Annotated in this window: 108 protein-coding genes and 1 tRNA gene (2 of these 109 only partly in view); 53 read left to right on the forward strand and 56 right to left on the reverse strand. The window is 35.3% G+C overall.

The window, feature by feature from the left end; genetic code table 11:
• Positions 1 to 726 carry the 3' portion of a TonB-dependent receptor family protein gene (locus tag QLS97_RS02525; RefSeq protein ID WP_282714102.1) on the forward strand. Its footprint begins 1,353 nt before the window's first position, so only the last 726 of its 2,079 coding nucleotides appear in the window; its start codon lies off the left edge, out of view; its stop codon occupies positions 724 to 726.
• A gap of 22 nt (positions 727 to 748) precedes the next feature.
• Here QLS97_RS02525 and QLS97_RS02530 read toward each other — a convergent pair whose 3' ends face one another.
• The 4 genes from QLS97_RS02530 to QLS97_RS02545 form a co-directional block, all read right to left on the reverse strand.
• Positions 749 to 1,192, reverse strand: coding sequence for a c-type cytochrome (locus QLS97_RS02530; RefSeq protein WP_282714103.1), 444 nt, complete (start codon positions 1,190 to 1,192; stop codon positions 749 to 751).
• Between the two features lie 3 nt (positions 1,193 to 1,195).
• Positions 1,196 to 2,320: a PQQ-dependent sugar dehydrogenase gene (locus QLS97_RS02535; protein WP_282714104.1), complete on the reverse strand. Its 1,125-nt coding sequence runs from the start codon at positions 2,318 to 2,320 to the stop codon at positions 1,196 to 1,198.
• Between the two features lie 207 nt (positions 2,321 to 2,527).
• Positions 2,528 to 4,858 carry a glycoside hydrolase family 3 protein gene (locus tag QLS97_RS02540; protein ID WP_282714105.1) on the reverse strand — a complete coding sequence of 777 codons (2,331 nt, stop codon included), beginning with the start codon at positions 4,856 to 4,858 and terminating at the stop codon, positions 2,528 to 2,530.
• A gap of 325 nt (positions 4,859 to 5,183) precedes the next feature.
• Entirely contained in the window at positions 5,184 to 5,924 is a 741-nt protein-coding gene (locus QLS97_RS02545) for a 3-keto-disaccharide hydrolase (protein WP_282714106.1), read from the reverse strand.
• A gap of 292 nt (positions 5,925 to 6,216) precedes the next feature.
• Here QLS97_RS02545 and QLS97_RS02550 point away from each other — a divergent pair, with 292 nt between their 5' ends.
• Together QLS97_RS02550 and QLS97_RS02555 are read left to right on the forward strand one after the other, a co-directional pair.
• Positions 6,217 to 6,780 carry a Crp/Fnr family transcriptional regulator gene (locus QLS97_RS02550; RefSeq protein WP_121343095.1) on the forward strand — a complete coding sequence of 188 codons (564 nt, stop codon included), beginning with the start codon at positions 6,217 to 6,219 and terminating at the stop codon, positions 6,778 to 6,780.
• 95 nt (positions 6,781 to 6,875) lie between these two features.
• Entirely contained in the window at positions 6,876 to 7,943 is a 1,068-nt protein-coding gene (locus QLS97_RS02555) for an SDR family oxidoreductase (RefSeq protein ID WP_282714107.1), read from the forward strand.
• 108 nt (positions 7,944 to 8,051) lie between these two features.
• Here the strand turns inward: QLS97_RS02555 and QLS97_RS02560 are convergent, their stop codons facing one another.
• The 8 genes from QLS97_RS02560 to QLS97_RS02595 all read right to left on the reverse strand — a co-directional run bounded on the left by QLS97_RS02560 (position 8,052) and on the right by QLS97_RS02595 (position 16,454).
• On the reverse strand, positions 8,052 to 8,444 hold the full coding sequence (locus QLS97_RS02560; protein WP_199074759.1) for a Dabb family protein: 393 nt from the start codon (positions 8,442 to 8,444) through the stop codon (positions 8,052 to 8,054).
• Between the two features lie 147 nt (positions 8,445 to 8,591).
• Entirely contained in the window at positions 8,592 to 11,078 is a 2,487-nt protein-coding gene (locus tag QLS97_RS02565; protein ID WP_282714108.1) for a TonB-dependent receptor, read from the reverse strand.
• 149 nt (positions 11,079 to 11,227) lie between these two features.
• Positions 11,228 to 11,980, reverse strand: coding sequence for a LytR/AlgR family response regulator transcription factor (locus QLS97_RS02570; RefSeq protein ID WP_282714109.1), 753 nt, complete (start codon positions 11,978 to 11,980; stop codon positions 11,228 to 11,230).
• A complete protein-coding gene (locus QLS97_RS02575) occupies positions 11,977 to 13,035 on the reverse strand; it encodes a sensor histidine kinase (protein WP_282714110.1) in 1,059 nt (352 codons plus the stop codon). Before QLS97_RS02575 ends, QLS97_RS02570 begins: the two co-directional genes overlap by 4 nt.
• A 210-nt stretch (positions 13,036 to 13,245) precedes the next feature.
• Positions 13,246 to 13,941 carry a LamG domain-containing protein gene (locus QLS97_RS02580; protein WP_282714111.1) on the reverse strand — a complete coding sequence of 232 codons (696 nt, stop codon included), beginning with the start codon at positions 13,939 to 13,941 and terminating at the stop codon, positions 13,246 to 13,248.
• Between the two features lie 11 nt (positions 13,942 to 13,952).
• Positions 13,953 to 14,816, reverse strand: a complete 864-nt coding sequence (locus QLS97_RS02585) for an alpha/beta fold hydrolase (protein WP_282714112.1) — start codon at positions 14,814 to 14,816, stop codon at positions 13,953 to 13,955.
• Positions 14,817 to 15,923, reverse strand: a complete 1,107-nt coding sequence (locus QLS97_RS02590) for a hypothetical protein (protein WP_282714113.1) — start codon at positions 15,921 to 15,923, stop codon at positions 14,817 to 14,819.
• Positions 15,924 to 15,932: 9 nt separating this feature from the next.
• Complete coding sequence (locus QLS97_RS02595; RefSeq protein ID WP_282714114.1) at positions 15,933 to 16,454, reverse strand: DinB family protein; 522 nt, start codon at positions 16,452 to 16,454, stop codon at positions 15,933 to 15,935.
• Between the two features lie 99 nt (positions 16,455 to 16,553).
• Here QLS97_RS02595 and QLS97_RS02600 point away from each other — a divergent pair, with 99 nt between their 5' ends.
• On the forward strand, positions 16,554 to 16,898 hold the full coding sequence (locus tag QLS97_RS02600; protein ID WP_282714115.1) for a winged helix-turn-helix transcriptional regulator: 345 nt from the start codon (positions 16,554 to 16,556) through the stop codon (positions 16,896 to 16,898).
• Between the two features lie 147 nt (positions 16,899 to 17,045).
• Here QLS97_RS02600 and QLS97_RS02605 read toward each other — a convergent pair whose 3' ends face one another.
• From QLS97_RS02605 to rseP, 5 genes are all read right to left on the reverse strand, one after another.
• The gene (locus QLS97_RS02605) at positions 17,046 to 17,999 is read right to left on the reverse strand and encodes a sugar phosphate isomerase/epimerase family protein (RefSeq protein WP_282714116.1); all 954 of its coding nucleotides are present in this window, start codon (positions 17,997 to 17,999) and stop codon (positions 17,046 to 17,048) included.
• Positions 18,000 to 18,345: 346 nt separating this feature from the next.
• Entirely contained in the window at positions 18,346 to 19,437 is a 1,092-nt protein-coding gene (locus QLS97_RS02610) for an ImmA/IrrE family metallo-endopeptidase (RefSeq protein ID WP_282714117.1), read from the reverse strand.
• Positions 19,438 to 19,448: 11 nt separating this feature from the next.
• Complete coding sequence (locus QLS97_RS02615; protein ID WP_282714118.1) at positions 19,449 to 19,781, reverse strand: type II toxin-antitoxin system RelE/ParE family toxin; 333 nt, start codon at positions 19,779 to 19,781, stop codon at positions 19,449 to 19,451.
• 213 nt (positions 19,782 to 19,994) lie between these two features.
• A tRNA-Asn gene (locus tag QLS97_RS02620) sits at positions 19,995 to 20,068 on the reverse strand.
• 138 nt (positions 20,069 to 20,206) lie between these two features.
• Positions 20,207 to 21,550, reverse strand: a complete 1,344-nt coding sequence (gene rseP / locus QLS97_RS02625; RefSeq protein ID WP_282714119.1) for an RIP metalloprotease RseP — start codon at positions 21,548 to 21,550, stop codon at positions 20,207 to 20,209.
• Positions 21,551 to 21,748: 198 nt separating this feature from the next.
• On the opposite strand from rseP, the gene QLS97_RS02630 reads away from it, so the two are divergent.
• The 6 genes from QLS97_RS02630 (at position 21,749) to QLS97_RS02655 (ending at position 30,748) form a co-directional block, all read left to right on the forward strand.
• Positions 21,749 to 22,816, forward strand: coding sequence for an NADH:flavin oxidoreductase/NADH oxidase (locus QLS97_RS02630; RefSeq protein WP_282714120.1), 1,068 nt, complete (start codon positions 21,749 to 21,751; stop codon positions 22,814 to 22,816).
• 266 nt (positions 22,817 to 23,082) lie between these two features.
• Positions 23,083 to 24,123: a Gfo/Idh/MocA family oxidoreductase gene (locus QLS97_RS02635; RefSeq protein ID WP_282714121.1), complete on the forward strand. Its 1,041-nt coding sequence runs from the start codon at positions 23,083 to 23,085 to the stop codon at positions 24,121 to 24,123.
• 190 nt (positions 24,124 to 24,313) lie between these two features.
• Entirely contained in the window at positions 24,314 to 25,525 is a 1,212-nt protein-coding gene (locus tag QLS97_RS02640) for an MFS transporter (protein ID WP_282714122.1), read from the forward strand.
• A 503-nt stretch (positions 25,526 to 26,028) separates the two neighbouring features.
• A complete protein-coding gene (locus QLS97_RS02645) occupies positions 26,029 to 28,866 on the forward strand; it encodes a carboxypeptidase-like regulatory domain-containing protein (protein ID WP_282714123.1) in 2,838 nt (945 codons plus the stop codon).
• A gap of 10 nt (positions 28,867 to 28,876) precedes the next feature.
• The gene (locus tag QLS97_RS02650; RefSeq protein WP_282714124.1) at positions 28,877 to 30,226 is read left to right on the forward strand and encodes a DUF5689 domain-containing protein; all 1,350 of its coding nucleotides are present in this window, start codon (positions 28,877 to 28,879) and stop codon (positions 30,224 to 30,226) included.
• Positions 30,227 to 30,286: 60 nt separating this feature from the next.
• A complete protein-coding gene (locus QLS97_RS02655) occupies positions 30,287 to 30,748 on the forward strand; it encodes an FKBP-type peptidyl-prolyl cis-trans isomerase (protein WP_282714125.1) in 462 nt (153 codons plus the stop codon).
• A gap of 58 nt (positions 30,749 to 30,806) precedes the next feature.
• On the opposite strand, the gene QLS97_RS02660 is transcribed toward QLS97_RS02655, so the two are convergent.
• Positions 30,807 to 32,924 carry a glycoside hydrolase family 97 protein gene (locus QLS97_RS02660; RefSeq protein WP_282714126.1) on the reverse strand — a complete coding sequence of 706 codons (2,118 nt, stop codon included), beginning with the start codon at positions 32,922 to 32,924 and terminating at the stop codon, positions 30,807 to 30,809.
• 314 nt (positions 32,925 to 33,238) lie between these two features.
• The gene (locus QLS97_RS02665; RefSeq protein WP_282714127.1) at positions 33,239 to 34,873 is read right to left on the reverse strand and encodes a DUF6377 domain-containing protein; all 1,635 of its coding nucleotides are present in this window, start codon (positions 34,871 to 34,873) and stop codon (positions 33,239 to 33,241) included.
• Between the two features lie 251 nt (positions 34,874 to 35,124).
• Here QLS97_RS02665 and hflX point away from each other — a divergent pair, with 251 nt between their 5' ends.
• The 3 genes from hflX (at position 35,125) to QLS97_RS02680 (ending at position 38,480) form a co-directional block, all read left to right on the forward strand.
• Positions 35,125 to 36,375, forward strand: a complete 1,251-nt coding sequence (hflX, locus tag QLS97_RS02670; RefSeq protein WP_282714128.1) for a GTPase HflX — start codon at positions 35,125 to 35,127, stop codon at positions 36,373 to 36,375.
• 300 nt (positions 36,376 to 36,675) lie between these two features.
• Complete coding sequence (locus tag QLS97_RS02675) at positions 36,676 to 37,377, forward strand: hypothetical protein (RefSeq protein ID WP_282714129.1); 702 nt, start codon at positions 36,676 to 36,678, stop codon at positions 37,375 to 37,377.
• Positions 37,378 to 37,544: 167 nt separating this feature from the next.
• Positions 37,545 to 38,480: an alpha/beta hydrolase family protein gene (locus QLS97_RS02680; protein WP_282714130.1), complete on the forward strand. Its 936-nt coding sequence runs from the start codon at positions 37,545 to 37,547 to the stop codon at positions 38,478 to 38,480.
• 252 nt (positions 38,481 to 38,732) lie between these two features.
• Here QLS97_RS02680 and QLS97_RS02685 read toward each other — a convergent pair whose 3' ends face one another.
• The 7 genes from QLS97_RS02685 to QLS97_RS02715 all read right to left on the reverse strand — a co-directional run bounded on the left by QLS97_RS02685 (position 38,733) and on the right by QLS97_RS02715 (position 43,493).
• Complete coding sequence (locus tag QLS97_RS02685; protein ID WP_282714131.1) at positions 38,733 to 39,203, reverse strand: nuclear transport factor 2 family protein; 471 nt, start codon at positions 39,201 to 39,203, stop codon at positions 38,733 to 38,735.
• A gap of 241 nt (positions 39,204 to 39,444) precedes the next feature.
• Positions 39,445 to 40,299, reverse strand: coding sequence for a DUF3078 domain-containing protein (locus tag QLS97_RS02690; protein WP_282714132.1), 855 nt, complete (start codon positions 40,297 to 40,299; stop codon positions 39,445 to 39,447).
• A gap of 54 nt (positions 40,300 to 40,353) precedes the next feature.
• The gene (locus QLS97_RS02695; RefSeq protein ID WP_282714133.1) at positions 40,354 to 40,860 is read right to left on the reverse strand and encodes a DUF2480 family protein; all 507 of its coding nucleotides are present in this window, start codon (positions 40,858 to 40,860) and stop codon (positions 40,354 to 40,356) included.
• 81 nt (positions 40,861 to 40,941) lie between these two features.
• Positions 40,942 to 41,268, reverse strand: a complete 327-nt coding sequence (locus QLS97_RS02700) for a DUF59 domain-containing protein (protein ID WP_282714134.1) — start codon at positions 41,266 to 41,268, stop codon at positions 40,942 to 40,944.
• A gap of 121 nt (positions 41,269 to 41,389) precedes the next feature.
• Entirely contained in the window at positions 41,390 to 41,809 is a 420-nt protein-coding gene (locus QLS97_RS02705; protein ID WP_282714135.1) for a SufE family protein, read from the reverse strand.
• A 22-nt stretch (positions 41,810 to 41,831) separates the two neighbouring features.
• Complete coding sequence (locus tag QLS97_RS02710; protein WP_282714136.1) at positions 41,832 to 42,266, reverse strand: hypothetical protein; 435 nt, start codon at positions 42,264 to 42,266, stop codon at positions 41,832 to 41,834.
• 12 nt (positions 42,267 to 42,278) lie between these two features.
• Positions 42,279 to 43,493, reverse strand: coding sequence for an aminotransferase class V-fold PLP-dependent enzyme (locus QLS97_RS02715; protein WP_282714137.1), 1,215 nt, complete (start codon positions 43,491 to 43,493; stop codon positions 42,279 to 42,281).
• Between the two features lie 232 nt (positions 43,494 to 43,725).
• On the opposite strand from QLS97_RS02715, the gene QLS97_RS02720 reads away from it, so the two are divergent.
• Positions 43,726 to 45,072, forward strand: a complete 1,347-nt coding sequence (locus tag QLS97_RS02720) for a serine hydrolase domain-containing protein (protein ID WP_282714138.1) — start codon at positions 43,726 to 43,728, stop codon at positions 45,070 to 45,072.
• A gap of 92 nt (positions 45,073 to 45,164) precedes the next feature.
• Here the strand turns inward: QLS97_RS02720 and sufD are convergent, their stop codons facing one another.
• The 6 genes from sufD to QLS97_RS02750 form a co-directional block, all read right to left on the reverse strand.
• A complete protein-coding gene (gene sufD, locus QLS97_RS02725) occupies positions 45,165 to 46,481 on the reverse strand; it encodes a Fe-S cluster assembly protein SufD (protein WP_282714139.1) in 1,317 nt (438 codons plus the stop codon).
• An 82-nt stretch (positions 46,482 to 46,563) separates the two neighbouring features.
• Positions 46,564 to 46,878, reverse strand: coding sequence for a four helix bundle protein (locus QLS97_RS02730; RefSeq protein WP_282715528.1), 315 nt, complete (start codon positions 46,876 to 46,878; stop codon positions 46,564 to 46,566).
• 100 nt (positions 46,879 to 46,978) lie between these two features.
• Positions 46,979 to 47,731 (reverse strand): Fe-S cluster assembly ATPase SufC, encoded by a 753-nt coding sequence (gene sufC / locus QLS97_RS02735; RefSeq protein WP_282714140.1) that lies wholly within the window; start codon positions 47,729 to 47,731, stop codon positions 46,979 to 46,981.
• 36 nt (positions 47,732 to 47,767) lie between these two features.
• Positions 47,768 to 48,256, reverse strand: coding sequence for a flavodoxin family protein (locus QLS97_RS02740; protein WP_282714141.1), 489 nt, complete (start codon positions 48,254 to 48,256; stop codon positions 47,768 to 47,770).
• A gap of 7 nt (positions 48,257 to 48,263) precedes the next feature.
• Entirely contained in the window at positions 48,264 to 49,712 is a 1,449-nt protein-coding gene (sufB, locus tag QLS97_RS02745) for a Fe-S cluster assembly protein SufB (protein WP_282714142.1), read from the reverse strand.
• An 18-nt stretch (positions 49,713 to 49,730) separates the two neighbouring features.
• The gene (locus QLS97_RS02750) at positions 49,731 to 50,060 is read right to left on the reverse strand and encodes a HesB/IscA family protein (protein WP_282714143.1); all 330 of its coding nucleotides are present in this window, start codon (positions 50,058 to 50,060) and stop codon (positions 49,731 to 49,733) included.
• Between the two features lie 168 nt (positions 50,061 to 50,228).
• Between QLS97_RS02750 and QLS97_RS02755 the strand changes: the two genes are divergently transcribed.
• The 3 genes from QLS97_RS02755 (at position 50,229) to QLS97_RS02765 (ending at position 54,728) form a co-directional block, all read left to right on the forward strand.
• Positions 50,229 to 51,089, forward strand: a complete 861-nt coding sequence (locus QLS97_RS02755; protein ID WP_282714144.1) for an MBL fold metallo-hydrolase — start codon at positions 50,229 to 50,231, stop codon at positions 51,087 to 51,089.
• Between the two features lie 75 nt (positions 51,090 to 51,164).
• The gene (locus tag QLS97_RS02760; protein WP_282714145.1) at positions 51,165 to 52,793 is read left to right on the forward strand and encodes a S8 family peptidase; all 1,629 of its coding nucleotides are present in this window, start codon (positions 51,165 to 51,167) and stop codon (positions 52,791 to 52,793) included.
• A 60-nt stretch (positions 52,794 to 52,853) separates the two neighbouring features.
• Entirely contained in the window at positions 52,854 to 54,728 is a 1,875-nt protein-coding gene (locus QLS97_RS02765; RefSeq protein ID WP_282714146.1) for a M1 family metallopeptidase, read from the forward strand.
• A 75-nt stretch (positions 54,729 to 54,803) separates the two neighbouring features.
• On the opposite strand, the gene QLS97_RS02770 is transcribed toward QLS97_RS02765, so the two are convergent.
• Positions 54,804 to 55,742 carry an L-threonine 3-dehydrogenase gene (locus QLS97_RS02770; RefSeq protein ID WP_282714147.1) on the reverse strand — a complete coding sequence of 313 codons (939 nt, stop codon included), beginning with the start codon at positions 55,740 to 55,742 and terminating at the stop codon, positions 54,804 to 54,806.
• Positions 55,743 to 56,054: 312 nt separating this feature from the next.
• Here QLS97_RS02770 and QLS97_RS02775 point away from each other — a divergent pair, with 312 nt between their 5' ends.
• The 5 genes from QLS97_RS02775 (at position 56,055) to QLS97_RS02795 (ending at position 62,356) form a co-directional block, all read left to right on the forward strand.
• A complete protein-coding gene (locus QLS97_RS02775; RefSeq protein WP_282714148.1) occupies positions 56,055 to 56,660 on the forward strand; it encodes a hypothetical protein in 606 nt (201 codons plus the stop codon).
• Positions 56,653 to 60,018 (forward strand): transcription-repair coupling factor, encoded by a 3,366-nt coding sequence (gene mfd, locus QLS97_RS02780; RefSeq protein ID WP_282714149.1) that lies wholly within the window; start codon positions 56,653 to 56,655, stop codon positions 60,016 to 60,018. The genes QLS97_RS02775 and mfd overlap by 8 nt, the downstream gene beginning before the upstream one ends.
• Positions 60,019 to 60,111: 93 nt before the next feature.
• Positions 60,112 to 60,471 (forward strand): bleomycin resistance protein, encoded by a 360-nt coding sequence (locus QLS97_RS02785; protein WP_282714150.1) that lies wholly within the window; start codon positions 60,112 to 60,114, stop codon positions 60,469 to 60,471.
• Positions 60,472 to 60,557: 86 nt separating this feature from the next.
• Positions 60,558 to 61,487, forward strand: a complete 930-nt coding sequence (locus QLS97_RS02790) for a helix-turn-helix domain-containing protein (protein WP_282714151.1) — start codon at positions 60,558 to 60,560, stop codon at positions 61,485 to 61,487.
• A gap of 101 nt (positions 61,488 to 61,588) precedes the next feature.
• Entirely contained in the window at positions 61,589 to 62,356 is a 768-nt protein-coding gene (locus QLS97_RS02795) for an SDR family NAD(P)-dependent oxidoreductase (protein WP_282714152.1), read from the forward strand.
• Positions 62,357 to 62,485: 129 nt separating this feature from the next.
• On the opposite strand, the gene QLS97_RS02800 is transcribed toward QLS97_RS02795, so the two are convergent.
• The 3 genes from QLS97_RS02800 to QLS97_RS02810 all read right to left on the reverse strand — a co-directional run bounded on the left by QLS97_RS02800 (position 62,486) and on the right by QLS97_RS02810 (position 64,584).
• A complete protein-coding gene (locus QLS97_RS02800) occupies positions 62,486 to 63,142 on the reverse strand; it encodes an aspartate kinase (RefSeq protein WP_099714067.1) in 657 nt (218 codons plus the stop codon).
• 117 nt (positions 63,143 to 63,259) lie between these two features.
• Positions 63,260 to 63,619 carry a YraN family protein gene (locus tag QLS97_RS02805; RefSeq protein WP_282714153.1) on the reverse strand — a complete coding sequence of 120 codons (360 nt, stop codon included), beginning with the start codon at positions 63,617 to 63,619 and terminating at the stop codon, positions 63,260 to 63,262.
• A 68-nt stretch (positions 63,620 to 63,687) separates the two neighbouring features.
• The gene (locus QLS97_RS02810; protein ID WP_282715529.1) at positions 63,688 to 64,584 is read right to left on the reverse strand and encodes a S66 peptidase family protein; all 897 of its coding nucleotides are present in this window, start codon (positions 64,582 to 64,584) and stop codon (positions 63,688 to 63,690) included.
• A 269-nt stretch (positions 64,585 to 64,853) separates the two neighbouring features.
• Here QLS97_RS02810 and QLS97_RS02815 point away from each other — a divergent pair, with 269 nt between their 5' ends.
• The 5 genes from QLS97_RS02815 to QLS97_RS02835 all read left to right on the forward strand — a co-directional run bounded on the left by QLS97_RS02815 (position 64,854) and on the right by QLS97_RS02835 (position 70,121).
• On the forward strand, positions 64,854 to 65,963 hold the full coding sequence (locus QLS97_RS02815; protein ID WP_282714154.1) for an endonuclease/exonuclease/phosphatase family protein: 1,110 nt from the start codon (positions 64,854 to 64,856) through the stop codon (positions 65,961 to 65,963).
• Positions 65,964 to 66,003: 40 nt separating this feature from the next.
• Positions 66,004 to 66,543 carry a 3-hydroxyanthranilate 3,4-dioxygenase gene (locus tag QLS97_RS02820; RefSeq protein WP_282714155.1) on the forward strand — a complete coding sequence of 180 codons (540 nt, stop codon included), beginning with the start codon at positions 66,004 to 66,006 and terminating at the stop codon, positions 66,541 to 66,543.
• Between the two features lie 205 nt (positions 66,544 to 66,748).
• Positions 66,749 to 68,296 (forward strand): L-piperidine-6-carboxylate dehydrogenase, encoded by a 1,548-nt coding sequence (gene amaB / locus QLS97_RS02825; RefSeq protein ID WP_282714156.1) that lies wholly within the window; start codon positions 66,749 to 66,751, stop codon positions 68,294 to 68,296.
• 86 nt (positions 68,297 to 68,382) lie between these two features.
• A complete protein-coding gene (locus QLS97_RS02830; RefSeq protein ID WP_282714157.1) occupies positions 68,383 to 69,465 on the forward strand; it encodes a HipA domain-containing protein in 1,083 nt (360 codons plus the stop codon).
• Entirely contained in the window at positions 69,462 to 70,121 is a 660-nt protein-coding gene (locus tag QLS97_RS02835) for a hypothetical protein (protein ID WP_282714158.1), read from the forward strand. Before QLS97_RS02830 ends, QLS97_RS02835 begins: the two co-directional genes overlap by 4 nt.
• 157 nt (positions 70,122 to 70,278) lie before the next feature.
• Here QLS97_RS02835 and QLS97_RS02840 read toward each other — a convergent pair whose 3' ends face one another.
• Both QLS97_RS02840 and QLS97_RS02845 read right to left on the reverse strand, forming a co-directional pair.
• Positions 70,279 to 70,776, reverse strand: coding sequence for a DUF6646 family protein (locus QLS97_RS02840; RefSeq protein WP_282714159.1), 498 nt, complete (start codon positions 70,774 to 70,776; stop codon positions 70,279 to 70,281).
• A gap of 43 nt (positions 70,777 to 70,819) precedes the next feature.
• Positions 70,820 to 71,545: a metallophosphoesterase family protein gene (locus QLS97_RS02845; RefSeq protein ID WP_282714160.1), complete on the reverse strand. Its 726-nt coding sequence runs from the start codon at positions 71,543 to 71,545 to the stop codon at positions 70,820 to 70,822.
• A 421-nt stretch (positions 71,546 to 71,966) separates the two neighbouring features.
• On the opposite strand from QLS97_RS02845, the gene QLS97_RS02850 reads away from it, so the two are divergent.
• A complete protein-coding gene (locus QLS97_RS02850) occupies positions 71,967 to 72,743 on the forward strand; it encodes an alpha/beta fold hydrolase (protein WP_282714161.1) in 777 nt (258 codons plus the stop codon).
• A 20-nt stretch (positions 72,744 to 72,763) separates the two neighbouring features.
• Here the strand turns inward: QLS97_RS02850 and QLS97_RS02855 are convergent, their stop codons facing one another.
• The 3 genes from QLS97_RS02855 to QLS97_RS02865 all read right to left on the reverse strand — a co-directional run bounded on the left by QLS97_RS02855 (position 72,764) and on the right by QLS97_RS02865 (position 75,805).
• The gene (locus QLS97_RS02855; RefSeq protein WP_282714162.1) at positions 72,764 to 73,903 is read right to left on the reverse strand and encodes an ATP-binding protein; all 1,140 of its coding nucleotides are present in this window, start codon (positions 73,901 to 73,903) and stop codon (positions 72,764 to 72,766) included.
• A gap of 226 nt (positions 73,904 to 74,129) precedes the next feature.
• The gene (locus QLS97_RS02860) at positions 74,130 to 74,882 is read right to left on the reverse strand and encodes an SDR family NAD(P)-dependent oxidoreductase (RefSeq protein ID WP_282714163.1); all 753 of its coding nucleotides are present in this window, start codon (positions 74,880 to 74,882) and stop codon (positions 74,130 to 74,132) included.
• Between the two features lie 50 nt (positions 74,883 to 74,932).
• Positions 74,933 to 75,805, reverse strand: a complete 873-nt coding sequence (locus QLS97_RS02865) for an aldo/keto reductase (protein WP_282714164.1) — start codon at positions 75,803 to 75,805, stop codon at positions 74,933 to 74,935.
• 212 nt (positions 75,806 to 76,017) lie between these two features.
• On the opposite strand from QLS97_RS02865, the gene QLS97_RS02870 reads away from it, so the two are divergent.
• The 9 genes from QLS97_RS02870 to QLS97_RS02910 all read left to right on the forward strand — a co-directional run bounded on the left by QLS97_RS02870 (position 76,018) and on the right by QLS97_RS02910 (position 85,561).
• Entirely contained in the window at positions 76,018 to 77,022 is a 1,005-nt protein-coding gene (locus QLS97_RS02870; RefSeq protein ID WP_282714165.1) for an AAA family ATPase, read from the forward strand.
• A gap of 80 nt (positions 77,023 to 77,102) precedes the next feature.
• Positions 77,103 to 77,966: a DUF58 domain-containing protein gene (locus QLS97_RS02875; RefSeq protein ID WP_099714078.1), complete on the forward strand. Its 864-nt coding sequence runs from the start codon at positions 77,103 to 77,105 to the stop codon at positions 77,964 to 77,966.
• A 17-nt stretch (positions 77,967 to 77,983) separates the two neighbouring features.
• A complete protein-coding gene (locus tag QLS97_RS02880) occupies positions 77,984 to 79,615 on the forward strand; it encodes a hypothetical protein (protein WP_282714166.1) in 1,632 nt (543 codons plus the stop codon).
• Positions 79,615 to 80,616, forward strand: a complete 1,002-nt coding sequence (locus QLS97_RS02885) for a vWA domain-containing protein (protein ID WP_282714167.1) — start codon at positions 79,615 to 79,617, stop codon at positions 80,614 to 80,616. Before QLS97_RS02880 ends, QLS97_RS02885 begins: the two co-directional genes overlap by 1 nt.
• Before the next feature lie 97 nt (positions 80,617 to 80,713).
• Positions 80,714 to 81,751, forward strand: coding sequence for a VWA domain-containing protein (locus tag QLS97_RS02890; RefSeq protein WP_282714168.1), 1,038 nt, complete (start codon positions 80,714 to 80,716; stop codon positions 81,749 to 81,751).
• A gap of 71 nt (positions 81,752 to 81,822) precedes the next feature.
• Positions 81,823 to 82,563, forward strand: coding sequence for a tetratricopeptide repeat protein (locus QLS97_RS02895; protein WP_282714169.1), 741 nt, complete (start codon positions 81,823 to 81,825; stop codon positions 82,561 to 82,563).
• 20 nt (positions 82,564 to 82,583) lie between these two features.
• Positions 82,584 to 84,341, forward strand: a complete 1,758-nt coding sequence (locus QLS97_RS02900; RefSeq protein WP_282714170.1) for a BatD family protein — start codon at positions 82,584 to 82,586, stop codon at positions 84,339 to 84,341.
• A 49-nt stretch (positions 84,342 to 84,390) separates the two neighbouring features.
• Positions 84,391 to 84,771 carry a GxxExxY protein gene (locus QLS97_RS02905; protein WP_282714171.1) on the forward strand — a complete coding sequence of 127 codons (381 nt, stop codon included), beginning with the start codon at positions 84,391 to 84,393 and terminating at the stop codon, positions 84,769 to 84,771.
• Between the two features lie 46 nt (positions 84,772 to 84,817).
• Positions 84,818 to 85,561 carry a tetratricopeptide repeat protein gene (locus tag QLS97_RS02910; protein WP_282714172.1) on the forward strand — a complete coding sequence of 248 codons (744 nt, stop codon included), beginning with the start codon at positions 84,818 to 84,820 and terminating at the stop codon, positions 85,559 to 85,561.
• A 22-nt stretch (positions 85,562 to 85,583) separates the two neighbouring features.
• Here QLS97_RS02910 and QLS97_RS02915 read toward each other — a convergent pair whose 3' ends face one another.
• Positions 85,584 to 86,087 carry a CvpA family protein gene (locus QLS97_RS02915; protein WP_282714173.1) on the reverse strand — a complete coding sequence of 168 codons (504 nt, stop codon included), beginning with the start codon at positions 86,085 to 86,087 and terminating at the stop codon, positions 85,584 to 85,586.
• 142 nt (positions 86,088 to 86,229) lie between these two features.
• Here QLS97_RS02915 and QLS97_RS02920 point away from each other — a divergent pair, with 142 nt between their 5' ends.
• From QLS97_RS02920 to QLS97_RS02930, 3 genes are all read left to right on the forward strand, one after another.
• On the forward strand, positions 86,230 to 86,586 hold the full coding sequence (locus tag QLS97_RS02920; RefSeq protein WP_282714174.1) for a hypothetical protein: 357 nt from the start codon (positions 86,230 to 86,232) through the stop codon (positions 86,584 to 86,586).
• A gap of 163 nt (positions 86,587 to 86,749) precedes the next feature.
• A complete protein-coding gene (pheS, locus tag QLS97_RS02925; protein ID WP_282715531.1) occupies positions 86,750 to 87,769 on the forward strand; it encodes a phenylalanine--tRNA ligase subunit alpha in 1,020 nt (339 codons plus the stop codon).
• A 95-nt stretch (positions 87,770 to 87,864) separates the two neighbouring features.
• Positions 87,865 to 88,272: a hypothetical protein gene (locus tag QLS97_RS02930; RefSeq protein WP_282714175.1), complete on the forward strand. Its 408-nt coding sequence runs from the start codon at positions 87,865 to 87,867 to the stop codon at positions 88,270 to 88,272.
• A gap of 215 nt (positions 88,273 to 88,487) precedes the next feature.
• Here the strand turns inward: QLS97_RS02930 and QLS97_RS02935 are convergent, their stop codons facing one another.
• The 4 genes from QLS97_RS02935 to QLS97_RS02950 all read right to left on the reverse strand — a co-directional run bounded on the left by QLS97_RS02935 (position 88,488) and on the right by QLS97_RS02950 (position 91,985).
• Entirely contained in the window at positions 88,488 to 88,706 is a 219-nt protein-coding gene (locus QLS97_RS02935; RefSeq protein WP_282714176.1) for a hypothetical protein, read from the reverse strand.
• Between the two features lie 37 nt (positions 88,707 to 88,743).
• Positions 88,744 to 89,739 carry an NAD(P)H-dependent glycerol-3-phosphate dehydrogenase gene (locus QLS97_RS02940; RefSeq protein WP_282714177.1) on the reverse strand — a complete coding sequence of 332 codons (996 nt, stop codon included), beginning with the start codon at positions 89,737 to 89,739 and terminating at the stop codon, positions 88,744 to 88,746.
• 313 nt (positions 89,740 to 90,052) lie between these two features.
• Positions 90,053 to 91,216, reverse strand: a complete 1,164-nt coding sequence (locus tag QLS97_RS02945; protein ID WP_282714178.1) for an iron-containing alcohol dehydrogenase — start codon at positions 91,214 to 91,216, stop codon at positions 90,053 to 90,055.
• A 4-nt stretch (positions 91,217 to 91,220) separates the two neighbouring features.
• Positions 91,221 to 91,985 carry a type 1 glutamine amidotransferase domain-containing protein gene (locus tag QLS97_RS02950; protein WP_282714179.1) on the reverse strand — a complete coding sequence of 255 codons (765 nt, stop codon included), beginning with the start codon at positions 91,983 to 91,985 and terminating at the stop codon, positions 91,221 to 91,223.
• Positions 91,986 to 92,071: 86 nt separating this feature from the next.
• On the opposite strand from QLS97_RS02950, the gene QLS97_RS02955 reads away from it, so the two are divergent.
• Positions 92,072 to 92,968 (forward strand): LysR family transcriptional regulator, encoded by an 897-nt coding sequence (locus tag QLS97_RS02955; RefSeq protein ID WP_282714180.1) that lies wholly within the window; start codon positions 92,072 to 92,074, stop codon positions 92,966 to 92,968.
• Here the strand turns inward: QLS97_RS02955 and nadD are convergent, their stop codons facing one another.
• The 5 genes from nadD to QLS97_RS02980 form a co-directional block, all read right to left on the reverse strand.
• Positions 92,969 to 93,580: a nicotinate (nicotinamide) nucleotide adenylyltransferase gene (gene nadD / locus QLS97_RS02960; protein WP_282714181.1), complete on the reverse strand. Its 612-nt coding sequence runs from the start codon at positions 93,578 to 93,580 to the stop codon at positions 92,969 to 92,971.
• A 65-nt stretch (positions 93,581 to 93,645) separates the two neighbouring features.
• Positions 93,646 to 94,218 carry a guanylate kinase gene (gene gmk, locus QLS97_RS02965; RefSeq protein WP_282714182.1) on the reverse strand — a complete coding sequence of 191 codons (573 nt, stop codon included), beginning with the start codon at positions 94,216 to 94,218 and terminating at the stop codon, positions 93,646 to 93,648.
• Between the two features lie 82 nt (positions 94,219 to 94,300).
• Entirely contained in the window at positions 94,301 to 95,161 is an 861-nt protein-coding gene (locus tag QLS97_RS02970; RefSeq protein ID WP_282714183.1) for a YicC/YloC family endoribonuclease, read from the reverse strand.
• 156 nt (positions 95,162 to 95,317) lie between these two features.
• Positions 95,318 to 96,196, reverse strand: coding sequence for a DMT family transporter (locus tag QLS97_RS02975; RefSeq protein WP_282714184.1), 879 nt, complete (start codon positions 96,194 to 96,196; stop codon positions 95,318 to 95,320).
• Complete coding sequence (locus tag QLS97_RS02980; RefSeq protein ID WP_282714185.1) at positions 96,189 to 96,545, reverse strand: arsenate reductase family protein; 357 nt, start codon at positions 96,543 to 96,545, stop codon at positions 96,189 to 96,191. Before QLS97_RS02980 ends, QLS97_RS02975 begins: the two co-directional genes overlap by 8 nt.
• A 76-nt stretch (positions 96,546 to 96,621) precedes the next feature.
• On the opposite strand from QLS97_RS02980, the gene QLS97_RS02985 reads away from it, so the two are divergent.
• Complete coding sequence (locus QLS97_RS02985) at positions 96,622 to 97,080, forward strand: DinB family protein (protein ID WP_282714186.1); 459 nt, start codon at positions 96,622 to 96,624, stop codon at positions 97,078 to 97,080.
• Here the strand turns inward: QLS97_RS02985 and QLS97_RS02990 are convergent.
• A complete protein-coding gene (locus QLS97_RS02990; RefSeq protein ID WP_282714187.1) occupies positions 97,073 to 97,816 on the reverse strand; it encodes a DUF3298 and DUF4163 domain-containing protein in 744 nt (247 codons plus the stop codon). The genes QLS97_RS02985 and QLS97_RS02990 overlap by 8 nt on opposite strands.
• A gap of 103 nt (positions 97,817 to 97,919) precedes the next feature.
• On the opposite strand from QLS97_RS02990, the gene QLS97_RS02995 reads away from it, so the two are divergent.
• A complete protein-coding gene (locus QLS97_RS02995) occupies positions 97,920 to 99,065 on the forward strand; it encodes a cystathionine gamma-synthase (protein ID WP_282714188.1) in 1,146 nt (381 codons plus the stop codon).
• Between the two features lie 74 nt (positions 99,066 to 99,139).
• On the opposite strand, the gene QLS97_RS03000 is transcribed toward QLS97_RS02995, so the two are convergent.
• Positions 99,140 to 99,943 carry a THC0290_0291 family protein gene (locus QLS97_RS03000; protein WP_282714189.1) on the reverse strand — a complete coding sequence of 268 codons (804 nt, stop codon included), beginning with the start codon at positions 99,941 to 99,943 and terminating at the stop codon, positions 99,140 to 99,142.
• Positions 99,944 to 100,219: 276 nt separating this feature from the next.
• Between QLS97_RS03000 and gdhA the strand changes: the two genes are divergently transcribed.
• From gdhA to QLS97_RS03040, 8 genes are all read left to right on the forward strand, one after another.
• Positions 100,220 to 101,563: an NADP-specific glutamate dehydrogenase gene (gdhA, locus tag QLS97_RS03005; RefSeq protein ID WP_282714190.1), complete on the forward strand. Its 1,344-nt coding sequence runs from the start codon at positions 100,220 to 100,222 to the stop codon at positions 101,561 to 101,563.
• A 134-nt stretch (positions 101,564 to 101,697) separates the two neighbouring features.
• On the forward strand, positions 101,698 to 103,986 hold the full coding sequence (porZ, locus tag QLS97_RS03010; RefSeq protein WP_282714191.1) for a type IX secretion system anionic LPS delivery protein PorZ: 2,289 nt from the start codon (positions 101,698 to 101,700) through the stop codon (positions 103,984 to 103,986).
• A 36-nt stretch (positions 103,987 to 104,022) separates the two neighbouring features.
• Positions 104,023 to 104,736: a DNA repair protein RecO gene (recO, locus tag QLS97_RS03015; protein ID WP_282714192.1), complete on the forward strand. Its 714-nt coding sequence runs from the start codon at positions 104,023 to 104,025 to the stop codon at positions 104,734 to 104,736.
• A 110-nt stretch (positions 104,737 to 104,846) separates the two neighbouring features.
• Positions 104,847 to 105,311: a hypothetical protein gene (locus QLS97_RS03020; RefSeq protein WP_282714193.1), complete on the forward strand. Its 465-nt coding sequence runs from the start codon at positions 104,847 to 104,849 to the stop codon at positions 105,309 to 105,311.
• On the forward strand, positions 105,301 to 105,504 hold the full coding sequence (locus tag QLS97_RS03025) for a helix-turn-helix transcriptional regulator (RefSeq protein ID WP_282714194.1): 204 nt from the start codon (positions 105,301 to 105,303) through the stop codon (positions 105,502 to 105,504). The genes QLS97_RS03020 and QLS97_RS03025 overlap by 11 nt, the downstream gene beginning before the upstream one ends.
• Before the next feature lie 267 nt (positions 105,505 to 105,771).
• Positions 105,772 to 109,230, forward strand: a complete 3,459-nt coding sequence (gene ileS / locus QLS97_RS03030; protein WP_282714195.1) for an isoleucine--tRNA ligase — start codon at positions 105,772 to 105,774, stop codon at positions 109,228 to 109,230.
• A 7-nt stretch (positions 109,231 to 109,237) separates the two neighbouring features.
• The gene (locus tag QLS97_RS03035) at positions 109,238 to 109,618 is read left to right on the forward strand and encodes a TraR/DksA family transcriptional regulator (protein ID WP_099714108.1); all 381 of its coding nucleotides are present in this window, start codon (positions 109,238 to 109,240) and stop codon (positions 109,616 to 109,618) included.
• Positions 109,619 to 109,703: 85 nt separating this feature from the next.
• The gene (locus tag QLS97_RS03040) at positions 109,704 to 110,300 is read left to right on the forward strand and encodes a lipoprotein signal peptidase (protein WP_282714196.1); all 597 of its coding nucleotides are present in this window, start codon (positions 109,704 to 109,706) and stop codon (positions 110,298 to 110,300) included.
• Positions 110,301 to 110,371: 71 nt separating this feature from the next.
• Here the strand turns inward: QLS97_RS03040 and QLS97_RS03045 are convergent, their stop codons facing one another.
• Genes QLS97_RS03045 through QLS97_RS03055 form a run of 3 tightly spaced genes read right to left on the reverse strand, consistent with a single transcriptional unit; the run spans position 110,372 to position 112,149 of the window.
• A complete protein-coding gene (locus QLS97_RS03045) occupies positions 110,372 to 110,566 on the reverse strand; it encodes a hypothetical protein (RefSeq protein WP_099714110.1) in 195 nt (64 codons plus the stop codon).
• Positions 110,567 to 110,609: 43 nt separating this feature from the next.
• Positions 110,610 to 111,176: a 5-formyltetrahydrofolate cyclo-ligase gene (locus QLS97_RS03050; RefSeq protein WP_282714197.1), complete on the reverse strand. Its 567-nt coding sequence runs from the start codon at positions 111,174 to 111,176 to the stop codon at positions 110,610 to 110,612.
• A complete protein-coding gene (locus tag QLS97_RS03055) occupies positions 111,166 to 112,149 on the reverse strand; it encodes a succinylglutamate desuccinylase/aspartoacylase family protein (RefSeq protein ID WP_282714198.1) in 984 nt (327 codons plus the stop codon). The genes QLS97_RS03050 and QLS97_RS03055 overlap by 11 nt, the downstream gene beginning before the upstream one ends.
• Positions 112,150 to 112,276: 127 nt before the next feature.
• On the opposite strand from QLS97_RS03055, the gene uvrC reads away from it, so the two are divergent.
• Positions 112,277 to 114,076, forward strand: coding sequence for an excinuclease ABC subunit UvrC (uvrC, locus tag QLS97_RS03060; protein WP_282714199.1), 1,800 nt, complete (start codon positions 112,277 to 112,279; stop codon positions 114,074 to 114,076).
• Between the two features lie 74 nt (positions 114,077 to 114,150).
• On the forward strand, positions 114,151 to 115,343 hold the 5' portion of the coding sequence (locus tag QLS97_RS03065; RefSeq protein ID WP_282714200.1) for a patatin-like phospholipase family protein. Its footprint extends 1,006 nt past the window's final position; the window shows 1,193 of its 2,199 coding nt (coding positions 1–1,193); it begins with the start codon at positions 114,151 to 114,153; its stop codon lies beyond the right edge, outside the window.

The following is a 115,343-nucleotide window of genomic DNA, read 5'->3' on the forward strand; positions in this document are numbered from 1 at the left end:
AGCAAAGGATTTTCGGTTCCATCAGTTGCAGAAACATTGACTCCCGAAGGTCAAATAAACACCGATTTGAAACCAGAAATCGGCTGGAATTATGAATTGGGTTTCAAAGCAAATTGGCTGAAAAACAAAGTATACACCGAAGTAACTTTTTATACTACACGAATTAAAAATTTATTAGTGGCACGACGCACTGCTGATGATCAATTTGTAGGGATTAATGCGGGCAGCAGTTCGCATACGGGTTTAGAATTCTTGGTTAATTATACCCTTTTGAAATTGACCCAACTTCAAATCACACCTTATTTTTCAGGATCGGTGAATAATTTTAAATTCAAAGAATTCTTGGATGGTGATGCTGATTATTCGGGAAACCAACTCACGGGCGTTCCCGAAAAGCAATTTAATTTTGGAGTGGATTTAAATACCAAAAACGGATTTAGTGTAAACACGTCTTTCCGAACGATGGGTAAAATTCCGTTAAATGATTCCAATACAAAATACAGCGACCGTTATTCGTTGCTCGATATTAAAACGACGTATGTTTTTACGATTCTTAAAATCCTAAAAACAGAGCTGAATGCCGGAGTCAATAACGCATTGGATACCAAATATGCGGCTAATATTTTGCCTAACGCAGTTGGTTTTGGAAATGCTGCTCCACGTTATTTTTACCCCGGAAATCCCGTAAATTTTTATGGTGGTTTTTCGGTATCGTATGTTTTTTAGATAGAAATCCTAAGCCTGAATTTTATTTTTTAATGGCTGCGACTTCTTTCTCAGTAACGATTTTGGTTTGTTTATTGCTCCAAGAAGTCATGATGTAATTCATCACATCAGCAACTTCCTGATCCGTAAGTCCCATGGCTGGCATGCTACTATTGTACTTGATTTTATTGACAACAATTTCGCCACTTTGTCCAAATTTTACAGCAGCAATACTTTGATTTCTCTTGGTTTTCAACCAGTCAGAACCGTCAAGAGGAGGGAAGTTTTTAGTATCTCCTTTTCCATTTACACCATGACATTGCATGCAAAAATCAGCATAAATTTCTTTTCCGGGTGACTGAAATTTTGAAACCACTGTGGTTTCGGTATTCAAGTCAATATAGTTGTCTGGGGAAAATGGGTTTTCAAAAGAGAAGCTTCCCAATATAAATATTCCAAATCCTAAAAATAATTTCGTTGTCAACATAATTTAATTCGGTATAATTTTGAGTATTCCTTTTCCTTCAACGCCCATATAAATATAGCCATCCGGGCCTTGCACTACATTACGCACACGACCAATATCGGTTGCAATTTTTTGTCTGCCTATAACTTCATTGCCTTTCAATTTTAGCAATTCAAGATATTGGAATTTTAAAGAACCAACCAACAAATGTCCTTTCCAGTCTGGATATTTATCACCGGTCACAAAAGTCATTCCGCTTGGAGCGATAGAAGGCAACCAATAATAAATGGGTTTTTCAATGCCTGGTTTTTCGTTTTCTTTACTAATGGTTGTTCCGTCATAATCGATTCCATAAGTAACAACAGGCCATCCGTAATTGACTCCTTTTTTTATGATGTTGATTTCATCGCCACCTTGAGGACCGTGTTCATGTGCCCAAATTGCTCCTGTTACGGGGTTTTTTGCCATTCCTTGCGGGTTGCGATTCCCGTAGGTGTAAATAGCTTCTTTGGCTCCGGCCTGACCGACAAACGGATTGTCTTTAGGAATGCTTCCGTCGTCATTTAAACGGTATATTTTTCCACCATCGCGTTTAATGTCTTGCGGATTTACGAAATGTTCGCCACGCTCACCAACAGAGAAATACAAATAACCATCGTTGTCAAATACAATTCGGGAACCAAAATGCTGTCCTTTTGTAGTGTTGGGAGTGGCTTTGTAAAGCGATTCGATTTGTGTCAGACTTCCGTCCAATAATTTTGCTCGAATAAGTTTAGTGTTACCGCCGGTACCTTCACCTTCATCGGAAGCATACGTCATATAAATCCAACCATTTTTAGCATAATCAGGATGTAAAACGATATCTAACAATCCGCCTTGTCCACGAGAATATACTTTGGGAACATTTTTGATTTCGGTTTTTATACCGTTTTTGATATGATACATAATACCACTTTTTTCAGTAACTAACATTGTTCCGTCTGGCAACCAAGTCATTCCCCACGGAATTGCAATATCTGAAGCTAGGGTTTCAATGGTATAATTTTTTACCTCGTCTTTTATAGAAATATCATTTGACTTTACTTGTGCTTCGCAACTGAAAGAGAGAAATGAAAGAATCGAGAGGGAGACTATTATTATTTTTTTCATGGGTATAATTTTTAATCTTTTAAAGAAAGAAATCTTTTTTAAAGGTAGTAAAAGCGGATTTAAAAAGACAAATAAGTCTTTAATTTTGCGTAGAATTAACAAAACAAAGCGATTGGATCTCTTTTTTATCGTCAGAATTCAAATTCAAATTTGGAATTGGACATAAAAAAACCACCTAAATAGCTAGGTGGTTTAAATATAATTTGTTTATTTCTTGACGCTGTATTTTGCAGTTCTGGCATCTTTGATTACCCCTTTCCAGTTTAATCCAAAACCAAAATCATACACATTTCCAGTAGCATCTTTATAGGGTATCATGTCGTGAGGAACGTCTTCCATTTGTTTTTCAACGGTAGTCATATTCAACGGCATTTGTAAAGGCAACAATCCGGAAGGTTCTGTTTTACCCGAAACAATATCCAATAAAGCTTCTACTTGTACGCCAAATTCTCCCACGATTGCATCGACTTCTTTTTCAAATTCTCCAAAAACCATCGGATTAGAAATATTCACAGACACCAATACCGGTTTTCCATTCATCGCTTTCTTCGTTTCTAGAATTGTGTTTAAATCTGGGTACGAATTTGATTTTGACGTTTTATTCAAATACGAACGGTTGGTAATCGTTGGGTCAATCACAGGATCTCCGGCAGCAATACTTTGTGCTCTGGCATCAACTGCGGTATAATCTTTTAATTGCAAACTAATGGGCACATATCCATTTCCACCAGCTTCTCTATCGGCTCTGCTGTATCCGCCACTTATCGGGCTTTTGATAAATACGATAGCAAAATCCGCTTTATTTGGGTCATCGGTTACCGTATAATATTTTTTAATTAATTCTAGATTAACCGGATATTCAATTTTTTCTGGTGATGGTTGTCCAAAAAAGTTGATTCCTGCCGGAGTAACTCTTTTTGGGATATAAACTGTCTTACCTTTTGCAATTGGCAACGTTTTGTTTTGGTTTTTAATCATCACAACAGACTTCAATTGCGCGTCATATCCTGCTTTCATAAAATTAGGTTTTCCCACAATAGCTTTGGTCTCGTTAGGATCTAAATAGGAGTTTTCGAACAATCCCACTCTGAAAATATTCAAAAGCAAACGAACTGCTGATTGCTCAAAACGCTTGCGCATAAATGATTCTCCGTGTTCTTTTATACCCATTTGATATGCTTCCAGCACTGGATTAATATCGTTATTTCCGCCAAATTGATCTACACCCGCCATTAGGACTTTATAATGTCTTTCGGCAACACTTAATTTTTCAACACCCCAAGATTTCCCTGAAAAGATATCTGGCTTAGCGCCTTCATCTGCAGTAATTAACCAATCGGTACAAACGACTCCATCATACCCGTATTTGTCTCTTAACAAATCTGTAATAATGTATTTACTGAATCCGTTACCCACATTCTCACCGTATTTTTTATCCTGACCATACGAAATAGTGTAATACGGCATCACTGCGGAGGCTTTTTTAGTAGCTCCTTTTAACTGAAAAGCACCATCTGTAAAGGGTTTTAAATGGGTTTCGAAATTATTTCCCGGATATACTGCAAATTTTCCATAAGCAAAATGTCCATCACGACCTCCTTCTTCCGGACCACCACTTGGCCAGTGCTTAATCATCGCGTTGACACTTTGATTTCCCCATCCTTCATATGCATTAATCGATTTTGGAGATGTTTGAAATCCGTCTACATATGCTCTTGCCATATCAGTCGCAAGTTTCGGGTCTTCGCCAAAAGTACCCACAAAACGATTCCACCTTGGTTCTGTTGCCAAATCAATCTGTGGCGATAGCGCTGTGGTGATTCCCATGGCTCTGTATTCTTTGGCAGCAATTGCACCAAATTGTTCCGTGATAGCGGCATCAAAAGTAGCAGCTAATCCTAATTCTTCAGGCCATTGTGATATAGCTCCACCGGAACCTGCATTGTATTCGGCATCTTTATTAGCTCCATTTCTTGGGTCAGAACTGTTGTTGGAAGGAATTCCCATTCCAATACCTTCGACTAATGCTTGTATATTATTATTCCATGTTGCTGCAACTATTGGACTTTCAACAGATGTCATTAGTACATGGCGTAAATTGTCTTTGGTTAAAAATGCAATTTGCTGATCAGACAAATCAGATGACTTTGCACCACTTTTAGAAAATGGTTTTTCATTATAGGTTCCGGTAAACATTCCTGCTTCCTGAGCTGGAATAGCTTGATGCCTGCTATACAACATTAATCCGGCCATTTGCTCTACCGTCATTTTAGAGGCAAGATCTTTGGCACGTTCCGCTACCGGTTTTCTCCAATCTTCATAAATATCTAACTTCCCATTTTTGTTGAGGTCTTTAAAAGCCAAGCCGTCTGCTTGTATGATTTTAATTCCTGATTTTGGAGAATATCCTAATGTTTGTCCTCCTTGGTTTTGAACAATGTTATGGGAGTCTTTAGGCGTTTCTGTCCATTTTTTTTGGGCATACGTTTGCGTTCCAACAAGTAAAAGTAACGCAGGTAATACAATTCTTTTTTTCATATCTTGGTTCTTATTTTTGGTAATTAAATAGCTAAATTATAGTGGTTTATATTTTTTAATCTTGTTTTTAAAAGGCAAAATTGTAATCGACACCCTTTTATGTTTCCGTTAAATTTACGAAAACGATTTCAAATATAATAAATAATGTGTCACATCAACACAATGATATAAAAAAACATTGTTAAAATACAGCTATAACTAACTCAAAATATAGGTTTTACGATGGTTATAATAAGTAAAAGGCATTTTGATTATGAGACAAAAACAAAAAAGACCATCAGTACCGATAGTCTTTTACGTATTATTTTCTATGAATTATGAATGCTTAATTCAACTCTTTTATTTTGATATTTCTTAAAGATACTCCATTTGCCCAATCCTGAAATGCAATTTTACCGCTAGTTGCTTTTCCAAAAGACGGGAATTTTCCCAAATTACTTTCTGCAACTAACTCCTTCCAACGACTGCTCTTCATATCTTCCTGACCCGTTAAAACACCATTTAACCAAAATGTAATTTGGCCATTTTGTTGAAGGATTCGAGAAGTATTCCATTCACCAAATTTTTTTGACTGTACTTTATTTTTTAATGGAGACAAACTATAAATACAACCGGATAAGCGCTTTCCATCTTTCAAATTATGGCTTGAGGCATTTGCATTATCCAATAGTTGGTATTCAGGACCAGTTGTCCAGGCTGTAGGAAATTCGACCGCTTCCTGAACATTGATAAATACACCGCTATTTCCACCTTTGGTAATCTTCCACTCAAAAGTCAAATCATAATTATCATATGCTTTATCTGAAACCAGATCTCCACGAACAACTTTTTCTGTATTTGGGTCACATACCAATTCTCCTCCTGCAGCTGACCAAGCCGATTGGATATTTCCTTCATTGTAAAGGTGCCATCCTTTGGTTGTTTTTCCGTCAAAAAGCAGTGCCCAACCCTCTTTGCTTTCTTCTTCTGTCAGCGTATTTTGATTTTCTATTTTCTGGGAATAGGACAGCAAACTTATTGAACACAATAAAATAGCAGACCAAACGGAGAGATTGTTTTGTTTCATTCTTTTACCTTAAAATTTATTTATAAAATTGATATTCTCTTTTCAAAACTGCTTTTTAGAAAAACAACTTAAAAAACCATTTCCAAATATAAAAAAATAATGCGTCGTTAAAACACAAAGAATATTTAAAACAGTATAAAATTTTTTAGAACTCATTAAAAACAAACCTTTTAACGGTAGATTTTACTTTTTAATGAAATCTGATGGTTTTCGAATTATGCCGAATTAAATGGAAGTCTTTTAATCATTCTTTTTTAATCGTATTTTTATCCGTGTAATAACAAAAGGCGGTATGGAAGAAATTTTAAGAAGACAAATTGAGAAAATTGTACCATTAACAGATGATGAATTTCAATTGGTGCTCTCTCACTTTTCTGTTGGTAAGTATAAAAAACATCAATACATTGTTCAGCAGGAAAATCCTGTTCCGTATGTTCATTTTGTTGTAAAAGGGCTGTTGAAATCTTTTTATATAGACAAATCAGGTAAAAGCCATATTTTGCAATTTGCCATGGAAGATTGGTGGATAACGGATAATCAGGGTTTTTATAATAACCAGAATGCCACACTCAATATTGACTGCTTAGAAGACGCACAAACCTATTACATTACTCTTGATAACAGAGAAAAGCTGTGTGCCGAGTTGCAGAAAATGGAATTCTTCTTTTTGCAAAAAATGACCGCTGGTAATATTGCGCTTCAAAACCGAATTCTATCACTAATGAGCAAGAATTCAGAGGAACGATACACGCAATTTATCCAGTTATATCCAGATTTGATTCACCGCATTCCTAAAACTTTGATAGCATCTTATCTTGGTATTTCAAGAGAAACATTGAGTCGTTTGTCGCATTGATGTGATATAGGTCACAAATTTTCTGTGAGGTATGTCCTTTATAATCCATAGAATGTTTTCGAATTTTGTACTTCATAAAATTTTAAAATAGAATTATGGAAAATATAGCGTTAGTAGTTGGAGCGACCGGAATAACGGGTAGCAATCTCGCAGAAAAACTTATTGCCAAAGGCTGGACGACTTTCGGTTTAGCCAGAAACCCAAGAAAAGACATAGAAAACCTTCAGCCAGTTGCTGCAGATCTTTTGGATTTGGAGAATTTAAAAATAGCTTTAAAAGATATTTCTCCCACACACATTTACATTACAAGTTGGATGCGTCAGGACTCTGAAGCCGAAAACATACGCGTGAACAGCTTAATGGTCAGAAATCTTCTTGAAGCATTATCTCCTAAAAATTCAGTGCAACACGTAGCGCTTGTTACGGGACTGAAACATTATCTTGGGCCGTTTGAGGCTTACGCCAAAGAAGGATTTTTGCCTGAAACACCACTTAGGGAAGAACAACCCCGTCTTGATTTAGAAAATTTTTATTATGCCCAAGAAGATGAGGTGTATGCCGCTGCTGCGCGAGATGGTTTTACATGGAGCATCCACCGACCGCATACGGTTATAGGAAAAGCGGTAGGCAACTTAATGAATCTGGGCACTACGTTAGCTGTATATGCCAGCATTTGTAAAGAAACAGGAAAGCCATTTCAGTGGCCGGGTTCAGCAGCACAATGGAATGGACTTTCAGATGTTACGGATGCCAGAGTATTGGCAGAACATTTAATATGGGCTTCCACTACAGAAGCAGCTCGTAACGAAGCATTCAATGTGGTAAATGGAGACTTTTTTCGTTGGAAATGGCTTTGGAAAAAATTAGCGGCATCATTCGGGATTGAAGCAATAGGGTTTGACGGCACAATTCATCCACTTGAAGAACAAATGAAACAGGAAGCTCCGGTTTGGAAAAACATTGCTGTTCAATATGCTCTTGAAGAGTCTGATTTAAATAAATTGGCTTCTGCGTGGCATACTGATCTTGACTTAGGGCGACCAATTGAAGTCATGACGGATATGTCTAAAAGTCGTGCACTCGGATTTCCTGTTTTTCAAAGAACGGAAGATTCCTTTTACGATTTGTTTGAACAGCTTCGTAGGGATCGATTAATTCCGTAGTTGTCTAAACTAAAGTAGTGCGCATAAAAAAGGGTTTCAAGATTTATTTCTTGAAACCCTTTTTAGTTTTGTTTTTCTTGTGTTGGCAACAGCCAACACCTTCAATATTTATACATCTATAGCATCATAAACCACGACTTTTTCCCATAAATGAGAACAGTTCTTTATAAAATCCTGATGAATAGGATGGTCCTGATATATTTTTTGTCCGGCCTCATCATCAAAAAACATCAGCTCTGAAACATCCCAAGAAGTGTCTACAACCTCTCGTTTCTCGGTCGAAGCTAAAACGCCCACATGAATTTGACGAATCGTTGGAATTCCTGCTAAAGTTTTCAAACCAGTAATCAATTGCTGTCTATCAGCTTCTGATTGTGGGTTCTTTAACCAAAAAAAGACATGGTGCAACAAGAATTTTTTCTTTGGACGCATTGCAAAGCCCATAATACCTGCAACTCCAAATAAAGCTGCGGAACCAATAAATCTTCTTCGTATCATCATTAATTTATTTTTAATAAGGTAAATATCGAAATTTTAAAAACATAAAAGAAAAATAACTCTTTTTATTTGTTTGAATAGCTCTGCATAAAAAAAGGTTTCAAGAGAGTATCTTGAAACCTTTTGGAATAGTATTCTATTTCTACAGTCTTATTTTATGGCAGGCATACCACCTTGATTGTTTTGATCTCCTTCTTTAAGGTCATCATTATTAACCCCTTTCTTTTTAGCGCCAGTGAAATTCATTGAGCCAAAATTATAACTGAATGTAACTCCAAAAGAACGAATAGGAAATTTAAAAGTACTGCTTTGGCTGAAGCCTTGTCCGCTTGAATTCTGTTTAAATTCTAAATCCTTTTTGAATGGCGATACCATGTTCAATCCAAAGGATACTGTTTTTTTCCATAATTGCTTTTTGACTCCAAAAACCATTAAATTAAAAGCTGGACTGGTGCCTTGCAGTGTTTTCTTAGACGAATTTTGGATTACAAACGCTTCCGCAGAAATATCATTTTTAAATTGAAGTGTCCCACTCACGAACGCAGAATATTGTATGGATGTGCCATTTGTGGATTGTTCCAGATTGTATGCCCCGGATGGATCTGGTTTGTAGGTAAAGGCATTAAAGTTTCCACGCAAGGTTAATATCTTAAACGGATTTACAGAACCGAAAAAACTCATTCCAAACGATTTATTGTTTCCAATGTTTTGATAATTAGTGATTGTTCCTGTCTCATCTGATAAAGGTGTGGCAATACCTTCGATTAAGTCTGATGTATATCTATAATAGGCCGAAATATTCAGAGTACGCTTTTGCGAAAATGTAGAATATCCAAATTCTACGGTTTGTGACACTTCAGGATCAAGGGTTGGATTTCCTTGAGTTTGTGCTTGAATATTTGATTTATTGATAAATGGGTTGAGGTACGTAAAGCTTGGTCTCGAAATACGTTTGCTGTACGTTAATTTTAAAGATGACGATTCTGATAATGCTTTCTGTACGGTAAAACTTGGGATAAATGTCCCGTAGTCAATTTTGAATGGACTTAAATCAGTTTGCAATGCATTTGTAGGATCACCTTTGATAGCTGTGTTTTCAAAGCGCGCACCTGCCATTACAGTAAAACCTTTGGGCAAAGTAACCGTTCCTACAGTATAAAGTGACGCAACATCCTGATCGTAATTGTATAAATTAGAATTGATTGGGTCAAACACAAATGCATTTTGTGCATCAGGAACATAATTTTGAAAATCACTAGAAATCTTTCTGATGATTGTTTTACCTCCAGCTTCCAGTTTGAATTTTTCAGTTACCGGCAAGGTATAATCCAATTGAAGCGTGTATTCATCATTATTTCCGTCATTATTTGCTTTTTGATTGGTATAAAAACCAGAGTAGATATTTTGGTAATTGGTTTCTACTATATTGTGACTCCATTGTGATGAAAAGGTAAGTTCGTGTCCTTCCTTTGTAAATTTATGGGCATAATTCAGGTTCCAGTCAAATCCTCCAAAAGAGTTTTTTGCGCTGCTTTGTCCCGTATAAACAGTACTATTTGAAGGATTCATATAATCAGTAAACTGATTTTCATTCGTACCTGTTCGTTCAAATCCTCCGTCATTATATCTAAAGGTTGTGCTTAAACTGTTGAAAGCATTAAAATCATATCCTGCCGTTACAGATGCTACTACGCCACTACGTTGCACTTCATTAGTACCTTTGGTCGTTTGTAAACTATTGGCGGTGCTGTTGTTCAAAATTTGATTGGATTCAGAATCGGATTCTTGTGGCCAGCCATTGTTGAATCCAACATTCGCCGAAAGGCTGAAACGATTTTTATTATAATTAATATTGGCATTAAGGTTATTTTGTCTCGTGCCAATACCACCACTTACGGAGCCACTTACTCCTGAAACACTTTTTTGTTTGGTGATAATGTTTATGATTCCGGCAGATCCTTCGGCATCGTATTTTGCAGATGGCGAAGTAACCACTTCGATATTTTTGATTTGGTCAGCCGGTATTGTTTTCAAAACATCCGCAAGGTTGGCAGAAGTTGCTCCCGATGGTTTTCCGTTGATAAGGACACGTACATTTGCATCTCCACGAATGGATACATTGCCGTCAATATCTACATTTACCATAGGAACTTTTTGCAAAACATCTGTAGCATTACCGCCACCTGCCGTCAAATCTTTTTCTACGTTGTAAACAATTTTATCAATCTTGTTTGTTACTTGTTGCGTTTTTCCAACCACGACAACTTCTTTCAATGTGTTTGTTTCCGGACTTAGAATTACTTTCCCAATCTCAAGATCCAGTTTTGCATCTGTTGTAATTATGGATGTAATAGTTTTGTCATTGTAGCCAATAAACGAAATGGTCACAGTATAAGTTCCAGCTTCAACTTCACTCAATTTGAAATTTCCGGTAGCATCGGTCAAAACGCCTGTTACAGGTTTCGTTGAGTTAATTTTGAAAAGGCTTACCGAAGCATAATCTACCGGTGCCTGAGTTATCGAATCGATTACGGTACCAGAAATTTTTCCTTTTAAACTATTCGTTCCAGTAAAATTTTGAGATTTTACAGATAAAACAGCAAAAAGCATTACGGTAATAAGGATGATTTTTTTCATTTCAAGATATTTTAAGTTCCAAATCCACTAGAATTATTTCAATAAATTCGTTTGGATTACGGTACAAAGCAACATCTTAAGGGGAACATATACCAGCACATTCGACAGAGAGGCGGAGAACGTCGACGGAATTTTTACAATTCAAATTTTTAAGCCCAGTCTTGGAAAAATTTCATAAAATTATCTTTGTATTGGTCAGTGACAGCAATGGTGATTTTGTCAATTTGGACGGAGTTTTTTGTAGCAGATTTTATTTTATCCAATGACACAATATAAGACCTGTGAATGCGCATAAATTTATTTTCAGGAAGCTTTTCTTCCAGTGATTTCATACTTGTCAGTGACAATAAAGGCTTGTCTTCGCTTAGGCGGAATACTTTTACATAATCTTTCATGCTTTCTACATAAATGATATCATCGACTGCGATTCTAACGAGTTGGTATTCAAATTTCAGATAAATATACGCTACTTCAGTTTCGGGAATTGGCGGACTCAGTTTTTGTATTTCCTGTTCCGGGTTTCGGATGAGCTCAAAATAACCCAGCGCCTTTGCAACGGATTTGCTGAAATCAACAAAACTAAAAGGTTTAAGGAGATAATCAAGCGCATCTACCTTGTAGCCATCAAGCGCATACTGGTCAAAAGCCGTTGTAAATATGATTCTTAAATTCCCTTTTACACGGTATTGTTCGACAATTTTTGCCAGTTCAATTCCGTTTATGTCCGGCATTCGAATATCAAGAAAAATCAGGTCAATATCTTGTTCATGGATTGCTTTTAATGCTTCGATGGCATTCGAAAACTGTCCTACTAATAATAAGGACGGCGTTTGTTCTATATAAGAAACTAGAATTTGTAACGCCAGCGGCTCGTCATCAACCGCGATACATTTTAATATCATGAGATTTGTAATTTTAAGATTACCGTGTATTCCATTTGAAGGGTATCTTCAGTAGTGACTAATTCATACTTGCCCGGATAAATCAAATCGAGTCTTCGGCGGGTATTGATTAAACCAATTCCGTTGCTTTCTTCTTTGCTTAGGGTTTGATTTTCAAATATAGAATTGCGGACTTCAATTTGCAGTAATTGTTCGGATTGCTCAATTCCGATGTAAATATAGCTTGGATAAATACCGCTGATTCCATGTTTATAGGCATTTTCGATAAAAGGTAAAAATAGCATTGGCGCTACTTCAACATCCTTTACATTGGTAGGTTTTTCAAATATTACCTGCACTTTATCTGTTATTCTCAATTCCATAAGTTTAAGATAATCGGATACAAAACCTATTTCTTTAGTAAGCGTTGTCAGGTTGTTTTTAGTATCATAAAGTACATAGCGCATCATGTGTGACAACGTATATATAGCTTCTCGTGCAGGTTGGTTTTCGGTACCCGCCAAAGCATAAATACTGTTCAGGATATTGAAAAAAAAGTGAGGATTGATTTGAGATTTCAGGAATGATAATTCCGAAGTGACTTTTTCCTTTTCAAGATTTTGTCGCACTTGGGTTTCCACTTGCAGTTTTTTGGCAACACTTATGACTGTGCTGGCTCCTACAATTAATAAGGTTATTATGATTTCACTTAAATTTGATATCAAAGCACCTTGCAAGTTATCTTTTTTCGAAATTTTAAAATGCTGATTTAAAATAGCATCAAGGTTTATGAGTGAGTTGAAAGTGTCACTAATGTACAAAACTGATACTATAAGAATACATATTGCAATAAAGAAAAAACCGTTCTTGCCTTGAAATAAAAGAGTAGGGATGATTATTTTGTAGGTAAGATAAAATACGGAAATCCATAAAACATACATGAAGATTTGTTTGATCCAAAATTCCATTGGAAAACTAATATTCATGTATAATGGCATACTTTGGACTATAAGCAACCCAAGAAAGAGTAAAGCTTTTGAAAAAATCGAAATGTCTTTAACTGAAAAAGGTTTCATCCGGTACAATTTAAAAATAAATGTACGGAATATATTAAGTCCTAAAATCGAAATCGGCAGTTTCCTATAGAATATCGACAGATAGCTCTAGTTCATCTGAGAAAAATTAAATGCATTGAGATAAATAGGTGAAAAGTACAAATTTAATCTGGTCAGCGAATTTGTGGAAAATATAAAAATTTTAGAAAAATCATCAGGTTTAAGAATCAATCATTTCTTCGTTACTTTCAAATCTTTAAAATATCCTACTGTTCCTATTTCAACCCAAAGTGCAATACTGCCAGTTTTAGAAGTACCCAGCATTTTAGTAACGATAAATGAAGGCGATTTTTGGTTATTGATGTATAAAACTGCCTTTTCATCCTGAAACTCAATACGCACATCAATCCATTCGTTTAATCCAATATCGGCATAGGTTTCATATAAACCGGTCGCTTCTTTTCTCAATCGGCTAAAGGTATTTCCCGGATAGGAAAAATACTGAATGGTGTGGTTGCGCCTCAATTGATCATCGGCTCTCCCATTACTTGGACGAAGATAAATGGCATCAAAATTTTTATTCTCTTGATTTACGCGGTATGCTACGCCAATAAATCCGCGCGCAGCAGGAAAAGGAGAATTTTCCATGATTCGGCTTAACATTTTAACTTCAATCGTCCCGTTCTCCATAGCAACATTCGTTAATTTAACGTATGTAGGACCATCCGTTGAAGTGTCTATGTTTTTTTCGTCAAAAGGAAAAGCAATTAAATCACGCTCCACTTTTAAGACTTGAATACCATCCATATTTACGATTGCTACTTTGGTATTTACGGCTTCAAATTCGTGCTTATCCCAGATAAATTTTTGAGCAAAAGCCATCGTCATATTTAAAAGAAAGACGCAGGATAAAATTACTTTTTTCATTTTGAACGGATTTAGTTTTCGTTTATAAACGGAGCGATACTTGCCCAAGTGGCGTTAAAATTTACAATAAAAGCAGGATGACCAGCATTTGGAATAATCGCTAATTGGTGATTCGGAATTAATAATGCAGCATTTAAAACATTTTGTACGGAGTTACCCTCGTCTCGGTCGCCCGCCATCACTAAAACGGGACATTGGATAGCGCCTAATAATTCGGTGCCTACGGTAAGTTGGCTATAACAAGTCGCGATTTGCTGAAACACCTCTTTCAATCGATTCGGTTCTGGCATTAAGGCACGTTGTTGTGCCCAAAATTCCGCATCCATTTCCATCGCTTGATTGAAGTTAAAACTAAAATCCCTTAATCCGGGATATAAAATACCTGCACCTATCACAATCATTTTTTTAACTTTATCAGGATACATCGAGCCAAATTTATAAGCGGTAAATCCTCCATCACTAAATCCAAGAATCATTACTTTTTCTGTGGTTACTTTTCGGATTACTGCCAGTACATCATTCGCTCTTTGTTCTAATGTCAATGGTTCGGTTCCGATTTCCGATTTCCCATGGCCACGGGTAGAAACAGCGATTACCTGAAAATCAACTGAAAGACTATCTATGATTTTTGCCATTTCTACGGTTGACCCAAACAATCCACCATGTAATAGTACAATGGGTTGCCCTTTGCCGTATACTTCATAGTAAATTTTGGCATCTTTTGATTGTACATAATGCCCGGCCTGTGGATTATTTCCATAGGGAATGCTATTTATTTGTTCGTCTTTGCTTTGCATGAAATGACGCAACGGTTTTTGTGCAAACGCACTTGAGCAAAAAATCACATATACTAAAAATACTATTACTTTTTTCATCTACTTTACTTTATAAAATAATCCTGCATCATAGGCAGTTCCTAATGTCCCTGGCTTCAATTGTAAATAATAACGGCTGGTTTGATCTTCTTCAATAGCTAAACTCCCAGCTTTTTTAATCTTAAAATCTGAATTATACTTTAATTTTTTTGGATCGGCTGGGATTCCAAAATCTTGTGGACCACCACCTTTATTCACTAATTCATTATATCCAACCAACATAGAATTTTGAATCGTGTAAGCATTTTTGGCTTCTTTTTCTAGAACCCACAATACATTGGCACCACTGATTACATTATTATAAAATTTAAAATCCTCCATTGTGGACCAAGTCCATACGACGGCTCCATAACTATTTAAAATTAAATTATGATGCATTGTACATAGATCTGCCGGTGTATTCCACATAACAACAGCATCTTTAACACCATAAAAAACACAATGGTCAACCTCTAATTCTTTACCACTTGCTAAAATTCCTAAGTGATTTGGAAGAGCAAATTTATTTCCTAAAAACAAACATTGTGTTATTCTCAAGTCACTTAAATTCTTACCGTCCCAAACGATAGGATAATTTCGAACTAAAACCCCTTCAGAAGGTTTTTCGTGTACTGGTTCGCCCAATATGCGCAAACCTTGAATAGTCACGTGGCTTGTTTCAATCAAAATGCCATAGTTAGCACCACCTGTTACTTCCTTCTTGTCATTTGTTTCAATGTTAAAAGGCATCGTTGAAACAATTATAGGCATCTTACTCGGATTCCAATCGGTACTATCAGGTAAAATTTCCGCGCGAATAATTAAACGATTCTTTTTTGAAAATTTCCAATTAACAGGATTAAAAGCGGCTGTTTCAGATAAACCATACGTTCCCGCTGACAGATACACTTCAATAGTCCCTTCGCCAACCATTTTATTAACTCGTTTTGCTGCTTCGGGTAGTGATTTAACAGGATTGTCTTTTGTACCATCGGAATCATCTTTTCCTACATTTGGATTCACATATAAATGTATACCAATTTTTTTCTCACTCGTATTTTCTTGAGCAAATATATTTATGGAGGCCAGCAAAACAATTACTAGCCAAATACTTTTATTGATTTTCATATGTAGGTTTTAAAATAATTTTTCAGCTGGAGGAGTAGCGCCTACCAATCGTAAATAAACAGTAGTTTGCGCTCTATGATGAGTTTGGTGTTCAAAACACTTGTTTACTACTTGTGCTCTGTTCATATTAAATTGTCCAAACAATTTAATAGGCTCCGAAAGTTTTGCATTAGGATATTTTTTAATGGCATTAATAGCAAAATCATAGGAAGCCATTACTTTGGCGGTAACGCTTGCTTTGTTCTCATCACCGGATTTTTCTAAATCTCCTAAACCTACTGGCGGTTTCTCATCGGTTGCGGAACCCACAAACCCATATATCGCATCGCTCAAGTGTAAAACTTGACCTGAGAAAGAACGCATTTCTTTTGTTGGCTTAAAGGAATAGCCACTTTCAGGCATTGCATCCAGATATTCTTTAGTATACGCTTTGGCTCTTTCCCAGTCTTTAAGGATATCTACTGTTGTTGTTTGTGCATTTAAATTGCTCATAGATAAAAATACGGTCAGAAGTAATACAATCTTTTTCATGTTTCTTGTTTTTATAGTTTTTTACAAATTTACAATCATTAGTGTATATTTGTAACCAACAAATTAAATACCGGTAACCTGTAGGTTACTACAAATTATATGAGATATATAGAAAACCCTTATGATTGTCCTGTAACAAGAGCCATGTCCATTTTTGGCGGTAAATGGAAACCTATAATTTTAAATTGTATTGGCGAAAGTTCATTACGGTTCGGGAAATTAAACCAATTAATGCCTGCAATTTCAAACAAGGTGCTCTCTAATGAATTAAAAGAATTAGAAACATTAGGATTAATCGAAAGAAAAGAGTTTAAAGAAAGCCCGCAAAGAGTAGAATATTCTTTATCCGATTCGGGGAAAAGTTTGATGCCTGTTTTGCATGAAATCGCAAGCTGGGGTAATTCAAATCAAGCAAAAAAGATTGTTACGGAAATGGTTAAGTAGAAAATCTCATCTATAAATTACGTTAAACAAATTCTTTAAAATTTCAATCCCTGAAAAATCAGGAGCTACTAATTTCTGTACATAAAAAAGCCCGACATTGTTGTCAGGCTTTACAGTTCCCTTTCTAAGAAAAAAGCCTATATAAATTTAAAGCGACTTTAAATAATCGATACTTTTTTTCAATGCTATTTCAGGTGATTGTACCATATCTTGTTCCACGAAGAAATGCTCCACACCATTTTGTTTTGCCGCAGTAAGTATTGTAGGCAAATCTAGCACACCTTCACCACACGAAGTCATGTATGGAAAAAGACTAATCCATTGTGATGCATCGCCACCATCTCCTGCAAATCTTTTTGCTTCTTTCATGTCTTTTATATGGACCATTTTATACCTGTCTTTGTGCTTTTTAAATAATTCAACGGGATCTGCTCCGCCGGCTATTGTCCAATAAAGATCCATTTCAAAATAAACCAAGCTAGGGTCAGTTTGGTCAAAAATAATATTTAACGGCATTACGCCATTCACATTGTTTAAACCATAACCATGATTGTGATAGGCAAAACGAATTCCTTCTTTCTTGGCTTCAGCACCAATCGAGTTGAATTTTTCTGCTACTCGTTTATAATCGTCCAAGTTTTTTCTTTCAGCATCAGGAATGGAAGGTAGTACCACATATTTTGCACCGATTAAATTAGCGGCTTCCGCCAATGGGCCCATATTATTTGATAGTGTATCTAAATCAGTATGCATGGCAGGAATACTAATGCCATTTGATTTTGCTGCTTTAAAAAAATCAGCAGCAGTTTTGTTGAAGAAGCCGCTCCCTTTGAATCCTAGTTGGGGTGTAACAGCATTCCATGAAGCTTTTGCTTTTTCAGTGCTGAATTCATAAGGACCAAAACATTCCACTTCTTTGTATCCCATTTTAGCTAACATAGCAAAAGCACCATCAAAGTCATTCTCTAACATTTTTGGGATAGAGAATAAACCTAAGCCTGCTTTATTGATTAATGGAGTTTTGGCAAACAGTTCATTTGCGTTTACTAAAGTGGCCACAGAAAACAGGGCAGTACTTTGAAGAAATTGACGACGTTTCATAGTAAATAATTTAGAACCTCTAATTTATTCAATTATTTGGTAATAAAAATTATTTTATATAAAAGTGATGTCTTTTTTAGAAATTTAAAAATCAGGAATCACTAATTTCTGTGCATAAAAAAAGCCCGACATTGCTGTAAAGTCTATAAAATTCAAAATATAATAAATTATGCAATCCTATTTCGGACATTTTTTTTATTTAGTAATATTTGTCATTTTGTTCTTGTCCACCTCGACAACATCTAGGGATGTGAATTTTGACAGTCCTGATTTTATTTATGGTAAAAATAGGTGAAGAAATAAACAATGAAGTATATAGGAATCTATGAATACATTTTACTTTGTATTAAGAACAAAAATCAATAGGATTAAACAAGTTATTACCTAGACCAAAAGGGACTAATTTTAAATATTGCAATCTTCCTATAATAATTGCAGGATGCGTTTTGAATTTTTTAGCATATTCAACAACATCCTTTTCTGTTAAAATAGGGTTATTGGTTATTTCATTTTCTTGCTCTTTATTCAATAGTAAATCTGCCGAAAATATATCTGCTTCATTTTCATAAATTTGGTTTTCTCCATCATATTCAATATTTTCAATTGAAATATATTTTTTACCGTGAAGCAAAATATGCCCAATTTCATGAAAAAAGGTAAACCAAAAGATATCATTTCTTCTGTAACGACCACTTAGTTGTACTAAAGGAACATCATTTAACCATCTTGTAGAACCATGAATTGGTGCTTTTGGCAAACAAGGTGTGTGAACCACTTTTACACCAGCATAGCTACACAATACTTGTATCTGACTAAAAAAATCAGTTGGTTGCGATGCCATAATTGCTTTTAATTTTGGCAAAATTTCAGTTAATTTCTTTTTGTCAAATTCTGGAATAGTAAAAGCATCCGCTTGAATTTCTCCTTGTCTTAACCAAGCTGCAATAGCTCCAGCGTTTTCATTTTCTTTTAATGAGATTCTAAAATTGACTAATAATTTTTGATTATGATAAAAATCATAATATCCTTTAGTATTAGAAACTTCAAAATATTCAAATAAATTAATAACCTTTTCTTCTTTTTTTGTGGTTGGTTCAACCCAACCCAATGAAGCCATTTTAGCATAAGGAAAAGTTTTTGACCATTCTATACCTTCTTCTATTGTTTTTTGATATTCAATTCGTGCTAAATATTCATCATAAGTTCTTTGTCTGTTAATCCAAAAATGAGAAGGAATTTTTAATACTTGTTCAAATAAAATTCCCATTTCAGGCGTAATGCTACTTTTTCCATTCAAAACATCTGAAATTGTTTTTTCAGGTTTTCCAGTTCTCACTGCAAATTCTTTTGCTCCCATTTCTTTTTCAGTTAGAATTTCTGATAAAGTTGTTCCGGGATGTGAAACTGTTTGAGGATAATATTGGGTAATTGTTGCCATTTGTTTTTTTGTTAGTGATAATCTTCAATTTCAATTATTTCAACTCCTTTTATCTCTATCCAGAGATATTGACCGTCCTCATTGGTAGGGATTGGGTCTTCGTGAGGCTCAAAAATTAATCTATAAGGATGGACTAAATTACAAGCCCATTGTCCTTTTCTGTTCCCAACTAATTCATGGTAATTGCCAGGTAAATTTCTAACATCTTCTAAAGTTTGTGCTGCTGTTAAATCATCAAGTCGCTGTTTGAAGAGTCCAGCTTCTCGTTTTCCAAGTTTATTTTCTGCTAATCGGTCGTCATTAGCATACTTTCTTAATTTGTTATCATCAAACGTAATTTTCATGCAAATATATATTTTTTTGTTAACAGAAAGTGTTAATAAAAATTATTTTTTTGTTAATGCTTATTTTGTAAATACTTTTAAAAGTAAATTACAAATCTCTTTTATAGGATTAATCTTAAAACAAATATATGTAAAAATTGTAGAGGAGAAAGTAGAGGTATTTAGTAAAAACAAAAAAGCCTCTACATCACTGTAAAGGCTTTCTGCAATTAGCTCCCTCTCTTGGGCTCGAACCAAGGACCCTCTGATTAACAGTCAGATGCTCTAACCAACTGAGCTAAGAAGGAAACTGTATATTTTTATTCTGATAATGAATGAACGTTTTTGTGTACTTATTGGTGAAGTGTGTTTCACTTGTAAAGCGGTGCAAAGATAGGGCTTAATTTGATTTCCGCAAGCAAAAATTAAAAAAAAATTAATTTTTTTTACTTCCCTACAATTGACTTGTAAATGTCGTTTCCGTTAGCGAATAACAACAGTGTTATAAGTAATACGAAACCAACCATTTGCGCATTCTCTAAGAATTTATCACTTGGTTTTTTACCGCTGATGATTTCATATAATAAAAACATTACATGCCCACCATCAAGTGCTGGAATAGGCAATAAGTTCATTACACCAAGCATAATTGATAACAAAGCAGTGATGTTCCAGAAAACTTCCCAGCTCCAAGTATTAGGAAAAATGTCAAATATCGCTTTAAAACCACCTACTTGTTTGTAAGCACCAGTACTTGGACTAAAAATCATTTTCAATTGTTTTCCGTACCCTACTAATTGATTTTTTCCTTTCTCTAATCCTACAGGGATTGATTCCAGTAAACTAAATTCCTGTTTGCTGATTTTGTAGTATCCTAGTTTTTCTAATGATTCCATTCCTAAGCTTCCGATACCAATTCCTAATGTTGCATCTTTAGAAACAATAACTTGTAACGGAACTTGTTTTTCATCTCTTAAAACAACAGCCGAAATAGTTTTGTTTTTATTCTTTTCTAAAACGGAAGTTACTTGATCATAATACCTGGTTGGTACTCCATTTAAAGACAAAATAATATCTTTTGGCTGTAAATTAGTATTCAATGATCCTTCAGAAATTGAAGTTATGGCAAAAGGTTTTCTAATCGAAACTAAAGATCCTTTTTCTAATTTAGACAATTGATCCACAAAATCAACCGGTATTTTTATAATTTGCTCTATTCCATTTCTTTCAATCAAGACTTGTTTGGCCATGATGATTTTTATATTCATTTCATTGTCAAACTTGATGATTTTTTCACCATCAATAGCAATGATTTTATCTCCGGTTTGAAAACCTGCTTTATTCATCACGGTATTCTCAATCAAAAGACCGTCTTTCAAATCTTCATTCGCAATATAGGTATCGCCATAAGCAAATGCCATTCCGATATATATAATGAAAGCCAAAATGAAATTCACCGTAACACCACCTAACATAATAATCAAACGTTGCCAAGCCGGTTTAGAACGAAATTCCCATGGTTGCGGTGGCAAAGCCATTTGTTCCTTGTCCATACTTTCGTCAATCATTCCGGAAATTTTCACATAACCGCCCAAAGGCAACCAACCGATACCGTATTCAGTTTCGCCAATTTTCTTTTTTATAAGGGAATATTTAACGTCAAAAAACAAGTAGAATTTTTCGACTCTGGTCTTAAACAGTTTAGCAGGAATAAAATGTCCTAATTCGTGAAGTATAATAAGTAATGATAAGCTCAATAAAAATTGAGAAAGCTTGATAACTATGTCCATTTTTTAATTTTAGTTCTTTTACAACTCACAAAAGTAAGGTTTTCTATTTGTTTAATTTGCAAATATTGTTCCATACCGTTTTAAATGTTTGTTAATTAATAGAAATTCGATCGCTCCTTTCGCTCCTGTGCCTTAACTTTACTTTTCCAAAAAGGATATTTTCTTTATCTTCACTTAAATTATATTAAAATCAAAAGTATGCCATCTCTATTATTTTCACCACTCCAAATAAAAAGCATCACGCTCAAAAATAGAATTACAATTTCACCTATGTGCCAATATTCTGCTCAAGATGGCTTTGCCAATGACTGGCATCTCGTACATCTGGGAAGTCGCTCCACCGGCGGATCAGGATTAATCATTCAGGAAGCGACTGCAGTTTCTCCCGAAGGCCGAATTTCTCCGGGTGATTTAGGACTTTGGAAAGACGAACAAATCGAAAAAATGCAGCAGATCAATCAATTTATTATCAGTCAGAAATCCGTTCCCGGAATCCAATTGGCGCATGCCGGAAGAAAAGCAAGCGCTGCGGCACCTTGGGAAGGAGGTAGAAAATTAGACGAAACCCAAGACGGGTGGGATACTGTAGCGCCAAGTGCTGTTGCCTATCATGACAACGAAAAAACACCTATTGCATTAGATAAAACGGGAATTCAAAAAGTAATTTCCGACTTTAAATCAGCCACAAAAAGAGCGGTTCAAGCAGGTTTTCAAGTACTGGAAATTCATGCGGCGCACGGGTATTTGTTGCATCAGTTTCTTTCGCCTTTGTCTAATTTTAGAACTGACGAATACGGTGGAAGTTTCGAAAACCGAATCCGTTTGACACTTGATCTAGTCGAATCCGTTCAATCAGAATGGCCGGAAAACTTGCCTTTATTCGTTAGAATTTCAGCTACAGACTGGGCAGAAGGTGGATGGAATGCCGAGGAATCCGTGCAACTTTCGAAAATATTAAAAGAAAAAGGAGTGGATTTAATTGATGTTTCTTCGGGAGGATTAGTTTCACACCAACAAATTCCGTTGGGTCCAAATTACCAAGTTCCTTTTGCAGAAAGCATAAAAAAGGAAACCGGAATGATGACTGGCGCAGTTGGTTTAATTACCGAAGCCGCCCAAGCCGAGGAAATTGTTGCTTCAGGTAAAGCAGATTTAGTGTTATTTGCCAGAGAGTCACTTAGAAATCCAAATTTAGGATTGAAATTTGCCGAGGAACTTCACGCGGATATCCAATGGCCTAAACAATACGAAAGAGCAAAAAAGTAAGATTTTGAAACATATAAGTCATATAAGTTTTTTTTTAGGTGATACATTTTTTGAATCCTATAAGGTCAAATTAGTTTTACTTTTGGAAAATATAAAAACAGTATTAATAAGTAAGTCAGTTGACTTATATGTTTAAAATAACAAGTCTCTTTCTCTATTTTGAAAAGAAAAGATGTGAGAAGAACTTTATTACTCATTTAAATTTTAAAAACTTTGATGGCTTATATGTTTAAAAAAGAACTCGCCATTAATTTGAAAAACACGATATGCAAAAAATAAAAACTGCTTTGCTTTCCTACGGAATGTCCGGAAAAGTATTTCATGCTCCTTTTTTAAATTTTCATCCCGGATTTGAACTCCTTGGTTCTTGGGAACGAAGTAAAAAATTAATTCATCAGGATTATCCTTCGGTGAAAAGTTACGCCACGATAGAAGAGTTATTGCAAGATGATGTTGATTTAGTGGTAGTCAATACGCCCGTAGATACACATTACGAATATGCCAAAAAAGTTTTATTGGCAGGAAAACATGCTTTAGTCGAAAAAGCATTTACCACAACCGTTGCCCAAGCACAGGAATTAGCGGCTTTGGCCAAAGAAAAAGGATTGAAACTGTCTGTTTTCCAAAATAGGAGATGGGACAGTGATTTCAAAACCGTACAGAAAATCATTTCAGATAATGTCCTTGGCGAAATTGTGGAAGCCGAATTCCATTTTGATCGCTACAATCCGATTTTAAGTCCAAAACAACACAAAGAAACGGCGAATTCGGGTGCTGGAATTCTGAAGGATTTAGGACCACATTTAATTGATCAGGCATTGTGTTTGTTTGGTTTGCCTCAATCGGTTTTTGCGGACATTCGCATCACAAGGGAACATTCTTTGGTAGATGATTATATTGATATTTTACTGTATTATTCCCATTTCCGTGTCCGATTAAAAGCAGGTTTTTTTGTTCGTGAAGCCATTCCGTCTTTTGTGGTGCATGGCAAGAAAGGTTCTTTCCTAAAAGCGCGTGGCGATGTACAGGAAGACGAATTAAAACTAGGAATGAAACCGAAATTGGATACTTGGGGAACTGAATCTTCAGATAAAAAAGGGTTTTTACACACGGAAATAAATGGTGAAATTATAAAAGAATATATCCCAACACTTCAGGGGAATTATTATTACTTTTTTGACGGCGTTTATAATTCAATTACACAGGATGCAATAGAACCGGTAACGGCACAAGATGGTGTTCATGTGATGCAAATTATTGAAGCCGCTATTCAAAGCAGTGCCCAGAAAAAAGCAGTTGATTTGTAAAATCAACCACGAATTCGCAAATTTTATTTCTTTTTTTAAAATTTGCGAATTCGCAGTGATTAATTTTATAGGATTATTTTGTATTTTTTATAAACAATAACGATGTATTTTTTTTCTTATGTGTTGTTTTGACGCAACCAATCATTGCTTTTTGTAATTTTGATAAATTAAATTTCAAAATCCAATTATCTTGATAGACTTAAATTTTATATCCCGATTTAGAACCAAAGCAAAATTCAAAAAAACATATAAAGACGCTAAGATTTCCTATTTGAACAGAACGCGTTGGGCAGTTTCTATGTTTTATTTTGCAATGGGTTTGTGTTTTGCTACTTGGGCAAGCCGAATTCCGGATATTAAAACCGCATTACAATTAAGTGAAGGTGATTTAGGCAGTATTTTATTTGCACTCCCATTAGGGCAATTGGTAGTGATGCCTTTTTCCGGTAAATTGGTCACCCGTTTTGGAAGCCACCGTATTCTGATAGCATCCTTGCTTTTTTATGTATTATGTTTGACTAATTTGGGCTTGGCTGTTGAGGCTTGGCAACTGTCATTAGGCTTGTTTTTATTTGGGATTTTTGGTAATTTATCGAATATTGCCGTCAATACACAAGGTGTTTATACCGAAGTTCTTTTCAAAAAAACCATCATGTCCTCTTTTCATGGAATGTGGAGCTTTGCCGGATTCACGGGAGCTTTAGTAGGTTTAGCGATGTTGGCTTTAGAACTTAATCCATACCAACATTTTTTAATCGTTGCGGGAATCGTGCTTTTGATGATTGCTTTTAATTATAAATTTTTAATAAAAGCGAAGGAAACAATCAAAGCCGAAAAGAAAAAACTTTTCTCAAAACCGGACAGTGCCTTAATTTGGCTTGGCATCATTGGTTTTTGTTGCATGGCAAGTGAAGGAGTTATGTTTGACTGGAGCGGCGTTTATTTCAAAGATGTTATCAAAGCACCTGGACCATTAGTGATTTTGGGATACACTTCCTTTATGATTATGATGGCGGGCGGACGTTTCTTAGGAGATGGTTTAATTCGCAAATTTGGTCGGAAAACAGTCTTGCAAATCAGTGGAGTCATGATTTCGGCGGGACTTTTTACAGCGGTATTTTTCCCGTTTGTAATACCCGCAACTATTGCGTTTATGTTTGTTGGTTTGGGAGTTTCCACGATAGTACCTACCGTTTATAGCGTTGCCGGAAAAAATCCAAACGTTTCTCCCAGCGTAGCGTTAACCACCGTTTCAAGTGTCAGTTTTCTGGGTTTTCTTATGGGACCGCCTATTATCGGTTACATCGCCGAGTTGTCAAGCCTTAGATTCTCTTTTGCTTTCATCGGTATTTTTGGAATTCTAATTGCATTAATGGTTTCCCGAATTAAAGCAATCGCATAAATATAAATTTTAGGAGCACTGCATTTTGTTTCCATAACAACACATCTTCCCGCTGTGCGCAGTATCTTTTTTTAAACGCAACCTAATTTATATTCCAAACCAGGAATGAATTCAAAGCGTTTATAAAAAAGGATACTTGCTTCCATCGGGGCTAGTCAGTGCTTTTCATTTTATAAGAAAATTTTTATTTAAAAATCGATTGTTTATTATTTTTTTTGTATATTTAACATTATTATTCTTTCAATAAAGAATGTATAAAACAGCAGAAATTTCAAATACCACTTTTTTTATAAGTATTCCTACTGGGATTTAAGTCCCATTTTTTTCCAAAATCCATTTTTAATTATTTTCAAGTTGTTGTCCCATTTCGGATGACGCTTCCTATGCTTTTTGTTCAACCGTTAAAGGAATTTCAACGGTTGGACTTCTCGCTGGGAATAATAAAAAAAATCCTCTCAATCGCAATTTTTAGTGAATGTAAACCACCATCATAATTTGAATATATGAATAAATTTTACTTGGGTTTTTTCTTTTTCGTTCAAACAGGATGCGTTATAGCACAAAATAATACGGGATTTTTCGGTAAAGTTATCGAGTCCAAAACGCAAAATCCGTTAGGTTTTGTAGTCGTCAGTGTTCAAAATACTACTTTGATGCAACTCACTAAAACCGATGGTAATTTTAGTTTTGATACCGTTCCCACAGGAAATATACTGCTGCTTATTCACAGCCAGGGTTTCAACGATGCCTTGTATCCTATAGAAATTACCCAAGGAAAAATGCTGGATTTAGGAACCATAACTTTAGAAGAAGACCAATCCACTGAACAACAAAATAGCATCATCACACTTATCGACAGTGATTTCAGCGATGACAACAGCAGTTCCGAAAGCACTTCCGGACTCTTACAATCCTCCCGAGATGCTTTTCTGCAAGCCGCTGCTTTCAACTGGGGACAAGCCCGTTTTAGAGTTCGCGGATTAGATAGCGAGCATTCCACAATGATGATCAATGGCGTTTCCATGAATAAAATTTATGATGGAAGACCGCAATGGGGTGAATGGGGCGGATTGAATGACGCGCTCCGCAATCAGGAATTCACACTGGGAACTGCCCCTTCGGATTATACGTTTGGCGGGATTTTGGGTACTCAAGAAATCAACACACGGGCTTCTATTTACAGACCCGGTTCCCGAATCTCATTTTCATCAACCAATACCAATTACAATTGGCGTACGATGGCAACCCATGCTTCCGGAATGAATTCCCGTGGCTGGGCTTTTGTGGTTTCGGCAGGGAAACGCTGGGCGCAAGAAGCGTACTTTGAAGGGACAAATTATGATGCGAATTCCTTTTTTATAAGTCTCGAAAAAAAATTAAGCGAGAAGCATTCGTTGAATTTGACGGCAATGTACACGCCCAATTCGAGAGCAAAAAATTCCCCAAACACAGCCGAAGTTACACAATTGAAGAACGTAAAATACAATTCCTATTGGGGTTATCAAGACGGTGAAAAGAGAAATGCCCACATAAAAACCATTGAAGAACCCACGATTATGCTGAATCATTATTTTAAAATCAATGATAAAACCAATCTGAATTCGAGTGTGACGTATCAATTTGGAAAAATTGCCAACAGCAACATCGATTATCAAAATGCGAATAGTCCAGACCCCACGTATTACAGAAAAATGCCCAGTTATTACAGCTCGATTTACGCACCGGATAACGGAGAATTCTCGGGAGCATTTACTCCGGATTATGAAAATGCAGCCAAAAGTAAAACAGAATTTTTAGCCCATTCGCAAATCGATTGGACGGCTTTGTACCAAGCCAATCAAAATCCAGTTTTGGATGCTAATGGAACAATTACGGGATATGAACCTACAAAAAGTAAGTATGTATTATACGAAGATCAAGTAGAAGACCAAATGGCAGTTGCCACAACAAATTTGACTGCGCAACTATCCGAAAATATTTTCATGAATGCCGGAGCATCATTCAAAAAATTGAAATCGCATAATTCTCAAAAATTGTTGGACTTGCTTGGCGGTTCCTATTTTGAGGATATCGATGCTTTTTACAGCGGGAATCAATCCCAGTCTGATTTGAATCATCTAAACCGTCAAGTAGTTGTTGGGGATACGTACGGATACAATTATAATTATTTTGCCAATACTTTAGAGGCTTTCACCCAATTTAAATTCACCTACAATAAAGTGGATTTTTATCTGGCCCAGAATTTTTCAAGTGCCAATTATCAAAGGGAAGGTTTGTATAAAAACGGAATTTACGAAACGAATTCCTTCGGGAAAAGTGAGAAAGTTGCGTTTGAAAACTTTGGCTTCAAAGCCGGATTCAATTTGAAAATCTCTGGAAAACAGTTGTTCACATTTAATGCAGCACATTTGACCAAAGCACCTTCTCTGAGAAATACGTTTGCAAATTCCCGATTGAATAATGCAATTGTAGATGGACTCGAAAGTGAAAATATCAGCAGTTTGGACGCTAGTTATGTGTATCGCTCCCCAAAACTGAAAGCCCGACTGACGGCTTATTATGCGTTAATTAAAAATGCGACTCAAATTTCTTTCTTTTATGCCGAAGGAATTTTTGATGACGGCGCGGGTTATTTAAACACCGATGCTTTTGTGAGCCAGACGTTAACGCAATTGAACAAGAAGAATATGGGTGCAGAATTCAGTTTGGAATACCAATTAAGCCAAACGTTTAAAACTACTTTTTCGGCGGCTTTTGGGGAATATACGTATGACAGTAATCCACATGTAACGTTGACAAACGATGCCGTAGCTTCATTGGAAAACACCAGTCCGGTTTTTGTTTTTGGAACGGCTGCACTCAAAAATTACAAACAAGCGGGAATGCCACAGCGCGCGTATTCCGTGGGAATTGAATATCGAGATCCAAAATATTGGTGGATTAGTGCCAATGTAAATTACCTCACCAATAGTTACATTGATATTTCACCCATTTCCAGAACCGAAATATTTTATAAAAATCCTGCAAGCGGTTTTAATTTTCCGGAGGCGACAGAGGAAAGAGCCGCAGTATTATTAAAACAAGAAAAATTTGACCCAACGATGTTGCTCAATCTTGTGGGTGGAAAATCATGGCGCATTTATGGAAAGAATGTTGGGATTTTTGCCAGCATCAATAATGTGCTTGATGTTACTTATAAAACGGGCGGTTACCAACAAGCCCGAAATGCTAATTTCAGACAAATTAATCAGGATGTTTCCAGTGGCACGCCTTCTTTTGGACCAAAATATTTCTACGGATACGGCAGAACGTATTTCGTAAATCTTTATATCAATCTTTAAATTAAAGCACATGAAATCAACATTCTGCAAATTATTTTTACTGTTGACAATTACTTTCAGCAGTTGTGTAACAGATGAGGTTGCCGCTCCAAAACTCATTTGTACGCAACCGGATTTAATTCCTAATACAATGGTAAGCGAAGTTCATGCGGTTGCTAATGCGATTGTAACCCAGTATAAATACGATGACATTATCGAGGCGTATGTGGTTTCCAGTGATGAATCGGGGAATTTTTTCAAGTCGATTTCCTTTCAGACTTTGGCAACAGCCACAACACCTGCGATAGGATTTAGTGTTCCTGTGGATGCTACAAATTTGTACATTGATTATCGACTGGGCAATAAAGTATACATAAAGTTGAAAGATCAATACACGGATATTTCGTTTGGCGGGATGCGCATAGGAAGCATTTTTGTGAATTCCTATAATGAAGGCGGAGTAGGGCGACTTTCTCAAAATGAGTATAAAAAAGTGCTGAACGCGTCTTGTACGAATGTAAAGGAAGAGCTTTTGGTTCGGTCTCTGACTATGTCAGAACTGCTGAACGATTCTAATTTGAATACGTTGGTTGAGTTGTCTGATGTTCAGTTTTCAGCTGCCGCAATAGGGCGTCATTATTTTGAAGAAACGAATAATGTTGGCGGTGCGACAAATTGGAGTTTGGTGGATAAACTAGGGAATCAAGTGTATTTTAGAACAAGCAGTTTTTCTGATTTTGCGACTAAATTAGTCCCTAATGGAAGTGGAAAAGTAAGAGGAATTTTGACGAAATACGGAAGTGATTACCAATTATTGGCGCGTTCCGAAAAAGATGTAGTAATGACTGGAACAAGAGCAACTCCTTTTTTCTCTCAAGATTTTGAAACGGTAGAAAACAATGTTAAATTAAATCTTTCCGGCTGGGCGAATATGGTCCAAAAAGGAACGCTTTTCTGGAAAGGCACTGTTTATTCCGGAAACGGTTATGCCGAATTTAATATTACAGGAACCAAAGTCGTTTCGAATGTGGCTTGGTTGATTTCGCCAAAAATAGATATGGAGGTTCACACGAAAGAAGTCTTGACTTTTAGAACGGCTCAGCATCACTTAGATGTTGATTCCCAATTAAATTCTTTGGAAATGTATGTCTCCAGTAATTTTGACGGGTTGAATATTACTACCGCAACTTGGACTCCGTTAGTTGTTAATTTACCCAAACAAGCTACGCCTTGGTATCAATTTGTAGGAAGCGGCGCTGTAGATTTATCTTCGTACAAAGGTAAAATCAACATTGCTTTTAAATATACGGGTTCCGGTAAAAATCTGGCTTTGGATGGTGCTTTTCAAGTAGATGATGTTCAGGTTTTTGGAGACAAATAATTTTTATTAAAGGCTTTGCTTGAATTACTATATTTGCAGCCTTAACATTTAAATTAAATTATGAAATCTACCTTATTAGCCCTAATTTCTTTATTATTTGTTTCTTGTTTATCAGATAACGAAGCATCTAAACCTGTTGATTACACCGTTCAAAACGAAAAAGAAATCGTGGATTACATTGCGAAAAATAAATTGACTGCCACAAAAACTGATTCAGGTTTGTATTACGTGGTTAATGAAGCGGGAACTGGCGCTCAACCAATCTCTTCATCTAATGTAACAGTGGCGTACAAAGGATATTTTACTAATGGAAATGTTTTTGATGAAAGTAAACCGGAAGGAATTTCTTTTGGATTAAATCAAGTAATAAAAGGTTGGACAGAAGGCATTCCTTATTTTAAAGAAGGTGGAAACGGAGTTCTTTTAATTCCTTCTCATCTGGGTTATGGAAGCAACGGTAGCGGACCGATTCCAGGAGGCTCTGTTCTTATTTTCGATGTCAAACTGATTAAAGTAAATTAGTTTAAGGCTATGATAAAATCAAAAAAGGCTGTCTTTTCGGACAGCCTTTTTTGGTTATTTACTTTTTGATTTCGACTATGCTTATGGCATAACCTCCACCCGGAGCACTGAGTTGAGCCAGTTTCGATTTGTTGGTCACCGTCATTTTACGAATCGTATACGCTTGCGGATTGGTTTTATAATGAGCGTCTTTTGCATCTGCATAAATCGTGGCTACATATTTTTTTCCCTTTTCCAAGAAATCAAATTTGATCGTTGAGGTACGAGAAGCATCGCCATTTACATTACCAATAAACCAGTTGTTCGTCACTTTTGCTTTACGCGCAACGGTAACATATTGTCCTGGTTCAGCTTCAAGGTATTTACTGTCCGTCCAATCTACTGCTACATCTTTGATAAATTGAAAAGCATCTGGAAAACGATCATAATTTTCAGGTGTATCGGCTGCCATTTGTAAGGGACTGTACATTGTTACGTACAATGCCAATTGATTAGCAATTGTACTGTTGACATGGGAATTATTATCCGGATTCAATTTACTTAAATCCATTTCAAAAATCCCAGGAGTATAATCCATCGGTCCGCCTACTAAACGTGTAAAAGGCAATACCGTTACGTGGTTTGGTTTAGAACCGCCAAAAGCTTGATATTCTGTTCCTCTTGCTGCTTCGTTACCAATTAAGTTTGGATACGTTCTGGAAATTCCCGTTGGACGAACCGCCTCGTGTGCATTCAACATAATTTTATATTCGGCTGCTTTTTCTAAAGCATATTGATAATGATTATTCATAAATTGGTTATAATGATTTCCACCGTTTTCAATGATAGAACCTACATAACCACTTTTTACGGCATCATATCCATTGTCTTTCATAAACTGATAGGCCTTATCCATGTGACGTTCGTAGTTGCGTACCGAACCCGAAGTTTCATGGTGCATAATCATTTTAACACCTTTTGATTTGGCATATTCATGCAATCCTTTGACATCAAAATCCGGATATGGAGTCAGAAAATCAAAAACATAATCTTTGGAGTGACCAAACCAGTCTTCCCAACCTTCATTCCAGCCTTCGACCAAAACCGCATCAAAACCGTGTTTAGCTGCAAAATCAATGTATTTTTTCACATTGGTATTATTTGCACCATGTTTTCCATTAGGTTTCGCTTTTGAAAAATCAGTTACGCCAAGTTGAACTGTTGGAAATTCATCCGTGTATGCCCAAGAGCTTTTTCCGGTGATCATTTCCCACCAAACACCCACATATTTAACGGGTTTTATCCATGATGTATCTTCAATTTTGCTAGGGTCATTCAAGTTCAATGTCATTTTTGAAGCCAAAATTTCTCTTGCATCATCACTAACAATTATGGTACGCCAAGGCGAATGATTAGGAGCCTGCATATATCCTTTGTCGCCTTTGGCATCTGGTGTCAACCAAGATTCAAAGACCATGTTTTTATCATCCAGATTCAAATGCATGCATGAATAGTCAATTAATGCCGCTTCGTGTAAATTGATATACAATCCGTCCGCTGTTTTTAGCATTAGCGAAGTTTGAACTCCTGTTGTAGAAAATGACTTTTGAGAAACATTAGCAGTAGTTGCTTTTTCTGATAATCCTCTAATTTCAGATAATTTTGAGGTAGTATAATCATATTCTTGGGTATCATAATCACCAGGAATCCAAAACGCAGTATGATCACCTGTCATGGCAAACTGGGTTTTTTCTTCTTTGATTACAAAATAAGTAAGGTTTTTTTGCGAAGGAAATTCATAGCGAAATCCTAAACCATCGTCAAACAAACGGAAACGAATCACAATCTGTCTATCGGTTTCTTTCTGATTTAAGGTTACTGCTAATTCGTTATAATGATTGCGAATGGAGGCTACTTCTCCCCAAACTGGTTTCCAGTTTTCATCAAAAGTTGCTGTTTTGGTATCAACAACAGTAAAATCATTTAACAGTGATTTTTTATCATTTTTTAACTCAAGACCCAATTTACTTGGTTTTACAACGGCTTTATTTTTGTAATTTAAACTGTAACTTGGAGTTCCGTCATTTTGTAAGGAGAACTCCATTACAAATTTTCCATTTGGTGATTTTAACTGCTGCGATTTTGCAGGGCTAAAAAACGCGAGCCATATTAGGGCTGTGAAAAGAAATTGCTTCATTTTTTAAATAGAATTTGATAAATTAATTTTTCAGGTTTGGTAATAGATTGTGATCAACATGATTTTCACGAAATCGATTTATTGAAAAACCCAGAGTTTTCCATATTTCGAGAAAGTAAAAGTAAACGCTTTACACACTACATATTTTCATCATTCTAAAAAAGTAGATTGTATTTTTCTTTTTTACATGCAATATACTGAATAACTGTGTATTGTGTAAATTTATTGTTTAAAAAAAGTGGTAGATTTATAATAAAAAAGAGGTCTTTGAGATTGTTTTAATCCTAAAGATCTTCTTGAAAAACAGAATTTTTCTATTTTAAATTGGTTCCAATCCGCATTACTTTAGCCTCAAAATCTTCTCGTGGACCTGCTGCTTTGTTTTTGAGTTGTGAGCGGTAATTGTAAATCGTAGATACCGAATACCGAAGAAAAGTCGAAATTTTTGCGCTGTCTTTGATGCCCAAACGAATCAGTGCAAAAATCCGTAGTTCCGTATTCAGCAATTCGACTTCCTTCAATTGTATTGCTTCGTCGTCAATCAACAAAGCGCTGAATTCTGGTATGAAATTAGGGAACAGTTGCAGGAACGTCTTGTCGAAATTCGTGAGAAATGCTGCGAGTTCATTTTCGACAAATTGGTTTGATTTTACAGCACCAATCAGGTCATTCATTTTTCCCGTTGTTGCCATGACATTCAATTTTCGGCGGTATTCGTCTAATTTACCAATGTAATCTGAACACTGATCCATGTAACGACCAATGTATATTTCTTTCAAAAGATTGGCTTCGGTCAGCGTATAATTAGTCTCATTCAATTTTTCATTGAAAGTATTTAATTCTTTATTCAGTTCCGAAAGCTTGCAGTTTGCTAAACTTAAATCCTGCTTTGCTTTAGACAATTTTTTCATTTGCTTAAAAAGTAAAAAAAGCACCGCCAACAGGAATACGGATAATATACTGGCACTTATTAAAAACAGTACCAACTGAAATCGATTGGTTTCATTTTGTTTTTGATACGCCTCGTTGATAATGGGCAACATCTTCGATATTTCATAGGTTCGTAAGCGCGCATTACAAAAAAGGGCGTCTTCAAGCGAGCGTTTTATGTATTTGTAAGCGCGGTCAATATCTCCGTTTTCATACATTAGAAAAGCCAACGAACGCAACGAAATGTATTCTTTTTTGGCCAATTGCAAATCGGAAATAGCCGAAATAGTCAACCATTTTTTCTCCTGCTCAGCATCTTTTTTTTGGCGATATGCCTGCGAAATAATGTAGGCAATCACCGCTCGATCATCACTGTTGTGGGCAATTTTTGGGAAATAGTTTAGTAATAAAACCAGTGTTTCCTTGTGGTTTCCAGTATCAAGAAGGGTACTGGACTTTGCCATAATATAAGCACTTGATTGTGGTTTGTAGCAATTTAAGGAGGAATCACGGTACTTCTGGGTCAGTAAAACATACTTCTTTTTTTCCTGAAGCGAAGCCGCATAATCTGACATATAGCCATAAACGACGCTATTTACGGTAAAATAATAGCCTTTTAGTTCGGGCGAAGTAGTGATGTTGATTTGATTAAGAATATCGGTAGCTTCCTTGTACATCCCTAATGTTCCCATGATGGAAGCTAGATTTAATCGGGCGTGATTTAGCTTTCGGACATCGTTTAATTTTTCGGCAATTTGAAAACTTTTTCGGGCGTAAATCAACGCTGAATCCGACTGGTACGATTTATATTCCGCATACAATTTCCCATAGATATCGTATTTTTGAATATCGGCAGAAGTGTAGGAAAGCAGTTCCTTGAGTTTGTTTATTTCGCCTTCTTTTTTATTGGAATAAACAGCATAATCAGCTACCGTTTGATCCAATTCTTCCAGTAATTCCTCAGAATTATTTTGGGCAAAAAGAAAAACAGGAAACAAGAATGCAATAAGTACTGTCAAAAAGCGATTCATTCAAATGGGATTAAATAGGTGTAAAAATAATTAAAAATCCAAAGGAACTTCAAAAGTACGGTTTGCAAAAGCAAGAGTTTTCAAAATAACCTCAAATTTGCTAGTTTCTTTCGGTGCTTCTTTGGTCTAATATCTCGTCGGACCCAAAAACTATCAATATTCACGGCTTCTAATTTTTTATAAACCCATAACTAGATAAGTCCCTGACAAATCATTAAATTTGTAGCTTATTCAAAGACATGTTAGAAAAAGAAGTAATAAATTTCGAAAAAACGGCTATTGTTGGTATTGTAACTCAAAACCAAAGTGAAGAGAAACTAAAGGAGTATCTTGACGAATTAGAGTTTTTGACTTTTACCGCAGGCGGTGAAGTCGTGAAACGTTTTTCGCAAAAAATGGAACGCCCTAATCCCAAGACTTTTGTAGGAACTGGAAAAATTGAAGAGATTCATCTTTTTGTAAAAGAAAATGATATCTCGACTTTGGTATTTGATGATGAATTATCGCCTTCACAGCAAAAAAATATATCTAAAATCATAACGGAATGTAAAATTCTGGACAGAACGCACCTTATCCTTGATATTTTTGCGCAACGTGCCGAAACTTCGTACGCCAGAACGCAAGTAGAATTAGCGCAATGTCAATATTTATTACCAAGACTTTCCGGAATGTGGACGCACTTAGAACGTCAAAAAGGGGGAATTGGAATGCGTGGACCTGGGGAAACGGAGATTGAAACCGACAGACGTATTGTTCGTGACCGAATCGCATTATTGAAAGAAAAAATTAAAACCATCGACAAGCAAATGGGCGTGCAACGCGGGAATCGTGGTGCTATGGTTCGTGTGGCTTTGGTTGGATATACTAATGTTGGGAAATCAACATTGATGAATGCCGTTGGGAAAAGCGATGTTTTTGTAGAGAACAAACTTTTTGCTACGTTGGACACCACAGTTCGAAAAGTAGTCATCAAAAACCTGCCTTTCTTACTTTCGGATACCGTAGGATTTATCAGGAAATTGCCAACGCAACTGGTTGATTCTTTCAAAAGTACGCTGGATGAGGTTCGCGAAGCTGATTTGTTATTGCACGTAGTTGATATTTCGCATCCGGAATTTGAAGATCATATTGCATCCGTAAACCAAACCTTATTGGACATTAAGGCGAATGACAAACCGGTAATTATGGTTTTCAATAAAATCGATGCGTACAAGCATTTGACTATTGATGAAGATGATTTAATGACCGAAAAAACGCCAAGACATCACACGCTGGAAGAATGGAAATCGACTTGGATGAGTCGAGTAGGAGAGCAAAATGCGTTGTTTATTTCGGCTACAAACAAAGAAAATTTTGAGGAATTTAGAGAACGCGTTTACGAAGCCGTACGACACATTCACATCACCCGTTTTCCGTACAATAAGTTTTTATATCCGGATTATAAAGACGCGGTGGAGAAAGAAGACAAAGACGAGGAAGAAAACGAATAATTCTCTCTAAAACATAAAATAGACAATCCCTTTTGACATTCTCAAGAGGGATTTTTTTTGGGCATGTCCCAGCTTCCTCTGCGTTACAGCTGCGTCAGGCTGTTCGTTTCAATCTCCCGAAGAAAAATCGGGAGGATTTCCGCTACCATCCTTCATGCGGATTAACGATAACGACAATTAACAAATAAAAAGGCCATTTGATGATTTGTAAGATAAGTATTAAATTGTATATTTGAAGGTAATACGCTATGCAGTAGCGCCTATATATAAGTTGGCAGGCATTTTATCACAGAAAAAAATATGAAGAAAAAAATTCCATTACAAATTTTAAAAACATTAGTGCCATTTTTAAAAAAAGAGTCTTCAATGTTTGAAATCATACCTCAAAATCAATTTTTAATTAAGATTGTTGATAAAGACAAAAATTCCGATTTTCATTTCATAATCGAAGATTTTAAAAATGAATCTGCATTTTCTGTTTTAGTAAATCGTAAACCAGAAAGTGATTTAGCGACGAAAATTCATAGAAAATGGGTTAATGCAGATCTTTTAGAAAAAGAGTTTCAAAGTTGGCTAAATATCTTGGAAGATTACGATAATATAAAATCTATTTTTGACGATAATATTCTAGAAGCTTTTTCAAATGAGTATTATTCTGAATTTGAAATTATCGATGAAGATGCCGAAATAAATCCGCTAAAGATCAAGCAAATTCTATTATTAGATGAACATTTAGAAAAAATTCAAAATAATATTGAGAAATATAAGACCGATATAAATGAGGTTGAGATTGACGATATTATATGTGAAGTAATTGAATTGAGAGAAAACTTAACCAAAAAATCAAAAAAATGGGTAATTAAGAAATTATCAGTGGTTTGGGCAAAAATATCGAAACAAGGACCAGTTTTGATAAAGGAGTTTTTATCGGAAGGAAGCAAATACCTAATAAAAGAAAGTGTGAAATTTATATTTGAAAAAGGAATTGACTTATTGCATTAAATAAAAAAACGTCCGCAACAGCTACTACAACGGATTTGGGCAATAGGCTTAATGGAAAGTTGGTTTTGTATTTGGGATGACTTGCTTTGCCTGTTCGGTATCGCTCAGGTGGCAAATCCAAATAATGGGCTTAATTTAGTACCAGAACGTTGTAGACAATGCTAACGATGACCATTCAAAACAATTTTTTATATTATACTACTATGAATATTAACTTTTTTTCTAATTCACTTCTTTGGTTATTATTAATAATTTTACCAGAAATAGTATTTTCTCAATCGACCGACTTTACCATTCAAGATGTAAAGTTTGAAAGTCAGGGCATTACTCTTGCAGGCTCAATTTTAACACCTAAAAAAACATTGGCAGCAGTTGTAATTGTTCATGGGTCTGATCCTGTAAAAAGAGAAATGGAGTTCGCTAAACGTCTTGCCAAAGAAGGTATTGCTGTATTGACATATGATAAACGTGGAGTTGGAGAATCTGGTGGTGTATATGTAGGGCCATCTGTTGGCACCAATAATATTGACACTACTAATCTTAATTTATTATCTCATGATGCAAGTGCAGCAGTAAATACATTTCGAACCTATTTGAAAGATAAAAACACACCTATAGGATTAGTTGGCTTCAGTCAAGCAGGATGGATAATCCCAATTGCTGCAAGTAAAAATCCACAAATTGAATTTATGGTTTTATTTAGTTGCCCTACAATTACAACCCTAGAACAACTTCGATTTCAGTTTTATACTAATGGAAACAATAATTTTTGGGAAAATCATACAGAATCAGATGCTCGTGAACATACTAAAAATGACCCAGACAGGTATCAATTTACAGCTACTGACCCAAAAATTTCCTTGAATACTCTTTCAATTCCAGGGCTTTGGCTTTTTGGTGAGAAAGATATACAGATTCCAGTAAAGTTATGTATAGAGCAATTAAATACATTGAAAACTCAAGGCAAACCTTTCGAATATACCTTGTTTTCAACATTAGGACATAATACTGTTTCTGATAATATAACAGCACCAGTTGACATTTCAATTCAATGGATAAAACAGAAAACTTTGAACATTAAGAAGTCTAAAGTATCAAAATAAAGCACTGCCTAGAACAGCTACTACAACGGATTTGAGCATTAGGCTTAATGGAAAGTTGGGATGATTTGCTTCACCTGTTCGCTATCGCTCGGATGGCAAATCCGAAAAATAGAATTTAATTTAGGTCTCAAATCTTTGGCGTTAGTCTGCGACAGATATCTACTTAAAAGAAAACCATAAAAAACGGCACTCAAAAGAGCGCCGTTTTTTTATGAGATACATTCGGAGTTCTGCAAACTGGGACTTAAAAATTTATTTCTTCGGAGGCATTGCTTCCATGATAGGCACTCGATCCAGGTATTGGTTGACCATATCAATTTTATCCTCTGAATTAAAATGATATGTAGAATGAATCCATTGTGTCATGCTCTTGCCGCCTTTGTATTTTGCGGTGGTTTTGTACCAGCTAAGAAGCCAGATACCATCCATCGGAATGTTGCCTTTCTCATTTACTTTGAGCGGCAACCAAATTTCTTTTTCAAAAGTGATGGTTTCAATAACGTTACCTCTTCGGTCTCTCCAGTATTTTTCTATGGCTGGTTTTCCTACCAGACTGTCTCCGCTATTCCAGTAATACTTGGCATCTTCGGCGAAGCTGTTTGTCCAGGAATCCATGTCGTTTTTAGATAAATCTGCTAACATTTTTTTTCCTATATCGGAATATTTGCTGTCGGCAAATTCTGTTGGAGGTGGCGGTGTGTCAGTTGTTTCAGAAGTTGGCAACGCTTTTGGTGTAGCTTCTTTTTTACATGCTACAAAAAGGGTCGCACACAGGACGATTAAAATTAATTTTTTCATAAGGTGAAGTTTTAAAATAATAGTGTTAGTTTAAAATGCTTACCATTATGTCTTAGTAGGTTAAATAGGAGAATAAATGTACTAAAAAAGATAGTATGTTTGTGCTTTTTGCGAATAAATATTTAACACAAGTAGCTGATTGTCAGTAAATAAAGATTGTTTTTTTTTAGAAACCGTAATTAACACCTAATCCAAATACTTCTCTTATTTGAACGGCTTGAACGGAATTGTCATCATAGATGGCTTGTAAGGCTACATTTGCCGACAAGTATTTATTGATTTTCAGGAGTACATTCATTTGATAATCTACATCAATATTCTGAGGATTATCCAAATAATTAGAATATAAATTCAGTCTATTTTCAATCGATACATTTGTCATGATATTGAACTTGTAGTATGCTGAAATACTGGCTCCAAACTCAAATCGAGTAGAATCGCCTTGTAATACTCCAAAAGAAGGACCTAATTCAGTAAAATGAGGATGAACAACAATCAGTTTTGCAGTCGCCGGAGAAAAATTGACGCTCAAATTATTACTTTTTTTCCACAGCATTCCTGGTCCCAATTGAAAATAAGCAGGTGAAAAGAAATGAGAAATTTTCTCGTCATTTTTGTCCAATCCGGTGTCCATTTGAGTCTTGAAATTGAAAAACATCGAATAGTACCATTGCCCTTTGGCTTTCTTTCCCCAAAGAGAATTCAGTTCCAAACGATCGTCTGTTTTTGCGGTTTTTTCGTCTCCTTTTATTTTGGTTAAACCGTACGCTAAAATGAATTTATTATCCCAAACGATATCTTCTTTTTTATAATTGAAGTCGTAATTCAATCCAAAATTTCCCGCAATATTCGAAGTTCCGCCTCCCAACCATTGCTTATTATAAGACGACTGATTAAAAAGCAAAGAGATATTTCCTTTTTTTGTCCAAAGTTTTGTAGTGTCTTTTGAAGTTTCTTGCTCTTGCGCATTTATAGAAATTATGGCAAAAAGTAATACTAGGGAAAACGCTATTTTTTTCATGACTTTATATTTTAAATTTTACTATTAAAGTATAAAATAAATGTAATATTAATCCTATTTATTCGCCTTGTACAATGGAACGGCTGAGCACGCTTCGCCATACATAATGCTTCGAGCAAAAGGCTGTAAATAATGCGCTGCTAACACATAAGCCCGCATCGGAACCGGTTTTCTGGAGCATCCTTTTATAATAACAGGCTTGTTTTCATATACCGAATAATCAATTTTAGACAATAATTCTTCATAAAGCGAAGCGTCTAAGTCTTCTAAAGTACCATTGATGATTTTCTTTGCAAATGGCGCTAATTGAATCGCAACCAGAATAGAAGCCCAAGCCGGAACAATAGCATCAGTACTGCAATGAATGGCAACATATTGATCTTGGTATTGTGACCAATCATGATTTTTTAGCTGTTCTCTAAAGTCTTTTTCTTTCAATAAAAAGCCTTCCAATAACCATTGTGAAATATCGATTTGCGCACGGATTCCTTTTGGATAATAATCTTCGAGATCGAAAACTTCCAAAACACTATTCGCAACTTTATTTATTATTTCTTCCATTTCTGAAGTCTTAAAGTCGAATGTCGAAAGTCATAAGGTCAACTACTTTGAGACTTTATGACTTTTGACATTAGGACTAATTTAAAGCATTCCCAATTCTAATTTTGCTTCTTCGCTCATTAAATCTTTGCTCCAAGGCGGATCAAAAGTGATTTCTACTTCAGCATCTTTTACATTAGCAATCGATTTTACTTTTTCTTCCACTTCTCTTGGTAAACTTTCTGCAACTGGACAGTTTGGAGAGGTAAGTGTCATCAGGATTTTTACTTCGTAATCGGTGTTGACCATCACGTCATAAATCAATCCTAATTCGTAAATATCTACAGGAATTTCCGGATCGTAAATAGTCTTTAATATTTTTACGATTGATTCTCCTAACTCGGTAGTGTCTATAATTGTTTCTTCCATTATTTTTAGTTTAAAGTTTAAGGTTTAAAGTTGCAAAATGCACTTCAAAATGTTTTAATTAGTAAGAGCTCTTTGATTTTCTTAAATGTCTTATATGGTTAAAAAAAACTCGGTTTATAAATTAATTCTGCGTGTTGAATGCCAAAGCATACATTTTAATATTTTTTATCATCGATACTAATCCATTGGCGCGCGTTGGCGATAAATGTTCTTTCAAACCTATTTCGTCAATAAAACCCATGTCAGCTTCCAGAATATCAGAAGCTTTTTGATTGGAAAAAGTACGAATTAATATCGCAATAATTCCTTTTGTCAAAATGGCATCACTATCGGCTGTGAAAACAATTTTATCATCGATTTGTTCTCCTTGCAACCACACTTTCGATTGGCAGCCTTTGATCAGATTGTTTTCTGTTTTGAATTCTTCTTTAATCATAGGAAGCTTTTTTCCTAATTCGATGATGTATTCATAACGCTCCATCCAGTCGTCAAACATAGAAAACTCATCAACGATTTCTTCTTGTATGTCCTTAATTTTCATAGTATGCTGAATTATTTCAGTATTATTCTTTTTTAACAAATGAATTTATTTTATTAACAAATTTCTTAATTTCTTTTGGTGGAAAACCATGATCAAAACTAGTCGTTTCATAGGTTTTGTCCTTGAAAGTGATTTTCAAATTGGCAATAGCCGCACCGTCATGAAAACGTTTTTCGCTAGGCGCTTTTAATTTGGACAAACTATCCAATCCCATTATTTCAAAACAGTCTACGAGTTCTTTCCAGTCGGCATCCGATATTTTTGTTGGTGTCGGTTTGTCATTTCCATCTCTATCCTTAGAAACAGTCACCATCTGATTCTTCACCGTTATTTTTTGATAAAAACCTCTGGTGTTGGCTTCATATTCAATTACAGCATTGCTGATTTCTTGCGCTTGAGCACTGTTACACCCTTTTCCAAGAAAAATGGTCAGAAACAATAAAGATAGTACCTTCATATTTTTAAATTTTTAAGACAACATGAGTTGCGCTTTTTTAATAGCTTCAACCATAACATCAATTTCTTCTTTGGTATTATAAAAAGCAAATGATGCTCGTATCGTTCCCGGAATGCAAAAGAAAGTCATGATAGGTTGGGTGCAATGGTGGCCAGTTCTTACGGCTATTCCTAATTTGTCAATTATCGTACCAATATCGTACGGATGAATACCTTCAATATTAAATGAAACTACAGAAGTTTTTTCCTTGGCTGTACCAAAAATTTTCAAACCCTCAATTTCTAATAAACGTGAAGTTGCGTGCTCCAACAATTCTTTTTCCTGTTGTTGAATGTTTTCAAAACCAACTTCATTCATATAATCAACCGCAGTTCCCAGAACAATTCCTCCGGCAATATTTGGTGTTCCAGCTTCAAATTTATGAGGCAATTCAGCATAAGTTGTTTTCTCGAAAGTCACTTCCTTAATCATTTCGCCTCCACCTTGATAGGGAGGTAATTTATTCAACCACGCTTCTTTTCCGTATAAAATTCCGGTTCCTGTTGGACCACACATTTTATGTCCTGAAAAAGCATAAAAATCACAATCTAATTCCTGAACATCTGGTTTCAAATGTGGAACCGCTTGCGCTCCGTCAATCAAAATCGCTGCGCCAACTTCATGTGCTTTGTCAATCATGTATTTAATTGGATTGACAGTCCCAAGAGCATTCGAAATATGATTTACGGTTACAATCTTCGTTTTATCCGAAAGTAATTTGTCGTATTCGGACATGATTAATTCGCCATCTTCATTCATAGGGATTACGCGCAAAGTCGCACCCGTTTTCTCACATAATATTTGCCAAGGCACAATATTGCTGTGGTGTTCCAATGCCGAAACTAAAACTTCATCGCCTGGTTTCAAAATCGAAGCAAATCCGTTGGCAACTAAATTAATTCCATGCGTTGTTCCGGAAGTGAAAAGTACTTCATGGGCAAATTTTGCATTGATGTGATTTTGAAGTTTACCACGTGAAATCTCGTATGCATCGGTTGCTAATTGACTTAACGTGTGAACGCCGCGATGAATATTAGCGTTGATTTCTTGATAATATTTTGAAATCGCATCAATCACAACTTGTGGTTTTTGCGAAGTAGCTCCGTTGTCGAAATAAACCAATGGTTTTCCGTTTACTTTCTGGGAAAGAATAGGGAAGTCGGCTCTAATTTTATTGATATCTAACATGTAATCTGCCTGTTTTTATTGTTTTTTTATTGGTTAGATGGAACGCCAATAAGTAACATTTTTTAGATAACCCAATTTGTTGTTTGGGCTTCATTATTTAGAATTTTTCTAAATACAAAAGTAATGAAATTGAAATTAATTTTCGGCAAACACTTGTTAATAATAATCAATGTGGTAACCGTTCAGAAAATGTATGCTTCTTTTTTATTAAATTGCTTCAAATTAATTCTCTATGAAAAAAGTTTTCAGATTATTTGGTTTCGTTTCTTTCATTGGTGTTTCTTATTTTGGCTTCACCACTTATCCAAAACTGGATTTAATTTCTGGCTTTTCAGCCAAAAGTATTGCTTCGGGACATTTTATTGATAATCGTTCGCAGGAAATGATTGAGAAAGGTGACAATGACATTGATATGATTGATTTGGCCAAAAATAAAATTGAAGACGCCGGAAAGTTTGCTGTTGCTTCGGTTTATGGTTTGAAAGAACGAAAAGCAATTTACCGCGAAGGTTTGGGAGCGACCTTAATCAACGATGATTTTGATGTGACTAAACCGTATTTGGTTCCAAAAAGAACAAAACTGAACAATGATTTACCTTTTCCGTATGGAAATAATGAACCAAAAGACACGGTTTTTACAAATATTGATTATACTAAATTGAGTGCGGCTGTTGCCAATGCTTTTGATAAAAAAGGCATTGTTGACAAAAGAACGCGATCCCTTTTGGTAATTTATAAAGACAAAATCATTGCCGAAAAATATGATACTGGTTTCGATAAAAACAGCAAAATTCTGGGTTGGTCTATGACCAAAAGCATCACTAGTGCTATGTTTGGAATTTTGGAGAAACAAAGAAAATTTGACATTGATGATCCTGCGCCAATTCAGGAATGGGCGAATGACAAACGAAAATTGATTACAACAAGCGATTTGCTGCACATGAATTCCGGTTTACAATGGGTGGAGGATTACAATACTATTTCTGATGCCACCAAAATGCTTTTTCAGGCCGAAGATATGACCAGCGCGCAATTAGAAAAACAGGCAGAGCATAAACCAAATATGCGGTGGAATTATTCTTCGGGAACGACTAATTTACTTTCCGGGATTTTGCGAAAGCAGTTCAAAACGCATCAGGAATATTTAGATTTTTGGTATTCGGCTTTGATTGATAAAATAGGAATGAACTCGATGGTAATCGAAACGGATATGGCGGGAAATTATGTAGGTTCATCGTACGGTTGGGCTACAACACGCGATTGGTCAAAATTTGGGTTGTTGTATTTGCACAAAGGCAATTGGAACGGAGAACAGATTTTCAATGAAAGTTGGACGAAATACACTGCAACTCCTACAAATACTTCTAACGGAAGATATGGAGGACATTTTTGGCTCAATGCCGGCGGACATTTTCCGGATGTTCCAAGAGATATGTATTACTGCAGCGGTTTTCAAGGACAAATGGTGGCGATTATTCCGTCACTTGATTTAGTGATTGTAAGAATGGGTTTGAAAGAAGAATCTAATTTTGATTTTAACGGAATGTTGAAAGGGATAATATCATCAATAAAAAAATAAATTTAAATACAAATAAAAAAAACAAAGGGCGGAAAGTTTAGTAAAAACCTTGCGCCCTTTGTGTAAATCTTAGTGAACCTTGTGTTTAAAAATTATAAATCAAATCCCAATTTCACGCCTAATTTTGTGGCGATAATCGTAGTAATTCGTTTTTTAAGTTCCGGTATTTTGATGTTTTCGATAACGGCATTCGAGAATGCATACATCAATAATGCTTTGGCTTCTTTTTTAGGGATTCCGCGTTGTTGCATGTAGAACATTGCCGTTTCGTCTAATTGTCCAACAGTACAACCGTGAGAACATTTTACGTCATCGGCAAAAATCTCTAATTGCGGTTTAGCATTTATTGTCGCTTTGTCGCTCAATAAAATGTTATTGCTTTTTTGGAACGCATTTGTTTTTTGAGCGTCTTTTTCCACATACACTTTTCCGTTGAAAACTCCTGTAGAACGATCAGCATAAATTCCTTTATAATCTTGGAAGCTTTCGCAATTTGGAGCCGAATGCTTCACTAAAGTATAATGATCTACGTGTTGTTTTTCACCAATAATTGTGATTCCGTTTAAGGTGCTTGTCAATCGTTCCCCAAAGTGATAAAAATTCAAATTGTTTCTCGTTAAGTTTCCTCCAAAAGAGAAGGTATGTACGGAAACGTGACTTTCTTTTTGTTGAGAAACGTAGGTGTTATCTATTAAATTCGCTTCAAGCGTATCGTTTTGAATTTTGTAATAATCAACGATGGCGCGTTTTTGAGCAAAAATCTCGGTAACAGAATTAGTTAAAACTGGATTTTCGTTTAAACTTTGATGACGCTCAATAATTTGAACATGTGAATTTTCACCCACAATCACTAAGTTTCTTGGTTGAACCAAAAGAGCGGCTTCATTTCCTGTTGAGAAATACATGATTTCAATTGGTTTATCCGCTACTTTACTTTTTGGAATGTTGATATACGCTCCTTCAATAGCAAACGCCGTATTCAATGAAGTCAAACTTTCTTCTTTGTTGGCAATTTGGTTAAAATAAGTATCAATAACCATTTTGTATTTTGGTTTGGTCAATGCCGATGACATCAAGCAAACATCAATTCCTTCGTGTGTGGTTGACGATAAATGCGAACTGAAAACACCATCAATAAACACTACTTTATAGGTGTCTATTTCGTGTAAAAAGTATTTTTTTACGTGGTTGAATTCAACTGCATTTTCTTGTTTTGGAAAAACGGTAAAGTCATTTTTTAAGATGGCATTTAGCGAAGTGTATTTCCAAGCTTCGTCTTTTTTGGTTGGGAAACCTTTATTTTCAAAGTTTTTTATGGCGGCAGTTCTCACGTCATGAAGTTCAGAGTGAACATCGACACGCTCTTCGAAAGCCATAAAAGACGATAGTAATTTTTCTTTCAATTCCATTTTAATTTAAGTCTTAAAGTCTTAAAGTCAAATGTCTTAAAGTCGAATGCGTGGAAACTTTCGAATTTTAGACTTTCAAAATTTAGCCTTTTGATAAATATTTAATAAAACCACTTAACAATTTTGATATTTCTGTTACTGATTCTAAAAGTTTTTCAAATTCTTCTTTAGTAATATAATCCAAATCAAATGCTAAATATAATTGAGAACGAACTTCTCCAGCGGAAGCTTTTGCAACGTATAAAAAGTAAACAAACTCTTTGTCAGTATTTCTCTCAAAACCTTCAGCGATATTTGATGATATAGAAATTGAAGCTCGTCTAATCTGTCTAATGAAATCAAAGTCTTTCTTGAAATTTGTATTTTCAGTAATTAGGTAAATTCTTTTATTAAAAATTCTTGCTTTTTGCTAAGAATTAATTTCTTCGAAAGAATTAAATTTCCCCATTACTTTTTTCTTTTGACTTTATGACCTTAGACTTTAGACTGTTTTAATTTTAAGCTTCTTGTTCTTGTTTAATCCAGTCGTATCCTTTTTCTTCTAGTTCGTGCGCTAGTTCTTTTCCTCCGGATTTTACAATTTTTCCGTTGTACAACACGTGAACGAAATCAGGAACGATATAATCTAATAAACGTTGGTAGTGTGTGATTACTACGATGGCGTTTTTGTCGCTTTTAAGTTTGTTAACCCCATTAGCAACGATTCGTAAAGCATCAATATCAAGACCAGAATCGGTTTCATCAAGAATAGCCAATTTTGGTTCCAACATCGCCATTTGGAAAATTTCGTTACGTTTTTTCTCTCCACCAGAAAAACCTTCGTTTAGAGAACGAGAAAGAAATTTACGGTCGATTTCTAATAATTCTGATTTTTCACGAATCACTTTTAGCATTTCGTTTGCAGGCATTTCTTCCTGACCGTTTGCTTTACGTGTTTCGTTGATGGCAGTTCTCATGAAGTTCGTTACTGAAACTCCTGGAATCTCCACTGGATATTGGAATGAAAGAAAAACACCTTTGTGTGCTCTTTCTTCTGGTGCCAAATCAGAAAGGTCTTCTCCGTCTAAAGAGATTTCACCTTTGGTTACTTCGTAGTTTTCGTTTCCTGCAATGATAGAAGCAAGCGTACTTTTTCCCGCACCGTTTGGTCCCATTATCGCGTGAATTTCTCCCGCTTTTACTTCAAGGTTAATCCCTTTTAATATTTCTTTATCCCCAATTGAGGCGTGTAAATTTTTTATACTTAACATTTGTTTCTTTAATTTTAAAAGGATTTAAATTCTCTTTTATTCTAAAATACTATTGATGTGTTCTTGGTCTTTTATTGTTTGATAGGACAAATGCTTTTCTCCTAAATATTTTATTCCTAAATACTCCGCTGATAATCGAAAGGGTAAATAAAAATCATAATCCAATTGATCTTCATCAGAATTTGAAATTACAAACATATTTTTACCTCTTAATTTTCGACCTAATTCTTTTTCGATTCTGATCAAATCAGAAAATCGGTCAAAAAACACTTTCATTATTCCGCTCATCGCATACCAGTAAACAGGTGTTGCAAAAACAAGCGTGTCATATTTTTCAATAATTGAAGTTATTAAAGGCAAAAAATCATCGGCTCTATTTTCACTTTCATAATCATAATAGGAAATAGAATAATTTCTTAAATCAATAATATCAGCATTTATTTGGGTGGAAATTTTATCAACTATTTTTGAAGTATTTCCATTGCTTCTGGAAGAACCTACAATAATAACTTTCTTGTTTCCCATATTCAAATTATCCAACACTTCCCTCAAGAGAAATTTCTAATAATTTTTGTGCTTCTACTGCAAATTCCATTGGCAACTTATTCAATACATCTTTACTGAAACCGTTTACGATTAAAGCAATTGCTTTTTCAGTTGGAATTCCACGTTGGTTGCAATAGAAAACTTGGTCTTCGCCAATTTTACTTGTCGTAGCCTCATGTTCGATTTTTGCCGATGGATTTTTACTTTCGATATAAGGGAAAGTATGTGCGCCACAATTGTTTCCCATTAATAACGAGTCACATTGTGAAAAGTTTCTGGCGTTATCCGCTCTGGCACTAATTTGTACCAAACCGCGGTAACTGTTTTGTGATTTTCCAGCAGAAATTCCTTTAGAAATAATGGTCGATTTAGTGTTTTTTCCTAAATGGATCATTTTGGTTCCTGTATCGGCTTGTTGGAAATTATTGGTAACAGCAATCGAATAAAATTCTCCTGTTGAATTATCTCCTTTTAAAATAACGGAAGGATATTTCCAAGTTATCGCTGAACCGGTCTCTACTTGTGTCCAAGAAATTTTCGCGTTTTTCTCGCAGATTCCTCTTTTGGTCACAAAGTTGAAAACCCCGCCTTTTCCTTCCTTGTTTCCAGGATACCAGTTTTGTACGGTTGAATATTTGATTTCGGCATCGTCCAAAGCGATTAGTTCCACTACAGCTGCGTGCAATTGATTTTCATCACGACTTGGAGCCGTACAACCTTCTAAGTAAGAAACATAACTACCTTCGTCAGCAACTAATAATGTTCTTTCGAATTGTCCTGTTCCTGCTTGATTGATTCTAAAATAAGTTGAAAGTTCCATTGGGCAACGAACGCCTTTTGGAATATAACAGAAAGAACCGTCAGAGAAAACTGCCGAATTCAGAGCAGCATAAAAGTTATCTTTTTGTGGTACAACCGTTCCTAAATATTTACGAACTAATTCTGGATGTTCTTTGATCGCTTCAGAAATACTCATAAAGATAATTCCTTTTTCGCCTAATGTTTTCTTGAAAGTAGTCGCTACTGAAACCGAATCCACTACAATATCCATGGCGACATTATTCATCATCTTTTGCTCATCGACAGAGATGCCTAACTTTTTATACATTTCTAAAAGTTCAGGATCTACATCGTCCAATGTTTTATTGGGATCGACCGCTTTTGGAGCAGAATAATAGGAAATGGCCTGAAAGTCAGGTTTGGTGTAATGCACATTTGCCCATTCTGGCTCTATCATTTGCTCCCAAGCACGAAAAGCCTCCAGACGCCAATCGGTCATCCATTGTGGCTCTCCTTTTTTGTGCGATATAGCGCGAACAATATCTTCATTTAAACCGATAGGAAACGTCTCTGATTCTAATTCGGTGTAAAATCCGTATTCGTATTCTTTGTTTTCGAGTTCGATTTTTAAGTCGTCTTCGGTATATTTTGACATATTTTTTTATTTAATGTTTTACAGAGAAAATGATTCTCCACATCCACAAGTTCTATTGGCATTTGGATTATTGAAAACAAACCCTTTACCATTTATTCCTCCTGAAAATTCTAAAATTGTTCCGGCTAAGTATAGAAAAGATTTTTTCTCAACAGCGATAGTGATATCGTTGTCAATAAAAATTTTATCGTCGTCGTTTTTTGTTTTATCGAATTTTAAATCATAAGACAATCCAGAACATCCGCCGCTTTTTACACCAACTCTTACGTAGTCGATTGCAGCATCAAAACCATCATCTTTCATTAAATCGATGATTTTTTTTCTTGCAGTGTCAGAAACTTTTATCATAGCTTATATTGATTTTGTCTAAATTAAGGACAAAGATAGTGTATAAAAAGCTTTTTCCATAATTGATAACATTATTATAACTAATGCAAAAATAGAAAAAAGCTATTTGCGATCAGTAAAAGCGTTTGAATTCCTTAACTTTGTTTCCTCTCGAAAAAAAGAAAAATCATGAAATTATATCCCATAGAAACAGGCAATTTTAAATTAGATGGTGGCGCAATGTTTGGCGTGGTGCCAAAAACTATTTGGAGCAGAACCAATCCTGCCGATGAAAATAACCTGATTGATATTGCGGCGCGCTGTTTATTGATTGAAGATGGCAACCGATTAATTTTGATTGATACCGGAATGGGAAACAAACAATCGGAGAAATTTTTTGGTTATTATTCGCTTTGGGGAACACATTCCATGGATAAATCGTTGGCTAAATACGGTTTTCATCGTGATGATGTCACCGATGTTTTTATGACGCATTTGCATTTTGATCATTGTGGTGGAAGTGTTCAATGGAACGCTGATAAAACAGGTTACGAACCGGCGTTTAAAAATGCTAAATTCTGGTCTAATGAAAATCACTGGGAATGGGCTACTAAACCAAATGCCAGAGAGAAAGCGTCTTTTCTATCCGAAAACATTTCACCGATGCAGGAAAGTGGTCAGCTGCATTTCATCCAAAGACCGGAAGGAGATTTTCTTGCAACATCAGAATTGGGTTTTGGCATCTTCTTTGCTGATGGACATACCGAAAAGCAAATGATTCCGCACATTCAATATAAGGATAAGACAATCGTTTTTTGCGCTGATTTATTGGCAACAGCCGGACATATTCCAATTCCGTATGTTATGGGATATGATACCAGACCTTTATTGACAATGCCAGAAAAAGAAAAATTCATGAATGCTGCGGCAGATAATAATTATTATTTGTTCTTGGAACACGATGCGCATAATGAAATAATAACCGTACAAAAAACCGAAAAAGGAGTTCGGTTGGCAGAAGTTTTTACTTGCGAACAAATCTTAACATAGTGTTAATCATAACGACTTTTGTAACAAAAAAAATTATTTTAGACAAATATTTAAAAATTAACAAAAACATTTTCAATGAATACCATTAAACCCATTTACATTTCTGCTTTTGCTCTTTTAGCATTAGTAGGATGTGGCGCTTCAAAACAAGTTTCAAATACCACTAATTCTGATCTAGTTGCCATAAGCGCACCTTTAAATATTAAAAAAAAGGCACCAATTACTGAGAACGACTTGAAAAGATGGAGCCATTTAGATATTGTGACAGATACTATTCCTGGGATGAGTGTTGACAAGGCGTATGCTGAATTATTGAAAGGTAAAAAAGGCGTGCCAGTTATTGTTGGAATTGTAGATTCTGGAGTGGATATCGAACACGAAGATTTGAAATCGGTACTTTGGATCAATACAAAAGAAATTGCCGGAAACGGAATTGACGATGACAAAAACGGATATATCGATGATATTCACGGTTGGAATTTTCTTGGGGATAGTACCAAAGAGAATCTGGAATACGAAAGAATCATCAAAGATAAAACTTTAGTAGATGAGGCTACGTATCAAGAGGCAAAAGCATTGAATGATAAAAAAGTTGCTGAAGCTGCTGCTGGAAAAACACGTTCAGAGCAAATGTTAGAAACTATTGCTGCAGGTGACGCTGTTTTGGTAAAACATTTTGGCAAACCAGTCTACACTATTGAGGAAGTAAATGCGATTGTTTCACAAGAACCGGCAACACAAAAGAGCAAAGCAGCTATGCAACAAATGCTTTCTTATGGATTGCCAATAGCGGATTTAAAAGTTGCTGTTCAAAAACAATTAGACGATCAGGTTGCTCTTATAAACGGAGACAATCTTAAAACAGATTACCGTAAAGTAGTGGGAGATAATCCAAATGATATCACTGATACAAAATACGGAAACAACAATGTGATGGGACCAGATAAGAACGAAATTCTTCATGGAACTCACGTTGCCGGAATTGTTGCTCAAAGTAGAAATAACGTCTTAGGTGGCGACGGTGTTGCTAATAATGTTCAGATTCTTACCGTTCGTGCAGTGCCAGACGGTGACGAGTATGATAAAGATATTGCGCTTGGAATTCGTTATGCAGTGGATAATGGTGCCAAAGTAATCAACGGAAGTTTTGGGAAAAGCTTTTCGCCACACAAGCAATGGGTTTATGATGCTATAAAATATGCTGAGAAAAAAGATGTATTAATCGTTCACGCAGCGGGTAATGATGCTAAGGATATTGACTATGCAGAAAATTTTCCTAACGATTCTGAAGATAAAGTAACAGAGTTTGCTGATAATTTAATCACAATTGGTGCTTTGAATTTTGAATACGGAAATAAAGTTGTGGCTCGTTTTTCTAACATTGGAAAAATTAATGTAGACGTTTTTGCTCCTGGAGTAAAAATCTATGCTACAACTCCAAACAATACATACAAGTATTTACAAGGAACTTCAATGGCTGCGCCAAATGTTGCCGGAGTTGCTGCATTAATTCGTTCGTACTATCCAAAATTATCTGCTAAACAAGTAAAGCATATTTTGATGGATTCAGGAATTGCAATCACTACGGATGTTATTGTAGGTGGAAAAGCAAATGACACACGTTCGTTTACAGCTCTGTCTAAATCAGGAAAAATAGTAAATGCATACAATGCTTTACTAATGGCAGAAAAAATGTCTAAATAATATTTTAAGAATCCATTACTTGGAAGGGCAATTTGCCCTTCCATTTTTATTTTAACCTACATGAAAAAATTACTTTTAGTTTCTATTTTATCCTTAAGTTTTGGTAGTCTTTTGGCTCAAAACGGTACGTATTGGCAGCAGCATGTCGATTACAAAATGGATGTTTCCATGGATGTAAAAACATACCAATACAAAGGAAAACAGGAATTGGTTTACACCAATAATTCTCCTGATACTTTGAGAAAAGTATATTATCACCTATTTAATAATGCCTTTCAGCCCGGAAGCGAAATGGATGCCAGAATCCAAAGCATCAAAGATCCAGACGGCAGAATGGTCACGAAAGTAAAAGTTGGTGATAAAGAAGTAAAAGAAAGCCGCATTAAAAATTTGAAACCAAATGAAATTGGTTACTTGCGAATTTCTAATTTCAAGCAAGACGGAGTAGTTGCTAGTGCAAAAGAGATTGGAACTATTCTTGAAGTGACTTTGGCTAAACCAATACTACCCAATTCAAAAACTACATTCACATTAGATTTTGACGGTCAGGTTCCCATTCAGATTCGTCGTTCCGGTAGAAATAATGCCGAAGGTGTCGAATTATCAATGGCGCAATGGTATCCAAAACTAGCCGAATTTGATTTTGAAGGTTGGCATGCTGATCCTTATATCGCCAGAGAATTTCATGGCGTTTGGGGAAATTTTGACGTGAATATTACTATTGATAAAGATTACGTTTTAGGAGGTACCGGTTATTTGCAAAACAAAAACGAAATAGGTCATGGTTATCAAGACCAAGGTGTTGTTGTGTCTGTCCCAAAGAAAACAAAAACATTGACTTGGCATTTTAATGCGCCAATGGTTCATGATTTTACTTGGGCTGCAGATAAGGATTACATTCACGATGTAGTAAAAGGACCTAATGGTGTTGACTTACATTTTTTGTATAAAAACAATCCAAAATACATTCAAAACTGGAAAAACCTGCAACCAAAAACGGTTCAGTTGATGGAAATTTACAACAAAACGGTTGGAGATTATCCATACAAACAATATTCTGTGATTCAAGGTGGCGATGGCGGAATGGAATATGCCATGTGTACGTTGATTTTAGGTCAAGGTACGTTTGATGGATTGCTTGGAGTAACTGCACATGAAATGGCGCATTCTTGGTTCCAACATATTTTGGCTTCCAATGAATCAAAACACGGATGGATGGATGAAGGATTTACCTCATTTCTGGAAGATTTTGGACTGAATGAAATTGCCGATAAAAAAGTAGAAAACCCATTTGCAGCAGCATATAAAGGGTATTTTGCAATGGTAAATTCAGGAAAAGAATTGCCACAAGGAACTCATGCGGATCGTTTTGATGAAAACAGAGTCTACAGCGTTACTTCCTACAGTAAAGGTGAAATTTTCTTAGCACAATTGATATACTTAATAGGTAAAGAAAATCTATTTAAAACGTTGAAAAAATATTACAGCGATTTCAAATTCAAACATCCTACGCCAAATGATATCAAAAGATCTGCCGAAAGAGTTTCTGGAGCAAATCTGGATTGGTATTTAGTGGATTGGACTGAAACTACCAATACTATTGATTATGGTATCAAAGAAGTAAAGGAAAATGCGGATAAAACAACGGTTACTTTAGAAAGAATTGGAAGAATGCCAATGCCAATAGATTTGACAGTGGAATATACGGACGGAACAACAGAAAGTTTCTACATCCCGTTGCGCATGATGAGTTTTGAAAAAGAAAACCCAAATCCTGCAGTAAAAAGAACGGTTTTGAATGATTGGGCTTGGGCGTATCCAACGTTTGAATTCAATATTGCTAAATCGAAAGCTTCTATCAAGAAAATAACGATTGATCCAAGTGGATTAATGGCCGATTTGAAAATGGAAAATAACACATACGAGATAAAGTAAAATTTATCTAAACTCCATAAAAAAAGTCTAGTTCTTGAACTAGACTTTTTTTTATGGTTTTATTTTTTAAGGAAATTATTTCAAATGCTCTAGCATATCTTTAGTCATCGTTTCCAAATCAAACTCATGTTTCCATCCCCAGTCCTTTCTGGCTTGAGCGTCATCAATACTTGCTGGCCAGCTGTCAGCAATTTTTTGACGGAAATCTGGTTTGTAAGTAACGGTAAATTCAGGAATGTGTTTCTTGATTTCGGCAGCAATCTCCGTTGGCGTAAAGCTCATTGCAGCTAGATTATATGAAGAATGAATTTTTATTTGCTCTACCGGCGCTTGCATAATTTGAATGGTCGCAGCAATGGCATCGTCCATATACATCATCGGCATTTTAGTTTCTGAGGATAAAAAGCATTCGTATGTTTTATCGGAAAGTGCTTTGTGAAAAATATCCACCGCATAATCCGTAGTTCCGCCACCAGGAGGCGATGACCAGCTAATTAAACCTGGATAACGGATGCTTCGTACATCTACACCAAAAATATTATGGTAGTATTCACACCATCTTTCGCCCGCTTGTTTACTGATTCCGTAAACCGTTGAAGGCTCCATTATAGTGTATTGTAGTGTGTTTTCTTTAGGAGTTGTTGGTCCAAAAACGGCAATACTCGAAGGCCAGAATATTTTTTTTATTTTTCCGGCTTTCGCCAAATTCAAAACGTGAAACAACGAATTCATATTTAAGTCCCAAGCAAATGCCGGGTTTTTCTCGGCTGTAGCCGATAATAATGCCGCCATCAAATACACTTCGTCAATTTGGTGCAATTCTACCAAATGTTCAATTTGATTGAAATCTAAAGCGTTCACCACTTCAAATGGACCGGAGTTGACAACATCAATATTTAACTTTCGGATGTCAGAAGCAATTACATTGTCTGTTCCGTATATTTTTCGCAGCTTTTGGGTAAGCTCCGTTCCAATTTGTCCGCAAGCTCCAATAATCAATATTTTAGTACTCATTTTTGTCTGTTTTGAAAAACAAAGATAACGTTTTCGTAAATAACATAATTTTGATGAAAAAGGGTGTAGATTTCTTAAAATAGCATTTAAAAAGGAGCTTTATTTCTTAATTTATGTTTTTTTAAACATAAAAACAGCTTCAGGAATATTAGATTGTTATTCCGATGCTGTAATTCGTAATTGTAAATTTACTTTGTAACTTTGTACCTTAATTAATGGAGATTTTTAAAGGAGCATAACTGGTTCTAGTTTACAAAATTAAGACAGGATGTGAATTGCATGAAGCCATTAAAAAACGATAAATAACCACACATGAAATATAAAATAGCGGTTTTCTTTTCTTTGGTTTTTCTTTTCTTGTCCTGTAAAAATGACAATGAAAAACGCATTGCCGAAAATAAAAAAGAGATGCAAAAAAGAGAAGTCATTTTCAAAAACATAGAAAAAGGTTGGGTTTTTTATGATACACCTGTAACGGAAGCCTCTGAAAAAAGTATCGCATCTTGGAACGAATGGCGCATTTTTTTGGCAGAATTAGCTCAAAAACCTAAAAAATCCATTGGAGCTTTTCAGCAAAAATCAAAAGCACTTTCTAAAAAAGTAATGGCTTTGGACGATAATATTCCTTATGAATACAACAAACCTCAAATAAAAAGTAGGCTTTCGACTTTAATTACTAAAGTTCGATTGTTGGATTTATTCATTCATTTGGATAATATTCCTGATAAAAAAGTGACATTATTAGTGTCAGAAATCAACTTGGAATTGGTTTCGTTACAAAGACAGATGGACAAAATTGTGGAGAAAAGTAGAATTCCGCTTGAAGAAGGAGAATCTGATTTATTGAAAATGATGGATACCACAAGAGCCATTCCTAATACACCAATCATAGACCCAAATCTGCCACGCGTTGAGTAAAACAGCCTTATACAATACCTACGATACTTCGCCAAAAACCCAGCAAATAGTTGCTCGTTTATTGGAAAACGACCAAGCCAAAATACACCTTTCGGGGCTTTTGGGTTCCGCACTTTCGTTTGTCATCCGATCGATTTTCAAGAAATCTGAACTTCCTTTTTTGATTGTTCTAAACAATAAAGAGGAAGCGGCGTATTATTTGAATGATTTAGAACAAATGATTGGGGAACAAGATGTGCTCTTTTATCCCGGTTCCTACCGTCGTCCGTACCAAATTGAAGAAACCGATAATGCCAATGTTTTGCTTCGCGCCGAAGTGCTAAACCGAATCAATTCCCGTAAAAAACCGGCCGTTATTGTCACCTATCCAGAAGCTTTATTCGAGAAAGTGGTAACTCGAAAAGAATTGGATAAAAACACCTTGAAAGTTGCTGTTGGCGACAAGATTTCCATCGACTTTATCAACGAAGTTTTATTCGAATACGAATTTAAAAGAGTCGATTTCATTACTGAACCAGGAGAGTTTTCGGTTCGTGGAGGAATCGTAGATGTATTTTCATTTTCGAATGATAATCCGTACCGAATAGAGTTTTTTGGAGACGAAGTGGAGAGCATTCGTACGTTTGATGTTGCGACCCAATTGTCTATTGAAACGCAAAAAAAGATTACCATAATCCCAAATGTGGAAAACAAAGTTTTTCAGGAAAACCGAGAAAGTTTCTTGGATTATATCTCAGAGAAAACGGTAATTTTTCTCCAGAATACCGAAGATTTTTTATCGCAATTAGACAAACAATTTGGCAAAGCCGAAGAAGCTTTCGCAAAATTGTCGCAGGAAATAAAACGGTCATCTCCAGAACAATTGTTCTTGAATCAAACCGAATTTATAAAAAGAGCGTTGGATTTCTCCATTGTAGAATTGAGTTCGAAACCTATTTTTAGAACCACCAAAAAATTTGAATTTCACATTCAGCCGCAACCGTCGTTCAACAAACAATTTGATTTGTTATTGAATAATCTGAATGAAAATCATTTTAATGGTTACAAAAATTATTTGTTTTGTTCCAATGATGCCCAAGCCAAACGATTTCATGATATTTTTGAAACGTTGGACGAAGCGAATTCTGAGAATATCCGCAAGCAATACCACACCGTTGTTTTGCCTTTGTACCAAGGATTTATTGACGAGGAAAATCAAATTACTTGTTACACCGACCATCAGATTTTTGAACGCTACCATAAATTCAGCATCAAAAATGGCTATTCGAAAAAACAGAATATCACTTTAAAAGAACTGACGACACTTTCTGTAGGCGATTATGTTACGCACATCGATCATGGAATTGGACGTTTTGGAGGATTGCAAAAAATACAAGTCGAAGGAAAAACACAAGAAGCGATCAAGCTTGTGTATGCCGATAATGATATTGTGTATGTGAGTATTCATTCGCTGCACAAAATTTCTAAATACAACGGAAAAGACGGAACACCACCCAAAATTTACAAATTGGGTTCGAATGCTTGGAAGATTTTAAAACAAAAAACCAAGGCACGGGTCAAACATATTGCATTCAATTTGATTCAGTTGTATGCTAAAAGAAGACTCGAAAAAGGATTCCAGTTTGCGCCTGATAGTTATTTGCAAAACGAACTGGAAAGTTCCTTTATTTACGAAGATACGCCGGACCAAACCAAATCGACGGCAGAAGTAAAAGCCGATATGGAAAGCGACCGTCCGATGGATCGCTTGGTTTGTGGAGATGTAGGTTTTGGTAAAACGGAAGTTGCCATTCGTGCGGCTTTCAAAGCAGTGGATAATAGCAAACAAGTTGCGATATTGGTTCCTACGACGATTTTGGCATACCAACATTACAGAACTTTTACGGAACGATTGAAAGATATGCCGGTTTCTGTTGGCTATTTAAACCGTTTTAGAACGGCCAAACAAAAAGCGGAAACGCTAAAATTATTAGCTGAAGGAAAACTCGATATTGTGATTGGAACACACCAATTGGTTAATAAAAATGTAGTTTTCAAAGATTTAGGATTGTTGATTGTGGATGAGGAGCAAAAATTTGGTGTCAACGTAAAAGACAAGCTCAAAACCATTGCAGCGAATGTCGATACGCTAACTTTGACAGCAACGCCAATTCCGAGAACCTTGCAATTTTCATTGATGGCCGCGCGCGATTTATCAGTGATTACAACACCTCCACCTAATCGTTATCCTATTGAGACGAATGTAGTCGGCTTTAGTGAAGAGTTGATTCGGGATGCGATTTCGTATGAAATTCAGCGAAACGGACAGGTTTTCTTTATCAATAATAGAATAGAAAATATCAAGGAAGTCGCCGGAATGATTCAGCGTTTGGTGCCAAATGCCAAAGTGGGAATCGGTCACGGCCAGATGGAAGGAAGAAAACTGGAAGAATTGATGCTGGCTTTTATGAACGGAGAATTTGATGTTTTGGTGGCAACAACCATTATCGAAAGTGGATTGGACGTTCCCAATGCTAATACGATTTTTATCAATAATGCTAATAATTTTGGATTGTCTGATTTGCATCAAATGCGCGGTCGAGTAGGACGTAGCAACAAGAAAGCGTTTTGTTATTTTATTTGTCCGCCATATTCTGCAATGACGGATGATGCCAGAAAACGAATCCAAGCTTTGGAACAATTCAGCGAATTGGGAAGCGGATTCAATATTGCCATGAAAGATTTAGAGATTCGCGGTGCCGGAGATTTATTGGGAGGAGAACAAAGTGGTTTCATCAATGAAATTGGTTTTGATACGTACCAAAAAATCATGAACGAGGCCATTGACGAATTGAAAGAAAATGAATTCAAGGATTTGTATCCGGAGGAAAACAATTTGGAAACCAAAGAATATGTAAAAGACTTGCAAATCGACACTGATTTTGAGTTGTTGTTTTCGGATGAATACATCAATAATGTTTCGGAACGATTGAGTTTGTACAATGAATTAGGCGCTGTAAAAAACGAAGAAGAACTCATTATTTTTCAAAATAAATTGATTGACCGTTTTGGTCCAATGCCGCCTCGTGCGAAAGCATTAATGAATAGTATTCGAATCAAATGGATTGCAACCCGAATTGGAATCGAAAAATTAGTGATGAAACAAGGCAAGATGATTGGGTATTTCATTTCGGATCAACAATCTGATTATTATCAATCGAATCGTTTTCATCAGGTACTACAATTTGTGCAAACGCATAGTTCTATTTGTAAAATGAAAGAAAAACAAACGCCAGCAGGATTACGACTTTTGTTGACTTTTGACAATGTAAAAAATACCAGAACTGCTTTGGAATTGATGGAGATGTTGGGAAAATAGAAAATAAATATTCAATTTGATAGTGATTGAGATTAAACGGGAAGAGTTATTTTTAAATTTGGCTTGCATTGAACAAATTAAATTGGAATAAATATGCTTACAGACATTAATCCCAAATTGCCGATGCGTAACAAAGCGATTACGCGAGATTACTATTTGAACGAATTGGGTTTTGAGGAATATGGCAGTGCTGATTTTGAGGGCTACCTTATGGTGCAAAAAGACAGTATTCAAATTCATTTTTTTGAATTTAAAGAACTTGATCCAAAAGAAAATTACGGACAAGTTTATATCAGAACGGACGATATTGACAAATTGTACCAATCATTATTGAAAAAAAAAACAAGTATCCATCCAAATGGACCTTTAGAGATCAAACCTTGGGGGCAAAAAGAATTTTCGGTACTTGATCCAGACAACAATCTGCTGACTTTCGGGCAGAGTATATACTAAATTATTTTGGCGAAAGCGTTTAACCTTTTAAAGATTCTAAGCTTTAGTTTTAATTTGTATATTTGATTTTTACAAATTCATTCGCAATGAAATTAAAATCAATAGACGAGTTTTACCAGGAAATCTCTGGAGACTCTGTTACAGATCCGAGCACATTATTGCCAAAAGGTATCCAAAAAGAAATTGGTCATTTCAATGTTTTTAGTATCAAAGAACTTTATGAAAGGCTAAAGGATAAGTCATTTATGACTTATGACCGGAGAGCGTATTATAAAATAAGCTTGATACGAGGAAAAAACAGAGCTGAATATGCAGATAAAATAATTGACATTGAAAAGAATGCTCTTTTATTTGCTACGCCCAAAATCCCATATCATTATGTACCACAAGACACGCAGCAATCTGGAAATTTTTGTGTTTTTACGAGCGAGTTTTTAACAAAAGATAAAAGCGGAATTGTACTTGACGAGCTTCCTATTTTTAAATCAGATGGCGATCCTGTTTTTGAGCTTTCTGATGAGGATGCAATAGAAATTGATTTGATATTCAAAAAGATACATAAAGAAATCAATTCTGATTATGTGTATAAATACGATTTGATTCGGAATTATGTGGCGGAGTTAATACACTTTGGACAGAAACTACAACCTGTAACTGCCTTATATTCAAAACACAATTCGGCAGCCAGAGTTTCTTCCTTATTTGTGGAATTACTCGAAAGACAATTCCCGATAGAGTCGCCTCGTCAACGGTTGGAATTGAAATCTGCCAAAGATTTTGCCGCTCGATTGTCCATTCATGTCAATCATTTGAATAAAGTTTTAAAAGAGAATACAGGTAAAACGACTACTGAGTTAATCAGTGACCGATTAATACATGAAGCCAAGATTCTTTTAAAAGAAACCGATTGGAATATTTCGGAAATCGCGTATTCACTCGGTTTTGAAGAGTTGGCACATTTTTCTAATTTTTTCAAAAAACAAACAACGTTGACACCTATCGCTTTTCGAGTATAAAGAGATTAATTTGAATTTTGCAAACTCTGGATTGATATTTACAATTGGCAAGCTTTATATCGGAATTAATTTTGTGGTATTAATTTAAAACAATAATAAACATGGAGATCAAGAACAATAAAATAGCATTAGTCACCGGAGGAAGCCGCGGATTAGGAAAAGATATGGCTTTGAATCTTGCCAAAAAAGGGCTTGATGTAATCCTAACGTACAACAGTAAAAAAGACGAAGCGGATGATGTTGTATCCGAAATCGAAAAACTGGGACAAAAAGCAGTAGCCATTCAATTGAATGTTGCTGATATGAGTAGTTTTGATTTGTTTTTTCAAAATGTTTCAAATGCTTTAAAAAGTACTTTCGGTGCTGATAAAATTGATTTTTTAATCAATAATGCGGGCGTTGGTCTTCACGAAAGTTTTGCGACAACTACTACAGCTCAATTTGATGATTTGGTTAATATTCAATTCAAAGGACCCTTTTTTCTGACTCAAAAAGCTTTAGAGGTAATGAATGATGGAGGTGGAATTGTAAATATTTCGTCAGGGTTGACCCGTTTTTCATTTCCGGGATATTCAACTTATGCGAGTATGAAAGGAGCGATGGAAACCTTGACTAAATACCAAGCGAAAGAATTGGGCGAAAGAAAAATCAGAGTTAATATAGTGGCTCCGGGTGCTATAGAAACCGATTTTGGTGGCGGTGCAGTTCGGGATAACGAACAGTTAAACCAATTGATTGCTTCGTTAACGGCTTTAGGAAGAGTAGGTTTGCCCGATGATATTGGAAGCGTTGTGGCCTTTTTGTGTACAGACGATGCTAAATGGGTAAATGGACAACGCTTAGAAGTTTCGGGAGGAACGAATTTGTAGTTTTTAAATTGCCTTTTTAGATGTAAAAAAAATTAAATTTTTATAATAAAAACGCAATTCAATATGATTAAAAAAAAGCTTCCAGTCTAGAATAGTCTGGAAGCTTTTTAATTATAATGAAGTTTTTTATTAATTTTTTAGATCCTTAATTACTTTGAAAGCCACATCCACTTGTTCTTCGCTCACTAATATGGTGAACTCATTAGAAGTCGAAATTACTTCATTGATGATAATTCCTTCCCAAGCCAAACGTTGAAAAATGAAATAGTAAATCCCAGGAACGACAATATTTTCTTTAGGTAATTTTACCGTAATCGAAGCTAGATTGTCTAGTTTTTGAATCAATTTCTCATTGGCAAAATGCTTGTCAACTAAGTGATTGATGCTATTGCTTACCACAATATTAGTTTCATTTACTCCTCTGGAAGAAGTGTAAAAAATATCCGGAAAAGCATTGATGTCAGTAATTAAGTCAGCTTGCTTGTTTAATACGGTTTCTGATGCAGCATAAGTATAATCAGTCAAAGCAGAGCGAACGGTGATTTCCCCAATATTTTTAATGACTTTGTTGATCTTATGATTTAACCTGAAGTCTAATTCTTCTGTTAATCTTTTTAAAGCCATTACAACAGCGCCTTGTTTTACTTCTTTCCCAAATTCACTTTCTAATTCGGTCATTATATTTCTGGATAATGACGTTAAATTAATAATTCCAAGTGATAATGCATTCAACAAGAAAGGCTTTGTTTTGATGTAATTTTCTACAATAGAAGAAACAGTTTTCATAATTTCTAAGTTTTTTTAGTTAGTTAGATTTGTAAGTTTAGTTAGGTTGTGTGTTAAAAACATGGCAAATGTAAATAAAAAAACAATTTGTTACAAATATAACAATAAAAAAATCAATTAAAAATGAAAAAAAGCATCGATAAGGTGCTCAATTACAAAAGATTTACCTTCTTTATGGATCGCTATTATGTCAAAACGGACATCAATATCTAAATTTCTTTCGTTTACAAATGCGTCAACGGCTTTCACAAGAAGTTGGATTTTTTTTGGTTTTACAAAATCTTGTGGCAAACCAAATTCCAGAGAGGAACGTGTTTTGACTTCGATCACAGCAAGTATATTTTCTTTTTGGGCGAGAATATCTATTTCGGCTTTTTGAAACGTCCAATTGGTTTCTAAAATAGTGTAGCCGTCTTTCCTTAGAAATTCGACCGCCATTTCTTCTCCAAGTTTCCCTAGTTCGTTGTGTTCCGCCATTGAAAAATTTTGTTTTAAGTTTAAGGTTTCAAGTTTTTAAACTTCTGCAATCAAAAATAAAATTGCCTTTATTCAAAAACCAGCGTACTGCATTTTTCATTGACATTGATAGTCACAGTGTTTCCTAAAATTAAGGCTCTATTGTCTTGAATATGACCAGCAGGAAAATTATATAAGATAGGAATATTGTATGTTTTGGTAACATCCTCGATAATTTCTATGGCGTTTTTCCCCCATGGAATATCATTATCCTTCATTTTTGTCATGGAACCCACAACAATTCCTTTGATGCTTTCCAGACAACCATTTCGTTTTAAATTCATCATCATGCGGTCAATATGATACAAATATTCATCTAAATCTTCTATAAACAAGATTTTATTAGAACAATCAATCGCGGATGGTGAACCAAATAAGCTGTATAGAATGGATAAATTTCCACCCACTAATTCTCCGGTAGCTTTTCCGGGTCTGTTCATTAAGAAAGTATCTATTTCGTAAGACAGTTTTTCGCCAAATAAAGCAATTCGCATGGTCTCGATAGCCTCTGGAGTAGCTCTAGGAGCGGTTATCGGCATGATTCCGTGAATGGATTTGTAACCCATTGTATTCAAATGATTGTGCAAAACGGTCACATCACTGAATCCAACAATCCATTTCGGATTTTTCTCGAACGCAGTAAAATCCAATAAATCAATCATTCGCACGGTTCCATATCCGCCTTTTACGCACCAAATGGCTTTTATATTTGGATTGTCCAGTTGCTGCTGAAAATCGGCAGCGCGTTGTTCGTCAGTTCCGGCTAATTGATCGTTGTCTAAACCTATGGTGCTGCCAATGACAACTTCCAGTCCCCAACTGTGCAACAAGTCGATAGCGGGTTTCAGGTTGTCATCTATATTTTTTCTGGCTGTTGCCAAAATTGCTACGGTATCTCCTTTTTGTAAACTTGGTGGTGTAATCATTTTGTATTGGGCTTGACTGTTGAAAGATTGTAAAACAAAAATAAGGAATAGAAATTTATATAAAACAGGATGGCGTAGTGTAAAAGTAAATCGGTTTGCATTCATGTTTTATTGTTTTTCTAAAATATTTGAAATCCTGGAGTCTTTGTAAGACAAAAACAAAGATAGACAATTAGAAAATAATTTTAAGTTCACGCTCAAATGACTATTTTTACAATAACCAGATTCAAAAAAGGAATCTAATCAACGACTGGTAATAAATGATACTTATGAGAATTACGCACTGGATTCCTATTCTTTTTTTATTTTTTCCAATAGTAAAATCTACTGCACAACAGAAAAAATATGTCATTCATACCGTTGCGTTTTATAATTTCGAAAACCTTTTTGACACCATAAATGATCCAGATACTTTTGATGAAGAATGGACGCCAACAGGTTTGCAACGCTGGACATTTGATAAATACGAAAAGAAATTGGGGAATTTAGCCCGCGTTTTATCTGAAATTGGTTCAGCTGAAAATACCGATTCACCCACATTTATTGGCGGTTGTGAAATAGAAAATAGAGGCGTTTTAGAAGATTTAGTCAAGCAACCCAAATTAATCGAGAAAGACTACGGCATCATCCATTTTGATTCGCCTGACAAAAGAGGAATTGATGTGGCGCTGTTGTATCAAAAAAAGAAATTTCAACCCACGAGTTACAGCAATATTCCGTTATACATTTATAAAGAAAGCGGAAATACGAATGAAAGTTCCAAAGCCAGTTTCGAAGAAAAAACAGATGATGAATTGCAAATAAGCACCAAAAATTATCGGGTTTATACACGAGATCAATTGTTGGTAACCGGATTTTTGGACGGCGAAGAAATCAATATTATTGTCAATCATTGGCCATCTCGTTCTGGCGGAGAGAAAAAATCAAGTCCGTTTCGGGAAGCCGCCGGAGCATTAAACCGAAAAATAATAGACTCTTTGCAACGCATAAATCCAAATGCAAAAGTGATTACTTTGGGCGATTTAAATGACGGTCCGTATAATAAAAGTGTCAAAATTGGGCTTGGCGCCAAAGCCAAAAAGGCAGAAGTACTTCCTTTTGGGATTTACAATCCATTCGAAGAAATGGCCAAAAAAGGATTTGGAACCATCGCATTTCGGGATGCATGGGATGTTTTTGACCAAATAATTGTTTCCGAAACCTTATTACAATCGGATTATTCGAGCTTTCGATATTGGAAAGCAGGAATTTATAATAAGTCATTTTTGATACAAACCAGCGGACAATATAAAGGGTATCCGTTGCGACATTCTAACACCGAAATAGGGTTTAGCGACCATTTTCCAGTGTATATTTATTTGATTAAGGAAAAAAAATAACGATTTATTATTTCATAACTTTACATTTAAAATAAAAATCATGGCAATTGCAAAACCTTTCAACCTCAATAAATGGATTGACGAAAACCGTCATCTGCTCAAACCGCCTGTTGGCAATAGAAACTTATACAGGGAATCCGGTGATTATATCGTTATGATTGTTGCGGGTCCAAACGCCCGAAAAGACTATCATTACAATGAAACCGAAGAGTTGTTTTACCAACTTGAAGGCTCCATCAAAGTTATTATTCAAGAAGATGGCGAGCGTAAGGAAATGGAATTGCATGCCGGTGATATGTACCTTCATCCTGCTAAAATTCCCCATTCTCCTGTGCGTTCCGAAGGTTCTATAGGACTTGTCATCGAACGAAAAAGAGTTGGAAAAGGATATACAGATGGTTTATTGTGGTTTTGCGATAATTGCAATCATAAACTGCACGAAGTCTATTTTGAACTGCATAATATTGAGAAAGATTTCTTGCCTCATTTTGAACATTTCTATAATTCAGAACATTTGAGAACCTGCGAAAAATGTGGAACCATTATGGAAACCGACCCTAGATTTATTGCAAAAAAATAATTTAATGCTGAATTTATTTCAGTATCAGGAGCTAATCCCGCTATACGTTCTATCTTTTGTGGTCTCGTAAAAAAAACGAGACACAAAAGGATGCCACTTCTATCGGGGCTAAAAAGCGTAAAATATAAAGTAGCAATGTTTAGTTTTTCACGTTAAATCAATATATTTGTAAAAAAATATAACAATTTTTAATAAAAAAGTTACAATGATAACAATAGCAGATCAATTCGGAATCAAAGAAGCCCTTAAGCAATTAGGGATTGAGGAGATAAATGAAGGAACATCAACTGGAGCAGCTAATTTTGCCAACGGAAAAATCATCGAAAGTTATTCGCCAGCAGATGGGACTTTAATTGGAAAAGTAAAAACGTCTTCTAAAGAAGATTATGAAAAAGCGATGCAACAAGCTTCTGAAGCGTTTTTAGAATGGCGTATGGTTCCAGCTCCTAAAAGAGGTGATATCGTTCGTCAGATGGGAGATGAATTAAGAAAATTCAAAGAGCCTCTTGGAAAATTGGTTTCTTATGAAATGGGGAAAAGTCTTCAAGAAGGATATGGTGAAGTGCAGGAAATGATTGATATCTGTGATTTTGCGGTGGGTTTATCCCGTCAATTGTACGGATTAACCATGCACTCTGAAAGGCCTTTGCACAGAATGTATGAGCAATACCATCCAATAGGAACAGTTGGAATCATTTCGGCGTTTAACTTTCCGGTAGCAGTTTGGAGTTGGAACGCAATGATTGCTTGGGTTTGTGGTGATGTTGCGATTTGGAAACCAAGTTCAAAAGTACCTTTATGTGGAGTGGCTTGTCAAAATATTATTAAAACAGTTTTAAAAAGAAATAACGTTCCCGAAGGCGTTAGTTGTTTAGTAACAGGAAACGAATCAGGAGATTTAATCAATAATGACAAAAGAATTTCGTTGGTTTCTTTTACAGGATCAACTAGAATAGGACGTCACGTATCAAAAACCGTAGCAGAACGTTTTGGAAATACCATACTTGAATTAGGAGGAAACAATGCGATTATCGTTTCGGAACATGCTGATATCAGTATGGTATTGGTTGGAGCCGTTTTTGGAGCGGTAGGAACAGCAGGACAACGTTGCACATCGACCAGACGTTTAATCATTCACGAAAGTGTGTATGACAAAACCATCAGCGTATTGAAAAACGCGTATGGTCAATTGCAAATTGGAAATCCATTAGACGAAAATAATCACGTTGGGCCGCTTATCGATAAAGGAGCTGTTCAGGATTATTTGGATGCGATTGAAAGTGCCAAAAAAGAAGGTGGAAAAATCATCGTTGAAGGCGGATTGGTTGAAGGCGAAGGATATGAAAGTGGTTGTTATGTAAGACCATGTATCATTGAAGCTGAGAATCATTTTGACATCGTTCAAACAGAAACTTTTGCCCCTATTTTATATGTAATGAAATACAGCACAATTGAAGAAGCGATTGCATTGCAAAACGGGGTTCCACAAGGACTTTCTTCTTCTATTTTTACAAACAGCATGAGAGAAATGGAATTGTTCCTTTCGCAATCGGGTTCTGATTGTGGAATTGCCAACGTAAATATTGGTACTTCCGGAGCAGAAATTGGTGGTGCTTTTGGTGGTGAAAAAGAAACCGGTGGCGGACGTGAATCTGGTTCTGATGCTTGGAAAGCTTATATGAGAAGACAAACCAATACCATCAATTACGGAACCCAATTGCCATTGGCACAAGGAATCAAATTTGATTTGTAGTAATTAGATAACAATAAATTTATATTTAAACGCTTTGTCTTATTTAGATAAAGCGTTTTTTTATAAATTAGACAAAAAAACTATTAATGGCCAATTTAGGAGCAACATTTACAGATATTTCAGGTTGGCATAAAAATGTTCATTATAGTACTGGAGGTACTCGAAGTAAATATATTGCTTTGCACCCCGACACAAATGAAGAGTATTTTTTTAAAGGATCAAAAGAAACACCTCAAGGAGAAATTCGCTATCCAACAGAATTTTGGTCTGAAATTATTTCTTCTAAAATTGGTCAATTTTTAGGTTTTCCAATGTTAGATTATAACATTGCTTATGATAGTAAACACAAACAAAAAATCGGATGTCTTTCAAAATCCATGGTTTTTGGTGCTAAAAATAAATTGACAGAAGGAAAAACTTATTTAACGGGATTTAATGCCCAATATAATCCAGATATAGATAAAAAGGACTATACTTTTCAATTTATTTGTAATGCTTTAAAAAGTTTTTCTTTAGATGAATATATCAAAAATATTGTAGAAATTATTGTCTTCGATAGTATCATTGGAAATTCAGATAGGCACCAAGAGAATTGGGGTATAATAACAAGACATAAAATAATACATGAAAAAAAACTTGAAAAAGAAATTATTTCTAAAGTAGAAGAGCGAAGTTTCTATAGAAAAATAAGAAGATTAACTCGAAAGTTTTTTACTGATGAAAATATCAAATCTGAAAGTGTAATAAATAACCCAAATTTTATTGTAAAATTCGAAGTTAAGCATCAATTAGCCCCAATTTATGATAGCGGTTGTTGTCTTGGAAGAGAACATTTAGATGATAGAGTTATAAAAATGCTTGACGATTCTCAAATGATAGAAGCATATGTAAGAAAAGGTGAATCTGAGATTCATTGGGAAGGGAATGCTAAAAAAAGAAAGCATTTTGAACTTATAGAACTGTTGTTAGAACACTACCCAACTGAAACGAAAAGGTTTATTGGTAGAGTTAATGAGAAATATAACTCCGATGCAATAAAAGAGATAATTGAGAATATTGATATAAATATTCCAACGTATTTAATTAACTTTAAATTATCGGAAACTAGAAAACAATTGATGTTTAAATTGGTAACTTTGCGCATTGAAAAATTAATCCAATATTTATGAAAGCAATAGGAAACATACACCTTATCTGGAGACCAGGTAAAGGCAGTAGAAGAATTTCTGTTGGTACTATTAAAAAAAGTGCCTCGGAAGGAATTCGCTTTCAATATAATCAGGATGGAGTTGAAGAAGCCAAGAAGTTAGGTTTTGTACATTATGAAGGTTTTCCAGATACAAGTAAAGATAAAATTTATACGGAAAATGTAATTGAAATTTTTGGTCAAAGATTAATGCGCAGTGAGAGACCTGATTTACATGATTTTTATGATTTTTGGAATATTGATTTAAGTAAAAGAGAAGATAAATATTATATGTTAGCTTTTACCCAAGGACTATTGCCGACAGATAATTTTGAGTTTTTGGCTCATTTTAACCCTGTAGAAAATTTATCCTTTGTTACTGAAATAACTAATTTATTAGAAAGTCAAATACCTTCAGACAAAGTTTCTATTGGAGATGATTTAAGATATGAATTAGAACCGAATAATCAATACGATAATAAAGCTGTAAAAATCTTCAAAGAAGATTTATATCTTGGACGTATTAAACTAATTCACTGTAGTGTATTCCATAAAACAAGTAAGCAGTTTGCTTTAATTGTTCAAGGAACTGAAAAAAATGGCGTATTAAAACGAATTTTTGTTAAAGCAAGTCTTTGATCTATATTATCATCAACTATACTACAAGTTTGCAATTGGCACAAGGAATAAGATTTGATTTGTAGAACAAATTATAATAAACTAAAAAGGCAATTTGAATATTTCAAATTGCCTTTTTTTATTAAAAATTGCTTCGTTAACTTTGTGAATAATGTTTCTACAAATTGAAAGAAGCGCCAATATTAAACGTAAATTGATTGTTCAATTTATCAAAACCTACAGCATCTGTTTTATAACTGGCTATAGGAATTCCAGCTTCGGAGAAAATACCAAAACCTTCCGTAAAGAAATAACGGAATCCTAAATGTGCACCAAAATTTCTTAAACCTAAATCCAATCCTGGGTAAACATCCATTTTTGGATCAAATTGAAAAACATTTCCCAAGTTTGCATTGAATCGTCCTTTAATATCCACTCTGTCTCCAAAATCAGGTTTGTTTCCTAAATCATCATTAGAAACGGATAACAAATAAGAAGTCACAAATCCGAATGACATGTTTTCTCCAACTCCAAAATCAGAAGAAACACGAATTCCAGATCCTCCGTTTTGAAAGTTACCTCCAACATCAAATTTAACATCTCCTTTTCCTTTGAAAGCTTGTGCATTGATCAAACCAACTGTCAATAGCAATACTAATGTAGTAATCTTTTTCATACTTTTAATTTTTTAAGTGGGTGCAAAACTAGCTCAATAAAATCTAATTTCTTCCCTTTTCGTCAAAATACAATCGGGTCAAAGGTTCGCTTTGCCAGAATTCTTTGGTATCAACATCCATAATCGTTAATGGTCCTTTGAAAGCTGCGCCGGTATCCACATTCCAAACATTTGCTTTTTGTATCGGGGTTGTTTCGCCTATTCGGGTTACAGGCGTATGACCAATATAAATTTCGTTGTATAATGTAAAGCGTTTTGGGTAGAAAATATCATCAGTTTTCATAGTCTTGTCCAATGCCAAAGCCGTTTCCCATAAGGTTCTATCCCAATAGAAAAGCCCTGGAAAATATTCAAAATCAACACCATTCATATTGGTAAAACCAGCATGAACAAATAGACGAAGTTGCTCGTCCAGATAAAAATTTTCTAATGATTTCAAGAATTCGATATGTTTTTGCTTCGTTTCTGCCTTAACGGATTCGTAGGCCAAAACAGTCGCTTCTCCGCCATGTTTGTACCACAACAGATTGTCTTTACTTTCGTCAAGCCATTCCAGCAATAAGTCATCATGATTCCCGCGAATGCAAACACAGTTCTGTTTGGTTTTTAAATCAATTATAAAATCGAGTACCTGAGGAGATTGGCTCCAGCCATCAACATAATCTCCCAGAAAAATCAAGGTGTCGTTTTTAGTAACGTTGGCTCTCTCCATAATTTGGTGTAATGCTCGCAAACCACCGTGGATATCGCCTATAACAAGTGTTCTCATGTACTGAATGTTCTTTATTAGTGTAAAAACAGCCAGAAAGACAGTGCTATTTTCAAGTCATAAAAATAAGTAAAAGACTGATGAAGTATGCTACTTTAACTTATTTTTTTAAATAAATTAAAAGGAACGGTATTTTAAAGATTGTAATTTTTGTGAAAATTAGGATAGGAATTTCTTTGGAATTCGGTTTTAATCAGGTAGAAAATATCACTGTTTTTGGTGATGGTTTTTTTTATTTTTTAAGATTAGCTTTACAAAAAAATAAATCTCTCGAAAATGAGTGCACTTCTAGCGTTATCGTTACTTTTGGCTAAAATGATCTGTCAGGTTTTAAAAGAATTGTTGGCTTTGTTTTAGAATTATAAATCGATACTTTCTTTTCAAAATTATTTTTTCAATCAGATAAATGCTTAAAATCCATATGAAAATATATTTGCAAATACTGTTTTGTTTCTTTTTGTTAAGTTGTAATTCTAATAAAAACGCCACAATTACCAAGGTCAATAATCTAGAATTTGAGGTCAAAACAGATAGTGCCAGTTGGTTGGACAGTTCCAGAAACAGATTAATTCCGGTTGCGTTTTATTCCCCAATTGTAAACGATAAAATCAGAAATCAACAATTGGTAATCATCAGTCATGGATATGGAGAAAATAAACCGGGCGCAAACAAATCGTATTCATACTTAACAAAAAAATTAGCGTCCAAAGGTTATTTTGTAATAAGTATTCAGCATGAATTACCAACCGATGATTTATTGCCTTTGACAGGAATTCCTCAAGTGGTACGACGATCAAATTGGGAAAGAGGAGCAGAGAATATTCTATTTGTTCTCAATGAATTAAAAAAAATAAAACCAGAATTAGATTTCAATCATGTAAACCTAATTGGACATTCTAATGGAGGTGATATGGCAGTTTTGTTTGCTCATAAATACCCAAACACAGTTGATAAAATAATTTCGTTAGACAATCGCAGAATGGAATTGCCTAGAACTTCCCAGCCTAAAATTTACTCGCTTCGTTCCAATGATCAGCCTGCTGATGAGGGAGTTTTGCCTACTGTTGAAGCGCAGAAAAAGTTCGGGATAAAAATCATTAAACTCCCGAATACCATCCACAATGACATGAATGACAGAGGAAATAAAAGACAAAAAAGAGAAATTAACACCTATGTATTGGGTTTTCTTAGCGAATGAAATCTATAAAATAATTGTAGTTACTGCACATCATATTTCATCTTTCTCAAAATCCGTAACGCTTCTTTAAATGATAAATATACTTGGTTGAAAGGTTTTAAAAGCACTTTGGCATCAATCAATTTTTGTTTGGCTTCTTCAAAACCGTTGAGGTAACAAATCATAAAAGTGGAAGGTAAATTCTCTAAATCTTTGTGTTCTCGCTCGGATAACGAAAGTCCTTTTTGGAGTTTTTTTAACAAAGCAATATTGGCATTGTAAATATGAAACAACATTTTTTTATTGAATTCCGGTGGCTGAAAAAGTATCTCTCTTTCTATTTTATAATAACCATTATCATGAAAATGAATTGTTTGTTTTTCTAAAGGATAATAGCTTGTTTTGTCATTTAAGCCCAAAGGAACATATTCAATAATGGTAAAAGTATCTTCATCGAAAGTGATTTCGACCACATCCTGAGCCGAATAAAAAAGCTTAATTTGTTCGTTGATCAATTCAATGTCGACACGTGATAAATAGGTTTTATCACGGGATTTTTTAGCAATTCCTGCCCAGCAAATCACAAATAATTCTTTGAATACTTTATACTTTGGCGCCATATCCTTGTGGCGAAAATTCATGAAATCAATCACGCCATCGAGTGTGTATTCAATGCTGTTTCGGGAGTTGTTTTCGATGCCAATTACGGTTTCCGTGTTCTGATAATTCTTTTCGATTTCGCCTTCAATGGGCATTGTGTTGCTGCCTCGCCGAATAAAAATACTGTTGGCAGGAATCGTGTGAATTCCTTTTTTGAAATGGGAAGTTTTGCTTTTTGGCTTGACTGTTACCAGTCCGATAACTTTATCTTTTGGCAAATTTGGAAATGGCACATTTTCGTACTGAATTTTCGGAGGATTTTCCAGATAGGCATTCACTAAATTCTGAATCCGGCTGTCGTCAAAAAAGTCATCCCCAACAATAGTATTATCTTGATCTTCAACACCCACGACGATATAGGAATTGTTTGTAGGATTCGAATTGGAGAGCGCGCAAATGTGTTTGAGAAACTTTGCTTTTCCTTCCCGTGTATGCAAATTCAACTGACGCTTTTTGTCATAAAAACTGCTCTCATCATTGTGAGCGAGCAGGTTCTTGATAAGAATGCGTTTGTTGATCATCGGTATTGATTATTATTTATTTCTATTTTTTATTGTTGTTAAGGCTTATTTATTAATCATATTTTGATGCTTTTCTATCAGAGCTTTTTAATAAACCACCGCTAATTCGCAGATTTTCTAATTAATATAAAAATCTGCGAATTAGCGGTTGATTTTTTTACCCGTTAAATTTCTTATTTCTAATAGAATTATAATTCGCCATATTCGAAGGTTTTATTAACAATAATCAATCTCTTTTTAAAATAGTAGCAGCGGCTTGTGCTGTTGGTAATACCATCAAATCGGCAATATTTACATGATACGGTCTGGAAACTACAAAGTGAATAATATCAGCTATATCTTCTGGATGTAATGGCTCAAAACCTTTGTAAACATTGGCGGCTCTGTCTGCATCACCTTTAAAACGCACTTCGCTAAATTCTGTTTCTACTGCACCGGGATGAATAGCACCCACCCGAATTCCATAAGGGTTCAAATCCATTCGCATGGCATGGTTCAAGGCGTCAACGGCATGTTTGGAGGCACAATAGACGTTTCCGTTTGGATAGACTTCTTTTCCGGCAATGGAACCAATGTTGATAATATGACCTGATTTTCGTTCAATCATTTGCGGAATTATGGCTTTTGAAACATATAAAAGCCCTTTGACATTGATGTCAATCATGGCGTCCCAATCGTCTAAATCCCCGTTTTGAATGGGGTCTAAACCATGCGCATTTCCGGCATTATTAATCAAAACATCGATTGTAGAAAAAGCTTCCGGTATGGAATTGATACTTTTAAAAACCGCTTTTTTATCCCGAACATCAAAGGACAAAGTGTGTACTTCCGTAAGTGCTGAAAGCTCTTTTTCAAGAGCGATTAACCGGTCTTCACGGCGTCCGCAAAGAATAATTTTATAATTGTTTTTAGCTAATATTTGTGCTGTTGCTTTACCAATTCCGCTGGTTGCTCCAGTCACTAAGGCTGTTTTAGTCATGAGTTTTTTTTCTATTTTAGATTCTAAAGTTGCTGTACTGAACACTAATTCTAGGCTACATTATTTCCCATGCTTGCTGCCCAAATAGCAAACCAATCTTCTTTGTCTAATTCTAAATCGACAGCTTTCATAAGCGATTGGATTCGGGCCACGTTTACTGTTCCGGCAATTGGAATTACTTGTGCGGGATGTTTTAAAATCCAGGAAAGCAAAATCGTATCAGAACCCAAATGGTATTTTGAAACTAAGGTCGCCAGTAATTTTTTTAAACGTCTGGTTTGTGGATTGTCTTCTCTAAAAACGGATCCCAGCGGATTCCAAGACATCGGACGAATGGTATTGGCTTGCATATAATCAAAACTTCCGTCGACCATAGGTTCGAAACTCGTTGCCGAAAATTGCACTTGATTGTACAAAACTTCTGTTTTTTGGCGAATCAATTCGGTTTGTGTGGAAGTAAAATTAGAAAGACCAAAATCTTTAATTTTTCCTTCTGATTTTAATTTCAAAACTGCTTCGGCAATTTCATCTGCCTGCATTAATGGGCTGGGTCTGTGTAGTAAAAGAACATCCAGATAATCAGTGTGTAGATTTTTTAAGGAGTTTTCAACAGACCAGATAATATAATCTTTGGAATATTCATAATGTTTTATGGTGTTGATGCGATTTTCCGTCACCATTTGGATGCCACATTTGGATATTAATTGCATTTTTTCTCTAGCAATTTTACTCGAAGCAAAGGCTTTTCCAAAATCAGATTCGGTGGTATAATCACCATATATATCGGCATGATCGAATGTAGTAATTTTGTTTTCCAAGCATACATTAATCATGTTTTCCATTTCTTTGGTATTGAGATTTTTATCCCAAATTCCCCAATTCATGACACCTGCTACAATAGGTGATAATTTTGTTTTATTCATGGTTTTTATTTTTTATTGAAATTCATAATTCTGCTATTTCAAAGTATATTTTTCAAAGTTCTTAAAAATATAAAAATTGTATCATAATTCGTCCTTAAATTTAGGGCTTTTGTCGAAGTTTTAACCATTTTTTAACATCTTACTTCTAAAAAAAAATTCAATTTGCACCATCAAAACGAAGGCATTAAATTCAAGGTTTTAAAAATAATAAAATGGAAGAAAATACAGCGACTTTAGACATCAGAGCAATCAATGAAAAAATAGAAAGAGAGAGTGCTTTTATAGACCTTCTCACAATGGAAATGAACAAGGTTATCGTAGGTCAAAAGCACATGGTGGAGCGTTTGTTAATTGGACTTTTGGGTCAGGGACATATTTTATTGGAAGGAGTTCCCGGATTAGCAAAAACATTAGCGATAAATACTCTTTCGCAAGCGGTACACGGATCTTTCAGCAGAATACAATTTACACCGGATTTATTGCCAGCCGATGTTGTGGGAACTATGATCTACAACATTAAGTCAAATGAATTCTCGATAAAAAAAGGACCGATTTTCGCTAATTTTGTCCTTGCTGATGAGATTAACCGTGCGCCAGCCAAAGTACAATCGGCATTGTTAGAAGCGATGCAGGAAAAGCAAGTTACTATTGGCGACACCACTTTCAAGTTAGACCGACCATTCTTGGTTTTGGCCACTCAAAATCCAATTGAACAAGAAGGAACATATCAATTACCTGAAGCTCAAGTCGATCGTTTCATGTTGAAAACGGTTATTGATTACCCAAAAATGGAAGACGAGCGTTTAGTGATTCGTCAAAACCTAAAAGGAAGTTATGAAAAAGTAAATCCTGTGGTTTCAGTAGAACAAATTTTACGCGCTCAAGAAGCAGTTCGTGAAGTTTACATGGATGAAAAAATAGAAAAATACATACTTGATATCATTTTTGCCACGCGTTATCCAGAAAAATATAAATTGGCTGATTTGAAACCATTAATCAGTTTTGGAGCGTCGCCACGTGGAAGTATCAATTTGGCGAATGCCGCAAAATGCTACGCTTTTATCAAACGTCGTGGCTATGTAATTCCAGAAGATGTTCGTGCTGTAGTTCATGATGTGTTGCGTCACAGAATTGGAGTTACCTACGAAGCCGAAGCTGAGAATATTACTTCAGTAGATATCATTAACAAAATCGTAAACGAAGTAGAAGTACCCTAAAAGTGAATAGTAATAAGTGAATAGTAATTAGCCTTGGTTGGTTACTATTCACTATTCACTAATTACTAATTACTAAAGAAATGGATACAAAAGACCTCTTAAAAAAAGTACGAAAAATAGAAATCAAAACCCGAAGATTGAGCGATCACATCTTTTCGGGAGAGTATCATACGTCTTTCAAAGGACGTGGAATGACATTCAGCGAAGTGCGTCAATACCAGTACGGAGATGATATTCGTGCGATTGATTGGAATGTAACCGCACGGTACAACGAAGCGCACGTAAAAGTTTTTGAGGAAGAACGCGAATTGACCATGATGTTAATGGTTGATATTTCGGGTTCAGAAAGTTTTGGTTCGAAAAACCAATTCAAAAAAGACATTGTTACGGAGATTGCCGCAACAATGGCTTTTTCAGCAACTCAAAACAATGATAAAATAGGTTTGATTTTGTTTTCAGATGAAATCGAATTGTACATTCCGCCAAAAAAAGGAAGATCACACGTACTGCGAATCATTCGAGAATTAATAGAATTTCAGCCGAAAAGCCGTAAAACAGATATTGCTCAAGCCTTGAAATTTTTATCGGGAACCCAAAAAAAGAAAGCAATTGTATTTGTGATTTCTGATTTCATGTCGGAAGATTACGAGCAAACATTAAAAATAGCATCTAAGAAACATGATATAACGGGTATTCGCGTGTACGACATTCGAGAAGAAAAAATGCCGGATTTAGGTATGGTTTCTATGCTTGATGCCGAAACCGGAGCAATCGAATTGATAAATACCGGTTCAAAAGCAGTGCGAATGAATTATGAAAAACAGTACCATGATAAAGTCAACTATTTTAAAGAAACATTCAGTAAATCAGGTTCAGGTGTTGTAAACACTAGAGTTGACGAAAGTTATGTGACGAAATTATTAAGTTATTTCAAATCGAGATAAGGGTTCAATAATAAAAGATGAAAAAACAATTATACCTACTACTATTGCTGCTTTCAACTGCGGTTTTTGCACAACAAAAGCAAGTGGTTACAAGTATTGACACGATTAAAAATAAAATTGGTGCCGAATTTAAACTGTCCATAAAAACTACTGTTGATACTTCGTCTAAAGTGATTTTTCCAAAACTAAAAAACTTTGGTGCTTTAGAGGTGATTCAGTCGTATCCTATTGATACTGTCAAAATGGATGGCCGTTATGAGTTAATCAAAAAATATGGCTTAACCCAATTTGATTCTGGTAGATATGTTATTCCGAGTATCAAGATTTTTATAGACAGCAAACCGTTTATGACGGATTCGCTTTTGGTTGAAGTAGCGAATGTTCAAGTGGATACTTTGAAACAAAAAATGTTCGACATTAAGGACATTGCTCAAGCAGATAACCCGATAGGCGACTGGTGGAAATACCTGTTGATTTTGGCTTTGATTATTGGTATTGGGGCTTTCATTTATTGGTTTATTAAAAAGCGCCAAGAAAAGAAACTACAGGAAGAAATTTATAAAACGCCAATCGAGAAAGCAACCAGTTTGCTGGATACTTTAGAGAGAAAAGAACTTTGGCAAAAAGGAGAAGTCAAAGCCTATTATAGTGAATTGACGGATATTGCTAGAAATTATATTGAAGAAGCGATAGAAATTCCAGCAATGGAAAGTACCACATCGGAATTGATTGAAGGACTTAGAGCGGCTTCTGTCAAAAAGAAAATGACGCTTTCGCAGGAAATTATCGAAAATCTGGAGCGTGTTTTGAAACAAGCCGATTTAGTGAAATTTGCTAAGTCAAAACCATTGGATTTTGAAATTACCGAAGACCGAAATAAGATTCAAAAAGCAATTCTGACATTAGACAATTCTATTCCTGTGGAAGTACCAGTTGAGGAAGATGTGTTGTTGAATGAAGCGCAAAGACAAAAACAGATACAAATTCAATTGCGAAAGCAAAGGAATAAACGTATTGTGACTGCCGTAGCATCCGTTGTGTTTTTATTGGCAGCGACCACTACTTTTTTCATTGTAACCAAAGGATTTAGTTATGTAAAAGACAATATTATTGGTCATCCTACCAAAGAATTATTAGAAGGCGAATGGGTGAAAAGTGATTACGGAAATCCTGGAATTATTATAGAAACACCAAAAGTGCTTAAGAGAGTAGATTTGACAAAAACACTTCCTAAAGACGGAATGGCTTTGATCAAAGAAATGCAGTCTTTTGCGTATGGAAGTGCTTTAGATCCTTTCTATCTGATGGTTTCTACTTTAAAATTCAAACAAGAAACACAAATAGATTTGGCTAAATCAATGGATGGTATATTGCAATCAATGGAAGTTCAAGGCGCTCAAAATATGATTGTGAAGCAAGAAGAGTTTGAAACTAAAGAAGGCGTTAAAGGAATTAAAGCGTATGGTACTTTTTCGCAAATTAATGGTGACAATAAGTCAAGTGCAAAAATGTATTATGAAGCATTACTGTTTAGTCAAGAAGGTGGATTACAACAGATTTTACTTTTTCATGAAGAAGGTGATGCCTATGCAAATGAAATATCAGAACGAGTTTTGAACTCTGTCGAATTAAAACAAGCAAGTAAATAATGACTAAAGTAACTTTTTTAAACCCAGAGTTTTTTTGGTTGTTTCTTCTGATTCCAGTAGCGATTGTATGGTTGTTACGGAAAAAGAACCATCAATCAGCAACATTAAAAATAAGTTCGTTACAAGGATTTAAAGGTTCTAATTCCTATTTGACAAAGCTAAAGCCAATGTTGAATGTGCTTAGGATATTGGCGCTTAGTTCCTTAATTGTGGCCATGGCAAGACCAAGAACTGTTGATGTAAGTAATAAAACAAAAACTACGAAAGGAATTGATATTGTTATGGCAATAGACGTTTCAGGAAGTATGCTTGCCAAAGATTTGAAACCAAATAGAATGGAAGCACTGAAAAGAGTAGCCGCTGATTTTGTTGATGAAAGACCAAACGATAGGATTGGGCTTGTGGTATATGCCTCGGAAGCATATACAAAAACACCGGTGACCAGCGATAAAGCGGTTATTCTGGATGCCATCAGAAGCATAAAATATGATACTGTTTTACAAGATGGAACAGGAATTGGTATGGGATTGGCTACCGCTGTAAACCGATTAAAAGACAGTAAGGCGAAAAGCAAAGTAATTATTCTTTTGACAGATGGGGTTAATAATGCCGGATTCATCGAGCCGGAAACCGCATCAGATATTGCCAAACAATACGGAATTAAAGTGTACACTGTAGGAATTGGTACAAACGGAATGGCAATGTTTCCTTATGCGGTAGCGCCAAATGGGCAATTTTTATTCCAAATGATGAAAGTGGAAATTGATGAGCAATTGATGAAGAGCATTGCTAAAAAGACAGATGGAAAATATTTTAGAGCAACGAGCAACAGCAAATTAGCAGAGATTTACTCCTCAATCAATAAATTAGAAACCACCGAAATTGAAGAATTAAAATTTTATGATTATGATGAAAAATTCAGACCGTTTATATGGTTTACCGGTTTTTTATTGTTGCTAGAATTAGGATTGCGAAATACAGTTTTTAAAAGCTTTATATAATATTTAAACACAAAAGACTAGGAGTCTTTAAAGGAATAGGTTTAGATAGTTAGTAAACTTTGCGCCTTCTTTGTGAACTTAGCGGTTAAGAGAAATTATGGAATTAGACGAAAAAAAATATTTATACCTCCTTTTTATACTACCACTTTTGGTGTTGGTTTTTCTAGCCAATTTATATTGGAAAAGAAAGAAACAACGCGAATTTGGAGATTTGGAAATGGTAAAAAGACTGAGCCCGGAAAGTTCTGTTTTTAAACCAGTTTTGAAATTAGGAGTATTGCTTTTGGCATTGACCGGATTAATTCTTGGATTGGTAAATCCAAAAATTGGTACCAAAATGGAAACTGTAAAAAGAGAAGGAATCGACATTGTTTTTGCAGTGGATGTTTCCAAAAGTATGCTTTCTGAAGATGTAGCGCCAAATCGTCTGGATAAAAGCAAGCAAATTGTTTCGCAAATTATCAACCAATTGGGAAGCGACAGAATAGGGATTGTGGCATATGCAGGAAGTGCTTTCCCAGTATTGCCTATCACTACGGATTATAGCGTTGCAAAAATGTTTTTGCAAAGCATGAATACAGATATGGTTTCCTCGGTAGGAACATCATTCAACGAGGCAATCAAATTATCATCAACGTATTTTGATGATAAAAAAACGAGTAAGTTGTTGATTATGATTTCTGATGGTGAAGACCATAACGAAGGCGCAGAAGAAGCAGCGGAAGAGGCGAATAAACTAGGAATTAAAATCATTACAATTGGTGTTGGAACTGAAAAAGGAGGTACGATTCCATTGAAAAAAAATGGGATTATTGAAGGTTTCAAAAGAGATAACAATAATGAAGTAGTTATAACGAAATTGGTTCCAGAAAGCCTGACAGCGATTGCTAAAGCGACGAAAGGCGGTTATGTAAACGGAAACAACACTAAAGAAGTACTTGAATATATTAAGAATGCATTGAATAATATTCAAAAAACAGAATTTGAAGCAACAGAAATGGCTGATTTTCAATCGCAATTTCAATGGTTTTTAGGTTTTGCTTTTGTTTTCTTATTTCTGGATATTTTCCTTTTGGAAAGAAAAACAAGTTGGGTAAACAAATTGAATTTATTTAACGAGAATAAAAAAGTTTAAAGTATAAAGTTGCGCTCCATTATTGGAACAAAAACACTAAGTATACTTTGACACTTACATTTAAAAATACAATGAAAAACATAATTTTATATCTGTTATTGCTTTTTTCTTTTGTTGCAAACGCACAACAGAAAGATAGAATATTGCCTAAAGCGAACGAGGAATATGCTGAAAATAAATTTGTAGATGCCGAAGCTAATTATAGAATTTCGGATTCAAAATTTCCAAATAAAGCAACTGCACCTTTCAATTTGGGAAATACTATTTATAAACAAAAACAATCTTCGGAAGCAAAATTTGCGTATGCTAAAGCATTAAAAAATTCAAAAACAAGACCTCAGAAACATAGAGCCTTTCATAATCTAGGAAATGTTTTCATGAATGAAAAGGATTATACGCAAGCAGTTGAAGCCTACAAAAATGCCTTAAGGAACGATCCAACAGATGAGGAAACGCGTTATAATTATGCTTTGGCAAAAAAAATGCTGAAAGAAAATCCTCCAAAGGACGATAATAAAAAAGACGACAAAAAGAGCGATAAAGACAAGAAGGACGATAAGAAAGACGGAGAAAAAGATAAAAAGGACAATAAGGATAAAGAAAAGAAAGACGATAAGGGAGATAAAGACAAGCAAAATAAAGACCCTAAACCGAATGAAAATGGAGAGCCAAAACCAGCTCCCGGTGGAATTTCTAAAGAACGTTTAGAGAATCTTTTGAATGCAGTGAATAAAGAAGAAAAGAAAGTGCAGGATAAAGTAAACGCCAAAAAAGTACAAGGAAAACCAGTTAAGACGGAGAAAGATTGGTAGTTCAATTAGATAATTTGAAAATGAAAAGATTTATAGCAGTACTAGTTTTAATGGTGTGCAATTTACTTAGCGCTCAAGTACAATTTGAGGCTAGAGTGAGTAAAGCGACACTAGGTATAAACGAGAGACTTCGTATCGATTTTATGATGAATGTAGATGGAGATAATTTTGTCCAACCGTCTTTTGAGGGATTTAGAATTATTGCGGGACCAAGTCAGCAAGTCAGCCAGTCTTGGGTGAACGGAAGAAGTTCTTTTGAGAAAATATATTCTTATTTTCTTTTGCCAAATCAAAAAGGAACATTGGTTATCAAGCAAGCCGCAATCGAATACAACGGGCAAATTTATAAAACATCGCCGATAAAAATAAATGTCACTGCTGCAACGGAACAGCCTAGAGATCCTAACGACACCAGTATTTCAGCGGATGATAATATTTATCTTGTTGCTGATATTTCTAAAACAAATCCTTATGTAAACGAGCCCATTACGGCGGTTTATAAGCTGTATTTCAGTTATAATATTGGAGTCACAAATTCTAACGAAGTCAATAAGCCAAAATACAATGATTTCTGGAGTCAGAATATTGATATAAAACGGTTTGTTGTTGAAGAAGGCATGTTTAAAGGGGAGAAATACCGTTTTATTGTGCTTAAAAAAATAGTTTTGTATCCTCAAAAATCAGGAAAGCTGGTTATTGAACCGTTGTCATTAGATATTGATGTTGAATTGCCGTCGAATCGTAGAGATATGTTTGGTCGAATGGTTGTCACCGAAGGAAGGAAGAGAGTTTCTGCAGGAGCGAAAACCATAAATGTTAAGCCACTTCCCGAAGCAGGAAAACCGGATGACTTCTCAGGAGCTGTTGGAAATTTTGATTTCAAAGTAACACCAACGAAAACCGATTTAAAAAATGGAGAAAGCCTGGACTTGGTGGTAAGTGTAACCGGAAAAGGGAATCTGAAATTATTCAGTTTGCCAAAACCGATAGCGCCAAATGCCCTCGAAATGTATGATGCAGTTCATAGCGAACAGATCAACACGCCGCTTTCAGGAATGGCTGGAAAGATTTCGGACAGCTACACCATCGTTCCGCAATACAAAGGGAATTATCCTATAAAACCATTAAAATTCACGTATTTTGATTTGGGTTCCAAAACCTATAAAACGCTAAGTTCTCCAGAGATAATGATTAATGTTCTTGACGGTCCTTCGCCTACTGATGCGACCGTTGCTTCTGGTGCGGATGCAAACAAGAATAAAATAGACAAAGTAGAGCAATTCAAATTCATAAAGTTAGAAAGCAATCTTTTGACGATGAATAAGAAAGACTTCTTTGGGTCTAATTTATTTTACGGATTGTTCTTTTTTCCCTTTTTAATGCTGCCATTAATTGTATTATTTAAAAAGAAAAAAGAAGCTATTGATGGTGATATTACCGGAAACAGAATCCGAATGAATAATAGATTGGCAAAGAAATATTTATCGGAAGCCAAGAAACAAATCAACAACAAAGAACTGTTTTACATTGCGTTGGAGAAAGCAATGCATAATTTCTTGAAAGCCAAGTTGCATATTGAAACTTCAGAAATGAGTAAGGATAATATTCAAGAATTGTTGTTGTCAAGAAATGCTAATCCTGAAGCGGTGACTGATTTTATTGCACTTACGGAAAACTGTGAAGTGGCACGATATGCGCCATCATCAAGTGTGGCTGTTCAACAGGATTTTGACAAAGCCGTTTTGATTATTTCAGATTTAGAAAAACAGATTGCTTAACCACAAAGGGCACAAAGAAGGCGCTAAGTACACTAAGTTTAAAAAATAAATGACTGAAAACGAAATATCAAAAATTGTATTTGAAAGTGCGCTAAAAGTTCACAAGGTTTTAGGCCCTGGATTATTGGAAAGTGCTTACGAAGAATGCCTGTTTTATGAACTTAAAAAGTTTGATTTAAAAGTTGAAAAGCAAAAAGCACTTCCCTTGATTTATGAAGAAGTGAAACTGGATGTTGGTTACAGAATTGATATAATTATTGAGGATAAGTTTATTGTTGAGGTAAAATCTGTTGAAGCTTTAACAGATATTCATTTGGCTCAATTATTAACGTATTTGAGATTGTCAGATTGCAGATTAGGATTACTAATCAATTTTAATGTTAAATTACTAAAAGAAGGAGTGAGAAGAGTTATTAATGGAGCACTTTAAATAGTGATCTTTGTGGCTTCTTTGTGACCTTCGTGTTTAAATTTTTATGAAAAACATACTTTATATATTATTACTTTCAACCCAAATTTTCTTTGCCCAAAACGGCTTTGAAAAAGGGAATGAATTGTATAAAAATGGGGAATTCGAACAGGCAGTTCAAGCGTATGAAAGTGTTTTGACAGAAAGCAAACACTCTTCTGAATTGTATTTTAATTTAGGAAATGCGTATTATAAGTTGAATAAAGTAGCGCCTTCTATCTACAATTATGAAAAAGCATTGGTTTTAAATCCAAATAATAACGATGCGATTAACAACTTGAAATTTGCTCAAAAACGAACTATCGATGAAATTAAAGTAATCCCAAAAGTAGGTTTTGCAAAGCTGATTCGTGATTTTACGGGAATCTATCATTATAATACGTGGGCATGGATTTCTGTTGGACTGGCAACGGCGTTCCTGTTGTTTTTTGTCGGGTATTATTTTTCCCAAATTACACTTTCAAAAAGGATTTTCTTTTTTGGAATGTTTGTTCTTTTTTTTCTAATTCTAATCAGTGTTTCCTCTACAATTTTTGAAAAAAGTCATTTTGACACTGAAAAACCAGCGATTGTTTTTGCTGAAATGGCCAATGTGAAAAGCGAACCCAGAAATGGCGGTCAGCCAATATTTGTGCTGCACGAAGGAACAAAAGTTTATGTGGAGGAAATCATTGGAAAATGGAAAAAAGTACAACTAACAGATGGAACTGAAGGCTGGATTGAAAGCAGTGCAATTAAGGAAGTGAAATAATAGTGTTTAATTTGACCACTGATTACTTTTTCTTCAAATCATCATACCAATTTTCTATCGAAGGATACATGAATCCTGCTGTTTTTTGGATTGGATTATAAAAAAGAGAATTATCTAACGTTTCTTTTTTGGCTATAAAATTGTGATAGTTTATTTTTTCGAAAACCTTGAAAACAATTCCGATTATCAAAATTGTTTTTAGCACCCGGAAGAATCCGCCACCAATCTTATTCAACCATCCTAAAAAGGCAAAATCAGCTATTCCGGTGAGGAATTTCCCCAAAAGTGATATTCCAATTACTACCAGTATAAACGTGAGTACAAAAGCAATTACTTGGATTGTGTTGGGATTCCATTTCACAAATCCAGCTAAGATTTCTTTGATAAATGACGAAAATTTTATGGCAAAATAAATTCCGGCCAATAGCGAAACTAAAGAAGCTAATTCTACAAAAAGACCATTTCTAATGCCTTTATACAAAGCAAAAGCAAGTAATACACCCAAAATAATATCCAAAAATCCCATGACACTTAATTAAGAAAAATAAAAGTGCAAATATAAAAGAATTGTTCTTTACCATTGCCAATTTTCAACTTCTTATCTTTGTCAAAATAATTTTATAGATTGTGGATTCATAATTCATAATTTATAATTCATAATTAAAGAAATGTCAAGAGACAAACAACTTAAAGAACGCTGGGAACAGCTTGTAAATATACTTTCCAATCAATTTTCTCAAGGTGAGGATTTAGATCTCGACGCTATTATTTATCTAATTGGCGTACAAGAGCTTGGGAAAGTGCACAGTGAATACAAAAAAGACGAAAAATTAAACCTGATGCACATCGCGATTTGCAGGTTATTAGAGCCTTATGGTTTCTATGAATTTGAGTTTTTTGATGAAGAAGGCTGGCCGCATTACAAAGTAAAAGAGGAATTACCACCGCTTAAAGCTGGAGAACAGTCGGTTTTGATGAAAGAAGCTATTGTAAATTATTTTCTGGAAAGAGAACTGATAGAGTAGTGTTCAGTGAAAAATACCTAGCTTAAATGAGCTTTTTATGGCTTAATATAGAAGCAGAGCAGCGGTGAAAAGTAATCTAACAATTTAGAATGGAAACTTTAAACTTTAAAGAGTATACTTGGAACAAATTCCCTAAATTTGCACTCTCAATTATTGGATGAAAATGATAGATAAGATAAAAGAATATATTGGCGAAGCACAAGCTTTTTCAACGCAAAACGCAGCTGAATTAGAGACATTCCGAATTAAATTTCTGGGAAGCAAAGGACTTTTAAAAGACCTTTTTGCTGAATTTAAAAACGTTCCTAACGACCAAAAAAAGGAATTCGGACAGGTAATCAATTTGCTTAAAACTTCTGCCGAAGACAAAGTAAAAACCATACAGGAATCTTTAGAAAGTAAAGAAGAAATCAAAGGTTTTTATGGTGATTTGACGCGTTCGGCTGAACCAATAACTATTGGTTCTCGTCACCCTATTTCATTGGTAAAAAACCAAATTATAGACATCTTTTCAAACATTGGTTTCAACGTTTCTGAAGGTCCGGAAATCGAAGATGACTGGCATAATTTCACTGCATTAAACTTACCGGAATACCATCCGGCGCGTGACATGCAAGACACGTTTTTCATTCAAACAAATCCTGATATTTTGTTGCGTACGCATACATCATCCGTTCAGGTGCGTTATATGGAAAATAACAAACCGCCTATTCGTACGATTTCTCCGGGAAGAGTATTCCGTAATGAGGCAGTTTCGTCCCGTTCACACTGTATTTTCCACCAAGTGGAAGGTTTATATATTGACAAAGACGTTTCTTTTGCCGACTTAAAACAAACGCTTTTGTATTTTACGAAAGAGATGTTCGGAAAATCAAAAATCCGTTTGCGTCCGTCTTATTTCCCGTTTACTGAGCCTAGTGCTGAGGTTGATATTTATTGGGGTCTAAAAACAGAAACCGATTATAGAATTACCAAAGGAACTGGTTGGTTAGAAATCATGGGTTGCGGAATGGTAGATCCTAATGTTTTGAAAAACTGTGGCATCAATCCTGACGAATACAACGGTTTTGCATTCGGGATGGGAATCGAAAGAATTGCCATGCTGTTGTACCAAATAGGTGATATCCGTATGTTCTACGAAAATGACGTTCGTTTCTTGGAGCAATTCAAATCCTCAATTTAGTAAAAAGTTATAAAGTCTTAAAGTCGAAAGAAATACCTGTTTTAGATTTTCACCCGACTTTAAGATATTAGTACTTTAGACATTACGACTAACTTATGAAAAAAGACATCATTATTCCCGAAGTAGAAAACGTTTTTCTTGCTGTAGTTCAAGAATGGAGTGACGATTTCATGGAAAAAGTATGGTATGCTTATTTAGTAAATGATAGCGATTACTTAATCGAAAGTGTTATGGTGGTTTCCAAAGCCTTTGGAACCATTGACGGCGAAATGAAAAAGACATCACTTCTGCGTCACGCTTTTGTAGCAGTGCCACCGGTTTCAGTGGTGAAAATCGAAATGATAGATAAAAGTGTTTTGGTGCTAAACAATGAGTTCATGGTAACGTTTTTCATTGGAGACAAATTATACGATAAAAAGTTCATTTTCAAAGCACATTCCATCCATGAGGATTTCGTTGAAGAAGTGCCTATTTTATTTGTTGACGGTGTTATCGTGAGATAATTTAGTACTATTTTATTTTTTTTCTTCCAACTAAAATAACTGACTACAAATATCCCGGCTAAAACAAAATAAAACGTTCGGAGTAGATTTTTTTGGACAAAAAGGCATCTTCAAAAGTCATTTAGAATAGGTCAAAAACGCACAAGCATAAGGAAAGAATCATTCCCCAAATCCCACCGGTTTTACCCTGGAATTTCCATCTTTCACTCGTAAAATTATTTAGCGGCTTGTTGTTTAACCTTGGCTTTCCAGGTAAAATAACCTAAAACAAATATCCCTACAGTGATATAAGCAGCTGCGCGAATATAAAAATTAGGTGTAGCAACCTGTTCTGAAAAAGGAATTTCTTTAATGTCGAATAATACATTGAAAACCGTCATAAATAGACCCCAAATTCCACCAGTTTTAATCTGGTATTTCCATCTTTCGCTCATGAAGTGATTGGTTTTGATTATTAAATCTGTAGCTGAATTAATCCAGTTTGTCAGTAAGTTTTTTAAACACGGCCTTAGCTTCCTGTCCTTCGTATAAAATACTGTAAACGGCATCTATAATTGGCGTTTTGGCACCATAAGCTTGATTGAGTTTATAGGCGCTTTTTGCGGCATAATATCCTTCGGCAACCATACTCATTTCCATCATTGCTGATTTAACCGTATAACCTTTGCCAATCATATTTCCAAACATTCTATTTCTGGAAAATATAGAATAACCTGTAACCAATAGATCGCCTAAATAAGCAGAATCATTGATGTTGCGTTTCATTTTATGGACTTTCTTGATGAATTTTTTCATCTCTCGAATCCCATTACTCATCAATACGGACTGGAAATTATCGCCATAACCTAAACCATGGGCAATTCCCGCTGCAATGGCATAAATATTTTTAAGCATGGCTGCATATTCCGTTCCAATGATATCATCTGTGATTTTAGTCTTGATGTAATTTCCAGATAAATTTTTAGCAACAACTTTAGCTTTATCCGGATCGCCACACGCAATGGTAAGGTAAGAAAGACGCTCCATTGCTACTTCTTCGGCATGACAAGGACCTGTAATTACACCTATATTATAATAGGGGATGTCATATTTTACATGGAAATGTTCTCCTACAATTAAACTCGTTTCCGGAACAATTCCTTTAATCGCTGAAAAAATAATTTTATCTTTCAATGAAACCGTTAGTTTTTCTAACTCACCATCTAAAAAAGCAGAAGGAATAGCAAAAATGATGTAATCTGCATACGCTACAGCTTCATTGATATCGCTGGTCAGTTTCAGTTTATTGATGTCGAATTCTACAGAACTCAAATAGTTTGGATTGTGTTTGTATGCTTTAATGTGTTCTATAGCAGCTTCATTGCGCATATACCATGAAATTTCGGTAAGATTTACACATAACATTTTTGCTATCGCTGTCGCCCAACTTCCACCACCTATTACTGCGAATTTTATATTTTCAGCCATTTTTTTATTGAATTTAATCAAAAGTACTTAAAAAAGTAGTGATTATACAAATAAAATTAGAACAAGAAGGTCGATTTTTAAACGTGTTGGAAATATTACAATTCTAACAAGCAAAAAATAATTTTAATTTTTTTTGTTTTTTAACACAATATAAGTATCACTATTTCGTTCTTGTTACTTATTGTTTAATAATTTAACAAAATAATGCGAATTGAGTTAGTTAGTTATAATTTAGAATTTTAAAAGGCGTTCCCAATAAAATGAGAACGCCTTTTATTTTATACTGACTCTATCAGTTATCTGGTGATTTGAATTAATAACTCATTTCAACAATAGATTTCACCTTTTCTAAAGTAATATTTTGCTTTTCTCCCAATCCTAACCAACCTCTTTCTTCAAAACGATTTACAATGAAATCAGCCGTTTTGTCAAACTCTTTAGTGTAATCTGACAATTTGGTTTCCATTCCCATCGTATGGAAAAATTCTACCGTTTTGTTGATAGCTTCATTTGCAATTTCGTGCTCAGTTCCGGTTAAATTGAAAATACGTTTTCCGTATTGTGCTAATTTTCCCTTTTTAGTTTCAAACATCACTCGGTATAAATTTGGACCCACAACTGCCAAAGTTCTGGCATGATCGATTCCGTACAAAGCCGTTAATTCGTGACCAATCATATGCGTTGCCCAATCCGATGGAACTCCTTTTTGGATTAATCCATTCAAAGCCATGGTACAACTCCACATAAAGTTAGACGCCAAAGCATAATCAGTAGGTTTTTCAACAACATCAGGACCCACTTGAATCAAGGTTTGTAAAATACTTTCGGCAATTCTATCTTGAAGATATCCTTCGTGCGGATACGTTAAATATTGTTCTAAAACGTGGGTGTAGGCATCTACAACTCCGTTTTGCAATTGTCTTTTTGGTAAAGATTCAATTACGGTTGGATCGCAAATAGAAAATTTTGGGAACAAAGCGCTACCGCCAAATGATAATTTTTCTTGCGTAGATTCAATAGTAACAACTCCACCGGAATTCATTTCACTCCCAGTTGCCGGTAATGTCAGAACAGTTCCAAAAGGAATAATTTTAGAGACATCTTTGGTCAACACTCTTTTTTGAAGAATGTCAATTGGGTTTCCGTCAAAATGTACGGCAGCCGAAATGAATTTTACTCCATCAATTACTGAACCACCACCTACAGCAAGTATGAAATCTATTTTTTCTTCTTTGATAACTGCAACTGCTTTCATCAAAGTTTCAAAATGTGGATTTGGTTCAATTCCACCAAATTCCACAATTTCAAAACCTTTTAAAGCATTAATTACCTGTTGATGGATTCCATTTTTGAAAATGCTCCCACCGCCATACGCGAGAAGAATTTTTGCTCCTTGTGGAACTAAATTGGAAAGTTTTTCAATTTGTCCTTTTCCAAAAACTAAATTGGTAGGATTGTATAATTCGAAATTTAACATGTTTTTATTTTTTTGAATTCAATTGGTTTAATAATTTTTCGGCAACTAATTTAGACGAAGCAGGGTTTTGACCTGTAATCAATAATCCATCTTCCACGGCGTAAGGATGCCAATCTGCAGCTTTTGAGTACGTCGCGCCATTGGCCTGCAACGCATCTTCTAATAAAAACGGTACTACATTGGTTAAACCTACAGCAGCTTCTTCGGTATTAGAAAAACCGGTTACTTTTTTACCTTTTACTAAAAATTCGCCATTTATTTTTACGTTTTTCAATACCGCTGGTGAATGACAAACAAAAGCGACTGGTTTGTTATTGGCGTAAAATGCTTCAATCAAAGCGCTTGAAGTTGCATCTGTAGCTAAATCCCATAACGGACCGTGACCTCCGGGATAGAAAATAGCATCATAATCAGACTCTTTTACATCCACTAATTTTTTTGTGTTTTTCAGTTTTGCCAATAACTCAGTATCGGCATCAAATCTTTTAGTATCCTCCGTTGCAGCTGATGGATCTTCACTTTTTGGGTCAATAGGCGGTTGTCCACCTAGCGGAGTAGCAACATCAATAGTTACTCCTTTATCTAATAATTCGTAATAAGGAGCCGCTAATTCTTCGGTCCAAAACCCTGTTTTTTCTCCTGTGTTACCTAATTTATCGTGACTGGTAACAACAAATAATACCTTTTTCATATTTTTTTTATTTTGTGCAGTTGCAGTAATGTAACTTGCGGTTAATGCTATAATGGCAAATAGTGCTGTTTTTTTCATTTCTAATTTTGTTTGTACAAATTTAGGTCGAATATGCTATTAGTAAAAATAATTTAAATTATGTTTGTGATAAATATATTTATATCATGGTCAATCTCGAATGGTACCGAACGTTTAAATCCGTTTATAAAAATGGTAATTTTTCTTTGGCTGCCAAAGAATTATTTATCAGTCAACCTGCTGTTAGTCAGCAAATATCCATGTTGGAAGCGCATGTAGGATATAAACTTTTCAATCGAAAGTCAAAAGGCGTTGAACCAACGGAATACGCTAAGTTACTCAATAATTTAATCATCGAGGCGTTAGACCGATTGGAAAATGTGGAGAATGGTTTTCGTGCCAAAGCGTTCAATGCCAATCGATTAATTTCAATTGGAATCTCGAAACATTTGATGCGAAGTTTGGGGAGTGCTTTGGTTTCAAAATTTGATTTTATCGATTTTAGCTTCCATGAAAACGATATGCTTTTTGAATTAGTCGATTCTAAAAAACTCGATTTTGCAATTGTTACCAAACAATATGACACGTTTGACACCATTCAGAAAAAGGTAGGAGAAATTAAACAAGTGATTGTTGGCTCAAACACTATTGATGCTTCCGAATTAAAATCCAATATCAAAATAAAGGATTTCTCTGCTATCGAACATTGGTTAAACGACCAAAAATGGTTCAGTCACAATGCGCAAATTCCGCATATAAAATTATTCTGGTTGCATGTTTTTAATAAAAAACGACCTTCGATGATTCCCAATTACATCATTCCGTCCGAATATGAAATGCTCGAAATAATTTCGAAAAACACTGGTATCGCTGTCGTTTGGGATTGCAATGCGAGAAGTTTAATGGAGGAAAATAGAATCCAATTGTTGTGGAACAGTAAGCAAATGCCAAGTACGGAAGTATTTGTATTATCCGGTAAAAATGATAATTTGAGTACTATTTTTGAGAATATTCAATTGGAATTGAAAAGAGTTTTGGCGTAATTACTTTTTATAAAAGTTATTGTGATCAATGTATTCCCAAACTTTTGCAGGCAATAAAGGCTGTACATTTTTCCCTTTTTTAATATTATCCCGAATAAATGTCGACGATATTTCGACAACCGGAGCATCAATCATGTGAATTTTTGGGTGGTTCTTGAAAGTTGGATTTTCTGTTTCCGAGGAAATTGCCTCCCCTGTTCGACCTTTGGCTTCGAGTCTTGGGTACACATAAATCTCGTGATGCGCCAGAATCACTTCGTAGTTTTTCCATTTGTGCAACGACCTGAGATTGTCTTCGCCCATGATTAAGGAGAACTCGTAATTTGGATATTTTTCCTGTAAGTGAACTAAAGTATTCACGGTATAATTAGGTTGGGATAACTTAAACTCGATATCCGAAGGCTTAATTTTTGGAAAATCTTCTGTGGCAAGATGCACCATTTGTAACCGATGGTAATCATCGAGCAAAGTGCTTTTTTTCTTCAAAGGATTGTGTGGCGTAACCACCATCCATACTTGGTCTAAATCGGCATGCTCCGCCATGTGATTGGCAATGATGAGATGCCCAACATGAATGGGATTAAACGTTCCGAAATAAAGACCTATTTTCATGCTTGAAAGTTAGAAGCTATTCGTTAAAAGTTGTTAACGAATAACCTTTAATTTATAACGTTTTTTTATTTGACAAAATTCTTTACCAATTGATACGCTTCTTCAAGAGCAATATCTAAATCGTAGTTTTTTATAATCACATCAAATTGTGGTGCTGTAGCCAACTCAACAGAAGCTTTAGCGATACGCATATTGATTTTGTCATCACTCTCGGTAGAACGTTCCTTTAATCTTCTTTTGAGTTCATCCACGCTTGGTGGTTTCACGAAAACAGCTAAAGTTTCTTCAGGAAATTTGTGTTTAATACGCAATCCGCCAGATACATCAATATCAAAAATCACGTTTTTTCCTTTAGCCCAAATGCGTTCCACTTCACTTTTTAGGGTTCCGTAGAAATTATCACGATAGACTTCTTCCCATTCCAGAAAGTCTTCGTTTTTGATGTGTTTTTTAAATTCTTCGGTAGACATGAAATAATAATCTTTTCCGTTTACTTCTTCGCCTCTAGGTTCGCGGGAAGCTGCCGAAATCGAAAATTCAAGATTCAAATCTTCTTTACTTAATAAATGTCTAACTATGGTAGTTTTCCCCGATCCCGATGGTGCTGAGAATACGATTAATTTTCCTCCTGTGCTCATGTTGTTATTTAATTCTAGTCGCAAAAATGCTTCTATCTTTATGCATAAAGACGCGATGAATCGCGTCTTTACCTAATATGTTTTACAATACGTTTAATACTTGCTCCTTGATTTTTTCCAATTCGTCTTTCATCTGAACGACTAATTTTTGCATTTGAGCGTGATTCGATTTAGAACCCATTGTGTTGATTTCACGTCCCATTTCCTGGGTAATGAAACCTAATTTTCTACCATTAGCTTCAGTTCCGTTGATGGTTTCCAAGAAATAATCCAGGTGATTCGTCAAACGTACTTTTTCTTCTGTGATGTCTAATTTCTCTAAATAATAAATCAATTCCTGCTCAAAACGATTTTCATCTACATTCACTTTAAGTTCTGAGATTGCAGTTTGCAAACGGTCTTTTATCGCCTGAACACGTTCTGGATCAAGTGCCAAAGCTTCGGTCATGTATTGACGAATGTTGCCAATTCGCAATTGAAATTCTTTTTCAAGTGAAGCGCCTTCATCTCTTCTAAAGTTCAGGATGTTTTGCAACGCTTCTTCGATAACGGTTTGGATTTGTACCCAGTCGTTTTCATCGATTTCGTCGCGTTCTATTTTCATGGTATCCGGCATACGAACAGCCATTTTCATTAGTTCGGTTTCATCAGCATCAGCATAAACTTCTCTTAACTGGTTGATGTAGGCTTTTACAATCGGCACATTCACTTTCGTAGAAGTTTGTTCCGCAGTACTTTCGATAAAAATAGAAAAATCTACTTTTCCTCTTTCCAGTTTTAGTGCAATTTGGTTGCGTAAACCCAATTCCATTTCGCGGTACAGCGAAGGCATTCTCACATTCAAATCCAAACCTTTACTGTTTAAGGATTTTACTTCTACCGTGATTTTTTTGGTTGGTAATTGCAAAGTAGCTTTACCAAAACCCGTCATTGATTGTATCATATAATTTTCTAAAAGAGGTCAAAGATAATAAAAAAGTGGTCAGAGGTCATTTTTTAGTGTTCAGGGATGTGTTTAACTTAATTTATTCATTAAATAAAACAATATTGGTTGAGAATGGAACATAGTATAATTCTTTATTTAGGCACTGAACACTGCTTACTTCTTCTGTGTCACTAAATAAATGCCGACAAATATTAAAACTGCTGAACCAATTTTCACCAAGCTCAATTCGTCTTTACCCAAGCTTATCGCAAAAACAGTTGCGAACAGCGGTTGTAAATAAATAAAAACGGCAACCGTGGTGGGTTTTAATTCTTTCATCGAAAGCAAATTCAGTAAATAGGTCAGGAAAGTTGAAAAAACAACCACAAATCCTATTTTCCAGCAAATATCCATGGGAACTAAAGCCCATTCAACAGCTTGAAATTGGCTCCAGCCAAAAGGCAAAACCATAATAAAACCGAACAAATAAATCCATTTTACAAACGTAAAAGCATTGTACTTATCCATCAATTTCTTGACTATAATCAGGTAAAATCCATAAGAAATGGCGTTGACCAAAACCAGAAAATTTCCTAATCCGGCGTTTGTGGCGCTGCCAATGGATTTTCCGTACAGAATAAGAAAAGCAGTTCCTACTAAACCAAGGATAATCCCGAAAATCATTCGTTTTTGCATGCGTTCCTTCATAATCAATGCTGAAAGCGTCAAAACAATCATCGGTGTGGAAACCATAATCACCGCAGCACTAATGGGAGAAGTAAGGCTTAATCCTTTGAAAAATGTAAGCATATTGAAAGCGACACCAAAGAAAGCTGCTGCAATAATTCGTGGGAAATCATTGAGTGCGATTTTTTCTTTTGGTGTAAATAACCAAACCAGCCAAAACAGAATCATTGAACCACCGGCGCGCAACAAGATGAAGCCATAGGCGTCAATGTACAATGGCATGACATCTTTGGCAATGGTAAACGTAACGCCGTAAATCAAGGAAACAATTGTGGCGCCAATAAGTGCGAGATTTCTTTTAGACATTTGCAAAAGCAAGCATTACTTGATGCATGTTTTGTTGGGTGTTGCCAATGTAAATTTTGCCTTTGATAATAAAAACAGGACGACTCAAAAACGTGTAATGTTCTAAAATGTATTTCTTGTAATCGTCTTCAGTCAACGATTTATTCTTCAAATCCATTGATTTGTACAACTGTGCTTTTTTGCTGAAAAGGGCTTCGTAACTTCCGGAAAGTTCGCGCATTTGCTCTAATTCTGCTACAGTAATTGGATCTTGTTTGATGTCGTGAAACTTCAAGTTGTGATCTTTCGGTAATGATTTTATGATTTTTCTGCAGGTATCGCAAGAAGCGAGATAGTATATTTTGTCCATGTAAATAGCAATTTCTTTGTGCAAAGAAAATCCATTTGATACGGAAAATGATTATTTTTATCAAAAAAATAAAAAAATGAATCAATTATTCGATGTCAGCACTACAAGCAGAAATATGATTTCAAAATTTCTATCGGGATACACTCTTGACCAACTCAACACGATTCCGGAAGGAATCAGCAATAATTTGATTTGGAATATTGGTCATATTATCGTGTCACAACAAATGTTAGTGTACAAGCTTTCTGGTTTGCCCATGATGGTTTCTGATGATTTAGTCGAGAAATACAGAAAGGGAACCAAGCCTGAACACATTGCCACGCAAGCTGAAGTGGACGAAATCAAATCGTTGTTGTTTGAAACAATCAGCCAGACCAAAGTAGATTATGACAATAAAATTTTCAAAAATTACATGGAATATACCACTTCAACAGGTGATCATGTCTTGAAAAATGCCGAAGATGCCATGGCTTTCAGTAATTTCCATGAAGGGCTTCACATTGGGATTATGATGAATGTCAGAAAATTTATTTAACTGCCAAATAATCATTCACTTCAGTGTACGGCAATAATAATTCTTTAGGTCCATCAGCATACGATGCGGCTTCGTAGGAATTGTAATAAAGCAGTAATCCTTTATCGGTATAAAAAATATTTTGGGGCAGATTGAATTTCTCATCTTCAAACATCAATCCGGTTGCATTGATTGATTTGTTTGCGGGGATTTTATATTTGGCTCTGAATTTTTTTTCGGCGAAAGCCATAAAAGTATTCTTGTCATGGAACAATTCGGCATTCGAAATGGATTTTCCGGTAGTTGGGTCAAAAAGCAGTGAACGCAATCCTTGATATCCGTGAGCGCCGCCAGTGTAGGTATAATGGTTGATTTCTATATTCAAAACACTTTCGGATTGGTATTTTATGCTTCCTTTGATTTCGGCTTCCCAGCCAAAGGTGTCATTCGGAAATTCTTTTTGGAGTTTCTCATAGGAATCAATAAAGGAGGCTAATAATCCATTGTAATCTGTTGATGTATATGGTTTTTCGCCAAAATAAATAATCTCTTTCAATACCGAAAACACTTTTTTATTGATGCTGTCCGCTACAATAGGGTCGTTTTTTGCAACAGGAATTTTTACAGTTATCTCAGGGCAATTTTCTTTGCAGGGTAAAGTTGTTTTTTTCTGAAAAGATTGGTCTTTAAAAGCCAATTCGTTCGAACAACCCGTTATTAAAAAAAGGATTACAGCAAAAATTATAAAGTATTTCATCTCAAAATTGTTAATTATATACAAAGGTATCAACTTGTGGCTTGGTTAAAATAAATTAAAGGGTAAATTTGTGAAGTTATTTAGCATTTAAAATTAAAAAGATATGAAATTCAATACGAAGGTTATCCACGGTGGTCAGCATCATGATCCAAGTACGGGAGCAGTTATGCCGCCAGTATATCAAACGTCAACATTTGTACAAACCAGTCCTGGGCAACCTATAAATCCAGATTATGAGTACAGTAGAGCGGCAAATCCTACTAGAAGCGCACTTGAAAATGCATTAGCAAGTATTGAAAATGGAACACGAGGATTGGCTTTTTCATCAGGATTAGCAGCTACAGATTGTGTTTTACGTTCTTTTAAAGCAGGTGACGAAATCATAGCTATGGATGATTTATATGGCGGAACCTACAGAATGTTTACGCGTATTTATAAAAATTCAGGTATAAAATTCCATTTTGTAGATATGAATGACATCGAGAAATTCAGGTTATTAATCAACGAAAACACGAAACTGGTTTGGGTAGAAACACCAACGAATCCTTTGATGAAATTGGCCGATATTCAAGAAATTGCCAAAATCACCAAGGAAAATAAAATCCTTTTTGCAGTTGATAATACTTTTGCAACGCCTTATTTACAAAAGCCATTAGACTTAGGAGCTGATATCGTGATGCATTCAGCAACTAAATATTTGGGAGGTCATTCTGATGTTATTGCCGGCGCTTTGATTGTAAAAGATGAAGCACTTGGAGAACAATTGCATTTTCAACAATTTGCGACAGGAGCTACATTGGGACCAATGGATAGTTTCTTGGTGTTAAGAGGAATTAAAACCTTGCATTTGCGCGTGGAAAGACATTGTGAAAATGGAGGGAAAGTGGTGGAGTTTTTGAACAACCATCCAAAAGTTAAAACAGTCTATTATCCAGGATTGCCAAGCCATCCGTATCATGAAATTGCTAAAAAACAAATGAGTGGTTTTGGAGGAATGGTTTCCTTTACTTTTGTTTCTGGTAAAAAAGAAGACGCAATTGATTTTCTGGAAAAACTAAACGTTTTCACTTTGGCTGAATCTTTAGGCGGAGTGGAGTCATTAGCGAATCATCCGGCTTTGATGACGCACGCATCGATTCCGGAAGATAAACGTAAGGAAGTTGGAATTACAGATGATCTGGTTCGATTAAGTGTAGGTATTGAAGATGCTGAGGATTTGATTGAAGATTTGAAACAAGCATTAGCATAAATTAATAAAAACAAAACCCCAATTCTAAATTTCAGAATTGGGGTTTTGTTTTTTATATACGGTTGTTTAAATGGCTATTGTAAGTAATAAATGTAACCCACATTAAACCAGACCAACCAGTCATTCGCTTTATTTTCTTTGTAAAGTTCCGGATTAGGATTTAAACCATCTACCCAGTTGGAGAAGAAATATTGAAATCTTAAATCAACCATTAAATCTCGTAATGGACTTAATTTATAGCGAGTTCCCACACTGGATATTACAGACCAAACGGTTCCACCTTCGTTAGAAAACCCGTAAGGGCGACCGTCTGTTGGAGTTAAATATTTAGGGAATGTGGTCAAAGGAGTTCCTAAAGGACCCAGCGTTGATGAGGCTTCGGCATTGTAATAACTGAATTGTCCGCCAAGACTGACAAACGGCCCCAAACTTCCTGTTCTTGCAGTAAAATCACGAATACTCCAAGGGAAAAATTCAAGTTGCATCCCGATATTAGTTACGGCTGTACTCCCCGTCATTGCTTTCAATTGCTCTTTTCCTAGCGAAGGTTTGCCTTCAGTCCATTGTCCAAAATGTTCTAATTCGGTTTTATTATAAGAGAGTTCAGATCTTAATTTGAAATGGTCGTTAAAATAAGTTTCGGGCGTGTAGCAGTTACATTCTGCTTTGTACGAAAAGTTGAGATAATGAATAATTCCGATTCCGATTCCCGTATTTCCGGAGTTTGTAGAAAGATCATGACGTTCCCCATAATCAGATTGAAAAGCAACAGGTCCTGCTATTATTCCTATTTCATGCGAAAACCCACCGAATTGCGCATTTGAATCAGGTGAAAATCCAAAAGAGATTAATAATAAGAGGATTATTTGTTTGGCCATTAGGGTTGTTTTTCTAATCTTGACAAATATATAAAAACATCATACACATATAAAAATAATATGGAAATTAAAAATAAGCAGACAAATTCTTATTTACTTACGAAAGTGGTAGCCATTTGGTTTAAATGAGGATATCATAAACACAATTGTTTAAAAATGCTTAATAAAAAGATAATTCTATTTAGAAATCGAAAAAAACAGAGTCCGAATATTTTTATAAAATGTATCTTTGTAAATTATAACGAAATCGTTTTCTTAATTAATTATTTATAATCTATGTTACTAAAAATAAATGATTTTATGGCTCAAGTTGAGGCCAAGAATCCAAATGAACCTGAATTTATTCAAGCTGTTAGGGAATTTGCAGAGACTGTAATTCCATTTATTGCAGAGCAAAAAAAATACGACGGAAAAAATTTGCTTCTCAGAATAGCAGAGCCGGAGCGTTCTATTATATTCCGTGTTCCTTGGGTAGATGATAAAGGAGAAATTCAGGTAAATAGAGGTTTTAGAATTCAAATGAATTCTGCAATTGGACCTTACAAAGGTGGAATTCGTTTTCACCATACTGTAAATTTATCAGTGCTTAAATTTTTAGCTTTCGAACAAGTATTCAAAAATAGTTTGACTACTTTGCCAATGGGTGGAGGAAAAGGAGGATCTGATTTTGATCCACAAGGAAAATCTGATGGAGAAGTAATGCGTTTTTGCCAGTCTTTCATGACTGAATTGTGCAGACATATTGGGCCACAATTAGACGTTCCTGCTGGGGATATCGGAGTTGGAGCCAGAGAAATTGGATATTTATTTGGTCAATACAAGAGAATAAGAAACGAATTTACCGGAGTTTTAACTGGAAAAGGATTGGCTTATGGTGGTTCTTTAATTAGACCGGAAGCAACAGGTTACGGAGTAGTTTATTTTGCAGAACAAATGCTGAATACTATTGGTCAAAACATCAAAGGAAAAAGAGTATCTATTTCTGGATTTGGAAACGTTGCTTGGGGTGTAGCCTTGAAAGTAAATGATCTTGGAGGAAAAGTAGTTACTATTTCTGGTCCTGATGGTTATATTTATGATGAGGAAGGAATTTCTGGTGAGAAAATTGACTTTATGCTTGAATTGAGAGCAAGAGGCGATAATAGAGCCGAAGCTTATTTAGAAAAATATCCAAATGCAGTTTTCCATAAAGGAAAAAGCGTATGGGAAGTAAAAGTTGATGTTGCTATACCTTGTGCTACTCAAAATGAGTTGAATGAGGAAGATGCTAAAAACTTAATTGCAAACGGAGTTATTTGTGTAACTGAAGCGGCAAATATGCCTTGTACTTTAGAAGCAATCAAATTGTTCTTGAAAGCTAAAGTACTTTTTGCTCCTGGTAAAGCAGCAAATGCTGGAGGTGTTGCAGCTTCAGGATTAGAAATGACACAAAACTCTATTCGTTTAAACTGGACCAGTGAAGAGGTGGATTCCAGATTAAAAGAAATCATGGTTGGAATACACAATCAATGTAAAAAATACGGTACTGACGAAGAAGGCTATGTAAACTATGTAAAAGGTGCAAACATTGCCGGATTTGTAAAAGTAGCTGATGCTATGCTTGCTCAAGGAGTGGTATAAATCAGATTTATTATAATTTAAAAAAGCCTTTCACCATTCCGAAGCTCGGGATTGGATGAAAGGCTTTTTTTTACGTAACAAAATGCTAAGACTTTCGTTTGTTCTATATTTGTAAACCAATATTGATGCAAATAATGAAAAAGAGCGTTTTATATTTTTTGCTTTTACTTTTTATCCAAATGGGTTTTGCCCAAAGTAACTTGTCGTGGCAAGGTTATTTCTCTTACAATGAAATTAAAGATGTATCAGAATCTGCAACAGCTGTTTTTGCAGCTTCCGAAAATGCGTTATTTTCAAAGAATTTAGCAACAAACGTAATTAAAACTACCAATACTATTGACGGCCTTTCCGGACAGACTATTTCATCGGTATACCATAGCGCAACATTCAATAAAACAATTATTGGTTACGAAAACGGACTGATAATAGTGATTAATGAAGCCGATGGAAGCATGCTGAATGTGGTCGACATTATCAATAAACAACTTCCTCCGAATATAAAAAAAATCAATCACTTCATGGAATTTGAAGGGATTGCATATGTCTCCTGTGATTTTGGAATTGTTCAATTTAATCTGGCTACCATGCAATTTGGGGACACTTATTTTATTGGCGACAACGGAGCCGAAATCATTGTGAACCAAACAGCACTTTTTAACGGATTTATTTATGCTGCTACAAATAGCGGTATAAGAAGAGCCAATAGTTCTAATAAAAATTTAATCGATTACAATCAATGGGAAACTATTGCAACTGGAAATTGGTCAAGTGTAGTGACTTTTGGAACGGATTTGTATGCCATTAATGCTGCGGGATATATTCATAAATTTAATTCGGGTTCCAATTCTTTTACAGGGTTTATTACCCTTTCTCAGCCTTCACTGGACATGAGAGCAACGGCGGATTATGTAATAGTAACTACTTTGAACAGTATTTATATTTACAACAATCAGATGGCTTTGGTGCGTCAAATAAATACAAATCAAATTACCGATAGTAATCCAAGTTTTACGTGTGCAACTATAATAGGAAATGCTGTTTTTATTGGCACAAAAGAAAATGGATTGATTACAGCTTCACTTTCATCGGCAGTAACTTTTGAGAATATAACGCCTATTGGTCCTTCGCGTAACAATATATTTGCGCTTCAAGCCACTACAAGTGCACTCTGGACGGTTTACGGAGATTATTCCGCAGATTATAATCCGTATCCGTTAGATAGTTACGGTATCAGTAAATTTAGCGAAACCGGATGGTTGAATATTCCTTATGAAGATGTTTTAGGAGCACAATCGATGACCAGAATTACGGTAAATCCCAGCAATGAAAACGAAGTATATGCGAGTTCTTTTTTCTCAGGTTTGTTAAAAATAGAAAATGATAAACCTACAATTTTATACAATCAAACCAATAGTGGCCTTGAGTCGTTAACCTATTTAGGTCCAAGTTATATTGATGTCAGAATAAATGGAGCGGCATTTGACAAATCAGGAAATCTCTGGGTTAATAACAGCAGGATAAAAAACGGATTGAAAGTATTTAGAGCCAACGGACAATGGCAAAGCTATTCGATGGATACTATTTTGGATTCCAGTGAAGATGTAAGTATGGGTCGAATGGTTATCGATAAAAATGGAACAAAATGGCTGTGTACTATCGGTGATGGAGTTATTGGTTTTAATGAAAGTAACAATGTTTTCAAAAAAATAACAACTGGACCAGATACTGGAAATCTCCCAATTTCAGATGTAAGAGCACTTGCTGTGGACACCAGAAACCAACTTTGGATAGGAACTACAAAAGGATTGCGGGTTTTACCGAATGTAGGTAGTTTTCAAACGGAAGACCAAATGACAGCGAATCCTATTATTATTTTAGACGATAATCTGGCGCAAGAATTATTATACGAGCAATTTATTACTGATATTGCTGTTGATGGAGCAAATAATAAATGGATTGGCACTGCCGATTCGGGGTTGTTTTTGGTCTCGCCAAACGGTCAGGAAACCAAATATCATTTTACGATAAATAATTCGCCGTTGCCCAGCAATGTGATCAATGACATTGATATCAATAGCGCTACGGGCGAAGTTTTTATAGCTACTGCTAAAGGGTTAGTTTCTTTCAAAGGAACTGCGACTGCGCCAAATGATGATTTAAGCAATGCCTTTGTGTATCCAAATCCAGTGCGGCCAGAATACCAAGGAACGGTTAAAATTGCCGGATTACTGGATAAAGCCAATATTAAAATTACCGATATCGAAGGAAATCTGGTGTATGAAACCATTTCTGAAGGCGGAACAATAGAATGGGATACCACCGCTTTTGGGAAATATAAAGTTGCTTCGGGCGTGTACATGATTTTTATTTCGGCACAAGACGGAGTGGAAACAAAGGTTAAAAAAGTAATGATAATTAGATAACTCTGGGTTTTAGAAGATTTAAAACCAACACTTAAAATGCTTGTAAAAACCAAAGCCATCGTTCTTTCATCTTTAAAATTTCAGGAAAAAAGCTTGATTGTAAAATGCTTTACGCTGTCGCATGGTTTGAAATCGTATTTTGTTCGCGATGCTTTTTCAAGTCGAAAAGCGAATCAGAAAATCGCTTATTTTCAGCCGTTGACCATTCTCGAAATTGAAGCAGTTCATAAAAATAAAGGTACTTTAGAAAATTTCAAGGAAATAAAAATCGCTTCTCCTTTTCATTCGATTCATTCAGATATTTATAAGAGTACAATTGTGATGTTTATTTCAGAAATGCTGCATCATTCTATTCACGAAGAAGAAACAAACGAACATCTGTTTACCTTTCTTGAAACCGCTTTGCATTGGTTGGATAATCACGATGAAATAGCCAATTTTCATCTGATTTTATTATTGGAAACCACTAAATATTTGGGTTTTTATCCTGATATTTCTGATATGGACATGCCTTTTTTCGAAATGAACGAAGGTGTTTTCACGCCTTTTCATGCCATCAGTTCGCTCACGGAACATGAAAGCAATTTATTCAAAAAACTGATCGATTTAAAATTTGATAACAATCAAAAAATATTCCATGTCATTGAAAGACAAATCGTTTTGAGAATACTGATCGATTACTACAGTTTTCACTTGGACGGCTTTAAAAAACCAAAATCTTTAGACGTTTTGAAAGAAGTTTTCTCTTAGAATTTAAATTTATGGTGAAAATATAATTTTGCACTGTAAAGTAAAGTATATTTGTCTTTTAATCAAGTTTGTTGTTCTTTATGGAAAGCAAGCTTTAACTAATTAACTTTATGGAACTAAAAGCAAAACAAGAAGGAGATATTGAAAAGATTGATAAGTTTACAGGTTATCAATTACCTAATAAATTTAAAATTGTTGGTTTGGTGTTATTTATTACTTCGATTTTATCAATTATTACGTCTCTTAAGCTTTATATGCTAGATATTAAGTACCACGAATTATTTGAAAGAATCGCTTTGTCAGGTTCAGTTTTAGGATTACTTATAATTTCAATTTCAAGAGAGAAAATTGAAGATGAATTAATTGGAAAAATCCGAATGCAATCCTATAATTATGCTGTAATAGTGACAGTGCTAATCTATTTAATATTACCATTTATTCACTTTACCATTGAGTCAATTTTTTCATCAATGTCTAAAATAGAAGGTAGTAAGGACGTTTCGGTATTAGGTGTTTTGCTTATGTCACAGATTTTTACTTTCCGCAAGTTAAAAAAAGCGTACAATGAAGAATAGACTAAAAGTAGAACGCGCCATTTTAAATTTAACCCAAGAGGAATTAGCGGAGAAAATAGGCGTTTCTAGACAAACAATAAATTCAATTGAAACCAATCGCTTTGTTCCATCAACAGTTCTGGCGTTAAAATTATCAAGGTTGTTTGGAAAATCAGTTAATGATTTTTTCGAGCTAGATAATGATGATAAATAAGGGTTAAATACTTTAATTTTATAAAAAATTCTATTGAATACAAAGTCTTTAAAAACAAAATTATTTTGGAAAATTCAATATAAATTAAAATTGAAGAAACCAAAACTGCTGGACGTTTTGAAGGAGGTTATCGCTTAAGATAGAATGTTGTCGGACTTATTATGAATTTTATCGAATTCTCTAATCAAATTTGTCTATTTTCTCTCATCTTTTCTTTCTTTTATTCAAAATTCCTTACTTTCGCACCTCGATTTAGAAAAGGATAAAATGAGCACAAAATTTACTGAATACAAAGGACTTGACTTACCAACTGTGGCGTCAGAAGTTCTGGATTTTTGGAAGAAAGAAAATATATTCGAGAAAAGCGTAACCACTCGTGAAGGAAACCCACCATTCGTATTTTTTGAAGGTCCGCCTTCGGCAAATGGATTGCCTGGAATTCACCACGTAATGGCGCGTGCGATTAAAGATATTTTTTGCAGATATAAAACTCAAAAAGGGTTCCAAGTAAAGCGTAAAGCGGGCTGGGATACTCATGGTTTGCCTGTGGAATTAGGTACTGAAAAAGAATTAGGAATCACCAAAGAAGATATTGGAAAAACGATTTCCATCGAAGAATACAACGAAGCGTGTAAAAAAACCGTGATGCGTTATACGGATGTATGGAATGATTTGACCGAAAAAATGGGGTATTGGGTTGATATGGAAGATCCGTATGTGACCTACAAATCCAAATATATGGAAACGGTTTGGTGGATTTTGAAACAAATCTACAACAAGGATTTGATGTACAAAGGCTACACTATTCAGCCGTATTCTCCAAAAGCAGGAACAGGATTGTCTTCTCACGAAGTGAACCAACCGGGAAGTTACCGTGATGTAACGGATACGACAGTTGTGGCACAATTTAAAGTGATTGATGCTCACAAAGAATTGTTGTTCTCTAAGTTTTACGACTATATCAGTTCTAATAATTTACTGCATTATAAGTTAAAAGCTTTGGATTTAGACGAAGTCTTTATCTTGGCTTGGACTACTACACCTTGGACATTGCCAAGTAATACCGCTTTGACTGTAGGTCCAAAAATTGAATATGCTTTAGTAAAAACGTTCAATCAATATACATTTCGTCCGGCAACATTGATTTTGGCTAAGAATTTAGTTGGAAAACAATTCGGAAAAGGTTTCTTCGAAAGTACAGAACCTGCTGATTTTGAAAATTTCAAAGAAGACGACAAGAAAATTCCATATCAAATCCTTGCTGAATGCAAAGGAGCTGATTTGGTTGACATTCGTTACGAACAATTATTGCCATTTGTTTTACCATACCAAAATCCAGAAGATGCTTTTAGAGTAATTTCAGGGGATTTTGTAACTACCGAAGATGGAACAGGAATTGTGCATACGGCGCCAACATTTGGTGCTGATGATGCCAAAGTAGCTAAAGAAGCTACGCCAGAGATTCCGCCAATGTTAGTTCTGGATGAAAATGGAACTCCGGTTCCGTTAGTAGATTTACAAGGAAAATTCACTTCGCATGTGGGGGAATATGCCGGTAAATATGTGAAAAATGAATATTATAACGAAGGTGAAGCACCGGAACGTTCTGTAGATGTTGAAATCGCCATTCGATTAAAAGAAGAAAATAGAGCGTTTAAAGTAGAGAAATATGTCCACAGTTACCCACATTGTTGGAGAACAGACAAGCCTATTTTATATTATCCTTTGGATTCCTGGTTTATAAAAATCTCTGAAGTTAAAGACAGAATGTTCGACTTGAACGAAACCATCAACTGGAAGCCAAAAGCAACCGGAGAAGGACGTTTTGGAAATTGGTTGAAAAATGCCAATGACTGGAATTTATCTCGTTCTCGTTTTTGGGGAATTCCATTGCCAATTTGGAGAACCGAAGACAAACAAGAAGAAATCTTAATAGGTTCTGTTGAAGAATTATACAACGAAATTGAAAAATCCATCGCTGCTGGTTTCCAAAAAGAAAATCCTTTCAAAGGGTTCGAAATTGGAAATATGGCGGAAACGAATTATGATTTAGTTGATTTACATAAAAATGTAGTCGATGAAATCACATTAGTTTCTGCTTCTGGCAAACCGATGACGCGTGAAACGGACTTGATTGATGTTTGGTTTGATTCGGGTTCCATGCCGTATGCACAATGGCATTATCCTTTTGAAAACAAAGATAAAATTGACGAAAATAAAGATTTCCCTGCGGATTTCATCGCAGAAGGTGTCGATCAAACCCGTGGTTGGTTTTATACGTTGCACGCTATTGGAACATTAGTTTTTGATAAAGTTGCCTATAAAAATGTAGTTTCAAACGGATTGGTTTTAGACAAAAATGGACAAAAAATGTCCAAACGTTTAGGAAATGCAGCAGATCCATTCGAAACATTAAAAGAATATGGTCCTGATGCGACGCGTTGGTACATGATATCCAATGCGAATCCTTGGGACAACTTGAAATTTGACTTAGAAGGAATTGCTGAGGTGCGCAGAAAATTCTTCGGAACCTTGTACAACACGTATTCGTTCTTTAGTTTGTATGCGAATATTGATGGTTTCAAATTTGAAGAAGCGGAAATTCCGTTAAACGAAAGACCGGAAATAGATCAATGGATCATGTCAGAATTGAACACCTTGATAAAAGATGTTGATAGCTATTATGCGGATTATGAACCAACGAAAGCAGCTCGTGCAATCTCTGAATTTGTACAGGAAAACTTGAGTAACTGGTACGTTCGTTTGTGCAGGAGACGCTTCTGGAAAGGGGAATATGCACAAGACAAAATTGCGGCGTATCAAACTTTATATACCTGTTTGTTAACCATAAGTAAACTAGGTGCGCCAATCGCTCCGTTCTTTATGGACAAACTTTACAGAGACTTAACTTTAGCAACACAGTCGGAAAAATATGACAGTGTACATTTGGCGGAGTTTCCAATTTCGGTTGAAAACTATGTTAATAAAATGTTAGAGAGCAAAATGCAGAAAGCACAAACCATTTCATCATTGGTTTTATCACTCCGAAAAAAGGAAATGATAAAGGTACGCCAACCGTTGCAAAAGGTAATGATTCCAGTACTTGACGACAATCAAAGAGCTGAAATTGAGGCTATTTCTGACCTTATAAAAGCAGAGGTAAACGTGAAAGAAATCGTACTTTTGGACGATGCTTCCGGTGTTTTAGTGAAACAGATTAAGCCTAATTTTAAGGCGCTCGGACCTCGTTTTGGAAAGGATATGGGCTTGATTTCTAAGGAAATACAAGGATTTTCAAAAGAGCAAATTAGTCAATTAGACAAGGAAGGAAGCCTGAATATTGTTATTGCAGGAAATAACGTAATTTTAACTTTAGAAGATGTAGAAATAACATCACAGGATATTGAAGGTTGGTTAGTAGCCAATTCAAACGGAATAACGGTTGCGCTTGACATTACAATTTCTGAAGAATTAAAACAAGAAGGAATTTCCAGAGAATTGGTAAACAGAATTCAGAATATCCGTAAAGATTCAGGATTTGAAGTTACCGATAAAATTAAAGTTCAATTGAAAAGGAATGGAATTCTAGAAGAGGCGATTCTTAAAAATGAAGCGTATATAAAATCAGAAACATTAACCAGCGATTTGGTTTTTGTGGATGAAATAGAAAACGGTACAGAAATTGAGTTTGACGATATAAAAACAATGATATTAATTTCAAAATAATATAAAGATGGTAGATGAAGCTACAAAATACTCAGAAGCTGATTTAGCAGAGTTCAAAGAGATAATCCTTAACAAAATTCAAAAAGCACAATTAGATTTAGATTTGATAAAAAGTGCGTATATGAACGACTTAAATAATGGAACTGACGATACTTCGCCGACATTTAAAGCCTTTGAAGAAGGAAGCGAAACAATGTCTAAAGAAGCAAACTCACAACTGGCGATTCGTCAGGAGAAGTTTATCCGTGATTTGAAAAATGCACTCTTCCGTGTAGAAAATAAAACTTACGGAGTTTGTAAAGTTACAGGTAAATTAATTGGGAAAGAAAGATTAAAAATCGTTCCTCATGCAACGATGAGTATCGAAGCAAAGAACTTGCAACGATAAACCTCTTGTTAAACAAGATTTAACGCTCCATTGGGAGCGTTTTTTTTGATTAAATTGTTATTTTTGCGCCATTAAAATTTATAAAATGTCATTACGAAAAGCGTATCTACTTATTTTTATCTTATTGCTTGTTGATCAAGTTTCTAAAATTTACATTAAAACTAATTTTATTTTAGGAGAAGAAGTTGAAGTATTCAAATGGTTCAAAATTCTGTTCATTGAAAATGAGGGAATGGCATGGGGAGTCCAAATTCCTGGAATTTATGGAAAATTATTTTTAACTCTTTTTAGAATCGCCGCTGTTGGTGGAATTGGATATTGGTTGTGGGATTCAGTGAAAAAGAAGAGTTCAGATTATTTAATTGTTGCGATTTCTTTAATTCTTGTTGGCGCTTTCGGTAATATTATTGATTCTGTTTTTTACGGAGTTATTTTTGACGACAGTCAACAACAATTAGCTACTATGTTTTCGGATCAACCTTATGGGACTTGGTTTCACGGAAAAGTAGTTGATATGCTTTATTTCCCTTTTTGGCACGGAAATTTACCAAGTTGGTTGCCTATTTGGGGCGGAAAAGAATTTACTTTTTTCAACGCTATTTTCAATGTTGCCGATATGGCTATTTCTACAGGAGTTGGAATCTTGATTTTTTTCAACAAAAAAGCATTTCATCACAATTAGATTTAAGGTTATTCACACTATAAAAAAAGACCTGTTCATTAATTTGAACAGGTCTTTTTCTTTTATTGGATTTATTTGTTTTGCCCAGGAGCATAACGTTTAGCGCTTTTTCCGCCGTATATTTTTTTAGCTTGACCCGGAGGAAGTTTTTTAGCTTTATAAGTTGATCTGCTGGTTCCGGTGTGGATGCTACAGTTTGAAAATGAAACTGCAAATAGAATAACCATAACACTTACGGCAAATCTTGAATTTTTAAATGTTCTCATAACTTGATTAGATTTTATCTGTTGCGAAAGTACGGATTAAAAATTAAAACGAGTGAACTGCATTCGGAGTCACGCAATAGTCCAGTTTTACATCGCCTTCAAAAACATCGGTAATCAATTCTTCGGGTTCAAAGAAAGACAGCCCAATTTTGATTACATCCGGTTTACATTCTGATAAAAATTTATCGTAAAACCCTTTGCCGTAACCCACGCGATGTCCTTTTTTGTCAAAAGCCAAAAGTGGTACAAAAACCACATCAATTTTATGCGAAGGAACTTCAATACCGTCTATGGGTTCTGGGATATTGTATGCGTTTTTCTTGATTCGGGTGTTGTCAGTCAATAGAAAATGAGTCATGTTTCGGGTTTCAAAATCAGCTTTGGAAACAATAATCTCTTTGTCTTTTCCGGATAATAAGTGAAGAATGAATTCGGTATTGACTTCTTTTTGTTCTGTAATATGTAAGAAAATATGAAAATAAGTTTTCTCCCAAATAGGAAGTGTCAGTATTTTATTGGCTACAGCCAAACTCATTTCCTCAATTTCATTTTCGGAAAGGGAATTTCGTAAGGCTTTGTATTTTTGTCGTAATGCTGTTTTATTCTTCATCTTCTTCATTAGTGTTTGACATGTGGTAAATAGCATCGCCTTCGTAAACAATAGGGGAATGATTGGCGTTGATTACGTAACCATCATTTGGCGCTTTGACTTTTCGCTCAAACTTTCCGTACGGATCTGTTATGGTGGCTAGAATTGTTCCCTTTTTTACAAAATTACCAATAGTATTATAATCGTGCAACAATCCGGAACATTTGGCTCTGATCCAGCCCGATTTTTCAATATAGATGGAAGGTGATTTTGGTTTGATTACCGTATGTTTGGGATCTAACATGCCAAGGTGAGACAAGAGACGTTTTGCACCATTAACTCCTTCATCGGCTACGGAATTATTAATATCCAGTGATTTTCCACCCTCAAAAAGCAGCATTTTTACATTCATTTTTTCACTGGAGCTTCTGAAAGAACCTGAAATGTTTTTGGAATACAACGTAAATGGAGCATTAAAAACATCAGCCAATATTTTTAACGGTTCATTGTTCTGGGTAAGACGAATTTGCGGTGCATTGAAACGGCTGGCGCCACCGGCATGAAAGTCAACAGCATATTGTACAATTGGCATAATTTCCGTTAAAATATGAAAGGCAAACCTGCTGGCTAAAGAACCTGTTTTGCTTCCTGGGAAAACTCTATTTAAATCCCTGCCATCGGGAAATTCTCTGGATTTATTGACAAATCCATATACGTTTATGATAGGAATACAAATGATTGTACCTTTTTTGGGTCGGTTTATTTTCTTACTGATAAGTTGCCGAACGATTTCCACTCCATTAATTTCATCTCCATGAATTCCTGCTGAGAAAAGCACCACGGGACCATCAATTTTAGATCGTCTTACAATAACGGGGATGTTCAGTTTTGTAGTGGTGTGTAATCTGGCAATTTCGACATTGATGGTTTTACTCTCGCCGGGAATAATGCTTTCGCCGAAAATTACGATTGGTGTGGTATTGGTTTTTATCATAGGTTCTTGAAAAGATAAAAATAACGATAATAACGAATTAGAAACTAAAATTCTGATAAAAATTTAGCCAGAAAGATTTCAAGAGTATTGATTTGTATTTCGGGATTTTACAGATTAACTTTGTTACATGAATCCAACAACTTTAGCCTTACAAATCCAAACCTTGCCAGACGGTCCCGGCGTATATCAATATTATGATAAGGAAGGAAAAATTCTGTATGTAGGCAAAGCCAAAAACATAAAAAAAAGAGTTGCTTCTTATTTTAATAAAATTCATGATACGGCCAAAACCAATGTGCTCGTAAAGAAAATTATCACTATAAAACACATTGTGGTTCCTACGGAAACCGATGCGCTTTTGTTAGAAAATAACCTGATAAAAACCTTGCAGCCGCGTTACAACGTATTGCTGCGGGATGACAAAAGTTATCCGTGGTTGTGTATCAAGAAAGAACCTTTTTCGCGCATTTTTGCTACGCGAAGAATGGTCAAAGACGGCTCGGAATATTTTGGACCTTACACCAGTTTCAAAACCGTAAATACGATCTTGGAACTGATTAAAGAGTTGTATCCGCTACGGACTTGCAACTATGATTTGAGTAAAAGTAATATCGACAGCGGGAAATTTAAGGTTTGTCTCGAATATCATATTGGCAATTGCATGGGACCTTGTGAAGGTCATGAAACGTTAGAAAATTATCAAAAACAGGTGGATGCGATCCGCGAAATTTTAAAAGGGAATTTCAAGGAAAGTATGAAGGATTTCAAACGTGTCATGACGAATTTGGCTGCCGAAATGCATTTTGAAGAAGCGCAAAAAATAAAAGAGAAAATAGAAGTTCTGGAAAACTACCAATCACGTTCTACGATTGTAAATCCAAAAATTACCAACATCGATGTATTTTCGATAGTTTCGGATGAAAGTGCGGCGTATGTGAATTTCCTGCAAATTTCGCACGGTTCAATTATTCGTTCGCACACGATGGAAATCAAAAAGAAGCTCGACGAATCCGATGAAGAATTATTAGAATTGGCGATTATCGAATTGCGAGAGCGTTTTCAATTACTGTCTCGAGAAGTTATCGTTCCGTTTCACGTTGATTTGGGTGAAAATATAAAAATTACAGTTCCACAATTGGGAGACAAAAAGCAAATTTTGGATTTGTCCATTCGTAATGCAAAGTTTTACCGAATTGAACAGTTGAAACAATTGCAAATTGTAGACCCGGATCGCCACACGAAAAGAATTATGGCGCAAATGCAAAAAGACTTGCGATTGCCGGTAGAGCCAAGACATATCGAATGTTTTGATAACTCGAATATTCAGGGAACGAATCCTGTTGCGGCTTGTGTGGTTTTTAAAGATGGAAAACCCAGCAAAAAGGATTATCGACATTTTAATATAAAAACGGTCGAAGGACCGGATGATTTTGCGTCAATGACCGAAGTCGTTTACAGAAGATACAAACGATTGCTGGACGAAAATGAACCTTTGCCCAATTTGATAATTATTGATGGTGGAAAAGGACAATTGTCATCAGCGTTGAAAAGTATTGATGAATTGGGTCTTAGAGGAAAAATAGCCATAATTGGTATTGCCAAAAGATTGGAAGAGCTGTTTTATCCGGGCGATTCTATTCCTTTATATTTAGATAAAAAATCAGAAACCTTGAAAGTAATCCAGCAATTACGAAATGAAGCACACCGTTTTGGGATTACGCATCACAGAGATAAAAGGAGTAAAGCGGCGCTGAATTCTTCGATAGAATCCATTCCTGGAATTGGAGAAAAAACCATGTTGACTCTGATTCAACATTTTAAAAGTGTTAAAAGATTGAAATTAGCGTCAGAAAAAGAAATTTCGGACGTTATAGGTATGTCTAAAGCCAAAAAAATTACCGAATTTTACAAGGCTACAAATGAATGATTAATTTAGATTATTGATATTTGGGCAAATACTATCTGATCTTGTTAAATTCTATTACTACCAAATTGCTGTTTATGAAGAAAATTGCGCTGTTATTCATTGTTTTTGCTAGTTTGACTGTGTTTTCGCAAGAGCAAAAGAAACCAAAAATTGGTTTAGTTTTAAGTGGCGGCGGAGCAAAAGGATTTGCGCATATAGGAGTACTTAAGGTATTAGAAGAAGCGGGTGTCAAGATTGATTACATTGGCGGAACAAGTATGGGAGCCGTTATTGGCGGTCTTTATGCTTCGGGTTATAACGCCAGCCAAATTGATTCTATATTTCAAGCCACAAATTTCAATGAATTACTAAACGATTTCATTCCCAGATCCTCCAAAAATTTTTACGAAAAAAGAAATGACGAATTATACGCGCTCGTTTTGCCGTTTAATAAACTCAAAATAGGTATTCCGGAGGCATTGTCTAAAGGGATTTACAATTATAATTTATTGAGTAGAATTACCAGAAATGTCAGGCACATAAGGGATTTTAATAAACTTCCAATTCCGTTTTTATGTATAGGAACTAATATAGAATCTGGAGAACAGGTTTTATTGAATAAGGGAAATTTGGCGCAGGCCATGATTGCCAGTTCTGCATTTCCATCTTTGTTTTCTCCTGTGGAAATTGACGGAAAACTGCTTGTGGATGGCGGTGTCATTAATAATTATCCTATTGAGGAGGTTCGTAAATTAGGCGCAGATATTATCATAGGAGTTGATGTACAAGACGATTTGTTAGACAGAAGCGAACTCAAAGATGCAACGAGAATTTTGGTTCAAATTACAAATCTTCAATCCATTGAGAGGATGAAAAGAAACGTAAAAGAAACGGATATCTATATAAAGCCAGATATCAAAGACTACGGAGTTGTATCTTTCGATAAAGGAAAGGAAATCATCAGAAAAGGAGAAGAAGCCACGTTCTCCGTTTATGAAAAAATAAAGGTACTGGCTGATGAGTCCAATCCGTATAAGAAACCAAATCTAAAATTAGTAACAGACAGCTTGCAGATTGTAGATATCAATAGCAATGAATTGGATAATTATACCAAAGAATATGTGATTGGTAAATTAAGGTTTAAACCAGGAGTTAAAACCTGTTATGATGATTTGTTGAAAGGAATAAATAATATCAACGCAACTCAAAACTTCAGTGCTATCTCCTATTCATTAGATGAAAATAAAAACGGGGACAATTTAAATTTGACCTTAAAAGAAAACCCTTC

Origin of the sequence: Flavobacterium yafengii (genome assembly GCF_030010375.1) — a bacterium.
Taxonomy (GTDB): domain Bacteria; phylum Bacteroidota; class Bacteroidia; order Flavobacteriales; family Flavobacteriaceae; genus Flavobacterium; species Flavobacterium yafengii.

Excerpts from the sequence above, each read along its gene's own strand:
- QLS97_RS02955 (WP_282714180.1), top strand. The coding sequence starts at position 92,072 with ATGGTCAATCTCGAATGGTACCGAACGTTTAAATCCGTTTATAAAAAT.
- sufD (WP_282714139.1), bottom strand. The coding sequence starts at position 46,481 with ATGGAATTGAAAGAAAAATTACTATCGTCTTTTATGGCTTTCGAAGAG.
- QLS97_RS02710 (WP_282714136.1), bottom strand. The coding sequence starts at position 42,266 with ATGAAGGTACTATCTTTATTGTTTCTGACCATTTTTCTTGGAAAAGGG.
- QLS97_RS02850 (WP_282714161.1), top strand. The coding sequence starts at position 71,967 with ATGAAAATATATTTGCAAATACTGTTTTGTTTCTTTTTGTTAAGTTGT.
- QLS97_RS02595 (WP_282714114.1), bottom strand. The coding sequence starts at position 16,454 with ATGAAAAAGATTGTATTACTTCTGACCGTATTTTTATCTATGAGCAAT.
- hflX (WP_282714128.1), top strand. The coding sequence starts at position 35,125 with ATGTTAGAAAAAGAAGTAATAAATTTCGAAAAAACGGCTATTGTTGGT.
- QLS97_RS03040 (WP_282714196.1), top strand. The coding sequence starts at position 109,704 with ATGTCATTACGAAAAGCGTATCTACTTATTTTTATCTTATTGCTTGTT.
- QLS97_RS02775 (WP_282714148.1), top strand. The coding sequence starts at position 56,055 with ATGAAATATAAAATAGCGGTTTTCTTTTCTTTGGTTTTTCTTTTCTTG.
- QLS97_RS02590 (WP_282714113.1), bottom strand. The coding sequence starts at position 15,923 with ATGAAAATCAATAAAAGTATTTGGCTAGTAATTGTTTTGCTGGCCTCC.
- QLS97_RS02800 (WP_099714067.1), bottom strand. The coding sequence starts at position 63,142 with ATGAAAACTGTTTCTTCTATTGTAGAAAATTACATCAAAACAAAGCCT.
- QLS97_RS02855 (WP_282714162.1), bottom strand. The coding sequence starts at position 73,903 with ATGATCAACAAACGCATTCTTATCAAGAACCTGCTCGCTCACAATGAT.
- QLS97_RS02895 (WP_282714169.1), top strand. The coding sequence starts at position 81,823 with ATGAAAAACATAATTTTATATCTGTTATTGCTTTTTTCTTTTGTTGCA.
- QLS97_RS02550 (WP_121343095.1), top strand. The coding sequence starts at position 6,217 with ATGGAAGAAATTTTAAGAAGACAAATTGAGAAAATTGTACCATTAACA.
- QLS97_RS02900 (WP_282714170.1), top strand. The coding sequence starts at position 82,584 with ATGAAAAGATTTATAGCAGTACTAGTTTTAATGGTGTGCAATTTACTT.
- QLS97_RS02875 (WP_099714078.1), top strand. The coding sequence starts at position 77,103 with ATGGATACAAAAGACCTCTTAAAAAAAGTACGAAAAATAGAAATCAAA.
- QLS97_RS02975 (WP_282714184.1), bottom strand. The coding sequence starts at position 96,196 with ATGTCTAAAAGAAATCTCGCACTTATTGGCGCCACAATTGTTTCCTTG.
- recO (WP_282714192.1), top strand. The coding sequence starts at position 104,023 with ATGCTTGTAAAAACCAAAGCCATCGTTCTTTCATCTTTAAAATTTCAG.
- QLS97_RS02535 (WP_282714104.1), bottom strand. The coding sequence starts at position 2,320 with ATGAAAAAAATAATAATAGTCTCCCTCTCGATTCTTTCATTTCTCTCT.
- ileS (WP_282714195.1), top strand. The coding sequence starts at position 105,772 with ATGAGCACAAAATTTACTGAATACAAAGGACTTGACTTACCAACTGTG.
- QLS97_RS02940 (WP_282714177.1), bottom strand. The coding sequence starts at position 89,739 with ATGGCTGAAAATATAAAATTCGCAGTAATAGGTGGTGGAAGTTGGGCG.
- QLS97_RS03045 (WP_099714110.1), bottom strand. The coding sequence starts at position 110,566 with ATGAGAACATTTAAAAATTCAAGATTTGCCGTAAGTGTTATGGTTATT.
- nadD (WP_282714181.1), bottom strand. The coding sequence starts at position 93,580 with ATGAAAATAGGTCTTTATTTCGGAACGTTTAATCCCATTCATGTTGGG.
- QLS97_RS03000 (WP_282714189.1), bottom strand. The coding sequence starts at position 99,943 with ATGGCCAAACAAATAATCCTCTTATTATTAATCTCTTTTGGATTTTCA.
- QLS97_RS02935 (WP_282714176.1), bottom strand. The coding sequence starts at position 88,706 with ATGAGCGAAAGATGGAAATACCAGATTAAAACTGGTGGAATTTGGGGT.
- QLS97_RS02700 (WP_282714134.1), bottom strand. The coding sequence starts at position 41,268 with ATGGAAGAAACAATTATAGACACTACCGAGTTAGGAGAATCAATCGTA.
- QLS97_RS02785 (WP_282714150.1), top strand. The coding sequence starts at position 60,112 with ATGCTTACAGACATTAATCCCAAATTGCCGATGCGTAACAAAGCGATT.
- QLS97_RS02915 (WP_282714173.1), bottom strand. The coding sequence starts at position 86,087 with ATGGGATTTTTGGATATTATTTTGGGTGTATTACTTGCTTTTGCTTTG.
- QLS97_RS02660 (WP_282714126.1), bottom strand. The coding sequence starts at position 32,924 with ATGAAGCAATTTCTTTTCACAGCCCTAATATGGCTCGCGTTTTTTAGC.
- QLS97_RS02530 (WP_282714103.1), bottom strand. The coding sequence starts at position 1,192 with ATGTTGACAACGAAATTATTTTTAGGATTTGGAATATTTATATTGGGA.
- QLS97_RS02645 (WP_282714123.1), top strand. The coding sequence starts at position 26,029 with ATGAATAAATTTTACTTGGGTTTTTTCTTTTTCGTTCAAACAGGATGC.
- sufC (WP_282714140.1), bottom strand. The coding sequence starts at position 47,731 with ATGTTAAGTATAAAAAATTTACACGCCTCAATTGGGGATAAAGAAATA.
- QLS97_RS02865 (WP_282714164.1), bottom strand. The coding sequence starts at position 75,805 with ATGAATAAAACAAAATTATCACCTATTGTAGCAGGTGTCATGAATTGG.
- QLS97_RS02675 (WP_282714129.1), top strand. The coding sequence starts at position 36,676 with ATGAAGAAAAAAATTCCATTACAAATTTTAAAAACATTAGTGCCATTT.
- QLS97_RS02540 (WP_282714105.1), bottom strand. The coding sequence starts at position 4,858 with ATGAAAAAAAGAATTGTATTACCTGCGTTACTTTTACTTGTTGGAACG.
- QLS97_RS02615 (WP_282714118.1), bottom strand. The coding sequence starts at position 19,781 with ATGAAAATTACGTTTGATGATAACAAATTAAGAAAGTATGCTAATGAC.
- QLS97_RS02945 (WP_282714178.1), bottom strand. The coding sequence starts at position 91,216 with ATGTTAAATTTCGAATTATACAATCCTACCAATTTAGTTTTTGGAAAA.
- QLS97_RS02565 (WP_282714108.1), bottom strand. The coding sequence starts at position 11,078 with ATGAAAAAAATCATCCTTATTACCGTAATGCTTTTTGCTGTTTTATCT.
- pheS (WP_282715531.1), top strand. The coding sequence starts at position 86,750 with ATGATAGATAAGATAAAAGAATATATTGGCGAAGCACAAGCTTTTTCA.
- QLS97_RS02890 (WP_282714168.1), top strand. The coding sequence starts at position 80,714 with ATGGAATTAGACGAAAAAAAATATTTATACCTCCTTTTTATACTACCA.
- sufB (WP_282714142.1), bottom strand. The coding sequence starts at position 49,712 with ATGTCAAAATATACCGAAGACGACTTAAAAATCGAACTCGAAAACAAA.
- QLS97_RS02930 (WP_282714175.1), top strand. The coding sequence starts at position 87,865 with ATGAAAAAAGACATCATTATTCCCGAAGTAGAAAACGTTTTTCTTGCT.
- QLS97_RS02885 (WP_282714167.1), top strand. The coding sequence starts at position 79,615 with ATGACTAAAGTAACTTTTTTAAACCCAGAGTTTTTTTGGTTGTTTCTT.
- QLS97_RS02985 (WP_282714186.1), top strand. The coding sequence starts at position 96,622 with ATGAATCAATTATTCGATGTCAGCACTACAAGCAGAAATATGATTTCA.
- QLS97_RS02905 (WP_282714171.1), top strand. The coding sequence starts at position 84,391 with ATGACTGAAAACGAAATATCAAAAATTGTATTTGAAAGTGCGCTAAAA.
- QLS97_RS02795 (WP_282714152.1), top strand. The coding sequence starts at position 61,589 with ATGGAGATCAAGAACAATAAAATAGCATTAGTCACCGGAGGAAGCCGC.
- rseP (WP_282714119.1), bottom strand. The coding sequence starts at position 21,550 with ATGGACATAGTTATCAAGCTTTCTCAATTTTTATTGAGCTTATCATTA.
- QLS97_RS02750 (WP_282714143.1), bottom strand. The coding sequence starts at position 50,060 with ATGATAAAAGTTTCTGACACTGCAAGAAAAAAAATCATCGATTTAATG.
- QLS97_RS02715 (WP_282714137.1), bottom strand. The coding sequence starts at position 43,493 with ATGTTAGATATCAATAAAATTAGAGCCGACTTCCCTATTCTTTCCCAG.
- QLS97_RS02765 (WP_282714146.1), top strand. The coding sequence starts at position 52,854 with ATGAAAAAATTACTTTTAGTTTCTATTTTATCCTTAAGTTTTGGTAGT.
- QLS97_RS02600 (WP_282714115.1), top strand. The coding sequence starts at position 16,554 with ATGAGATATATAGAAAACCCTTATGATTGTCCTGTAACAAGAGCCATG.
- QLS97_RS02740 (WP_282714141.1), bottom strand. The coding sequence starts at position 48,256 with ATGGGAAACAAGAAAGTTATTATTGTAGGTTCTTCCAGAAGCAATGGA.
- QLS97_RS02605 (WP_282714116.1), bottom strand. The coding sequence starts at position 17,999 with ATGAAACGTCGTCAATTTCTTCAAAGTACTGCCCTGTTTTCTGTGGCC.
- QLS97_RS02910 (WP_282714172.1), top strand. The coding sequence starts at position 84,818 with ATGAAAAACATACTTTATATATTATTACTTTCAACCCAAATTTTCTTT.
- QLS97_RS02680 (WP_282714130.1), top strand. The coding sequence starts at position 37,545 with ATGACCATTCAAAACAATTTTTTATATTATACTACTATGAATATTAAC.
- QLS97_RS02835 (WP_282714158.1), top strand. The coding sequence starts at position 69,462 with ATGAAAGCAATAGGAAACATACACCTTATCTGGAGACCAGGTAAAGGC.
- QLS97_RS02755 (WP_282714144.1), top strand. The coding sequence starts at position 50,229 with ATGAAATTATATCCCATAGAAACAGGCAATTTTAAATTAGATGGTGGC.
- QLS97_RS03050 (WP_282714197.1), bottom strand. The coding sequence starts at position 111,176 with ATGAAGAATAAAACAGCATTACGACAAAAATACAAAGCCTTACGAAAT.
- QLS97_RS02805 (WP_282714153.1), bottom strand. The coding sequence starts at position 63,619 with ATGGCGGAACACAACGAACTAGGGAAACTTGGAGAAGAAATGGCGGTC.
- QLS97_RS02655 (WP_282714125.1), top strand. The coding sequence starts at position 30,287 with ATGAAATCTACCTTATTAGCCCTAATTTCTTTATTATTTGTTTCTTGT.
- QLS97_RS02650 (WP_282714124.1), top strand. The coding sequence starts at position 28,877 with ATGAAATCAACATTCTGCAAATTATTTTTACTGTTGACAATTACTTTC.
- uvrC (WP_282714199.1), top strand. The coding sequence starts at position 112,277 with ATGAATCCAACAACTTTAGCCTTACAAATCCAAACCTTGCCAGACGGT.
- QLS97_RS02555 (WP_282714107.1), top strand. The coding sequence starts at position 6,876 with ATGGAAAATATAGCGTTAGTAGTTGGAGCGACCGGAATAACGGGTAGC.
- QLS97_RS02635 (WP_282714121.1), top strand. The coding sequence starts at position 23,083 with ATGCAAAAAATAAAAACTGCTTTGCTTTCCTACGGAATGTCCGGAAAA.
- QLS97_RS02990 (WP_282714187.1), bottom strand. The coding sequence starts at position 97,816 with ATGAAATACTTTATAATTTTTGCTGTAATCCTTTTTTTAATAACGGGT.
- QLS97_RS02980 (WP_282714185.1), bottom strand. The coding sequence starts at position 96,545 with ATGGACAAAATATACTATCTCGCTTCTTGCGATACCTGCAGAAAAATC.
- QLS97_RS02575 (WP_282714110.1), bottom strand. The coding sequence starts at position 13,035 with ATGAAACCTTTTTCAGTTAAAGACATTTCGATTTTTTCAAAAGCTTTA.
- QLS97_RS02580 (WP_282714111.1), bottom strand. The coding sequence starts at position 13,941 with ATGAAAAAAGTAATTTTATCCTGCGTCTTTCTTTTAAATATGACGATG.
- QLS97_RS02995 (WP_282714188.1), top strand. The coding sequence starts at position 97,920 with ATGAAATTCAATACGAAGGTTATCCACGGTGGTCAGCATCATGATCCA.
- QLS97_RS03035 (WP_099714108.1), top strand. The coding sequence starts at position 109,238 with ATGGTAGATGAAGCTACAAAATACTCAGAAGCTGATTTAGCAGAGTTC.
- QLS97_RS02950 (WP_282714179.1), bottom strand. The coding sequence starts at position 91,985 with ATGAAAAAAACAGCACTATTTGCCATTATAGCATTAACCGCAAGTTAC.
- QLS97_RS02815 (WP_282714154.1), top strand. The coding sequence starts at position 64,854 with ATGAGAATTACGCACTGGATTCCTATTCTTTTTTTATTTTTTCCAATA.
- QLS97_RS02880 (WP_282714166.1), top strand. The coding sequence starts at position 77,984 with ATGAAAAAACAATTATACCTACTACTATTGCTGCTTTCAACTGCGGTT.
- QLS97_RS02690 (WP_282714132.1), bottom strand. The coding sequence starts at position 40,299 with ATGAAAAAAATAGCGTTTTCCCTAGTATTACTTTTTGCCATAATTTCT.
- QLS97_RS03020 (WP_282714193.1), top strand. The coding sequence starts at position 104,847 with ATGGAACTAAAAGCAAAACAAGAAGGAGATATTGAAAAGATTGATAAG.
- QLS97_RS02920 (WP_282714174.1), top strand. The coding sequence starts at position 86,230 with ATGTCAAGAGACAAACAACTTAAAGAACGCTGGGAACAGCTTGTAAAT.
- QLS97_RS02970 (WP_282714183.1), bottom strand. The coding sequence starts at position 95,161 with ATGATACAATCAATGACGGGTTTTGGTAAAGCTACTTTGCAATTACCA.
- QLS97_RS02770 (WP_282714147.1), bottom strand. The coding sequence starts at position 55,742 with ATGAGTACTAAAATATTGATTATTGGAGCTTGCGGACAAATTGGAACG.
- QLS97_RS02845 (WP_282714160.1), bottom strand. The coding sequence starts at position 71,545 with ATGAGAACACTTGTTATAGGCGATATCCACGGTGGTTTGCGAGCATTA.
- gdhA (WP_282714190.1), top strand. The coding sequence starts at position 100,220 with ATGTTACTAAAAATAAATGATTTTATGGCTCAAGTTGAGGCCAAGAAT.
- QLS97_RS02870 (WP_282714165.1), top strand. The coding sequence starts at position 76,018 with ATGGAAGAAAATACAGCGACTTTAGACATCAGAGCAATCAATGAAAAA.
- QLS97_RS02630 (WP_282714120.1), top strand. The coding sequence starts at position 21,749 with ATGCCATCTCTATTATTTTCACCACTCCAAATAAAAAGCATCACGCTC.
- QLS97_RS03055 (WP_282714198.1), bottom strand. The coding sequence starts at position 112,149 with ATGATAAAAACCAATACCACACCAATCGTAATTTTCGGCGAAAGCATT.
- QLS97_RS02545 (WP_282714106.1), bottom strand. The coding sequence starts at position 5,924 with ATGAAACAAAACAATCTCTCCGTTTGGTCTGCTATTTTATTGTGTTCA.
- QLS97_RS02720 (WP_282714138.1), top strand. The coding sequence starts at position 43,726 with ATGAAAAAAGTTTTCAGATTATTTGGTTTCGTTTCTTTCATTGGTGTT.
- QLS97_RS02705 (WP_282714135.1), bottom strand. The coding sequence starts at position 41,809 with ATGAAAATTAAGGACATACAAGAAGAAATCGTTGATGAGTTTTCTATG.
- QLS97_RS02570 (WP_282714109.1), bottom strand. The coding sequence starts at position 11,980 with ATGATATTAAAATGTATCGCGGTTGATGACGAGCCGCTGGCGTTACAA.
- porZ (WP_282714191.1), top strand. The coding sequence starts at position 101,698 with ATGAAAAAGAGCGTTTTATATTTTTTGCTTTTACTTTTTATCCAAATG.
- QLS97_RS02760 (WP_282714145.1), top strand. The coding sequence starts at position 51,165 with ATGAATACCATTAAACCCATTTACATTTCTGCTTTTGCTCTTTTAGCA.
- QLS97_RS02585 (WP_282714112.1), bottom strand. The coding sequence starts at position 14,816 with ATGAAAAAAGTAATAGTATTTTTAGTATATGTGATTTTTTGCTCAAGT.
- QLS97_RS02560 (WP_199074759.1), bottom strand. The coding sequence starts at position 8,444 with ATGATGATACGAAGAAGATTTATTGGTTCCGCAGCTTTATTTGGAGTT.
- QLS97_RS02820 (WP_282714155.1), top strand. The coding sequence starts at position 66,004 with ATGGCAATTGCAAAACCTTTCAACCTCAATAAATGGATTGACGAAAAC.
- amaB (WP_282714156.1), top strand. The coding sequence starts at position 66,749 with ATGATAACAATAGCAGATCAATTCGGAATCAAAGAAGCCCTTAAGCAA.
- QLS97_RS02695 (WP_282714133.1), bottom strand. The coding sequence starts at position 40,860 with ATGGAAGAAATAATAAATAAAGTTGCGAATAGTGTTTTGGAAGTTTTC.
- QLS97_RS02810 (WP_282715529.1), bottom strand. The coding sequence starts at position 64,584 with ATGATTACACCACCAAGTTTACAAAAAGGAGATACCGTAGCAATTTTG.
- QLS97_RS02830 (WP_282714157.1), top strand. The coding sequence starts at position 68,383 with ATGGCCAATTTAGGAGCAACATTTACAGATATTTCAGGTTGGCATAAA.
- QLS97_RS02610 (WP_282714117.1), bottom strand. The coding sequence starts at position 19,437 with ATGGCAACAATTACCCAATATTATCCTCAAACAGTTTCACATCCCGGA.
- QLS97_RS02860 (WP_282714163.1), bottom strand. The coding sequence starts at position 74,882 with ATGACTAAAACAGCCTTAGTGACTGGAGCAACCAGCGGAATTGGTAAA.
- gmk (WP_282714182.1), bottom strand. The coding sequence starts at position 94,218 with ATGAGCACAGGAGGAAAATTAATCGTATTCTCAGCACCATCGGGATCG.
- QLS97_RS03025 (WP_282714194.1), top strand. The coding sequence starts at position 105,301 with ATGAAGAATAGACTAAAAGTAGAACGCGCCATTTTAAATTTAACCCAA.
- QLS97_RS02840 (WP_282714159.1), bottom strand. The coding sequence starts at position 70,776 with ATGAAAAAGATTACTACATTAGTATTGCTATTGACAGTTGGTTTGATC.
- QLS97_RS02790 (WP_282714151.1), top strand. The coding sequence starts at position 60,558 with ATGAAATTAAAATCAATAGACGAGTTTTACCAGGAAATCTCTGGAGAC.